General features: G+C 66.8%; 111 protein-coding genes and 2 tRNA genes (2 of these 113 only partly in view). 31 read left to right on the top strand and 82 right to left on the bottom strand.

The window, feature by feature from the left end; translation table 11 throughout:
• The 19 genes from A0W70_RS10315 to galU all read right to left on the bottom strand — a co-directional run.
• Window positions 1–458, bottom strand: the 5' portion of a protein-coding gene (locus A0W70_RS10315) for an FAD binding domain-containing protein (RefSeq protein ID WP_067562338.1). Its footprint begins 412 nt before the window's first position; the window shows 458 of its 870 coding nt (coding positions 1–458); it begins with the start codon at window positions 456–458; its stop codon lies beyond the left edge, outside the window.
• A 214-nt stretch (window positions 459–672) separates the two neighbouring features.
• Window positions 673–1,809, bottom strand: a complete 1,137-nt coding sequence (gene modC / locus A0W70_RS10310; RefSeq protein ID WP_070989124.1) for a molybdenum ABC transporter ATP-binding protein — start codon at window positions 1,807–1,809, stop codon at window positions 673–675.
• A gap of 3 nt (window positions 1,810–1,812) precedes the next feature.
• Complete coding sequence (gene modB, locus A0W70_RS10305) at window positions 1,813–2,490, bottom strand: molybdate ABC transporter permease subunit (RefSeq protein WP_075109865.1); 678 nt, start codon at window positions 2,488–2,490, stop codon at window positions 1,813–1,815.
• A gap of 3 nt (window positions 2,491–2,493) precedes the next feature.
• A complete protein-coding gene (modA, locus tag A0W70_RS10300) occupies window positions 2,494–3,357 on the bottom strand; it encodes a molybdate ABC transporter substrate-binding protein (protein WP_245675858.1) in 864 nt (287 codons plus the stop codon).
• A 31-nt stretch (window positions 3,358–3,388) separates the two neighbouring features.
• The gene (locus A0W70_RS10295; RefSeq protein WP_067562335.1) at window positions 3,389–3,967 is read right to left on the bottom strand and encodes a nucleotidyltransferase family protein; all 579 of its coding nucleotides are present in this window, start codon (window positions 3,965–3,967) and stop codon (window positions 3,389–3,391) included.
• Window positions 3,964–5,169, bottom strand: a complete 1,206-nt coding sequence (locus A0W70_RS10290; RefSeq protein WP_067562331.1) for a vWA domain-containing protein — start codon at window positions 5,167–5,169, stop codon at window positions 3,964–3,966. The genes A0W70_RS10295 and A0W70_RS10290 overlap by 4 nt, the downstream gene beginning before the upstream one ends.
• A complete protein-coding gene (locus tag A0W70_RS10285; protein WP_067562328.1) occupies window positions 5,162–6,100 on the bottom strand; it encodes an AAA family ATPase in 939 nt (312 codons plus the stop codon). Before A0W70_RS10285 ends, A0W70_RS10290 begins: the two co-directional genes overlap by 8 nt.
• A gap of 218 nt (window positions 6,101–6,318) precedes the next feature.
• Window positions 6,319–7,113 (bottom strand): FAD binding domain-containing protein, encoded by a 795-nt coding sequence (locus A0W70_RS10280; protein WP_067562325.1) that lies wholly within the window; start codon window positions 7,111–7,113, stop codon window positions 6,319–6,321.
• 13 nt (window positions 7,114–7,126) lie between these two features.
• Entirely contained in the window at window positions 7,127–9,514 is a 2,388-nt protein-coding gene (locus A0W70_RS10275) for a xanthine dehydrogenase family protein molybdopterin-binding subunit (RefSeq protein ID WP_067562322.1), read from the bottom strand.
• A gap of 4 nt (window positions 9,515–9,518) precedes the next feature.
• Entirely contained in the window at window positions 9,519–9,986 is a 468-nt protein-coding gene (locus A0W70_RS10270) for a (2Fe-2S)-binding protein (protein ID WP_067562318.1), read from the bottom strand.
• A gap of 247 nt (window positions 9,987–10,233) precedes the next feature.
• The gene (locus tag A0W70_RS10265; RefSeq protein WP_067562315.1) at window positions 10,234–10,818 is read right to left on the bottom strand and encodes an SRPBCC family protein; all 585 of its coding nucleotides are present in this window, start codon (window positions 10,816–10,818) and stop codon (window positions 10,234–10,236) included.
• An 88-nt stretch (window positions 10,819–10,906) separates the two neighbouring features.
• Window positions 10,907–11,356, bottom strand: a complete 450-nt coding sequence (locus A0W70_RS10260; RefSeq protein WP_067562310.1) for an iron-sulfur cluster assembly scaffold protein — start codon at window positions 11,354–11,356, stop codon at window positions 10,907–10,909.
• Window positions 11,353–12,579 carry an aminotransferase class V-fold PLP-dependent enzyme gene (locus tag A0W70_RS10255; protein WP_067562306.1) on the bottom strand — a complete coding sequence of 409 codons (1,227 nt, stop codon included), beginning with the start codon at window positions 12,577–12,579 and terminating at the stop codon, window positions 11,353–11,355. The genes A0W70_RS10260 and A0W70_RS10255 overlap by 4 nt, the downstream gene beginning before the upstream one ends.
• A 24-nt stretch (window positions 12,580–12,603) precedes the next feature.
• Window positions 12,604–13,281, bottom strand: coding sequence for an XdhC family protein (locus tag A0W70_RS10250; RefSeq protein ID WP_067562302.1), 678 nt, complete (start codon window positions 13,279–13,281; stop codon window positions 12,604–12,606).
• Window positions 13,281–13,622, bottom strand: coding sequence for an XdhC family protein (locus tag A0W70_RS10245; RefSeq protein WP_067562298.1), 342 nt, complete (start codon window positions 13,620–13,622; stop codon window positions 13,281–13,283). The genes A0W70_RS10250 and A0W70_RS10245 overlap by 1 nt, the downstream gene beginning before the upstream one ends.
• 131 nt (window positions 13,623–13,753) lie before the next feature.
• Window positions 13,754–14,068 (bottom strand): hypothetical protein, encoded by a 315-nt coding sequence (locus tag A0W70_RS10240; RefSeq protein ID WP_139150824.1) that lies wholly within the window; start codon window positions 14,066–14,068, stop codon window positions 13,754–13,756.
• A gap of 161 nt (window positions 14,069–14,229) precedes the next feature.
• Window positions 14,230–14,670: a VOC family protein gene (locus tag A0W70_RS10235; protein WP_067562294.1), complete on the bottom strand. Its 441-nt coding sequence runs from the start codon at window positions 14,668–14,670 to the stop codon at window positions 14,230–14,232.
• Window positions 14,671–14,730: 60 nt separating this feature from the next.
• On the bottom strand, window positions 14,731–15,216 hold the full coding sequence (locus tag A0W70_RS10230) for a TspO/MBR family protein (RefSeq protein ID WP_067562290.1): 486 nt from the start codon (window positions 15,214–15,216) through the stop codon (window positions 14,731–14,733).
• A gap of 231 nt (window positions 15,217–15,447) precedes the next feature.
• Window positions 15,448–16,332, bottom strand: coding sequence for a UTP--glucose-1-phosphate uridylyltransferase GalU (gene galU, locus A0W70_RS10225; protein ID WP_067562599.1), 885 nt, complete (start codon window positions 16,330–16,332; stop codon window positions 15,448–15,450).
• 122 nt (window positions 16,333–16,454) lie between these two features.
• On the opposite strand from galU, the gene fdxA reads away from it, so the two are divergent.
• Window positions 16,455–16,778 carry a ferredoxin FdxA gene (gene fdxA / locus A0W70_RS10220; RefSeq protein WP_067562286.1) on the top strand — a complete coding sequence of 108 codons (324 nt, stop codon included), beginning with the start codon at window positions 16,455–16,457 and terminating at the stop codon, window positions 16,776–16,778.
• A 171-nt stretch (window positions 16,779–16,949) separates the two neighbouring features.
• Here fdxA and A0W70_RS10215 read toward each other — a convergent pair whose 3' ends face one another.
• The 10 genes from A0W70_RS10215 to A0W70_RS10170 all read right to left on the bottom strand — a co-directional run bounded on the left by A0W70_RS10215 (window position 16,950) and on the right by A0W70_RS10170 (window position 28,293).
• Window positions 16,950–18,047, bottom strand: coding sequence for a beta-alanine-activating enzyme beta-propeller domain-containing protein (locus A0W70_RS10215; protein ID WP_067562281.1), 1,098 nt, complete (start codon window positions 18,045–18,047; stop codon window positions 16,950–16,952).
• Window positions 18,048–18,126: 79 nt separating this feature from the next.
• Entirely contained in the window at window positions 18,127–19,209 is a 1,083-nt protein-coding gene (gene alr, locus A0W70_RS10210; RefSeq protein ID WP_067562277.1) for an alanine racemase, read from the bottom strand.
• Between the two features lie 61 nt (window positions 19,210–19,270).
• Window positions 19,271–20,653, bottom strand: a complete 1,383-nt coding sequence (gene dnaB / locus A0W70_RS10205) for a replicative DNA helicase (RefSeq protein ID WP_067562273.1) — start codon at window positions 20,651–20,653, stop codon at window positions 19,271–19,273.
• 175 nt (window positions 20,654–20,828) lie between these two features.
• Complete coding sequence (gene rplI / locus A0W70_RS10200; RefSeq protein ID WP_067562268.1) at window positions 20,829–21,278, bottom strand: 50S ribosomal protein L9; 450 nt, start codon at window positions 21,276–21,278, stop codon at window positions 20,829–20,831.
• A gap of 45 nt (window positions 21,279–21,323) precedes the next feature.
• A complete protein-coding gene (locus A0W70_RS10195; protein WP_067562264.1) occupies window positions 21,324–22,232 on the bottom strand; it encodes a YybS family protein in 909 nt (302 codons plus the stop codon).
• Between the two features lie 49 nt (window positions 22,233–22,281).
• Window positions 22,282–22,509, bottom strand: coding sequence for a 30S ribosomal protein S18 (gene rpsR / locus A0W70_RS10190; RefSeq protein ID WP_067562260.1), 228 nt, complete (start codon window positions 22,507–22,509; stop codon window positions 22,282–22,284).
• Between the two features lie 30 nt (window positions 22,510–22,539).
• Window positions 22,540–22,974, bottom strand: a complete 435-nt coding sequence (gene rpsF / locus A0W70_RS10185) for a 30S ribosomal protein S6 (protein WP_067562257.1) — start codon at window positions 22,972–22,974, stop codon at window positions 22,540–22,542.
• A gap of 148 nt (window positions 22,975–23,122) precedes the next feature.
• On the bottom strand, window positions 23,123–24,187 hold the full coding sequence (gene pyrC, locus A0W70_RS10180) for a dihydroorotase (RefSeq protein WP_067562253.1): 1,065 nt from the start codon (window positions 24,185–24,187) through the stop codon (window positions 23,123–23,125).
• A gap of 106 nt (window positions 24,188–24,293) precedes the next feature.
• Window positions 24,294–26,717, bottom strand: coding sequence for a YbcC family protein (locus tag A0W70_RS10175; RefSeq protein WP_217495426.1), 2,424 nt, complete (start codon window positions 26,715–26,717; stop codon window positions 24,294–24,296).
• Window positions 26,707–28,293, bottom strand: a complete 1,587-nt coding sequence (locus A0W70_RS10170; RefSeq protein WP_067562248.1) for a proton-conducting transporter transmembrane domain-containing protein — start codon at window positions 28,291–28,293, stop codon at window positions 26,707–26,709. Before A0W70_RS10170 ends, A0W70_RS10175 begins: the two co-directional genes overlap by 11 nt.
• Window positions 28,294–28,391: 98 nt before the next feature.
• Here A0W70_RS10170 and A0W70_RS10165 point away from each other — a divergent pair, with 98 nt between their 5' ends.
• The gene (locus A0W70_RS10165; protein WP_067562243.1) at window positions 28,392–29,315 is read left to right on the top strand and encodes a LysR family transcriptional regulator; all 924 of its coding nucleotides are present in this window, start codon (window positions 28,392–28,394) and stop codon (window positions 29,313–29,315) included.
• 11 nt (window positions 29,316–29,326) lie between these two features.
• A complete protein-coding gene (locus A0W70_RS10160; protein WP_245675857.1) occupies window positions 29,327–30,040 on the top strand; it encodes a carbonic anhydrase in 714 nt (237 codons plus the stop codon).
• On the opposite strand, the gene rlmB is transcribed toward A0W70_RS10160, so the two are convergent.
• Both rlmB and rnr read right to left on the bottom strand, forming a co-directional pair.
• Complete coding sequence (rlmB, locus tag A0W70_RS10155) at window positions 30,019–30,795, bottom strand: 23S rRNA (guanosine(2251)-2'-O)-methyltransferase RlmB (protein WP_067562240.1); 777 nt, start codon at window positions 30,793–30,795, stop codon at window positions 30,019–30,021. The two genes, A0W70_RS10160 and rlmB, sit on opposite strands and share 22 nt — an antisense overlap.
• Before the next feature lie 27 nt (window positions 30,796–30,822).
• Window positions 30,823–33,192, bottom strand: coding sequence for a ribonuclease R (gene rnr, locus A0W70_RS10150; protein ID WP_067562235.1), 2,370 nt, complete (start codon window positions 33,190–33,192; stop codon window positions 30,823–30,825).
• 101 nt (window positions 33,193–33,293) lie between these two features.
• On the opposite strand from rnr, the gene A0W70_RS10145 reads away from it, so the two are divergent.
• Window positions 33,294–33,380, top strand: a tRNA-Leu gene (locus A0W70_RS10145).
• 87 nt (window positions 33,381–33,467) lie between these two features.
• On the opposite strand, the gene A0W70_RS10140 is transcribed toward A0W70_RS10145, so the two are convergent.
• The 15 genes from A0W70_RS10140 to A0W70_RS16460 all read right to left on the bottom strand — a co-directional run bounded on the left by A0W70_RS10140 (window position 33,468) and on the right by A0W70_RS16460 (window position 45,384).
• Window positions 33,468–34,763, bottom strand: coding sequence for an adenylosuccinate synthase (locus A0W70_RS10140; protein ID WP_067562231.1), 1,296 nt, complete (start codon window positions 34,761–34,763; stop codon window positions 33,468–33,470).
• 2 nt (window positions 34,764–34,765) lie between these two features.
• Window positions 34,766–35,980 (bottom strand): ATP phosphoribosyltransferase regulatory subunit, encoded by a 1,215-nt coding sequence (locus A0W70_RS10135; RefSeq protein WP_245675856.1) that lies wholly within the window; start codon window positions 35,978–35,980, stop codon window positions 34,766–34,768.
• Complete coding sequence (locus tag A0W70_RS10130; protein ID WP_342670079.1) at window positions 35,977–36,171, bottom strand: DUF2065 domain-containing protein; 195 nt, start codon at window positions 36,169–36,171, stop codon at window positions 35,977–35,979. The genes A0W70_RS10135 and A0W70_RS10130 overlap by 4 nt, the downstream gene beginning before the upstream one ends.
• Before the next feature lie 62 nt (window positions 36,172–36,233).
• Entirely contained in the window at window positions 36,234–37,124 is an 891-nt protein-coding gene (gene hflC, locus A0W70_RS10125) for a protease modulator HflC (RefSeq protein WP_067562223.1), read from the bottom strand.
• Window positions 37,124–38,311: an FtsH protease activity modulator HflK gene (gene hflK, locus A0W70_RS10120; RefSeq protein ID WP_067562220.1), complete on the bottom strand. Its 1,188-nt coding sequence runs from the start codon at window positions 38,309–38,311 to the stop codon at window positions 37,124–37,126. Before hflK ends, hflC begins: the two co-directional genes overlap by 1 nt.
• Window positions 38,312–38,444: 133 nt before the next feature.
• Window positions 38,445–39,758 carry a ribosome rescue GTPase HflX gene (gene hflX / locus A0W70_RS10115; RefSeq protein ID WP_067562216.1) on the bottom strand — a complete coding sequence of 438 codons (1,314 nt, stop codon included), beginning with the start codon at window positions 39,756–39,758 and terminating at the stop codon, window positions 38,445–38,447.
• A 36-nt stretch (window positions 39,759–39,794) separates the two neighbouring features.
• The gene (hfq, locus tag A0W70_RS10110; RefSeq protein WP_067562213.1) at window positions 39,795–40,040 is read right to left on the bottom strand and encodes an RNA chaperone Hfq; all 246 of its coding nucleotides are present in this window, start codon (window positions 40,038–40,040) and stop codon (window positions 39,795–39,797) included.
• Window positions 40,041–40,343: 303 nt separating this feature from the next.
• Window positions 40,344–40,937 (bottom strand): tetratricopeptide repeat protein, encoded by a 594-nt coding sequence (locus tag A0W70_RS10105; protein ID WP_067562209.1) that lies wholly within the window; start codon window positions 40,935–40,937, stop codon window positions 40,344–40,346.
• On the bottom strand, window positions 40,934–41,365 hold the full coding sequence (locus A0W70_RS10100) for a protein YgfX (protein WP_139150823.1): 432 nt from the start codon (window positions 41,363–41,365) through the stop codon (window positions 40,934–40,936). Before A0W70_RS10100 ends, A0W70_RS10105 begins: the two co-directional genes overlap by 4 nt.
• On the bottom strand, window positions 41,328–41,570 hold the full coding sequence (locus A0W70_RS10095) for an FAD assembly factor SdhE (RefSeq protein ID WP_067562203.1): 243 nt from the start codon (window positions 41,568–41,570) through the stop codon (window positions 41,328–41,330). Before A0W70_RS10095 ends, A0W70_RS10100 begins: the two co-directional genes overlap by 38 nt.
• A 39-nt stretch (window positions 41,571–41,609) precedes the next feature.
• On the bottom strand, window positions 41,610–42,392 hold the full coding sequence (locus A0W70_RS10090; protein WP_067562199.1) for a succinate dehydrogenase iron-sulfur subunit: 783 nt from the start codon (window positions 42,390–42,392) through the stop codon (window positions 41,610–41,612).
• A 65-nt stretch (window positions 42,393–42,457) separates the two neighbouring features.
• Window positions 42,458–44,248 carry a succinate dehydrogenase flavoprotein subunit gene (gene sdhA, locus A0W70_RS10085; protein WP_067562196.1) on the bottom strand — a complete coding sequence of 597 codons (1,791 nt, stop codon included), beginning with the start codon at window positions 44,246–44,248 and terminating at the stop codon, window positions 42,458–42,460.
• A 4-nt stretch (window positions 44,249–44,252) separates the two neighbouring features.
• Complete coding sequence (sdhD, locus tag A0W70_RS10080) at window positions 44,253–44,633, bottom strand: succinate dehydrogenase, hydrophobic membrane anchor protein (protein ID WP_067562191.1); 381 nt, start codon at window positions 44,631–44,633, stop codon at window positions 44,253–44,255.
• 4 nt (window positions 44,634–44,637) lie between these two features.
• Complete coding sequence (gene sdhC / locus A0W70_RS10075; protein ID WP_067562188.1) at window positions 44,638–45,030, bottom strand: succinate dehydrogenase, cytochrome b556 subunit; 393 nt, start codon at window positions 45,028–45,030, stop codon at window positions 44,638–44,640.
• A 69-nt stretch (window positions 45,031–45,099) separates the two neighbouring features.
• Window positions 45,100–45,384 carry a DUF1674 domain-containing protein gene (locus tag A0W70_RS16460; RefSeq protein ID WP_083330932.1) on the bottom strand — a complete coding sequence of 95 codons (285 nt, stop codon included), beginning with the start codon at window positions 45,382–45,384 and terminating at the stop codon, window positions 45,100–45,102.
• 281 nt (window positions 45,385–45,665) lie between these two features.
• Here A0W70_RS16460 and ygfZ point away from each other — a divergent pair, with 281 nt between their 5' ends.
• Together ygfZ and A0W70_RS10065 are read left to right on the top strand one after the other, a co-directional pair.
• Window positions 45,666–46,604: a CAF17-like 4Fe-4S cluster assembly/insertion protein YgfZ gene (gene ygfZ, locus A0W70_RS10070; protein ID WP_067562184.1), complete on the top strand. Its 939-nt coding sequence runs from the start codon at window positions 45,666–45,668 to the stop codon at window positions 46,602–46,604.
• A gap of 1 nt (window position 46,605) precedes the next feature.
• The gene (locus A0W70_RS10065; RefSeq protein ID WP_067562180.1) at window positions 46,606–46,914 is read left to right on the top strand and encodes a putative signal transducing protein; all 309 of its coding nucleotides are present in this window, start codon (window positions 46,606–46,608) and stop codon (window positions 46,912–46,914) included.
• A gap of 216 nt (window positions 46,915–47,130) precedes the next feature.
• Here the strand turns inward: A0W70_RS10065 and A0W70_RS10060 are convergent, their stop codons facing one another.
• The 9 genes from A0W70_RS10060 to A0W70_RS10020 all read right to left on the bottom strand — a co-directional run bounded on the left by A0W70_RS10060 (window position 47,131) and on the right by A0W70_RS10020 (window position 56,475).
• The gene (locus A0W70_RS10060; RefSeq protein ID WP_067562177.1) at window positions 47,131–47,592 is read right to left on the bottom strand and encodes a DUF4124 domain-containing protein; all 462 of its coding nucleotides are present in this window, start codon (window positions 47,590–47,592) and stop codon (window positions 47,131–47,133) included.
• 101 nt (window positions 47,593–47,693) lie between these two features.
• On the bottom strand, window positions 47,694–48,656 hold the full coding sequence (gene miaA / locus A0W70_RS10055; protein ID WP_067562174.1) for a tRNA (adenosine(37)-N6)-dimethylallyltransferase MiaA: 963 nt from the start codon (window positions 48,654–48,656) through the stop codon (window positions 47,694–47,696).
• On the bottom strand, window positions 48,653–50,455 hold the full coding sequence (mutL, locus tag A0W70_RS10050; protein ID WP_067562169.1) for a DNA mismatch repair endonuclease MutL: 1,803 nt from the start codon (window positions 50,453–50,455) through the stop codon (window positions 48,653–48,655). The genes miaA and mutL overlap by 4 nt, the downstream gene beginning before the upstream one ends.
• Before the next feature lie 86 nt (window positions 50,456–50,541).
• The gene (locus A0W70_RS10045) at window positions 50,542–51,672 is read right to left on the bottom strand and encodes an N-acetylmuramoyl-L-alanine amidase (protein WP_175443101.1); all 1,131 of its coding nucleotides are present in this window, start codon (window positions 51,670–51,672) and stop codon (window positions 50,542–50,544) included.
• 198 nt (window positions 51,673–51,870) lie between these two features.
• Window positions 51,871–52,305 carry a tRNA (adenosine(37)-N6)-threonylcarbamoyltransferase complex ATPase subunit type 1 TsaE gene (gene tsaE, locus A0W70_RS10040; protein WP_067562162.1) on the bottom strand — a complete coding sequence of 145 codons (435 nt, stop codon included), beginning with the start codon at window positions 52,303–52,305 and terminating at the stop codon, window positions 51,871–51,873.
• Window positions 52,287–53,831, bottom strand: coding sequence for a bifunctional ADP-dependent NAD(P)H-hydrate dehydratase/NAD(P)H-hydrate epimerase (locus A0W70_RS10035; protein WP_070989122.1), 1,545 nt, complete (start codon window positions 53,829–53,831; stop codon window positions 52,287–52,289). The genes tsaE and A0W70_RS10035 overlap by 19 nt, the downstream gene beginning before the upstream one ends.
• Window positions 53,832–53,844: 13 nt before the next feature.
• Window positions 53,845–54,822, bottom strand: a complete 978-nt coding sequence (locus tag A0W70_RS10030) for a S49 family peptidase (RefSeq protein WP_067562159.1) — start codon at window positions 54,820–54,822, stop codon at window positions 53,845–53,847.
• 26 nt (window positions 54,823–54,848) lie between these two features.
• Window positions 54,849–55,535, bottom strand: a complete 687-nt coding sequence (locus tag A0W70_RS10025) for an HAD-IA family hydrolase (protein WP_067562156.1) — start codon at window positions 55,533–55,535, stop codon at window positions 54,849–54,851.
• A gap of 1 nt (window position 55,536) precedes the next feature.
• Entirely contained in the window at window positions 55,537–56,475 is a 939-nt protein-coding gene (locus tag A0W70_RS10020; RefSeq protein ID WP_067562153.1) for an RluA family pseudouridine synthase, read from the bottom strand.
• Window positions 56,476–57,023: 548 nt separating this feature from the next.
• On the opposite strand from A0W70_RS10020, the gene rne reads away from it, so the two are divergent.
• The 3 genes from rne to A0W70_RS10005 all read left to right on the top strand — a co-directional run bounded on the left by rne (window position 57,024) and on the right by A0W70_RS10005 (window position 63,992).
• On the top strand, window positions 57,024–60,296 hold the full coding sequence (rne, locus tag A0W70_RS10015; protein WP_067562152.1) for a ribonuclease E: 3,273 nt from the start codon (window positions 57,024–57,026) through the stop codon (window positions 60,294–60,296).
• A gap of 197 nt (window positions 60,297–60,493) precedes the next feature.
• Window positions 60,494–61,822, top strand: coding sequence for an ATP-grasp domain-containing protein (locus tag A0W70_RS10010; protein ID WP_067562149.1), 1,329 nt, complete (start codon window positions 60,494–60,496; stop codon window positions 61,820–61,822).
• Between the two features lie 142 nt (window positions 61,823–61,964).
• Window positions 61,965–63,992, top strand: coding sequence for a CocE/NonD family hydrolase (locus A0W70_RS10005; protein ID WP_067562145.1), 2,028 nt, complete (start codon window positions 61,965–61,967; stop codon window positions 63,990–63,992).
• 86 nt (window positions 63,993–64,078) lie between these two features.
• Here the strand turns inward: A0W70_RS10005 and A0W70_RS10000 are convergent, their stop codons facing one another.
• Entirely contained in the window at window positions 64,079–65,104 is a 1,026-nt protein-coding gene (locus A0W70_RS10000; RefSeq protein ID WP_067562586.1) for a TRAP transporter substrate-binding protein, read from the bottom strand.
• Window positions 65,105–65,565: 461 nt separating this feature from the next.
• Between A0W70_RS10000 and A0W70_RS09995 the strand changes: the two genes are divergently transcribed.
• Genes A0W70_RS09995 through ehuB form a run of 4 tightly spaced genes read left to right on the top strand, consistent with a single transcriptional unit; the run spans window position 65,566 to window position 68,929 of the window.
• Entirely contained in the window at window positions 65,566–66,168 is a 603-nt protein-coding gene (locus tag A0W70_RS09995) for a TRAP transporter small permease (protein WP_067562141.1), read from the top strand.
• A 57-nt stretch (window positions 66,169–66,225) separates the two neighbouring features.
• Window positions 66,226–67,512, top strand: coding sequence for a TRAP transporter large permease (locus tag A0W70_RS09990; protein ID WP_067562137.1), 1,287 nt, complete (start codon window positions 66,226–66,228; stop codon window positions 67,510–67,512).
• A gap of 21 nt (window positions 67,513–67,533) precedes the next feature.
• Window positions 67,534–67,998 carry a universal stress protein gene (locus tag A0W70_RS09985; RefSeq protein ID WP_067562133.1) on the top strand — a complete coding sequence of 155 codons (465 nt, stop codon included), beginning with the start codon at window positions 67,534–67,536 and terminating at the stop codon, window positions 67,996–67,998.
• Window positions 67,999–68,050: 52 nt separating this feature from the next.
• A complete protein-coding gene (gene ehuB / locus A0W70_RS09980) occupies window positions 68,051–68,929 on the top strand; it encodes an ectoine/hydroxyectoine ABC transporter substrate-binding protein EhuB (protein WP_067562130.1) in 879 nt (292 codons plus the stop codon).
• A gap of 51 nt (window positions 68,930–68,980) precedes the next feature.
• Here ehuB and A0W70_RS09975 read toward each other — a convergent pair whose 3' ends face one another.
• Both A0W70_RS09975 and A0W70_RS09970 read right to left on the bottom strand, forming a co-directional pair.
• Window positions 68,981–69,784 (bottom strand): maleate cis-trans isomerase family protein, encoded by an 804-nt coding sequence (locus tag A0W70_RS09975; RefSeq protein ID WP_067562126.1) that lies wholly within the window; start codon window positions 69,782–69,784, stop codon window positions 68,981–68,983.
• Window positions 69,785–69,876: 92 nt separating this feature from the next.
• Window positions 69,877–70,371 carry a low molecular weight protein-tyrosine-phosphatase gene (locus A0W70_RS09970; RefSeq protein WP_067562122.1) on the bottom strand — a complete coding sequence of 165 codons (495 nt, stop codon included), beginning with the start codon at window positions 70,369–70,371 and terminating at the stop codon, window positions 69,877–69,879.
• Window positions 70,372–70,543: 172 nt separating this feature from the next.
• Here A0W70_RS09970 and A0W70_RS09965 point away from each other — a divergent pair, with 172 nt between their 5' ends.
• A complete protein-coding gene (locus tag A0W70_RS09965; protein ID WP_067562119.1) occupies window positions 70,544–71,557 on the top strand; it encodes a 1-aminocyclopropane-1-carboxylate deaminase in 1,014 nt (337 codons plus the stop codon).
• A 230-nt stretch (window positions 71,558–71,787) separates the two neighbouring features.
• Here the strand turns inward: A0W70_RS09965 and A0W70_RS09960 are convergent.
• Window positions 71,788–71,877: transfer RNA gene (locus tag A0W70_RS09960), tRNA-Ser, on the bottom strand.
• 275 nt (window positions 71,878–72,152) lie between these two features.
• Between A0W70_RS09960 and A0W70_RS09955 the strand changes: the two genes are divergently transcribed.
• Together A0W70_RS09955 and A0W70_RS09950 are read left to right on the top strand one after the other, a co-directional pair.
• On the top strand, window positions 72,153–72,827 hold the full coding sequence (locus tag A0W70_RS09955; RefSeq protein ID WP_067562114.1) for a Bax inhibitor-1/YccA family protein: 675 nt from the start codon (window positions 72,153–72,155) through the stop codon (window positions 72,825–72,827).
• Window positions 72,828–72,906: 79 nt separating this feature from the next.
• Window positions 72,907–73,095 (top strand): hypothetical protein, encoded by a 189-nt coding sequence (locus A0W70_RS09950; RefSeq protein ID WP_067562111.1) that lies wholly within the window; start codon window positions 72,907–72,909, stop codon window positions 73,093–73,095.
• A gap of 76 nt (window positions 73,096–73,171) precedes the next feature.
• Here the strand turns inward: A0W70_RS09950 and serS are convergent, their stop codons facing one another.
• From serS to A0W70_RS09935, 3 genes are all read right to left on the bottom strand, one after another.
• Window positions 73,172–74,449 carry a serine--tRNA ligase gene (serS, locus tag A0W70_RS09945; RefSeq protein WP_067562107.1) on the bottom strand — a complete coding sequence of 426 codons (1,278 nt, stop codon included), beginning with the start codon at window positions 74,447–74,449 and terminating at the stop codon, window positions 73,172–73,174.
• 99 nt (window positions 74,450–74,548) lie between these two features.
• Window positions 74,549–74,935, bottom strand: coding sequence for a fluoride efflux transporter CrcB (crcB, locus tag A0W70_RS09940; RefSeq protein ID WP_075109862.1), 387 nt, complete (start codon window positions 74,933–74,935; stop codon window positions 74,549–74,551).
• Between the two features lie 10 nt (window positions 74,936–74,945).
• The gene (locus A0W70_RS09935; protein ID WP_067562102.1) at window positions 74,946–75,500 is read right to left on the bottom strand and encodes an NADPH-dependent FMN reductase; all 555 of its coding nucleotides are present in this window, start codon (window positions 75,498–75,500) and stop codon (window positions 74,946–74,948) included.
• A gap of 164 nt (window positions 75,501–75,664) precedes the next feature.
• Between A0W70_RS09935 and A0W70_RS09930 the strand changes: the two genes are divergently transcribed.
• Complete coding sequence (locus A0W70_RS09930) at window positions 75,665–76,171, top strand: Slp family lipoprotein (RefSeq protein ID WP_067562099.1); 507 nt, start codon at window positions 75,665–75,667, stop codon at window positions 76,169–76,171.
• Between the two features lie 33 nt (window positions 76,172–76,204).
• On the opposite strand, the gene A0W70_RS09925 is transcribed toward A0W70_RS09930, so the two are convergent.
• On the bottom strand, window positions 76,205–76,891 hold the full coding sequence (locus tag A0W70_RS09925; protein WP_067562096.1) for a rhomboid family intramembrane serine protease: 687 nt from the start codon (window positions 76,889–76,891) through the stop codon (window positions 76,205–76,207).
• Window positions 76,892–77,071: 180 nt separating this feature from the next.
• On the opposite strand from A0W70_RS09925, the gene A0W70_RS09920 reads away from it, so the two are divergent.
• Both A0W70_RS09920 and A0W70_RS09915 read left to right on the top strand, forming a co-directional pair.
• Window positions 77,072–77,398: a hypothetical protein gene (locus tag A0W70_RS09920; RefSeq protein ID WP_067562093.1), complete on the top strand. Its 327-nt coding sequence runs from the start codon at window positions 77,072–77,074 to the stop codon at window positions 77,396–77,398.
• A 67-nt stretch (window positions 77,399–77,465) separates the two neighbouring features.
• A complete protein-coding gene (locus A0W70_RS09915) occupies window positions 77,466–78,545 on the top strand; it encodes a PA0069 family radical SAM protein (RefSeq protein ID WP_067562088.1) in 1,080 nt (359 codons plus the stop codon).
• A 35-nt stretch (window positions 78,546–78,580) separates the two neighbouring features.
• On the opposite strand, the gene A0W70_RS09910 is transcribed toward A0W70_RS09915, so the two are convergent.
• Window positions 78,581–80,014 carry a phospholipase D-like domain-containing protein gene (locus A0W70_RS09910; RefSeq protein WP_067562085.1) on the bottom strand — a complete coding sequence of 478 codons (1,434 nt, stop codon included), beginning with the start codon at window positions 80,012–80,014 and terminating at the stop codon, window positions 78,581–78,583.
• A gap of 262 nt (window positions 80,015–80,276) precedes the next feature.
• On the opposite strand from A0W70_RS09910, the gene queG reads away from it, so the two are divergent.
• Together queG and A0W70_RS09900 are read left to right on the top strand one after the other, a co-directional pair.
• A complete protein-coding gene (queG, locus tag A0W70_RS09905) occupies window positions 80,277–81,356 on the top strand; it encodes a tRNA epoxyqueuosine(34) reductase QueG (protein ID WP_067562082.1) in 1,080 nt (359 codons plus the stop codon).
• 21 nt (window positions 81,357–81,377) lie between these two features.
• Window positions 81,378–82,298: an AEC family transporter gene (locus A0W70_RS09900; protein ID WP_067562078.1), complete on the top strand. Its 921-nt coding sequence runs from the start codon at window positions 81,378–81,380 to the stop codon at window positions 82,296–82,298.
• 26 nt (window positions 82,299–82,324) lie between these two features.
• On the opposite strand, the gene A0W70_RS09895 is transcribed toward A0W70_RS09900, so the two are convergent.
• The 4 genes from A0W70_RS09895 to A0W70_RS09880 form a co-directional block, all read right to left on the bottom strand.
• Window positions 82,325–82,849 carry a DinB family protein gene (locus A0W70_RS09895; protein WP_067562074.1) on the bottom strand — a complete coding sequence of 175 codons (525 nt, stop codon included), beginning with the start codon at window positions 82,847–82,849 and terminating at the stop codon, window positions 82,325–82,327.
• A 38-nt stretch (window positions 82,850–82,887) separates the two neighbouring features.
• Entirely contained in the window at window positions 82,888–84,255 is a 1,368-nt protein-coding gene (locus tag A0W70_RS09890; protein WP_083330927.1) for a replication-associated recombination protein A, read from the bottom strand.
• A gap of 1 nt (window position 84,256) precedes the next feature.
• Window positions 84,257–84,913, bottom strand: a complete 657-nt coding sequence (gene lolA, locus A0W70_RS09885) for an outer membrane lipoprotein periplasmic chaperone LolA (RefSeq protein ID WP_067562070.1) — start codon at window positions 84,911–84,913, stop codon at window positions 84,257–84,259.
• A 330-nt stretch (window positions 84,914–85,243) separates the two neighbouring features.
• Window positions 85,244–87,574, bottom strand: a complete 2,331-nt coding sequence (locus tag A0W70_RS09880; RefSeq protein ID WP_067562066.1) for a DNA translocase FtsK — start codon at window positions 87,572–87,574, stop codon at window positions 85,244–85,246.
• 127 nt (window positions 87,575–87,701) lie between these two features.
• Between A0W70_RS09880 and trxB the strand changes: the two genes are divergently transcribed.
• The 9 genes from trxB (at window position 87,702) to A0W70_RS09835 (ending at window position 96,475) form a co-directional block, all read left to right on the top strand.
• A complete protein-coding gene (gene trxB, locus A0W70_RS09875) occupies window positions 87,702–88,670 on the top strand; it encodes a thioredoxin-disulfide reductase (RefSeq protein ID WP_067562062.1) in 969 nt (322 codons plus the stop codon).
• A gap of 407 nt (window positions 88,671–89,077) precedes the next feature.
• On the top strand, window positions 89,078–90,226 hold the full coding sequence (locus A0W70_RS09870) for a GNAT family N-acetyltransferase (protein WP_067562058.1): 1,149 nt from the start codon (window positions 89,078–89,080) through the stop codon (window positions 90,224–90,226).
• A 66-nt stretch (window positions 90,227–90,292) separates the two neighbouring features.
• Window positions 90,293–90,955, top strand: coding sequence for a leucyl/phenylalanyl-tRNA--protein transferase (gene aat, locus A0W70_RS09865; RefSeq protein ID WP_067562053.1), 663 nt, complete (start codon window positions 90,293–90,295; stop codon window positions 90,953–90,955).
• 243 nt (window positions 90,956–91,198) lie between these two features.
• A complete protein-coding gene (locus A0W70_RS09860) occupies window positions 91,199–91,723 on the top strand; it encodes an acyl-CoA thioesterase (RefSeq protein WP_067562050.1) in 525 nt (174 codons plus the stop codon).
• A gap of 69 nt (window positions 91,724–91,792) precedes the next feature.
• A complete protein-coding gene (locus tag A0W70_RS09855; RefSeq protein ID WP_067562047.1) occupies window positions 91,793–93,070 on the top strand; it encodes an O-acetylhomoserine aminocarboxypropyltransferase/cysteine synthase family protein in 1,278 nt (425 codons plus the stop codon).
• A gap of 92 nt (window positions 93,071–93,162) precedes the next feature.
• On the top strand, window positions 93,163–93,369 hold the full coding sequence (locus tag A0W70_RS09850; RefSeq protein ID WP_067562042.1) for a DUF6494 family protein: 207 nt from the start codon (window positions 93,163–93,165) through the stop codon (window positions 93,367–93,369).
• Window positions 93,370–93,390: 21 nt separating this feature from the next.
• Window positions 93,391–94,281 carry an eIF2B alpha/beta/delta subunit family protein gene (locus A0W70_RS09845; protein ID WP_067562038.1) on the top strand — a complete coding sequence of 297 codons (891 nt, stop codon included), beginning with the start codon at window positions 93,391–93,393 and terminating at the stop codon, window positions 94,279–94,281.
• 321 nt (window positions 94,282–94,602) lie between these two features.
• Complete coding sequence (gene gloB, locus A0W70_RS09840; RefSeq protein WP_067562034.1) at window positions 94,603–95,376, top strand: hydroxyacylglutathione hydrolase; 774 nt, start codon at window positions 94,603–94,605, stop codon at window positions 95,374–95,376.
• Between the two features lie 277 nt (window positions 95,377–95,653).
• Window positions 95,654–96,475, top strand: a complete 822-nt coding sequence (locus A0W70_RS09835) for a FecR family protein (RefSeq protein WP_067562031.1) — start codon at window positions 95,654–95,656, stop codon at window positions 96,473–96,475.
• A 55-nt stretch (window positions 96,476–96,530) separates the two neighbouring features.
• Here A0W70_RS09835 and tsaB read toward each other — a convergent pair whose 3' ends face one another.
• The 7 genes from tsaB to guaB form a co-directional block, all read right to left on the bottom strand.
• Entirely contained in the window at window positions 96,531–97,214 is a 684-nt protein-coding gene (tsaB, locus tag A0W70_RS09830; protein ID WP_067562026.1) for a tRNA (adenosine(37)-N6)-threonylcarbamoyltransferase complex dimerization subunit type 1 TsaB, read from the bottom strand.
• Window positions 97,211–99,142, bottom strand: a complete 1,932-nt coding sequence (gene yoaA / locus A0W70_RS09825; protein WP_067562020.1) for a DNA repair helicase YoaA — start codon at window positions 99,140–99,142, stop codon at window positions 97,211–97,213. Before yoaA ends, tsaB begins: the two co-directional genes overlap by 4 nt.
• Window positions 99,139–100,161 (bottom strand): SPOR domain-containing protein, encoded by a 1,023-nt coding sequence (locus tag A0W70_RS09820; protein WP_067562016.1) that lies wholly within the window; start codon window positions 100,159–100,161, stop codon window positions 99,139–99,141. The genes yoaA and A0W70_RS09820 overlap by 4 nt, the downstream gene beginning before the upstream one ends.
• Entirely contained in the window at window positions 100,158–102,383 is a 2,226-nt protein-coding gene (gene mrcB / locus A0W70_RS09815) for a penicillin-binding protein 1B (RefSeq protein WP_175443100.1), read from the bottom strand. The genes A0W70_RS09820 and mrcB overlap by 4 nt, the downstream gene beginning before the upstream one ends.
• A 195-nt stretch (window positions 102,384–102,578) precedes the next feature.
• Entirely contained in the window at window positions 102,579–103,157 is a 579-nt protein-coding gene (locus tag A0W70_RS09810) for an Hsp20/alpha crystallin family protein (protein ID WP_067562008.1), read from the bottom strand.
• Window positions 103,158–103,376: 219 nt separating this feature from the next.
• Window positions 103,377–104,951 (bottom strand): glutamine-hydrolyzing GMP synthase, encoded by a 1,575-nt coding sequence (guaA, locus tag A0W70_RS09805; RefSeq protein ID WP_067562004.1) that lies wholly within the window; start codon window positions 104,949–104,951, stop codon window positions 103,377–103,379.
• 413 nt (window positions 104,952–105,364) lie between these two features.
• Window positions 105,365–106,825 carry an IMP dehydrogenase gene (guaB, locus tag A0W70_RS09800; RefSeq protein WP_067562000.1) on the bottom strand — a complete coding sequence of 487 codons (1,461 nt, stop codon included), beginning with the start codon at window positions 106,823–106,825 and terminating at the stop codon, window positions 105,365–105,367.
• Window positions 106,826–107,054: 229 nt separating this feature from the next.
• On the opposite strand from guaB, the gene A0W70_RS09795 reads away from it, so the two are divergent.
• Window positions 107,055–107,807 (top strand): 4'-phosphopantetheinyl transferase superfamily protein, encoded by a 753-nt coding sequence (locus tag A0W70_RS09795; protein ID WP_067561995.1) that lies wholly within the window; start codon window positions 107,055–107,057, stop codon window positions 107,805–107,807.
• Between the two features lie 286 nt (window positions 107,808–108,093).
• Here A0W70_RS09795 and A0W70_RS09790 read toward each other — a convergent pair whose 3' ends face one another.
• The 7 genes in view from A0W70_RS09790 to A0W70_RS09760 are tightly spaced (at most 54 nt apart) and all read right to left on the bottom strand, a layout consistent with a single transcriptional unit that may run on beyond the window.
• Complete coding sequence (locus tag A0W70_RS09790; protein ID WP_139150822.1) at window positions 108,094–109,296, bottom strand: beta-ketoacyl-[acyl-carrier-protein] synthase family protein; 1,203 nt, start codon at window positions 109,294–109,296, stop codon at window positions 108,094–108,096.
• Entirely contained in the window at window positions 109,283–110,992 is a 1,710-nt protein-coding gene (locus A0W70_RS09785) for a glycosyltransferase family 2 protein (RefSeq protein ID WP_245675862.1), read from the bottom strand. The genes A0W70_RS09790 and A0W70_RS09785 overlap by 14 nt, the downstream gene beginning before the upstream one ends.
• Before the next feature lie 54 nt (window positions 110,993–111,046).
• Window positions 111,047–111,310 (bottom strand): phosphopantetheine-binding protein, encoded by a 264-nt coding sequence (locus A0W70_RS09780; protein WP_067561985.1) that lies wholly within the window; start codon window positions 111,308–111,310, stop codon window positions 111,047–111,049.
• Complete coding sequence (locus A0W70_RS09775) at window positions 111,307–112,080, bottom strand: lysophospholipid acyltransferase family protein (RefSeq protein WP_067561980.1); 774 nt, start codon at window positions 112,078–112,080, stop codon at window positions 111,307–111,309. Before A0W70_RS09775 ends, A0W70_RS09780 begins: the two co-directional genes overlap by 4 nt.
• A complete protein-coding gene (locus A0W70_RS09770; RefSeq protein ID WP_067561977.1) occupies window positions 112,077–112,808 on the bottom strand; it encodes a beta-ketoacyl synthase chain length factor in 732 nt (243 codons plus the stop codon). Before A0W70_RS09770 ends, A0W70_RS09775 begins: the two co-directional genes overlap by 4 nt.
• 11 nt (window positions 112,809–112,819) lie before the next feature.
• Complete coding sequence (locus A0W70_RS09765) at window positions 112,820–113,269, bottom strand: hotdog family protein (RefSeq protein WP_067561973.1); 450 nt, start codon at window positions 113,267–113,269, stop codon at window positions 112,820–112,822.
• Window positions 113,270–113,313: 44 nt separating this feature from the next.
• On the bottom strand, window positions 113,314–113,914 hold the end of the coding sequence (locus tag A0W70_RS09760) for a beta-ketoacyl-ACP synthase (RefSeq protein ID WP_067561970.1). Its footprint extends 629 nt past the window's final position; 601 of the gene's 1,230 nt are visible here — the last part of the coding sequence; its start codon lies beyond the right edge, outside the window; the stop codon is at window positions 113,314–113,316.

The raw sequence follows: 113,914 nt of genomic DNA, 5'->3' as shown, positions 1-113,914 counted from the left end.
TAGAAACCATTGACCGGCTCGCGGCGCTCGCCCTTGCGCCCGTGGATGACGAACTCCGCGTCCAGGGCCATCAGCACCGCGGGGTGGTCGTTGCCCGGGTCGCCGTGGAGGGCGTCGCCGCCGATCGTGCCGCGATTGCGCACCTGCGGATCGGCGATCAGGCGGGCGGCTTCCGGCAGCACCGGGCAGCGCCGCTGGAGGAGCCCGGAATCGATGATGGCGCTCTCGGTGGTCATCGGTCCGATGACGAGGGTGTCGCCCTCTTCGCGGATACCGCGCAGGTCGGCGATGCCGTTGATGTCGATGATGTGGGCGGGTTCGGCGAAGCGCAGCTTCATCATGGGCAGCAGGCTGTGGCCGCCGGCCAGCAGCTTGCCGTCGGCGCCGTGCTCCGCCAGCAGGCGGACGGCGTCGTCGACGTCGGTCGCGGCGTGATACTCGAAACGGCCGGGGATCATGCGTATCACCCTCCTTGTTGTTGCGCGCCAGGCGCGTACGCCGGCCAGGGGCCGGCGCGGGTCGGAATGTTGTACCACAATAGCGCGCGACCGACAGTAGGAACTTCCCACAATACCCGACGGACCGGTCGTGCGTTCCGATACGAGGCTTTTGCCGCGCACATCCCCATCGCCTGCCACAAGGCGTCGCGACCGACGCGTGTGCCAGGCTGGTTCAGGTCTCGGTCTCGGTCTCGGTCTCGGTCTCGGCCCCGGTACTCCCGGCGCCCAGCACGCGCCGGTCGAAGGCAACCGCCTTGATCAGGGCCCACACCGCCCCGCCTTCTTCCAGTCCAAGGTCGGCGACTGCCGCGCGCGTCAAGCGTGCGCGCAGGCGTTGATCGCCGAGATCGACGAGGACTTCGGCGAATGCCGTGTCCGGCTCTTCAACGATTTCGCTTATGCGCCCGTTCAGGATGTTGCGGATGCTGATACCGGTCGGCCGCACCGTCGCCAACGCCACGTCGCGGGCACGCACGCGCAGACGCACCTCCGTGCCCACGGCCATCGGTGCCCGTGGCATGTCGAGCACCTGCTCGCCCAGGCTGACCCGGGTCATCTGGAAGGGCTCGTCGTGGCTGACCACCTCTCCGCTCAGCACCGTGCCCGCCTCGAATCGCCCCGTCGCCGCGGCCAGGTCGAGGCGCTCCAGCAGTTCCGTCACGCCGCCGGCCGCGAATACCCCGCCTTCCCGCAGGGCCACCATGCGATCGCCGAGGCGGATCACTTCATCGACCGCGTGCGTGACATAGATGATCGGGATGCCGAAGGCGGCGGGCAGGCGTGCGATGTAGGGCAGCAGGCGCGTCTTGCGCTGAATATCGAGGCCGGCCAGCGGTTCGTCCATGAGCAGTAGCCGGGGCCGGGTCAACAGCGCGCGGCCCAGGGCGACGCGCTGGCGCTCGCCACCGGAGAGGACGTCCGGCCGGCGCGCGAGCAGCGGCTGCAGGTCGAGTTGCTCGACCACTTCGTCGAAGCCGGTACCGTCGGCGCCGGCCGGGGCGCGGCGCGCGGCGTACCGCAGGTTGCCGGCGACACTGAGATGGGGAAAGAGTTGCGGATTCTGGGCGACATAGCCGACACCGCGGCGATGGGGCGGCGTCCAGTGCCGGCCTTCCTGCCAGACCTCGCCGTCGTGGGCGATACGACCCGCCGCGCGGCGCTCGTGGCCGGCGATCGCACGCAGCAGCGTCGTTTTGCCACCGCCGCTGGGCCCGAACAGCGCGGTAATGCCGCGCAACTCGAAGTCATGAGCGATGGCCAGGCGGAAATCCGGGAAATCGCGGCGGATGTCGACAGCAAGCCGGGTCATGCGTCAGCCCGCCCGGACCGGGAAGCGGTGGTTCGAGGCATAGACGCCGAGCAGCACGACGAACGAGAACACCACCAGGATGATCGACAGGCTGTGCGCCGCCGCATAGTCGATCGTCTCGACGTGCTCGTAGATGGCGATCGATATCACCCGCGTCTCGCCGGGGATGTTGCCGCCCACCATCAGGACCACGCCGAACTCGCCGACGGTGTGGGCGAAGGTCAGCACGGCCGCGGTGATATAGCCCCGCAGCGCCAGCGGCGTGGCCACGGTAAAGAAGGCATCCAGCGGCCGCGCGCGCAGGCTGGCGGCCGCCTCCATCGGACCCCGGCCGAGTGCCTCGAAGGCGCCCTGCAGCGGTTGCACGGTAAAGGGTAGCGAGTAGACGACCGAGGCGATGACCAGGCCGCTGAAGGAGAAAGTAAGCGCCGAATCGGTCACGCTGAACCACAGGCCACCGAGGAACGAGTCCGGACTGAGCACGAGCAGCAGATAGAAGCCGAGCACGGTGGGCGGCAGGACCAGCGGCAGCGCCGTGACCGCCTCGATCGGCGCCCGGGCACGCGAGCGGGTGTGGGCCAGCCACCACGCGAGTGGCGTTCCGCCGAGCAGCAGGATGAGTGTCGTGACGCCCGCGAGCTGCAGCGACAGCCAAAGCGGACCGAGTTCGGGCAGGCTCAAGCGCTACTCCACCTCATAGCCGTGGTCGGCGATGATCCTACGGCCATGCGGACCGGCAAGGAAGTCGAGGAAGGCGCGCGCGGCCGCGTTGTCCTCGGACCGGGTGAGCAGCACGGCATCCTGGCGGATCGGCTCATGCAGTGTCGCGGGTACAAGCCAGTGGCTGCCCGGCGGGTTTCCGTCTTTCGCCACCAGGGCCGACCGCGCGACAAAACCCATTTCCGCGGCGCGCATGTGGACCATTGCGTAGGCCTGGCCCACGTTCTGTGCCATGGCGATCCGCGGCTCGATCTCGTTCCACAGACCGAGATTCTCCAGGGTCTCGCGGGCGGCGGCGCCATAGGGGGCGAGGCGGGGATTGGCCATCGCCAGTTTCCGTGGCGGCGCATCCCGCAGCGTCTCAGCCCCGTCGGCACCGATACGGCCCGGATCACGGCTCCACAACACGAGTTGACCACGGGCATAGGTGAAGCGGCTGTTCGCGACCGCCAGGTTCTCGGCGACCAGCCGAGCCGGGCGCTCGGTATCCGCGGCCAGGAAGGCATCGAACGGCGCACGCTTGCTGATCTGGGCATAGAGCTGACCAGTCGAACCCGTCGTATAGCGCAGGTCGTGACCGCTCCGGCGCTCGAATTCTTCGACCAGCGGCGGCATCACTTCGGCGAAGTTGGTCGCCACCGCGATCAGCACCTCCCCGGCCCGCGCCTCGCCGATGCGGGCACAGGCGACGGCGACCAGCGCCACGGCCAGCAGGGCCGGGCATCGCCGTCCTCGCCGGACACATCCCCCGGACCGGGACGGGATCACACCGGACAGCGAGCCGGTCGCATCCATTGCGTGCCGCTGCCGGAAGCCTGATACCGTCATCACGTTCCTGCTGTCGCCGCCGCGCATACCGTCACGGATCGTCCGCGGAGCGCGCGAGGTCTGTGGGCGTATCGATGTCGTACAGTATGCCGGGGTCCTCGACCTCGACGAACTCGAGATCCGCCTGGTGGCCGGCAAGGATATGGCGGGCGCCCTCATCGCCGCCGAGGGCGGCCAGTTCGGGGCCGAAATGGCCCGCGAAGCCGACCGGGTGGCCGCGCCGGCCATGGTACGTCGGCGCCGCCAGGCGCGCGCCGCCGGCCAAGGTGGCCGCGATCGCCGCGATGGTCGCGGGCCGGATCGCGGGCATATCGGCCAGCGCGATCACCCAGCCGGTGGCCGCACGGGTGGCGGTCACGCCGCAGGCCAGGCTCGCCCCCATCCCTTCGTCCGCCCGCTCGCAGACCACGACATGGCAGCCAGCGCCTTCCAGAACGGCGGCGAGCGCTTCGTCATCCGGCCGCGTCACCGCCACCACGCGCGGCAGCGATGCGACCATCGCCTCGGCGGCCGCCGCGGCGATCGGGCGCCCGTCGGGCAGGCGCGCGCTCAGCTTGTCGCCGCCGAAACGGTCGCCCCGGCCCGCCGCCAACAGCACCCCGGTGATCATGCGGTCTGCCGCCTGGGCGCGCGCGCCTGCCCGCCCAGGGCATCGGCCAGTTCCACCAGGCTGCGGATGTTGTGCACGGGGCGAAATTCGTCGACCCAGGGCAGCATGGCGCGCGCGCCACCGGCCTTCGCCTCGAAGCCCGACCAGCGCAGCAGCGGGTTGAGCCAGATCAGCCGCCGGGCCGAACGCTGCAGGCGGGCCATCTCCTCGGCGACGCCCTCGCCCGCCTCGCGATCAAGGCCGTCGGTGACCAGCAGCACGGTGGCGCCCTGGCCGAGCAGCCGCCGGGCCCAGCGGAAGTTGAACTCGTGCAGACAGGCGCCGATGCGTGTTCCGCCCGCCCAGTCGGTCACCACGCGCCCCGTGCGTTCAAGGGCCTCATCGACATCGCGGACGCGCAGGTGGCGAGTGATATTCGTCAGCCGGGTGCCGAAGACGAACGCGTGGACGCGATCCCGATCGTTGGTCACGGCGTGCAGGAAATGGAGGAACATCCGCGAATACTGGGCCATCGACCCCGAGATGTCGCAGAGCACGACCAGCGGCGGCGTGCGCTGGACCCGCGCACGGTGGCGCAGATCGATCGTCGCCCCGCCCTGGCGCAGCGACTGGCGCATCGTGGCCCGCAGGTCGGGCTGACGGCCGCGCGGATCGGGCCGGGTCCGTCGCGTGGCCAGCGGCTTGACCGGCATCTTCAGGCGCGCGATGGCGCGTCGCGCATCGGCCTGCTCCGCCGCCGTCATCGACTCGAAGTCCACGGTCTGCAGCCGCTCCTCGGCCGACCAGGTCAGACTCGCCTCGACCTCGGTCTCGTCTTCCTCGTCCTCTTCCGCTGCGGGCGGCGCCTGACCGGCGGCGAGCGCCTCGGCCAGGCGCGCGGGCGGCGGCTCCGGCTCGGGTGCGTTGCCGCCCGCCTGGGGCAGCAACAGCTGCAGCATGCGATCGAGCAGCTGGGGATCGCGCCAGAACACCTGGAAGGCCTGGTCGAACAGGTGGCGCTGCTCGCGCCGGTCGACGAACACGGCGTGCAGCGTCCAGTAGAAGTCGTCCCGCCGGCGCACGCCGGCGACCTGGAGGGCGCGCAGGGCATCGACCACCTTGTCCGGGCCGATCGGCAGCCCGGCGGTGCGCAGGACCCGGGCGAAGTGCATGACATTCTCCGCGAGCCGCCCACCGCCCGCGCCGGTGTAGTCGTCAGGCATTGCTGCTCGCGGCGACACCCGCGTTGATGCGCTGCAGCAGGTCGTTGACCTGCTGCGAGTCGAACCGGGCGATGTCGTCCTGGTACTTGAGCAGCGCACCGAGCGTGTCGTTGATGACGGCGGGATCCAGCGACAGGCTGTCAACGGCGATCAGCGCGTTGGTCCAATCGATCGTCTCGGCGATGCCTGGCAGTTTGTAGAGATCCATCTGGCGCAGCTCCTGGACGAAGGCGACCACCTGACGACTCAGTTCGGCCGGTGCGTCCGGCGCTTTCAATCGGAGGATCTCCAGCTCGCGCTCGGCGTCCGGGTAGTCCACCCAGTGGTAGAGGCAGCGGCGTTTGACCGCGTCGTGGATCTCGCGCGTGCGGTTGGAGGTGACCACCACGATGGGCGGCTCACGGGCGACGATCGTGCCGATCTCGGGGATGGTCACCTGGAAGTCGGACAGGACTTCGAGCAGATAGGCCTCGAAGGGCTCGTCGGTGCGGTCGAGCTCGTCGATCAGCAGGACCGGTGCGACCCCGTCCTCCGGCTCCAGTGCCTGCAAGAGCGCGCGTTTGGTCAGGAAGCGGCGATCGAAGATGTCCCGGCCGAGGCGTTCGCGGTCCACCTCGCCGCTGGCCTCGGCCAGACGGATCTCGACCATTTGCCGCTGGTAGTTCCACTCGTAGACCGCCGCCGTGATATCGAGGCCCTCGTAGCACTGCAGCCGCACGAGCGGCCGGCCGAGGGTGCGCGCGGCGACCTTGGCGATCTCGGTCTTGCCGACACCGGCCTCGCCCTCGAGGAACAGCGGTCGCCCCATGCGCAGGCTGAGGAAAAGCGCCGTGGCGAGGCGGCGGTCGGCGACGTACGCGCCCGAGTTCAGCAGGTCGACCGTGGCGTCGATGGACTCGGGCAATTCCGTGCGCACCGTTTCATCATTCATGGCATGGCCGTTTCAGCAGGGTGGCGGATCGGGTGAACGCGTGGCTAACAACAATCCTGCGAACGCGGATGTCAGACACGCCGGAGTTCGTTTCTCGCAGAGGCGCAGAGCACGCAGAGCGCGGAGAGGGGCAAGGCTCAATCGCCCTATGCGCGTTGCGCCCATCCGCGGGACCTTTCCGTACTGCGGGCTGGGCACGGCTGCGCAGCCGCGCGCAGCTACCGGGCCGCTTCCACCGCGCGTCGGGCGAGGACGTTCACCAGGTGCGCGCGGTATGCGGGCGTGCCGTGGATGTCATCGTTGAGTTCGTCCGCGTCCACCTGCACGCCCTTGATCGCGTCCGCGGAGAAGTCCCCGGCCAGCGCCTGTTCCATCGCCGGCACCCGGAAGGCACAGGCGCCGGCGCCAGTGACGGCAACGCGCACGCCGTCGCCGGTCTCGGCCACCATCACGCCGACCAGGGCGTAACGCGACGCCGGCTGCGGGAACTTCACGTAGGCCGCCCGCTTCGGCCCCGGGAAGTGGATCGCCTTGATCAGTTCCCCCGGCTCCAGTGCCGTTTCGAACAGATCGATGAAGAAGTCGTCGGCGGCGATCCGGCGCTGGTTGGTCTCGATCGTCGCGCCGAGGCCGAGCACGGCCGCCGGGTAGTCGGCGGCCGGATCGCTGTTGGCGACCGATCCGCCGATGGTGCCGACATTGCGCACCTGGTGATCGCCGATGGCGCCGGCCAGATCGGCCAGCGCCGGGATCGCCTTCTGGACCTCGGGCGACAAGGCGACCTCGTTGTGCCTGGTGAGCGCGCCGATGACGACCGTCTTACCGTCGACGGTGATACCCGACAGCTCCTTGATGGCGCCCAGATCGATCAGATCGGCAGGCTGCGCAAGGCGCTGCTTGAGGCTCTGCAGCAGCGTCTGACCGCCGGCGATGGCGCTGGCATCCTCGGACTGCCCCAGCAGCTTGACCGCTTCGTCGATGGTCGTCGGGCGGTGATAACCGAATGCATACATGGATCGCTCCTCCTCAGGCCACCTGCCGACCCTGGGCGTCCTGGATCGCCTGCCAGACACGGACCGGTGTCGCCGGCATCTCCAGATCGGTTACGCCGAGCGGGCGCAGCGCATCGATGATGGCGTCGATGACCGCCGGCGGCGAACCGATGGCGCCGGCCTCGCCGCAGCCCTTCACACCGAGCGGGTTGTGCGTGCAGGGCGTATTGCAGGTATCGACCCTGAAGCTCGGCAGGTCGTCGGCGCGCGGCATGGTGTAGTCCATGTAGGTGCCGGTGATGAGCTGGCCGCTCTCCGCATCGTAGACCGCGCCCTCGAGCAGGGCCTGGCCGATGCCCTGGGCCAGCCCGCCATGGACCTGGCCCTCGACGATCATCGGGTTGATGACGTTGCCGAAGTCATCGACCGCGGTGAAATTGACGATCTCGACCCGGCCCGTATCGGCGTCCACCTCGACCTCGCAGATGTGACTGCCGGCCGGATAGGTGAAGTTGGTCGGGTCGTAGAAGGCGCTCTCGTCGAGCCCCGGCTCGAGCTGCTCGAGCGGATAGTTGTGCGGCACGTAGGCGGAGAACGCGACCTCCGCCATCGACAGGCTCTTGTCGGTGCCGGCAACGCGGAAGGTGCCGCCGTCGTACTCGATGTCGGCCTCGGCCGCCTCGAGCATGTGGGCGGCGATCTTGCGGCTCTTGTCGATGATCTTGTCCATCGCCTTGACGATGGCCGAGCCGCCCACGGCCAGCGAGCGCGAGCCGTAAGTCCCCATGCCGAAGGCGCTACGGTCGGTATCGCCGTGGACCACGTCGACGTCGTCGAACGGGATGCCCAGGCGATCCGAGACGATCTGGGCGAACGTGGTCTCGTGGCCCTGGCCGTGGCTGTGCGAGCCGGTGAATACGGTCACCTTGCCGGTCGGGTGCAGCCGGACCTCGCCGGCCTCGTAGAGCCCGGCCCGGGCACCCAGCGCGCCGGCGATGTTCGACGGCGCCAGGCCACAGGCCTCGATGTAGGTCGAGTAGCCGATGCCTCGGTACTTGCCGCGCTTCTGCGCCTCCTCGCGGCGGCTCTCGAAGCCGGCGACGTCAGCCAGCTCTTCGGCCCGCGTCAGGGTGGCGTTGTAGTCGCCGACATCGTAGTTGAGCGCGACCGGTGTCTGGTAGGGGAAGGCATCGGTCGGGATAAAGTTGCGCCGCCGGATCTCGCCCTGGGACAGCCCCGTATCACGGGCGGCCTGGCTCACCAGGCGCTCGACCACATAGGTCGCCTCCGGCCGGCCCGCCCCGCGATAGGCATCGACCGGCGAAGTGTGCGTGAACACCGCGGTCACCCGCGCGTGGATCGCCGGCGTGGTGTACTGCCCCGCGAGCAGCGTGGCGTACAGGATGGTCGGCACGGCCGAGGCGAAGGTGGACAGATAAGCGCCCAGATTGGCCTTGGTGTCGACGCGCATGCCGATGAATCGGCCGTCGGCATCCAGCGCCATCTCGGCGTGGGTGACGTGGTCGCGCCCGTGGGCGTCGCTCAGGAACGACTCGACGCGCTCGGCGGTCCACTTGATCGGCCGGCCGATCTTCTTCGACGCCCAGGTCAGCGTCGCCTCTTCCGGGTACGGGTAGATCTTCGAGCCGAACCCGCCGCCGACATCCGGCGACACGACGCGGACCTTGTGTTCGGGGAGGTTGAGCACGAACGCGGACAGCAGCAGCCGCGCCAGGTGCGGGTTCTGCGACGTGGTATACAGCGTGTAGTGATCCTCGCCCGGGGAGTAGCAGGCCAGGGCCGCGCGGGGCTCCAGCGCGTTGGGGATCAGCCGGTTGTTGACCAGGTCGAGGCTGGTGACGTGATGGGCGTTCCTGAAGGCCTCGTCGGCCGCCCCGCTGTCGCCCAGCTCCCAGGTGTAGCAGCGGTTATCCGGAACCTCGTCGTGGACCAGCGGCTGACCCGCCTCCAGTGCCTTCGCCGGCGAAACCACCGCATCCAGCATCTCGTAATCGACGTCCACCAGTTCGGCGGCGTCCCGCGCCTGCTGCTTCGTCTCGGCAATGACGACGGCGACATGGTCGCCGACATAGCGCACCTTGCCCTGCGCCAGCAGCGGGTGCGGTGGTTCGGCCATCGGCTCGCCGCTGACGTCGTGGATCTGCCAGCCGCAGGGCAAGCCGCCGACACCGTCGTTGGCCAGGTCCTCGCCCGTGAACACGGCGATGACCCCCTCGGCGTCGCGGGCCATGCTGCTGTCGATCGAATTGATACGGGCGTGGGCGTGCGGGGAGCGGACGAAGCAGGCGTACGTCTGGCCCGCCATGTTGATGTCGTCGGTATAGCGGCCGTGACCGGTGAGGAAGCGCTTGTCCTCGGAGCGCCTGGTCGAGCCGCCGATCTTCGCTGTCGGTTCACCCATCGCTCTAACCCCCCATGCCCGCTGCGCCGGACTTCACCGCGCGGACGATATTTTCATAACCGGTGCAGCGGCAGATATTGCCTTCGAGATTCTCGCGAATGGTCGCATCGGAGGCGTTCGGATACGTCTTCACCAGGTCGATCGCCGCCATCACCATGCCTGGCGTGCAGAAACCGCATTGGAGACCGTGTTCCTGGCGGAAGGCCGCCTGCATCGGGTGGAGTTCGCCGTCACCGTCGGACAACCCCTCGATGGTGACCACGTCGGCGCTTTCGGCCTGCGCGGCGAGTACCGAGCAGGCCTTTACGGCGCGGCCATCGAGGTGGACGGTGCACGCGCCACACTGCCCCGTGTCGCAGCCGACATGGGTGCCGGTGAGGCCGAGATGGTCGCGCAGGAAATCGGTGAGCAGGGTAGGAGGATCGACATCGGCGGTTACCGAGCGGCCATTGACGGTCATCGACACGTTCATAACCAGCACCCTCTTGTTGTGTCCCTGGTATCCCTTTTGGCAGCGGTGTCCAGCTGCCTACAGAAGGGCTTTTCCGCTACCGAGTGTATGCCAATGCCGGCCACGATCAAGCGGTATGCGATCGGCTCGCCGGACAGGGCGGCGCGCCGCGATTGCCGGTGATCAGCGACCCGCAATCGGTCCTGCCGGAACGGGCCGTCTCGAACGGCGCGGTCCCATCAGCGTTCCAGCCGCCGGTCAGCGATGCTCACAGCAGCGCGAAGGCGAGGACAATCACCACGACCCCGGCGCCCACCGCCGCCCAGGTCCAGATCCTGGCGGGTGCGTTGCCGGGGCCCTCGCCGGTTTCAGCGGCCGCTGCGCCCGCGTTTGCCTCTTCCTCTTCCTCGCCGCTGCCACCCATATACTCGACGAAGTTGTCGAAGAACTCGTTGGCCGTCTTGCGCGCTGCGCCGTCGACCAACCGGCTGCCGAGCTGAGCCAGCTTGCCGCCGAGTTGCGCCTTGGCCGTGTAGCCGACCGTGCAACCCCCATCGGTCTCCGTCAGCGTGACGTCGGCCGAACCCTTGACGAAGCCGGCCTGGCCGCCCTGTCCTTTGAAACTCATCGAGTAGGATGTCGGGGGGTTGAGGTCGGTGAGCGTCACGTTGCCCTTGAAGCGCGCATTGACCGGACCGACTTTCGCCTTGACCGCGGCCTCATAGGCGCCGTCGTCGACCCGCTCGAATGACTCGCAGCCCGGGATACAGGCCTTCAGGACGTCGGGATCGTTGAGTGCCTCCCAGACGGTTTCCCGGGGCAGCGGCACATGGCGTTCCTGTTGCAATTCCATAGGTAGCCCGCCTGTTCGTTATTCCACCGGGGGCAATCGTGCCCCACGCACGAAACATCGTGATCGATAAACTACCAGACGTCGCCGATCACGTCCCCGTGGCAGCGTCTTCGCCGTGTTGACGCAGCGCCTCCAAGACGGCCTCGAACGGCAACAGGACACACTCATGGCGGCTCTTGTGCGCCGCGGCCGGCTGGAACAGCACCAGGTCCTGCCAGGGCGCGTCCGTCGGCCAGGCATGCCGCCCGCGCAGCGCATCCCGGATGGCGCCGTGCAGCGTGTCCAGCGAAGCGGCGTCCTGGCCGATCGCCTGCTGACCCAGCAGGTTCGCGGCCGCGCGACAGAGGACGCAGCCACGGACATGGTGACCCAGCCCAGCGATACGTCCCGCCCGGTCGCAATGCAGATCGAGCGTCACCCGGTCACCGCACAGCGGGTTATCCCGGGTCAGCGTGACATCCGGCGCGTCGAGCCGACCCGGGTCGTGGTCCGCGGCGGCGAGCGCGAGTAAGCGCTCCTGGTAGAGATCCGTGCTCATAGCAGTTTCCGTAACGCCGTCTCCAGCGCCTCCAGACAGGCGTCGACATCGGCCGAATCATTATAGAGCGCCAGGCTGGCGCGAGTTGTACCGGCCAGATCGAAGGCGTCCATCAGCGGCTGGGCGCAATGGTGGCCGCCCCGGACCGCAACGCCATGGGCGTCGAGCAGCTGCGCGATGTCGTGCGGGTGCGCCCCCGGGACATCGAAGGCGACCAGCGGTCCGCGCGGTTCCCCGGCGCCGGGACCGAGGACGCGCACACGTTCCTCGCCGAGCGTGTTCAGGCCCTCGATCAGTCGTCGGGTCAACGCCTGGAGGTGACGGCCGACGGCGTCGAGGTCGTGTTCCCCGAGCCAGCGCAGCGCCGCGCCCAGGCCGACCGCCTGGGCGATGGGCGGCGTGCCCGCTTCGAACCGTTGCGGCGGCGGTGCCCAGGTCGTCTCCGCCAGCCTGACGCGGCGGATCATCTCGCCACCGCCGAGGAACGGCGGCAGATCGGCGAGCAGTTCGCCCCGCCCCCAGAGGACGCCGATGCCGTTGGGGCCAAAGACCTTGTGCCCCGAGAAACAGTAGAAATCGACACCGAGCGCCTGCACATCCACCCGCGCGTGGGGCACCTGCTGGGCACCGTCGAGCAGCACCCGCGCGCCGACGGCCCGGGCCGCATCGACAATGGGGCCGACCTCGGTCAGTGCCCCCGTGACGTTGGATGCATGAGTCACGGCGATCAGCCTTGTCCGCGCTCCGACGATGTCGGGCAGGACCGTCAGATCCAGCCGGCCCTCTTCTGTTACCGGGATCACGCGAAGCCGGATCCCGGTGCGATCGCGCAGCATCTGCCACGGCACGATGTTGGAGTGATGCTCCAGTTCCGAGATGACGATCTCATCGCCCGCTGACAGCGTCGCGCCGAAGGCGTGCGCGACCAGGTTGAGTGCGGCCGTGCAGCCGCTGGTGAATACGATCTCATCGGCATCGGCGGCGTTGAGGTGGTGGGCGACCGTCTCGCGGGCAACGCCATAGGCGTCGGTGGCCGCCTCGGCGAGGCGATGGACACCGCGCAGGACATTCGCCCGACTCGTGGTCTCGTGAGCGTGGATCGCTTCGAGCACCGGACCCGCGACCTGTGCCGTAGCCGCGTTGTCCAGGTAGTGCAGCGCCGGCTCGTGGTCGCGCTGCAGGAGTGGGAAGTCGGCACGGACGGCGTGCGGATCGAAGCTCATGATGGCGTTCTTCGCAGTGGCTTTTTACTGCCCGGTGCGCAGCACGGAGATCGCCTCGGCAAGGATCGAGATGGCGATCTCCGCCGGTCCGCGGGCCCCGATCGAGAACCCGACGGGCGCGTGGATGCGGTCGATCTGATCCTCACCAAAGCCCTGCTCGGCCAGGCGCTCACGGCGCCCGGCATGCGTCCGGCGACTGCCGAGTGCGCCGATATAGAATGCCTCGCTGTTGAGCGCCGCCGCCAGCGCCGGATCATCCAGTTTCGGATCATGGGTCAGCGTCACCACCGCGCTCCGGCCATCGAGCGTATACGTGGCCAGGGCCTCGTCCGGCCAGGCCGTATCCAGAGCGACACCGGGGAAACGCTCGGCGGTGGCGAAGGTCCGCCGGGGATCGATGACGGTCACGTTGAACTCGGTGTGCGCGGCGAGCGGCGCCAGCGACTGCGCGATGTGCACGGCGCCGATGATGTAGAGCCGCAGCGGCGGATTGTAGGGGTTGAACAGCCAGCGCCGGCCGTCGATCTCCCGGGTCTCGGCGCGATCGAAGCGCAGCGTCGCTGCCGCCCCCTCGGCAAAAGCCGCCGTTCCTTCGTCGTGGTGGAGCAGGCGTTGCTCGCCATCGTCGAGCGCCGTGGCGACCACGACCGGCCGACCGGCGGCGCGGTCGGCGAGGAGCTGTTCACGGATCGCGCGTTCCATCAGTCGAAGCGCTCCACGAACACCTCGATCCGGCCGCCACAGGCGAGCCCGACCTCCCAGGCCTGGTCGTTGGTCACGCCGAACTCGAGCAGTTTCGGCTCACCCTCTTCCATGACCTCGCGCGCCTCGGCGATCACCGCGCCCTCGATACAGCCACCGCTTACCGAACCGGCCATGTCGCCGGCGGCCGTGACCGCCAACTGCGCGCCGGGCCGACGCGGCGCCGAGCCCCAGGTCGAGACGACCGTCGCCAGCGCGACGTCACGCCCCGCCTCGCGCCAGGCGGCTGCCTGCTCCAGCACATCATCGGGACCAGCTCCAGCCGTGTTTGTCGTCGTCATGGAATACCTCTCAGGAAGCAGGACCGTCCAGGCGCCATCATCTGCCTTGCGCCTGGCGGGTGCAATCGCGGGCTTCCGGGCCTACCGATGGCGGCCACCGTGTATCGGAAGAACGCGTACATGCCCCGCCATCAGCGCAGATCGGCATGCTGCGCCTCGCACTGCCCTGCTTCGTACACCAGCCCGCTCGCGCCGTCATCGGGCTGCGGCGTTCGTTCCATATTTTCCCGGCTGCCGAACACGCGCCGCGTGTTGCCCGTTGCCCGGTCGATGATGACATCGATACGAAAGGCGCTTTCCTGCTCGCGGAATATGAATCGGTATTCGGCGGCCGTCACTTTCACACGCCCGCTTCGGGGCTGGTGGAGATCCACACGGCGAACCCGTCCATCACTGCGGCTGAACAGGTAAATCGCTGACAGACCGGACGAGAATCGGCATTGCACCGCGATTTCTCCGTCCGCGCGGGCCGCTGCCGGGGTTGAAGCAATGGCAAGCGCAAGACCCAGCGCGAATGCGGGGACGCCGGGCGTAACCATGCGGGCTCGTGGACGCATCGGGATGGCGGCCACGCCGCACGGCGCCGGCGCGGCCCGCCTCTCCGCGCTTACCAGGTGCCGGTGTTCTCCATCGATGCCCACGGCTCCCGCGGTTCCAGCGCCTCGCCTTTCTGGAGCAGTTCGATGGAGATGCCGTCCGGCGAGCGCACGAAGGCCATATGGCCGTCGCGTGGTGGGCGGTTGATGGTCACACCCGCATCCATCAGCCGCTGACAGAGCGCGTAGATGTCGTCGACCCGGTACGCGAGATGGCCGAAGTTGCGCCCGCCTTCGAGCGGCTCCGGATCCCAGTTCCAGGTCAGTTCAATCATCGGTGCCTTGTTCTCCCGGGCGCGCTCGACGTCATCCGGCGCCGCGAGGAAGATCAGCGTGAAGCGCCCCTTCTCGACCTCGGTGCGGCTCATCTCGACCATGCCGAGTTTGTTGCAGTAGAAATCGAGCGATGCCTCGATGTCGCTGATGCGCACCATGGTGTGCAGATATTCCATGCGCGTCTCCTTGATTAATCGCTGTACGTCGTTTGGATGTGACGGGTCGGGCGGCGCCCCTCAGTTCAGCCACCAGATCGCACCGTTGAGTGCGATCGCGAATGCCACCCAGAGCGTATAGGGCACCAGCAGTGCGCCGGCGACCCGATCGAGCCGCCAGAATACGATCGTCGTCGCGACGATCAGTGCCTCCAGCACGAGGATCTCGATCAGCGCCCCGCCAGGCTGTCGGAGCCCGAAGAACAGGACGGACCACAGGATGTTGGCGACGAGCTGCAGTCCGAACAGCGTGAGCGCCGCGCGCCGGATGACCCCGGCCGGTACCCGGTCGTAGATGCGCCATGCGGCGACGGCCATGAGCGCGAACAGGATATTCCACACCGGGGCGAACAGCCATGCCGGGGGATTGAACGCCGGCTTGTTCAGCTGCGGGTACCAGTCGCCGACGGAGGTCGATGTCGCCAGTCCGCCCAGGCCTGCCGCCGCGAAACACACGAGCAGGCTGACCACGAGGGCGGCGCTTCGACGCAGGGTCTGTGCGGTCATGTTCGTGGCCCCGTTGCATGGTCGGCGATCGTCGTCGCCATCGTGCCCGTTCGTTCGGCGGCGGTCGGGCGATTCAGTCAGCGAGGCTCCAGGCCCCGCCCCGCCGACGGTTTCTCGATCCCGGGGGAGGTCTGCAGCACGCAATCCAGACTGGGATGTGGGAGCCGCTGATCTGTCGGGCTGAAGCCCGACCTGCGGACTTCCGAGTCCGCCTGCAGATTTGCGGGCGCGTCAGTCGCGCGGCCGGGTATCGAGTTCGCGAAGGTACGCCGAGAACGCCTCGCGCAGTTCCGGATGATGGAGGGCGTACTCCACGGTCGCCTCGAGGTAACCGAGCTTGTCACCACAGTCGAAACGCCGACCCTCGAACTCCCAGGCGAGGAAGGTCTCCTCGGCGAGCTGGCGAGCAATCGCGTCGGTGAGCTGGATCTCGCCGCCAGCGCCCTTTCCGATCTCTGCGAGGTGATCGAAGATGCGCGGGGTCAGAATGTAGCGACCAATCACGGCCAGATTCGACGGTGCCTCGGCCGGCTTCGGTTTCTCGATGATGCCGTTGACGCGCGACAGGCGCTCACTCACCGTTTCGCTGGATACCACGCCGTAGCGGTGGGTCTCGTCCTCGGGCACCCGTTCGACCCCGAGCACGGACGCCTCGTGCTCGCGGTGGACCTCCAGCATCTGGGAGAGAACCGGCGCACCGGCGGTCTGGACGAGGTCGTCGGCAAGGATGACGCCGAAGGGTTCGTCGCCGATCACCGGGCGCGCGCAGCGAACGGCATGCCCGAGGCCAAGCGCCTGCGGCTGGCGCAGGTAGACGCAGTCGACACCCTTGGGCAGCACCTCGCGCACGATGCGCAGCATCTCGTGCTTGCCCTTCGCCTCAAGCTCCATCTCCAGCTCATAAGCCGTGTCGAAATGATCCGGGATCGAGCGCTTCTGGCGTCCGGTAATGAACACGAGCACCTCGGCCCCCGCTGCCACGGCCTCCTCGGCGGCGTACTGGATCAGCGGCTTGTCGACGACCGGCAGCATCTCTTTCGGGTTGGCCTTGGTCGCCGGGAGGAACCGGGTCCCCATGCCGGCGACCGGGAATACGACTTTCTTCATGGCTTGCATGACGGCATCCTGCTCAATGGTGTCGGGCGTCTGGAACCTGCGCGCGCGAGCCCGCATAATAACGGCATCCCACGCTGGTCGAAACGGCGCAGCCCACCCCCTTTTCAGACGGAGGCCCTTCCATGACGTACGTGGTGACCGAGAACTGCATTCGTTGCAAATACACGGATTGCGTCGAGGTTTGCCCGGTCGACTGCTTCCACGAGGGGCCGAACTTCCTGGCGATCGACCCCGAGGAGTGCATCGACTGTACGCTCTGCGAGCCGGAATGCCCGGTGGACGCCATTTTCTCGGAGGATGAGCTCCCGGCCGATCAGGAGCATTTCCTGGAGATCAACGAGCGGCTGGCGCAGAAGTGGCCGGTGATCACGGCAATGAAAGAGCCGCCGGACGACGCGAAGGAATGGGAAGGCGTCGACGGGAAACTGCAATATCTCGAGGAGTAGCGGGCCGAATCGGGTATCCGTGAAAACAAGCGCCACGTAGGCCGGCTTGCGACCGAAGGGAGCCAGCCGGCGTACGAGGTCTCGGCGCTCTGCAAGAACCCGCCGGCTGTTGCCTTCGGCAAAAGCCGGCCTACGCGAGAAGCGGCAGGAAGGCCGCCCCATCTCAGGTAATCATTCCAGGGCGATGACGCGCCCGTCCAGCGTCGCGAAAAAGATCCGTTCGCCGGCCGGTGTCGGTGTCGCGTAAATCTCATCCTCGGCGTCGTACGTCCACCGACGCTTTCCGCTGGTGGTATCGACGGCGTGCATCATGCCGCCCCGGCTGCCGGCATAAACGGTGCCATTCGCCACCGCCGGTGAGGAATACACCTTGTCGTCGGCGCGGTAGTCCCAGTTCTTGAGCCCGTTGCCCCGTGAGACCGAGTAGATGTAGCCATCGGTGCTCGCGAAGATCACGGACTCCGCCGTGAGCGCCGCGGAGGCGTAGATCCGGTTGCCGGTGCGGAAGCGCCAGAGTTCGCCGCCGCTGCCCGCATCCAGCAGATGCATCGCGCGGTCATAGCCGCCGATCGCGACCACCTGACCGTCAACGGCGGGGCTTGCGAATACCGGTTTGTCGGTGGCGAAGCGCCAGATTTCCTCGCCCGAGGACTGGGATACCGCGTAGACGTTGCCATCGAGACTGCCGAAATACACCCGTCCGTTGGCGACCGCCGGCGAGGAATACACGCCGTCCCCGGCGCGGAAGGACCAGACCCGTTCGCCGCTGTCGCGTTCCAGCGCGTACACGCGTCCGTCGGCGCTGCCAAAGTAGACCCGGTCTTCCGTCACGGTCGGCGCCGAGTAGGCCATGCCGTCGGTCCGGAAGCGCCACACCGTGGCGCCGTCCGCCGCCTTCACCGCCCGCACGCTCCCATCCCAGGTCGCGACGATGATGCGATCGCCGGCGAGCGCCGGCGCGGCCTCGATCGGACTGCCGAGTTCCCGCGTCCACGCGACCTCGCCAGTGGCGCGATCGATGGCGGTGAGCGTGCCGGCGCTGTTGCCGAAATAGACCCGTTTGGCGGTCACGGTGGGCGAGGAATACGAGCGCGCGCGGGTCTCCCGTTCCCATGCGGTCTCGATGGGCTCGACCGGACCCGGCGTCCCGGCGTAGACGCCGTCGTGACCGGCACCGCCCCGATACATCGCCTGTTCGGTCGACGCGCAGCCCGTGAAGAGCCCCGCCAGCACGAGCGTGGCCGTCGCGGCCATCCGTTTCGCCTTCATCGATCCTCCCCCAGGGAAGCGTCGCGCGTAGTCGGCGGAATATACACGGGCGCCCCGGGACCGGAAAGGCGACCGCCACTCACACGAGGCGGGTGGCGACACGGCCATGGACGCCGCACATCAACTCGTAACCAATGGTCCCGGCGGCATCGGCGATCTCCTCGATCGGCAGTCCCCTGCCCCAGAGCACGACCTCGTCGCCCACCGCTGCATCCGGCGCCGTGCGCAGATCGAGCGTGATCTTGTCCATCGACACGCGTCCCACCATCGGCACCCGCCGGCCGCCGACCAGCACGGGCGTGCCGTTCGGCGCGTGACGCGGGTAGCCGTCGCCGTAGCCGATCGCGGCTACGCCTACCGGCATGTCCTCCGGGCAGTGATACGAGCGCCCGTAGCCGATCGGCGCGCCGGCGCGCAGCCGATTGATCGCGATCAGCCGCGTGCGCAGGGTCATGGCCGGGCGCAGATCGAGCGCGGGTTCCGCGCCTTCGACAAACGGGGAACAGCCATACAGCATGATGCCCGGGCGAATCCAGTCCGCGTGTGTGTCTGGCCAGCCCAGCACGCAGGCCGAGTTCGCCGCGCTGCGTTCGCCCTCGAGGCCTCGGCAGGCGGCCGTGAACGTCTCCCACTGGGTATTCGTGTACTCGTCGCCGCGGTCATCCGCGCAGGCCATGTGGGTCATCACCCCGACCGGTCCGGAGACCACCCGCGACCGGCGGAGCCAGTCGTGCCAGACGGCGGCCGTATCCGGCGGGACACCGATCCGCCCCATACCGGAATCGATCTTGAGCCAGACCCGCAACCGATCCTCGCCCGCAAGACCAGCCAGCGCATCCAGTTGCCATTCCTGATGGATCAGTGGCTCCAGCCCATGCGCCGCACAGGCGGCGAGTTCCTCGGCATCGACCGGCCCATTGAGGACGCAGATCCGATGCTCGCGGTAGCCGGCCTCGCGCAGCGCGACCCCCTCTCCAGTGCAGGCCACGCCGAACCCCTCGCAGTGATCCGCGAAGGCCTCTGCCGCGAAGGTCAGACCGTGACCGTAGCCGGCCGATTTGAGCGTGGCGAAGACCGATGCCCCGGGGGCGGCGGAACGCGCGCGGGCCAGATTGTGGCGGAGCGCGCTGCGGTCGAGATCGGCAATGGCGCTGCGGAGCATGGCGATCGTGACTCCCGGTCGGATGGTTGTCGGCCGGAGCGGTGGCATCCGGCCGGGGCGGTCAGCCGTAAACTTCCGGGGAGAAATTCTCGAAGCGCGTGTAATGCCCCAGGAAGGTGACCCGCACGGTACCCGTGGGGCCGTTTCGCTGTTTGCGGATCAGGATCTCGGCCGTGCCCTTGTGCGGGCTGTCCTCGTCGTAGACCTCATCGCGGTAGATGAACACGATCACGTCCGCGTCCTGCTCGATCGCGCCGGATTCGCGCAGATCGGACATCACCGGACGTTTGTCGGTACGCTGTTCCAGGGAGCGGTTGAGCTGCGACAGCACGATCACCGGGACGTTGAGTTCCTTCGCCAGTCCCTTGAGCGAGCGCGAGATCTCGGAGATCTCGGTGGCCCGGTTCTCCCCCGTCGAGGCGAGCTGCATCAACTGGATATAGTCGACCAGGATCATCGACAGCCCGTGCTCCCGCTTGAGGCGCCGCGCGCGTGCGCGCAGCTCGGAAGGCGTCAGACCGGGGGTATCGTCGATGAACAGCTTCGATTGTTGCGACAACAGGGCCACGGCCGAGTTGATCCGCGGCCAGTCGGCCTCTTCCAGACGCCCCGAACGCAGCTTCTGCAGTTCGACCCGCCCGAGCGAGGAGATCATGCGGGTCGCGATCTGTTCGGCCGGCATCTCCATGCTGAACACCGCCACCGGCTCACCGTTGGTGAGCGCGACGTGCTCGGCGATGTTCATGGCGAAGCTGGTCTTGCCCATCGACGGGCGCCCGGCAACGATGACCAGATCGGAGCGCTGCATCCCCGAGGTCAGGTCGTCGAACTCGCTGAATCCGGTCTCGACGCCCGTGATGTGGGAGTCGGACTGCAGCAGGGTATCCAGGTGGTCCAGGGTCGCCGTGAGGATCCGGTTGATGGGCTGGAAACCGCGCTGACGCCGGCTGCCCTGGTCGGCAATGGCGAACACCTGCTGTTCCGCGTGGTCCAGCAGGGCTTTGCTGTCGCGGCCCTGGGGCTCATAAGCGGCCCGGGCGATGTCCTCGCCGACCGCGATAAGCTGGCGCACCACCGAACGCTCGCGGACGATGTCCGCATACGCGGTGATATTCGCGGCGCTGGGCGTTTCCTCGGCGAGTTGGCCGAGATAGGCGAGATTGCCGACGTTATCGAGTTCGCCGTGCTGCGACAGCCACTCGGATACGGTCACCACATCGCGCGGCTGGTCGTTGTCCGCGAGTTCCCCGAGCGCGCGGAACAACAGGCGGTGTTCGCGGCGGTAGAAATCCTCTTCCGAGACGCGATCGGCGACCCGATCCCACGCATCGTTGGCCAGCATCAGGCCACCGAGCACGGCCTGTTCCGCTTCGATGGAATGCGGCGGCACACGCGCCGTGACGGCACGTGCTTCCTCACTGAGTGAAGGAAAGCTTTCGGACATGCAAGACCACCGCAACCGCGCACCCGCCGGACGGCGGGTGCCAACGTCGAGCGATTATAGCCCGCTCAACCGCACGACAAACAACGGAGCGGCGGACCGCCCGGCCCGACCGCTACTGTCGCCGCACCCCGGATCGCGCCCCCGGGCCGGCCCGAGGGGCGCGATACAACCACCGTCAGGCTTCGGGTTCGACCACGACGTTCACGGTGGCATCGACATCGGTATACAGATGGACGCCGATCTCGAACTCGCCGGTCTCGCGCAGCGGACCGATGGGCATGCGGACTTCGCGCTTCTCGAGCTCGACACCATCGGCCGTCACCGCATCGGCGATATCGCCGGCGCTGACGGAACCGAACAGCTTGCCCTCGGTGCCGACCTTCGCGCGGATCGTGACCGTGCGCCCGTCGAGTTCCTGCTGACGGCGCGTGGCGGCCTCGTGCTTCTCCTTCTCCGCCCGCTCGAACTCGGCCCGGCGCGCTTCAATCTCCTTGACGTTATCGGCCGTGGCCATCTTCGCGATGCCCTGCGGCAGCAGATAATTGCGCGCATAACCGGATTTGACCTGGACCACATCGCCCAGACGACCGAGATTGTCGACGTTCTCAACCAGAATGACCTGCATCGTTACTCTCTCCCGCGGGCGCCTTCGCTCACCCGCCCAGTTTCCTTATCCGTTGCCGCCGGGCTGCACCCGGCGACGGTAATCGGCCCATGCGTCCACCGCACCGACGATCATCAACCCGACCACGACATAAATCATCAATGGCACCAGCGCGATATACAACGCCACGAGCCATCCCGGGCCAAGCCCCAGCCCGTTGACCACGCCGTGCGCGACGGCCAGCCCCTGGAACACATACACCGCGGCCACGACCAGGGCCAGGCTGTCGATCCAGGCCGGCGTCGTGAACAGCGCCAGCGCCGAAATCCCCAGTGTGATCGCCGCGGCGGTGCGTCCCAGCCGCAGCGCCCGGAACTCGCTGCCGAACCCGCCGGGGTTGTACAGCAGCGACTGCCACCAGCGAGCCAGCAACAGGCTCGTGATCGCGCTGAAGACCACCGACATCGCGACCACACCGGTCATGAGCGGGGCCATCGCATCGATCATCTGGCGCACGCCCTCGGCCGACAGCTCGAACCGCGCCGCCATCGTCTCGGGCGGCATGATCCGGTGCAGCAGGTCCCGCCACAGCCCGGTCGGATCTTCGACAAAAAGATACGTCCCGAGTACCAGGGCCCAGCCGATCGCACAGGCGACCAGCAGCGCGTCATCCAGCCGCACCCGCTGACGCAGAACGAGCGCCAGGACCATGGCGGGCAGCCACGCGACCAGGCCGCTGATCGCGATCGCCGCGCCCTGACCGGTCACCAGCGCCCCGGCGAGCGCCACCCCGGCCAGCGCCGGCCCGGCGACCCGCAGGGTGGCGAACGCACCGAGGCGCAACGCCACCAGGGCCACCACGGCCGCACTGAGCCAGGCAAACGGTGCCACGACCAGCCCGAGCAGCAGCGTCCCGGCCGCCACGGCCCCGGCGTTCACGGGGCCGCGCATGACGAATTCGGCGATGCCTTTCACGCAGCGTTCCCGATACGGCCCCGCACATCGCGCAGCCGTGCGGGTCGACTCAGACGTGGCCGTCGGTATACGGCAGCAGGGCCAGGTAGCGCGCGCGCTTGACGGCCGTGGACAGCTGCCGCTGATAGCGGGCGTTCGTCCCGGTGATCCGGCTGGGAACGATCTTGCCGGTCTCGGTGATGTAGTTCTTCAGCGTCTCGACATCCTTGTAATCGATCTCGACGACGCCTTCGGCGGTGAATCGGCAGAATTTGCGGCGGCGGAAAAACCGTGCCATGGCTTGTACTCCTCTTGAATCCGTTGAACGTCAGGCGTCGGAGGCGGTCGAATCGGCCGTCTCGGAGGGTTCGGCATCCGCGGACGAATCGCCCTCGCCTTCCTCTTTGCCCTGGCGGGCGGCACGCTTGTCGTCACCGCGCTTCTCTTCTTTGCGCGCGAGCGGCGACGGCTCGGTGACCGCCTCTTCGCGGGCAAGGACCATATGGCGCAGGACGGCGTCGTTGAAACGGAACGCGCTCTCGAGTTCGTCGCGCGCTTCGGCGCCGCATTCGACATTCATGAGCACGTAGTGCGCCTTGTGGACGCGGTTGATGGAGTACGCCAGCTGGCGACGGCCCCAGTCTTCCTGACGATGAACGGTGCCACCGTCGTTCTCGATGATCTGGCGGTAGCGCTCGACCATCGCCGGGACCTGCTCGCTCTGGTCAGGGTGGACCAGGAACACGACTTCGTAATGACGCAAGGTGAAAAACTCCTTTCGGTTTGCCAGCCTCCCGGAAAATGTCGGTGAGGCAAGGAGATAGGCCCCCAGCCGGCAGCTGGCGGCAAGCCGCGTAGTGTACCGGTGCGTCTACCGGTGCGCAATCGGATACCGGCACATCGCGGGGGCGTCAGGAAGCCCGCCGGTCCTCGACCTCGGCGCGCACCCGCCACGCTACCTTCTCCCCCGCCCGGAGCGGCACGATGGGCGCCTCCGCCGTGGCGATCTCTTCCGGCATGGTCCAGTCCGCGCGCTCCAGCACCACCCGGCCGCGGTTGCGTGGCAAACCGTAGAAGTCGGCACCATGGAAGCTCATGAACGCCTCCAGGCGATCGAGTGCCCCCATCCGGTCGAACACCTCCGCATACAGCTCCAGCGCCGCCGGCGCGCTGTAGACGCCAGCACAGCCGCAGGCGGACTCCTTTGCGTGCCGGTGATGCGGCGCGGAATCGGTCCCGGCGAAGAAGCGCGGATGGCCGCTGGTGGCGGCCTCGACCAGCGCCTGGCGATGGGTCTCGCGTTTGATCAGCGGACGGCAATAATGGTGCGGGCGCAGACCGCCGTCGAAGAGCGCGTTCCGGTTCAGCAGCAGGTGATGCACGGTGATGGTCGCGCCCACCGTCGGCGGAGCGGCACGGACGAAGTCGACGCCGTCGCGGGTGGTGACGTGCTCGAGCACGACCCGCAGTGCCGGGAAATCCTGTAGCAGCGGGGCCAGGTGACGCTCGATGAACACCGCCTCGCGATCGAAGACATCGACCGAAGGATCGGTGACCTCGCCGTGCATCAGCAACGGCACCCCGTGCTCCTGCATCGCCTCGAGCGCCGGATACGCATTCCGGAGATCCGTAACGCCGCTCTCGGAGTGGGTCGTGGCGCCGGCCGGGTAGTACTTGACGGCGTGGACCAGGTCGCTGCGCGCGGCCTCGGCGATCTCCGCCGGTGACGTGGCCTCCGTCAGGTACAGGGTCATCAGCGGCTCGAAGTCCGCACCGGCCGGCAACGCGGCCATGATCCGGTCGCGATACGTCCGGGCCTGCGCCACCGTGGCCACCGGTGGCTGCAGGTTGGGCATGACGATGGCACGACCGAAACAGCGCGCGGTGGCCGGGAGCGCCGTGGCGAGGATCGCACCGTCGCGCAGGTGCAGGTGCCAGTCGTCCGGCCGCGTGAGTGTAATCCGGTTTGCGTTCATTGACCCTCTCTCTCCATTGACCGTGCCGGACTCTCCGGTCCCGCGGGTGACAGCGGCAGCGCCCCTGCCTGCGCCGCCGCGGCAAGCGTGCCGGCAGACAACCTCTCTAGTGCGCCGCTCCGCCTGCCGCGAATTCGTCCGTCCGGACTTCCGTGCCCGGCAGCCAACGGAGTCCGCCTGCATAACGCCAGGCCATGCGGCCCTCCTCGTCGAGCGCGAAAAGGTGGAGCCAGCCGTTGTCGAACAGGCGTCGTACCCCCTCGTGGCGTGCCAGAATGTCTTCGATGGCATCCGTCGGTGCCTCGACACACACGGTCAGGCGCAACGGCTCATGGACCAGTCGTTCCCCATCGTGCACCGACTGCCATGGCAGACCGGTGCGCAGCAGGCCGCCGTTGCCCTCGACAACGCCGATGCCGCCGGTGACGTTGTGCAGCAGTTTGTTGCCGCCGCCGAAGTGCTCCGGAACCACGGTCGAGCCGTAGTACTGCAGGCTGATCCAGCTGGCCACGACCACGGGCGCGGTCAGAATCAGTTCCAGCACGCCATAGCCGTCATCCTGGCGCCAGTCGTAGTCGTGCAGGAATGCCCTGCCCTCGAGCTGGCGGCCAGCCGTGCGGTGCCGCGGCGCCGCGACGAACGCATTACAGCCCGCCAGGCCCCACTCAGGCCGGATCTCGGACCAGTCCCGCGCCCGGTGCCGTGGTACACCGCCATCGTCGCCGCGCGGCAGTCGCAGCATCCGCTCCCCGCGTGCGACGGCGCCCGCCGAAGCGAGCCATCGGCGCACACGGGCGAGGTCATCGCCGTGCCCGTGCGTGTCGACGTCAGCGTCGAAGAGATCGACGGTATCCGTGGTCGTATCGTGCAGTGCGCCCACGAACAGGGTATCTTCCGGGATCGTGATACCGCGTTCGGCAATCCCCGCACGCACCATCGGGTCGTTCAGCAGCCCCGCCAGCAGCCGCGCATTGACCTCGCCCGAATAACCGCCGCAGGCGCCGCATTGCAGTGCGCTCGCATGGGGGTTGTTGACGACGTCGGCACCGTGGCCGGCGACGACCACCACGCGCGCGAAACCGCTCGTCAGCGACATCGCCCGCAGCACGCGCTCCGCCGCATCCACCCGGGCCTGGTCGTCGAGTTCCGGCGTAAACCGTGGCGCCGGGTCGTGCCGATGGCGGTGCGCCGGCATGCCAAGCGTGTCGCGGACCAGCTTGCCTGCATAGACCGGGCCCATCGCCTCGACGAACGCGAACGACGACACGGCGGCCAGCTTGAAGCGGCCCCACGCCCGCCGCGCCCGTGCGAGGATGCGCGAACGCCGGTCCGCATCGACCTTATGATCCGGGGTCGCGCAGCTGTGCACGGCCGGATTGAGCAGTACCGGCAACCGCGGCTCCTCGACGTCGGAAGCGAAGCGTCGGTGCGCGGTCGCCACACCGAAGAAACCGGCGAATCCGAGCGTGCGGATCCGTTCGTCGATCGACTCGAGCGCCCGGCGAAAGACTTCGGAGCGGACATCGATGCAGAACGCCGCCTGCAGCACCGGCCGTTCGTCCGTTTCGGCGGCCGCCCCGCCACCGAGCGCTGCCGCCAGCGAGCGCTGCTCGGCGCGCTCGGCCGCGTCCTGCAGGATGGCATCGATCACGTCATCCGCATCGGCCTCGACTGGCGCGGCGTGACGCTCGACGCTCTCGGTCCAGGCGGCGCGCAGTGCATCGCCGTACTGCTGGAACAGTGCCTCCTCCCAGACCAGGCGGACGGCCAGCAGCTCCGCGGCGGTGACGTCCTCCTGACCGCGCAACTCGGCCTGCCAGAGCCGCCAACGCCCGTACTGTGACCAGCCACCGAGCGTCATCAGCAGCCGGTGGAAGGCCGTTTCGAGTGCATCCGGCGACAATCCCAGCCGGTCGACGGCACGCGCGATCGCACGATCGGCGGTGTCCGGCGCATCGGCCACGTGCCGGGCAAACCCGCGCAGCCCCTGGATCTCGGGCGTCAGATCGTGGGTAGCGTGCCAGCGCCAGGCGTCGTACACGCCTCGATGCGCGGGCGCGACCCACAGCGCCTGGCCCTCATCGAAATGGGAGGCCGCCCACGCACCGATCCGCTCTTCGATCAGGCCCGGCCAATCGATGCCCGAGACCGACTGCGCAAGCTCCGCCACGGTCGCGACCGCTACCGGTTGCGCCGCCGGCGTGGCCGCCGCCGCCTTCAGGGCCGCCACATCACGCGGGCGCAGCGACGCCGGCGACGCCTCGAGCGCAGCCGCCAGATCGGCATCGGTGATCCGGCCGCTCTCGATGCGTTCCTCATACCAGTCACGCGACGGCGTCGCCCGACTCCCGCCGACTCGGCGCAAGCGCGCCTGTGCCTGCCACAGCGGCTCCTCCGTCTGCCCGAGGAATGGATTGACGGCCACCGTCGCCGACAGCGGCCAGGCCGGCGGGATCGCGCGCACGGCCGACTCGACCGCGGTGACGACCTCTCTGGGGGCCGTGGCGGGGTGCTGCGGATTATCGATCACTGTTGACCTCCCGCGCTGCGGAAACCGTTCGGGTGGACCAGCCACCGAGGAGGCGATCGAAGACCGCGTTGGCATAGAGACCATTCGCCAGATGCACCCGCAGACCCGCCGCGGCCGGGTGGTGCGACCAGAGCGGGAACATGGCCTGGGCCACGGCGACCGCACCGAAGCTGACGACGGTCAGCACCATCAGGAACCACTCGAGCGGGCCCGGCGCCGGTGTCGGCGGCAGCGTGGGCGCGGTGAGCTGCGTCACGCCGGTCTGCAACGCGAAGTAGGCGACCGCGGCAGCCACCGAGTACAGCGCCGTGCGTCGCGTCAGGGCGCGCGGCGCGGCATCCGCCAGGCCCTGTGCGAGCAGATAGGCAACGCCCAGCACAAGGATCCCGCCGAGGACGATGGCCTGCGGGGACTTGTCGTCGAAACCGAACACCAGGCCGACGCCCGCGTAGATCGCGAGCGCGGCGAGAAAGGCCCGACCGACCGCGGCGCCACTCGGCACGGCCACGGGGCCCGGCCGGTGAATGGCGGCGACGCGCTCCACGGCGCCGCCCGAGGCGAGGAAGGCGTGCGCCTTGTACAGCGAGTGAGCGAGGATGTGCAGCAGCGCCAGCGGGAACAGGGCGAGGCCGCACTGCAGGATCATGAACCCCATCTGACCGATCGTGGACCAGGCCAGCGAGGTCTTCACCGCGGGCTGTGCCAGCATGACCAGGCACGCGAACAACGCCGTGAACCCGCCGATCATCACCAGCACGGCCAGGATCCCGGGCGCGAGCAGCATGACGTCGGCGAAGCGGATCAACAGGAAACCGCCGGCATTGACCACGCCGGCGTGCAACAGCGCGGATACCGGCGTCGGCGTCTCCATGACCTCGGTGAGCCACCCGTGCGTGGGGAACTGCGCGGACTTCAGCAGCGCCGCGACGGCGAGCGCCCCGGCGGCGCCGACGATCGCCATGCTCCCGGTGCCGGCGGCCGCCGCGGCGTTCAATGCCGCGATGTCGCCCGTGCCGAACGACCCGATCAGCAGCGCAAAAGCGATCAGTACCGCGGCGTCACCCGCACGTGCGACGACAAACTTCTTGCGCGCACCGCGCACCGCCGCCGCACGGTTCGGGTAAAACAGGAGCAGGTGGTGCAGGCACAGACTCGTGCCGATCCAGGCGGCGGCGAAAATCGCCAGATGCCCGGCCTGCACCAACAGCAGCACCATGGCCAGCGTCAGGCACAGCCAGCCCGTGAATGCACCCTGCCCGTCCTCGCCATCGAGATACACGCGGGCGTAGCGCAGCACGACCCAGCCGACAAAGGCCACCAGCGCCAGCATGGATACACTGATCCAGTCGAGGCGGACCAGTGCAATCGATCCGAACGGCGTTGGCAGCCCCGCCGTGCCCGTACCCAGACCGATCCGCAGCCCGACCGCGACGGCGGCCGCGGCAAGCGCGACCAGCGCCGCGAGCTCGGCGCGACGCAGGCAGCCGCCGGGGCGACGGCCGGGCGTGCGGAACGCGTCGCGCGCCGCCAGCAGCAGGACCGCCGGCGCAATGAGCATGAGGAAAGCCGATTCCATGGTGACTCCCGCTACCGAACCAGGGGCGCAATCCTAGTGTCCCCAGTTCATATCAAAAAGTTTATTGTTTGCAACAAACCGTTACGCATAATGAAACGATGCGCGAGATCAATTACAAGCACCTGCACCATTTCTGGGCCGTTGCCCATGAAGGCGGCCTGAGCCGCGCGGCCGAGCGCCTGCACCTGTCACAGTCGGTCCTGTCGGTCCAGATCCGCAAGCTCGAGGAGCGCCTCGGGCACGCGCTGTTCGAGCGCCGCGGCCGGCGGCTCCATCTCACCGAGGCGGGCAGGATCGCGCTGGATCATGCCGACGCGATATTCGCCGCCGGCGATGAACTCGTGGCCACGCTGGCCCAGAGCGACGGCGTGCGGCGTGCGCTGCGCATCGGGGCGCTGTCGACGCTGTCCCGCAACTTCCAGATCGGCTTCCTGCGACCGGTCCTCGGGCGCTCCGATGTCGAAGTCATCCTGCGCTCGGGCGGCGCGGGTGAACTGATGCAGGCGCTGGAATCGCTGCAGTTGGACGTGGTGCTCGTGAACCAGGCGCCGCAGGCCGATGCCGTGACCCCGTTCGTCACCCACCGGGTCGCGGAACAGCCTCTCAGTCTGGTCGGCACCGCCGACACCGTGACCCCGGGGATGGATATCGCGGAGCTGCTGCGCGCGCACGCCGTGATTCTGCCGACCCCGGAGAACAACCTCCGCGTCGCATTCGATGCCCTGGTCGACCGGCTTGGCATACGTCCCCGGATCGCCGCCGAAATCGACGACATGGCGATGATCCGCCTGATGGCACGCGAGGGGCTGGGCCTCGCACTGGTCCCGCCGATCGTGATCAAGGACGAGCTGGCATCGGGGATGCTCGTGGAAGCGGCCCGCGTGCCGGACGTCACGGAAACCTTCTACGCGGTCACCGTGGCGCGGCGCTTTCCGAATCCACTGGTCCGCGAACTGCTCGCCGGAGCCAATCCGGATTCGCTGAAGGATTCCAGCGGAGACCGCGACCGCGCAACGCGATAGGTGACCCCGATATGGTCACGGGCGACGCGCGGGCTGTATGCTGGCTTCTCGACGAAACCGCCGGGGTCAGCCCCGGGATCGCTCACTACGGAGTCACGCCATTCATGGTGGACAAGCTGCTCGCCCAGAACCGGGAGTGGTCGGAACGGATCCGCCACAACGAACCGGACTATTTCCCGCGACTGGCGGCGCTGCAGCGCCCGGAATACTTCTGGATCGGCTGCGCCGACAGCCGCGTGCCCGCCAACGTCATCGTGGGGCTGGATCCGGGCGAGGTCTTCGTCCACCGCAACGTCGCCAACGTCGTCCATTCGACCGACATGAGCATGCTCAGCGCACTCGAGTACGCCGTCGATGTACTCGGTATCGACAAGATCATCGTCTGCGGCCACTACGGCTGTGGCGGCGTGAAGGCGGCGACCGAGGATGAGCTGCACGGCCTGGCCGACCACTGGCTGGAGCCGATCCGCAGGCTCACCCGCAGCCACGCCCCCGAGCTCGAGGCCATCGAGGACCAGGAGGCCCGGCGCGACCGCCTCTCGGAACTCAATGTACGCAGCGGTGTGCTGCGCGTGGCGGACACTCCGATCATGCGGCGTGCCTGGGCGGCCGGCCGCGAGACCCGGATTCACGGCCTGATCTACCGACTCAAGGATGGGCTGCTCTACGACCTCGGTTGCACCGTGGAACCGCCCGGCCCGAATCAGCCGCCACCGGACGATTGATCGACCGGCGCTGTCGCGCGCTGGCGCAACGCCTCGAACAGGCACACACCCGTGGCCACGGATACGTTGAGGCTATCCGTGCGTCCCGCCAGCGGGATGTGGACGACGACATCGCAGCGCTGGCGCACGCCCGGACGCATGCCCTTCTCCTCGCTCCCGAGGACGAGCACCACCGGAACGCGCAGATCGGCGCTCCATAGCGTCTGCGGCGCATCGCCGGCGGTGCCGACAACCCACAGGCCGAGTTCGCGCAGCTCGGCGAGTGTGCGGGCGAGGTTATTGACCGTGGCCACCGGGAGCCACTGGGCCGCGCCGGCCGCGGTGCGTTCGACCGTCGGTGTCAGCCGTGCCGCGCCGTCGCGCGGCACGATCAGGGCATCGGCCCCGGCGGCCTCCGCCGAGCGGATGCAGGCCCCGAAATTATGCGGATCCTGCACACCGTCGAGGGCCACCACGAGCGCCTCGTGATCCAGCCCCTGAAGGCGGTCGATCAGCGCCGATTCATCCAGGGTGTCGCCGTCCACCACTTCGGCCGCGACGCCCTGGTGGCGCAGCTCGGGCAGATGCCGGCCCAGCGCCTTCGCCGTGACCCGTTCAACCGCTATGCCGGCCGCCTCGGCCTGTTCGACCAGCGTGCGCAGCCGGCGGTCGTCGCGCTTGCGGTCGACCCACAGGCGCCGCACGCGGCCCGCGCCCTGGCTGACCGCGGCGTCGACCGGATTGATGCCCCCGATCCAGCGTCCGCGGCCGCTCATGGCGCCCCCGCGGATTGCGCGGCGGGGTCAGTCACTGCCCTGGGCCCCAGCCTTGCCGGCCGCCGGCGATTTTTTGCGGGATCTGCGCCGACTGGAACTCTTCTTCTTGCTGGCCGCCTTCTTTTTGCTGGCCGCCTTTTTCTTCGAGGCGGTTTTCCGATCCGACCGGCCGCGCCCGACGCCCCCATCCGCTTTGCGCTTGCCGCCCTCGTCGCCGTCGGTGGCTGGATCGAAGTCGATCTTGCGCTCGTCGATGTCGACCCGCGTGACGCGCACGCGCATCGGGTCGCCGGGTCGATACACCCGGCCCGAGCGCTCGCCGGTGAGGCTGTGGCCAGCCGGGTCGAAGTGGTAGTAGTCCTTGGGCAGCGACGTAACGTGCACCAGACCCTCGGCGTACATCGAGTTCAGGACCACGAAGACGCCAAACGAGGTCACACCGGTGATCAGCCCCTCGAACTCCGAACCGACGTGCTCCTGCATGTACTGGCACTTGAGCACGGCCTCGACGTCGCGGGTCGCCTCGTCGGCGCGCCGCTCGGTAAGTGAACAGTGGTCGCCGAAGCGCACCATGTCCTCATGCTCATAGCTGTAATTCCGCGGCTTCCCGCCGTTGAGCCGATGCTTGATCGCGCGGTGCACGAGCAGATCCGGATAGCGCCGGATGGGGGATGTGAAGTGCGCGTACTCATCCAGCCCGAGACCGAAGTGACCGGTGCAATCGGGCTGGTACACGGCCCGCTGCATGGACCGCAGCATGACCGTCTGGATCAGATAGGCATCCGGGCGATTGGCGGCCTCCTCCAGCACGCGGGAGAAATCCTTCGGCCCGGGTTCGCTGCCACCGGCCAGGCGCAGACCGCGCTCGGACAGAAAGGTCCGCAGTTCATCGACCTGGTCGCCCTCGGGCCCGTTGTGGACGCGGTAGAGCGCCGGCATTTTGTGCTTCTGCAGATAACGCGCGGCCGCGACGTTCGCCGTCACCATGCATTCCTCGATGATCCGGTGGGCGTCATTGCGCTCCACCGGCTCGATCGAGTCGATGCGCCCGTCATCGTCGAACTGGATCTCGGTCTCGGTCGAATCGAATTCGATCGCGCCGCGTCGACGCCGCGCCTGCAGCAACGTCTTGAACAGGCCATGCAGGTTCTCGAGGTGCGGCACGACTTTCCGGAATCGCTCGCGCGTGTTCTGATCGCCGTGCAGCAGGATGTTCGCCACATCGTCATACGTCAGCCGGGCGTGGCTGCGCATGACTCCCTCGACGAAACGGATCCGCTCGACCGTACCGTCCTTGCCGATGCGAAGATCGGCCGCCAGACACAGCCGATCCACCTCGGGATTGAGTGAACAAAGCCCATTGGAGAGTTTCTCGGGCAGCATCGGCACGACCCGGTTCGGGAAGTACACGGATGTGCCGCGGCGCTCCGCCTCCGCATCGAGCGCCGTATCCTCCTCCACGTACGCGCCGACATCGGCGATGGCGACGACCAGGCGCCAGCCGTTCCACTTCGACTCGCAGTAGACGGCGTCATCGAAATCCTTCGAGTCGGCCCCATCGATCGTGACCAGCGGCAGCTTGCGCAGATCCTTGCGCTTCTTCTTGTCGGCCGCGGCGACCTCATCGTCGATAGCCGCGGTTTCGCGCTCGACGGCCTCCGGCCAATCGGACGGGATGCCGTGCGAGTTGATCGCGACATCGACCTCCATGCCGGCGGCCAGGCGATCACCCAGGATGCGCGTGACCCGCCCCACCGGCTGACGACGATAGGTCGGCTGATCGGTGATCTCCGCGACGGCGATCTGCCCGTCGCGGGCACCCTCGAGGTACTCGTTCGGGATCAGCACGTCCTGGATGATGCGCTTGTTGTCCGGTACGAGCACGGTCACGCCGCTCTCGACCGCGATGCGCCCCACCACCGTGCTGTTGGCCCGCTCGAGGATCTCCGCGATCGCGCCCTCGCGCCGGCCCCGCCGGTCGACGCCGGTGATGCGGGCAACGATCCGGTCGCCATGCATCAGCGCGCGCATTTCGCGCGGATTCATGTACAGATCGCCACCGCCCTCGTCCGGCACCAGGAAGCCGAAGCCGTCCGGGTGCGCGATGATCCGGCCCCGCACGAGGTTTTCCGAATCGACCGGCAGGTAGCCCTCGCGGCGGTTCAGCAGGAGCTGACCGTCGCGTACCATCGCTTTCAGGCGCCGCCGCAGCGCCTCCAGATCGTCTTCGTGGGTGAATTCCAGCGCCGCCGCCACCTCGTCGTACGACATCGGCTCGGCCGCGTCGTGCAACAGGCGCAGCAGCGCCTCGCGGCTGGCGATCGGGCGGCTGTAGCGGGCGGCTTCACGCTCCGCGTTCGGATCCTTCGGGGTTTTGCGCTTTTGGCGTGACGCCATGAATGGATTCGCTCCGTTGATTACTCGTTTTCGTTGACAGGCGCCGTTACGCCTTGTAGATTTTCGCGCTCGCCGGGTTGGCCCGGCGAGCCCACCACCATGCCGAGGTGGCGGAATTGGTAGACGCGCTAGCTTCAGGTGCTAGTGGGGGAAACCCCGTGGAGGTTCAAGTCCTCTCCTCGGCACCATCTTTCCGGTCGCATCCGTAACCGTCACTAAGCCCGCGGCGGAGCGGACGGCCCTGTTCTCTCGACAATCAGGAATCCACGCCGTTCTCAGTGCGAGAACGGATGGCGCATGATGATGTTCTCGTCCCGGTCGGCGCCGGTCGAGATCATGTCGATGGGCACCTCGACCAGCTCCTCGATCCGGCGCAGATAGGCGCGGGCATTATCGGGCAGGTCGTCGAGATCGCGGCAGCCCACGGTCGACGCCTGCCAGCCGGGCATTTCGATATACTCGGGCTCGCAGCATGACAGGGAGTCCGCGCCGACGGGAATATCCGACAGCAGCTCACCATCGACGCGGTAGCCCGTACAGATTTTCAGGGTCGGCAGCCCATCCAGCACATCCAGTTTGGTCAGGCACAGGCCGGACAGGCTGTTCACCTCGGCGGCGCGCCGCATGGCGACCGCGTCGAACCAGCCGCAACGCCGCGGGCGACCGGTCGTCGCCCCGAACTCATTGCCCTGGCGCGCCAGATAGGCGCCGGTCTCATCCTGCAGTTCGGTCGGGAACGGGCCACCGCCCACGCGCGTGGTGTACGCCTTGGTGATCCCCAGCACGTAATCGAGATGCAGCGGACCGACGCCGCTGCCGCTCGAGACACCGCCGGCCGTCGTATTCGACGAGGTCACGAATGGATAGGTGCCGTGGTCGATGTCGAGCAGCGCACCCTGCGCGCCCTCGAACATGATACTGCCGCCGGCGCGGCGAATGTCCCGCAGGCGGGTCGGTACGTCCGTGATCAGCGGCCGCAGCCGGTCGGCATAGGCCATAGCCCCGTCCAGCGTCTCCCGGAAATCGACCGGTTTGACGCCGAAATAGTGCTGCAGCGAGAAATTGTGGAAATCGAGCAGTGCCTCGAGCTTGGCGGCGAATCGTTCCGGCTGGAACAGATCGTTCACGCGCAGGCCCTGGCGGGATACCTTGTCCTCGTAGGCGGGGCCGATCCCGCGCCCGGTCGTGCCGATCGCGCCGGCACCGCGGCGGGTCTCGCGCGCCCGGTCGAGGGCGACGTGCACGGGCAGGATGAGCGGACAGGCCTCACTGATCCGCAGACGCTCGCACGGATTCGCGCCGGCTTCCTCGAGCATCGCAATCTCGTCGAACAGCGCCTCGGGAGACAGAACGACCCCGTTGCCGATGAGGCACTCCACACCTTCGTGCAGGATCCCGGAGGGAATCAGGTGCAATACGGTCTTGGCGCCATCGATCACCAGCGTGTGCCCGGCATTGTGGCCGCCCTGGAAGCGGACCACGGCATCGGCCTCCGGCGTCAGCAGATCAACGACCTTGCCCTTGCCCTCATCGCCCCACTGGGCCCCCAGAACGACTACGCTGCGCCCCATGTTCAGAGTTCTTCCACGGTCCAGTTGCCCTCACGCCGCACCAGTTGCCGGTCGCAGCCCATTTCGCCCGGACCGCCTTCCTGGCCCGGCAGCATCGCGATGACCCGTTCGCCCGCCGATCGCAGTTCCCGAACCCGGGCCGTCAGCGCGGGGTCGTCTTCCGCGGGGGCCGCGATCGGTCCCGGCCCCGCTGGCAGCGCCTCCGATCCCAGCGCGATCAGACGTCGCAGATCGGTGCTGAACCCGGTGGCCGGGCGTGCCCGCCCGAACGCCTCGCCGATGCCGTCATAGCGTCCGCCACGGGCGAGTTCTTCGCCCTCGCCCGGCACAAAGACCGCAAAGACGACGCCGGTGTGATAGTGGTATCCGCGCAGTTCGGCGAGATCGAAATGCAGCTGCAGTTCCGGATGACGTTCCCCGAGGCGCTCCCCGATCCGCTCCAGATAGTCGATCGCAGCGAGCACATCCGGGCCCGCCGACGCCAGCGCCTCGCGGGCGCGCGCAAGGACCGATCGATCGCCGTGCAGATCGATCAGGCTGCGCCACATCGCATCGGATTCGGCGTCGAGATCAAGGTGATCGATATAGGCGCGGATATCCGGCGTACTTTTGCGCTGGAGCATCTCGAACAGCGCCGCCTCGTCCGCCTCACCGATTCCGGTCTTCGCCGCCAGTCCCCGCACGATCCCGACATGGCCGAGATCGAGACACAGGGGGCCCGATACCCGGGCCTCATCGAGCGTCGTCAACAGGAGCTCGACCACCTCCACATCGGCATCGAGGCCACCGTGACCGTAGAGTTCCGCCCCTACCTGCAGTGGACTGCGGCCGCCGCCGAATGGTCCCGGCCGCGTGTGGACAACCGATCCCACATAACACAAACGCGTGGGAACCGGCCGTGCCAACCGGTGCGCATCTACCCGCGCGACCTGCGGCGTCATGTCCGCGCGCAGCCCCATCATTCGACCGGAACGCTGGTCGACCAGCTTGAAGGTGTCGAGTTCGAGATCATGCCCCGCGCCGATCAACAGGGAATCGAGGTACTCGATGAGCGGCGGGATGACCAGTTCATATCCCCAGCGGGAATATACGTCCAACAGACGACGCCGCAGTCGCTCGAGCCGCGCAGCCGATCGCGGCAACGCCTCCTCGATCCCCTCGGGCAGAAGCCAGCGCATGCCGGGGGCATTCGGTGTTCCGGTTGTGTTCTTGTTCATCGGATGAAATACAGCAGGGCCAGACCGAGCATCATGCTGACCGCGCCAACGACCCGCAGGGAGCGATCGGGCATGGCGGCCATTGTCGCCAGGGTGCGCCGCAGCGATGCGGGCGCCAGGAAGGGCATCACGCCCTCGATCACCAGTACCAGGGCGATCGCGACGCCCAGGTCAGTCCAGGCCATATCCATGGGTCAGGATCCATCGGGGCCGACCCTGCGGCCGGCCCCGATCGGCATGGAAACGACCGGCGTCACTCGCCGTCGTCCTTCTCTCCGCTGCGGCCATTGGAGTTGCCGAAGTAGTCGAAGAATTCGGAATCGGGTTCCAGTACCAGCGCATCACGCCCGCCCTTGAAGGATTCTTCGTAGGCCAACAGGCTGCGGTAGAACGAATAGAACTCGGAGTCCTCCCGATACGCCTGGGCGTAGGTATTGGCCGCGGTCGCATCGCCTTCACCGCGGATACCCTGGGCCTCGCGGTACGCCTCGGCCGCGATCTCTTCGACCTCGCGGTTCGCTTCGGCCCGGATTCGCTGCGCTTCCTCACGACCCTCGGCGCGGAACCGCTGAGCAACCGCCTCACGTTCCTTCGTCATGCGGTCGTAGACCGAGGTCAGGACGCTCTCGGGCAGATCGACCTTCTTCACGCGCACATCAATCACGTTGATGCCGAGGTCCTCGGCCTTGTCGTCAACGATCTGCTGCACCGCGTTCATGATCTCATTACGCTCACCGGAGACCACTTCGACGATCGCGCGCTTGCCGAACTCGTCCTTGAGCTGGTTCTCCACGAACTGATGCAGACGCCCGCGTGCGCGCTGCTCATCGCCGCCCGTGGACTTGAAGAACTGTACCGTGTCGACGATTTCCCACTTCACGAAGGCATCGACGATCAGGTTCTTCTGCTCGGCCGTCAGGTAGCGGTCCGGGGACGAATCCATGGTCAGGATCCGGTCATCGAACTTGTAGACCCGCTGATAGAACGGGATCTTGAAGTGGATGCCGGGCTCGTAATCGGCCGCGACCACCTCGCCCAGTTCCAGCTTGATCGCCCGTTCGGTCACGTGGACCTGAAAGGTCGAGGCCACCGCCACGACGATCAGGATCGCGAGCGCCGTCACAAATGCGTAGAAGCGATTCATCAGTTCGACTCCCGCGACCGGTCGGGCCGGTTGCCCCGTGACGAATCACCATCTGAACCGGCTGCGCTGCTCATCGGCGCCGACGGCAGGCCGACCCGGTTACCACTGCTGGACTGCCCCGATGGCTGATTTGCCATGCGGTCGAGCGGCAGGTAAATCATGTTGCGGCCTTCTCCCTCACGGTCCACCAGTACTTTGCCGGTGTTGCTCAGCACGCGCTCCATGGTGTCCATGTAGAGGCGTTTACGAGTGACCTGCGGATCCTGCTGATACTCGTTGAGCAACGCAGTGAACCGCGAAACGTCACCCTCGGCGGACTCGACCACGCGGGTACGGTAGGCGCGCGCCTCTTCGATCGTCTGCGCGGCTTCACCGCGAGCGCCCGGAATGATCCGGTTGCGCACGGCACGCGCCTCGTTGATGAAGCGCTGTTGATCCTCGCGCGCGGTAATCGCGTCTTCGAATGCGGGCTGAACCGGCTCCGGCGGCTGCGCGTTACGCAGGTTGACCGCCTGGATATTGAGACCGGTCGAGTATTCGTCGACGATCCCCTGGGCCAACTCATGCACACGATTGGCCACCTCGCCACGCCCCTCGGTGATGATGAAATCCATGCGGTTCTTGCCGACGACCTCGCGCACCACGCTCTCGATCACCTGGTGCAGCGTCTCTTCCGGCGCACGGACCTCGAACAGGAAGGCGGTGGCGTCCTTCACGTCGTACTGCACCGACATGTCGACCACGACCACGTTCTCGTCACGCGTGAGCATGCCCTGCTGCTGCAGCGTCAGGGAACGGTTCTCGGCGACATTGACCGTCTCGACGGATTCGACGGGCCATGGCAGATGCCAGTGCGGCCCGGGACCGACTTCGGCTACGAAGGCACCAAAGCGGGTCACGATCCCGCGCTCCGCCGCCTGGATGATGTAGAAGCCGGAGGCGAGCCAGCCGAGGAAAACGAGGCCGAGCACGCCCCACGCCAGCTTCGGGCTGATATTCGGGACGCCGCCGCTACCACCGCCGCTGCCGGAGCCGCCACTGTTGCCGCCGCCACCGAAGAGTCCGCTCAGACGGTTCTTGACTTTTCGCAGTGCCTCGTCGAGGTCCGGTGGACCGCCGTCACCGCCACTACCGCGATTTCCCCATGGGTCGCGGTTACCGCCACCGCCGGGCTCATTCCAGGCCATTATTTACTGCTCCCGTAAAGCGAGAGTGGGTCGATGATTGCAAGGGAAACACGCCAGTGCGGGAATCCGCGAGGTGCGGGAATCGGAACGGCCGCGCCCGCCGACCAGCGCAACCGCGGGTATTCTATTGACCTCATCCCGCCCCCGCAACTCGGCCACTCGAAAACACCAGCGCATCCGGCGCGATTGACTCGCCCGCGGCGATCCGATCCCAGTCCGTTCGGTCGATCGCGACCTCCAGCCAGAGGGAGCCGTCCTGTTCGGGTTGTTCCGTCACGACAGCCCCTTCGGCGTACAGGCGGGCGCGGAGTCGCCCCTGATCCGGTTCGATCCGCAGCCATCCATGCAACTGCTCGCCGCTGAGACGCTCCGCCACCGCTTCGAGCAGCCGCTCGATGCCCTCGCCCGTGTGTGCGGACACACGCACACGGATCGGCTGACCCGCGGCATCCCGCTCGATGGCCGGGCCATTGCCCGCGGCCAGGTCGATCTTGTTGTACACCTCGAGAATCGGGACGTCCGCCGCGCCGATTTCCGCGAGCACCTGCTCCACATCGGCGACCCGGCGCTCACGCGTCTCGTCAGCTGCGTCGATGACATGCAGCAGCAGCGTCGCATCGCGGGTCTCTTCCAGCGTCGAGCGGAATGCCTCCACCAGCTCATGCGGCAGTTCACGGATGAAACCGACCGTGTCGGCGAGTACCGCGGGATGGCCAAACGGCAGCGGCAATTTGCGCAGCGTCGGATCAAGCGTCGCGAAGAGGCTGTCGGCCACATGGGCATCGGGCTCGGCCAGGCGCCGGAACAGGGTCGACTTGCCCGCATTGGTGTAACCGACCAGTGCGATCTGCGGGGATTCGGCCGCCTGCCGCGCCTGACGGCCCTGCTCGCGCTGGCGGTGCACCCGTTCAAGGCGCTTGCGGATCTGCTTGATCCGGCCATTGATGAGCCGGCGGTCCATCTCGAGCTGCGTCTCGCCGGGACCGCGCAGTCCGATCCCGCCTTTCTGGCGCTCCAGATGGGTCCATCCGCGCACGAGCCGCGTGGACAGGTGGGTCAACTGGGCGAGTTCCACCTGCAGCTTGCCGGCGAACGAACGTGCGCGCTGAGCAAAGATATCGAGGATCAGGCCCGTACGGTCGAGCACGCGACAGCCGAGCGCACGCTCCAGGTTGCGTTCCTGCCCCGGCGACAGGGCATGGTCCACAAGCACGAGGTCGGCTTCCCGGGCCTCCAGGTACTCACGGATCTCTTCGGCCTTGCCGGTACCGACGAAGAACTTCGGATCCGGCTTCATCCGGCTACCGACAATCTCGCCAACGACGTTGGCGCCGCTGGCGAGTGCCAGTTCCCGGAATTCCTGCACCGCCTCTTCGGACCACGTGCGGCCAATACCGATATGGACCACGATGGCCCGTTCGGTCTCGCTGCGGGGTCGCTCAAACAACGTACGGTGTCGGCCGAAGGCCAGGGGCCTGGCCGATCAACCCTCGGACTCGCCTTCGTCGCCCGGTGTATCCAGACGGACCGCGCGCGCAGGCACGATCGTTGAGATCGCGTGCTTGTAGACGAGCTGGCTGACCGAATTCTTGAGCAGCACCACGAACTGGTCGAATGACTCGACCTGGCCCTGCAATTTGATCCCGTTCACAAGAAAAATCGACACCGGGATCCGTTCTTTCCGGAGTTGATTGAGGAAGGGTTCTTGTAATGACTGCCCTTTTGCCATGAAGCGACTCTCCGCTGGAAGCGTGACGCCTTACCGACGAGCGGCCCGGTATCGTGTGGGTCCGCTGTGCGGCCCGGGCGCGATCACGATAAATTCAATGGGGAAAGTGCATCCGTGCCCATACCCTGGGCTCGAATACCGTCCCCCGTATTCATTCTAGCTGGCCGTGCACGGATACACTATGCGCGCAACCGAATTATCCGGCCTGATCAGGATGTGGGGGAGATCGAGCGCGGATTCAAGCCGAGCCGGCATGGATCCGGGGAATCCGCGGACGCGGACGGCGGCCGCCGGCGCCCCGGCTCAGGTATTCCCTGCCCGCAGCCGCTCGCGCGCGATATCGACGTTGCGTCGGGTCCCCTCGAGCCAGGGGTTGATCTCCAGCGCCCGCTGGAACGACTCGATCGCCGCACGGTAGCGTTCGAGCTGCATGTAGACCAGCCCGAGACCGGCCAGGGCGCCGAAATGACGTGGCTCCAGCGCGAGCGTGCGGCGGATGTCGGCGGCGGCACCCGCGTACCGACCACGCAGATAACGCGCCGTGGCCCGCTTGTTCCAGGCCTCGGCGTAGTCGGGTTGCGCCTCGATCACCGCGCTGAAACGGCGCTCCGCCTCGGCGTGTCGACCCGAGCGCATGGCGACGATGCCCTGCTCCATGGCGGCCGCCAGTCCCGGGTCGTCGATTTCCCGCCACAGCTCCCAGATCCGGTTGGTAACGCGCTCTCCTTCGGCCTGCTCTTCGACCGACTGAAGCCGCTCGAACAGCGCATCGAGCGCCGGATCGTCCTGATCCGCCCGGGCGCCAGACGGGGCCAATGCCATCATGGCCGCGATCAGGAGCACACCGAAGACGGACCGCATAGGTCCGACACTGATGTGGGCGTCTTGCCTGGTCATGGGTCAGCTCCCTCCGGGGCGGCGCCACTGATGCGCAGACGGGCCCGCAGGCGGCGCCAGACGGTCGGATCGACCGCGTCACGTGCGAGTGGGATCCGCACGGTGCGGGCGGGGCCGCGCAGTACGAGCAGGACCAGCCAGGGGGTCGACCAGGTGGAGCGATCCAGTGCCCATGCCGGACCTTCGGGATCACCGCAGCGCCAGTCGCCCTCGCCGCGCCACCACAGCCGCAGCCCGGGTTTCAGGCGCCGCAGATCGGCCCAGCAGCCGATGGCCGCGACCGGCACCGCCGCGATGGTCAGCGGGTGGTCCACGGCCAACACGACGCCCAGAGCGCCCGCGAGCCAGGCGGAGACCACTCCGGCTACCAGAACCCGCGAGCGACCGCGCTCAAAGGCCAGCGTCGCTTCGAATACGCTGGACGACACAATCGATCTCCGGATCGTCGGTTTCCGCCCGCGCGGTCAGCAGGGCGTAGATCTCGGGATCCTGGCGTTCGAGCAGACGCGCGAAACCGCGCTGCCCGGCTTCATCCAGCGCCGGATACCCGTGCTCGAGGAACCGGGACAGGAGCACGTCGAGTTCTTTCATCCCCCGACGGCACAGCCAGCGCAGACGCGACGTCCCGTTCATGGCGCGGCTCCCCTCGCCAGGGCCCATGCGAGCCCGGCTTCAGCCCCGGCGCTCGACCAGCAGCTTTTTCACCTCGCCGATCGCCTTCGCGGGGTTGAGGCCCTTGGGACACGAGTCCGCGCAGTTCATGATCGTGTGGCAGCGATACAGCTTGAACGGATCGTTCAGGGCATCGAGCCGCTCGCCGGTCGCCTCGTCGCGGGAATCCGCGATCCAGCGATAGGCGTTCAGCAGTGTGGCGGGGCCGAGGTATTTCTCCGGGTTCCACCAGTAGCTCGGGCAACTCGTGGAGCAGCAGGCGCAGAGGATGCACTCATACAGCCCGTCGAGCGCTTCACGCTCCTCCTTCGACTGCAGCCGCTCACGATCCGGCGGGGTCGGTGACTGCGTCTTGATCCACGGCTCCACCGACGCGTGCTGGGCATAGAAATGCGTCATGTCCGGCACGAGATCCTTGTGGACCTCCATGTGCGGCAGCGGATAGATATTCACGTCGCCTTTGTAGTCGTCGATCGAGCTGATACAGGCGAGCGTATTGCGCCCGTTCACGTTCATCGAGCAGGAACCGCAGATCCCCTCACGGCAAGATCGACGGAAAGTAAGCGTCGGGTCGATCTCGTTCTTGATGTGGATGATGGCGTCGAGCACCATCGGCCCGGTGCGATCGAGATCGATCTCGAACGTATCGATACGCGGATTGTCATCGGTATCGGGATCCCAGCGATAGATCCGGAATTTCCGCGTGCGCTGCGCGCCCTCCGGTGCCGGGAACGTCTTGCCCATCTCGATTTTGCTGTTCGCGGGAAGCGTGAACTGCGCCATCGTGCATGCCCCTTGAGTAGTCGAGCGGGCGCTGATCGTATGTCAGCTGCCCGGGTGCCGATCGTTCAGTAGACGCGCTGCTTCGGCGGGATGGTCTCCACCTCGTCGGTCAGCGTGTACATGTGGACCGGTCGATAATCGATTCGTGTGCCGCCGTTTTCGGGATCCACCCAGCACAGCGTGTGCTTCATCCAGTTGTCGTCATCGCGGTCCGCGTAGTCCTCACGGGCGTGGCCGCCCCGGCTTTCCTTGCGGTTGAGGGCGGAATCCACGGTCGTCACGGCACACCCGAGCAGGTTTTCCAGTTCCAGCGTCTCGACCAGATCCGTGTTCCAGATCAGGGACCGATCGGCCACCCGGACATCCGCGAACGCGCGGTAGATCTCGTTCATCTTCTCGCTGCCTTCGGCGAGCAGTTCCTCGGTACGGAACACGGCGGCATTGGCCTGCATCGTGGCCTGCATCCGGTCGCGCAGTTCCGAGGTCGAGGTGCCGCCATCGGCATGGCGCAGGCGATCGAAACGCTCGATGATCCAGTCGCTGGAGCCCTCGCGCAGTGGCCGCTGCGTCGCGCCAGGCTCGATCAACTCGGCGGCCCGGATCGCCGCGGCCCGACCGAAGACGACGATGTCCAGCAGCGAATTCGAGCCGAGGCGATTGGCACCGTGCACCGACACGCAGGCCGCCTCGCCGATGGCCATCAGACCCGGAACGACCGCGTCGGGATCGTCGCCGTCGAGCGTCACGACCTCGCCCCGGTAGTTCGTCTGGATGCCGCCCATGTTGTAGTGCACGGTCGGGATCACGGGGATCGGTTCTTTCGTGACGTCGACGCCGGCGAAGATCCGTGCCGATTCCGCGATGCCGGGCAGGCGCTCGTTGATCACCTCGGGCCCGAGGTGCTGCAGATTCAGGTGGATGTGGTCGCTGTTCGCGCCGACACCCCGGCCTTCGCGGATCTCGATCGTCATGGCGCGGCTGACCACGTCACGCGATGCGAGATCCTTGGCATTGGGTGCGTAGCGTTCCATGAAACGCTCACCCTCGGAGTTGGTCAGGTAGCCGCCCTCACCGCGTACGCCTTCGGTGATCAGGCAGCCGGCGCCGTAGATGCCCGTGGGATGGAACTGGACGAATTCCATGTCCTGCAGCGGCAGGCCCGCGCGCAGCACCATGCCGTTACCGTCGCCGGTACAGGTATGCGCCGACGTGCAGGAGAAGTACGAGCGCCCGTAACCGCCGGTCGCGAGCACGACCTGCTGGGCCCGGAACCGGTGCAGCGTCCCCGTGGCCAACTCCCACGCGACGATGCCACGGCACTCGCCGTCCTCCATGATCAGATCGAGCGCGAAGTACTCGATAAAGAACTCCGCTTTCTCCGCCAGCGAGCGCTGATACAGCGTATGCAGGATCGCGTGGCCGGTACGGTCGGCCGCGGCGCAGGTTCGCTGGGCGGTCCCCTTGCCGAAATGGGTGGTCATGCCACCGAACGGCCGCTGATAGATCGTGCCCTCGTCGGTGCGCGAGAACGGCACACCGGAATGCTCCAGCTCGATCACGGCCGGCACGGCCTCACGGCACATGTATTCGATGGCGTCCTGGTCACCGAGCCAGTCGGATCCCTTGACGGTGTCGTACATGTGCCACTGCCAGCTGTCCTCGCCCATATTGCCGAGCGCGGCGGACATGCCGCCCTGTGCGGCGACCGTATGGCTGCGCGTGGGGAAGACCTTGGTCACGCAGGCGGTGCTGAGGCCTTTCTCGGCCATGCCGAGCGTGGCGCGCAGGCCGGCGCCGCCGGCGCCCACAACGACGACATCGTAGGTGTGATCGACGATGGTGTAGTCGGCGGTCATGCAGTCAGACTCCCAGGGCGATTCGGAGCACGGCGAGTATGCCGGCAAGGGCGAGAATCACGGACGCGAACTGCACCAGCAGAAGGACCGTGATCTTTTTCCATTCGGTGGCGATGTAGTCTTCGATTACGACCTGGAGGCCGAGCATGCCGTGCCAGAGACCGACCGACAGCACGAGGATCATCAGGCCGGCGTTGACTGGATGCGCCAGCCAGCCCATGACCGTGTAGTAATCGGCCGTGCCCAGCAGGGCCACGGAGAAACCGAACCACAGCAGCAGGGGCACAAGGGCGATCGCGGTCAGGCGCTGCTTCCACCAGTGTTCGACGCCCTCTTTTGCTGAACCCAGTCCGCGCGCGGCGGCAAGCGGTGTACGCAGACTCATGCCATCAACCTCCGGAGACCGTATACGCCACCGTCCAGGTGACGAGCGTGAGAACGACCGCCACCACGATGATCGCGTACGAAGTCCGGCGCGCGGTCTGCAGTTCATATCCGTAGCCGGCATCCCAGAACAGGTGCCGGACACCGGCGCACATGTGGTAGTACAGGGCAAGCGTGAACCCGAACAGGACGATCTGGCCGAGCCAGTGCGCCCCCATCGAGTACATCGCGCCGAAGGCCTGTGATCCGGAAGCGGCCGCGATCAGGTAGGCCACGACGAGCACGGCGCCGAGCGCGAGAACCACGCCCGTGATCCGGTGCGTAATGGAAAGGATGGCGTTGAGCGGCAGGCGGTAGATCTGCAGGTGTGGCGACAGCGGTTTTGCGCGTCCAGCCATGTTGAGTTCCCCTTCCACGACAAGGGCCCGGCAACCGTCGGAGCGCTCCGCGGCCGCATGGGCGACATTTCAGAAATCCGTGCAGCGTCCGTTACGCTCCCAGTCACCGTACCGGGTCGGCTCCAGTCCCTTTGGACCACCGCTTTCCCGGGGTTGACGCCTGCCATCGGTCTGGTCGCCCGAATCGGTACGACCGTCCGGCGTACCCGGCGACCGGCTTGTATCGTTTTCGGCGGGTTTGCGGGATTCGGATTCGGTCACGTCAAAGGATCCTGAGCGCGTAGGCGGTTCATTGTTGACGTTTGCATCGCCTTTGTCAAAACACTCCGCCTTACAAGCCGCCGTAAATAGCATGATTATCTGCCCGGTATATATTTAAACGAATTTCCGACGGTCAAGTAGCCATCTGGAGCGGTAATTCGTTTCCCGCTGGCCATTCGCCGTAAGATGATCATGACACGCTACAATGGGTATCCCGATTCGATTCGATATTGACCACCGTTTCCACGGATACGGTACAGACGAATCGACGCGCTACCCGAAACAGATGCAGGAGTGCAGCGATGTCCGCGACGGTTTCCACTCCCCTTCCCGGCCACGGTCCCCAAAGCGGACAGGACCGGGACGACCAGAGCATGGCGATCACGGATGGCAGCATCCGCAGCCGGCTCGACGATCGGGGTCTGTTATCGCTCCAGGGCGGCGACGCCGCGACATTCCTGCACGGTCAGTTGAGCACGGATGTTCTCGGGCTTACGGCCGGCGAATCGCGCCTGACGTCATACTCCGATGCGCGCGGCCGACTGCTGATGGTCGGGCGACTCTACGCGGAGCCCGACCGCTTCCTCCTGGAGATCCCCGACGACCGGATCGAAGCGGTTCGTCAGCAACTCGCCAAGTACGTGCTGCGGGCGGATGTCCGCATCGAAGATGTCTCGGATGCACTCGCACACTGCGCGGTGGCCGGTCACAGCGCGGCCATCGCTCTGGGTGCCGTGGTCGAGTCCCTGCCCACCGAACCGGGGCAGTCCGCGATCACGGATGCGGGGGCATGCATCGTGTGCCTCGCCGGTCCGCGTCCGCGCTGGCAGATCCACGGCGAACCGGAAGCGGTGAACGCCGTCTGGGATCAACTCGCCGGGCATGCGATCGAAGTGGACAGCGCCCAATGGCGATTGCTGGATATCGAGGCGGGCATCCCCAGCGTGCACGAGGCCACGGCGGGCCACTTCGTCGCCCAGATGCTCAATCTCGACCGCCTCGGCGCGGTCGACTTCCGCAAGGGGTGTTACCCCGGCCAGGAGGTGATCGCGCGCACACACTATCTCGGTCGCATCAAACGCCGCATGCAGTTGCTCCAGCTCGGCGCTGGCACGTCGCCTCCCGAACCCGGTGCGGTCGTCGAACACGATGGCAAAAAGGTGGGCGAGGTCGTCGAGGCCGCACCATTGCCGGCGGATGGCAGTCTCCTGCTGGCGGTCATCCACCGCGAGGCGGGCGAGCCGCTGACGATCGAGGGCCACACGGCTGAGCGCCGGGCGCTGCCGTACAGCGTCGAAGACGAGGCGGCGTGAATTGAAACGCGTTTACAGCGCGGAAAACGCGTTCGACGCGCAGATCATCCGTGACCACCTGGAACACCAGGGGATCACGGCGACGGTGCACGGCAACATGCTGACCGGGGCGATCGGTGAACTGCCGATGGACACCCGGCCGACGGTGTGGATCGAGGATCCGGACCTCTACGAGCGCGCCCGCGACCTGATTGCTCAATTCGAGCGGGCCCGCCCGGAGGGGGAACAGTGGATCTGCCGCCACTGCCGCGAGATCAACGAGCCGGCGTTCGAGATCTGCTGGGCCTGCGGGCGGGATCGCGAGACCTGACCAGGGGCCGCCTGCCGCCGTCACACGTAGGTCGGACTTACGCGGTCCAGTGCGCTGGAATCGGCCGAGGGTATCACCGCGCAATGCCGGCATTCCCCGGCGGCGGACGGCGGTGCACACACTGAACGCGCGGTAGCGCCGGGCAAGGCCGGCCTACGATCTGTAGCCTTGGCCCTTGGCCCTTGGCCCTTGGCCCTAGCCCCTACGCCCTTCGCCTCACCCGCATTGCTCATCGATCTGGCGGCGGCGTTCGGCCACGCGCTGCTGCCGTTCCTCCTCCGAGAGACGGCGGACATTACCCTCCTCGTCCGGGACGAGCAGGCGCCGGTTCTCGGTCAGCTTCTGCAGGGATGCGCGCAGGTCCGCACAGCGCTGCTGGCGCCGCTCACGCTCCGCCGCGTTCTCTTGTGCCTGTTGCTCGGCTTCCCGGCGTTGTTCGCGCTGGGCCTCGAGTCGCTCGCCGGTCTCCTCCATCTCCTCGCGTTCCCGCGCTATCTCTTCATCCGGCGGGGTGTCGACGCCGACGCGGTCGGCATCGCCGGACGGCGGCGGCTGCTGCGAATAATGGGTCACGCCCTCCTCGTCCACCCACTTGTAGATCTCGGCCGCCTGCAGGGGTGCGGCAAGCGCGAGCCCGAGGGCGAGCCCCCAAAGCGCGGGTGTTTTCGCAACCGTCATCCTCATCCCCACTCCCATGCCGTTTCGACGCGCGCTCCTCAGTCGTCCGCCGCGCTGTCTGGAAATCGGCCTTCAGATTATCACCGTATCGGCCCGGGCCATCATTCATTCGCCTCCATCCCGAGGAAACGCGCGACCTCCGCACGAATCGCCGGGAATGGATCCGGTTCGCTGTCGAACCACTGGACATCACGCATGCCGCGCAGCCAGGTAAGCTGGCGTTTGGCCAGCTGACGTGTCGCGATGATGCCGCGCTCACGCAACGCCCGCTCATCGAGTTCGCCGTCCAGGTACTGCCAGACCTGACGATACCCGACCGCCCGCATCGACGGCAGGTCCCGATGAAGCCCCGGGCGTTCGCGCAGCGCGGCGACCTCCGCGACCAGACCGGCGGCGAGCATGGCATCAAAGCGTTCGGCGATGCGCGCATGCAGACGCTCCCGGTCGCCTGGCGCGACGGCGAGCTGGAGGATCCGGTCCGCAAGCGCCTGGGCGCTCTGTTCCCCCTGGAAGGCGCTGATCGGGCGGCCCGTGATGCGGTGGACTTCGAGTGCGCGCTGGATCCGCTGCGGATCGTTCGGATGGATACGCTCGGCGGCATCGGGGTCCAGCGCGCGCAACTCATCATGGAGTGCTGCGAGACCCCGTTCCCCGGCCTCACGATCCAGCGCCGCACGGACCTGCGCATCGGCCGGGGGCATGGGACCGATCCCCTCGGCCAGGGCCCGGAAATAGAGCATGGTCCCGCCCACGAGCAACGGGATCCGGCCGCGCTCGCGGATCGCGGCCATGGCACCCATCGCATCCTCGCGGAAGCGGCCGGCCGAGTACGGCTCTTCGGGATCCAGAATGTCGACCAGGTGATGCGGGACGCGCGCCCGCTCATCGGGCCCGGGCTTGGCCGTGCCGATATCGAGGCCGCGGTAGACGACCGCCGAATCGACACTGATGATTTCCAGCGGGAAGGCCTCGGCGAGATGCAGGGCGACGTCGGTCTTGCCGGAGGCCGTCGGCCCCATCAGGAAGATGGCAGACGGCCGCCCGGTGGCTTCCCTGACCGTCATCGCCCGCGCAGGAAGAGCCGGTCGAGATCCTGCATGCCGAGCTGAATCCAGGTCGGGCGACCGTGGTTGCACTGATCCGCCCGCTCGGTCCGTTCCATCGCGCGCAGCAGGCCGTCCATCTCCTCCCGGGTCAGCGTGCGCCCGGCACGCACCGAGCCGTGACAGGCCATGGTCGAGAGCACGCCGTTGATCGCTTCTTGCAGCCGCTCGCTGCTGCCGAGCGTCTGCAGATCCGCGAGTACGTCGCGCACGAGGGCCTCGATGTCGCCATCCGCGAGCAGGGTCGGAACACAGCGCACGGTCAGGCGCTCCGGGCCCGCGCGGTCCACCTCGAAACCGAGCGACGCGAAGGCCTCCCCGTGCGCCTCCGCCGCATCGGCCTCGCCGCGGCTGACGGCCATGTCGTGCGGAACCAGCAGCGGCTGACTGCGGATCCGGCCGCTGGCATGGCCGCTCTTGAGCCGTTCATACGTCACACGCTCATGGGCGGCGTGCATATCGACCAGGACCAGGCCCTGTTCGTTCTCCGCGACGATATAGACATCGCGGATCTGGGCCCTGGCGAAGCCCAGCGGTGGGGGGGTCTCCGCCCGGGCTTCAGCCGCATCGACACCGGCCTCCGCCGATGGGGCGGCGACCGCCGCGTCCGCCGCCGCGCCACTGGTGGGGTGGAGTGCGGCATAGCCCGCCATCTGCTCGGAAACCGGCAACGCCATGCGGTTCTGGCGCGACGGCATGGGCCGATGATCACCTGCCTCCGATCCGGAGACCAGGCTCGCGGCCGCCTTCGGGGACGGGGCGTCCGCGCGTTCCCCGCGCGGGGTCTGAAGCGCCTCCTCGACCGTGCGGCGGAGGAATTCATGCACCAGCCGGCTCTCGCGGAACCGGACCTCCTGCTTGGCGGGATGGACATTCACGTCCACCTGGGCCGGATCGATGGCGAGGTAGAGCGCGAACGCGGGCTGGCGTCCGTGATACAGCACGTCCGCATAGGCCTGGCGCACCGCGTGGGTCACCAGGCGATCGCGGATCGCGCGACCATTGACGAAGAACTCCTGCAGATCGGCCTGGCTGCGCGAGAACGTCGGCTGCGCGATCCAGCCCGACAGCTGCAGACCGGCGCCGGCATGATCGATCCGCAGGGCGTGTTCCACGAACCCGGTGCCGAAGGCCGCGCCGATGCGCCGCTCGAGTTCGGTCGCCTCCACCGCCGCGGGCCAGTGACCGGTCGGCTTGCCGTTGTGCGTCAGGCGGAAGTCGACATCGAACCGCCCCAGCGCGAGCCGCCGCAGGGTCTTTTCGATGTGCCCGTACTCGGTACGCTCCGTGCGCAGGAAACGGCGCCGCGCGGGGACGTTGTGGAACAGGTCGCGCACCTCGACGGTGGTCCCCGTCGGGTGCGCCGCGGGTGCGGTCTGTCCGTCCTCCTCGATCGCCGTGGCGTGATCGGCATCCGCCGTGGCCGAGGTGATGCGCAGACGGGCGACCGAGGCGATGCTCGGCAGCGCCTCGCCGCGGAAGCCGAGACTGGCGACATGTTCCAGATCGTCGAGTGAGGCGATCTTGCTGGTCGCGTGGCTCGCGAGCGCCAGCGGCAGTTCGGCGGCCGGGATACCGCCGCCGTCGTCGCGCACGCGGATCAGGCGGGTGCCGCCCTGCTCCACTTCAACGGCGATGCGCCGCGCGCCGGCATCAAGCGCGTTCTCGACCAGTTCTTTGACGACGGACGCGGGCCGCTCGACGACCTCGCCGGCAGCGATCTGGTTGACCAGTGATTCGGGGAGGGCCTGAATGGGCATGGGCGCATGGTACTGCGCCGGGTGGTCTGGAGGCCATGGTATCGGACGCGGAACAGGCCAGGCCCGTAGCCGGGCCCCTGGCGGGGTCAGTGGTTCTGGGCGTAGAACCGGGTACCGCGTGGCGCGGCGGTCTCGAAGTAGGCCTTGATCCCGTCGCGCATCGCCCGCGCCAGTTTCTGCTGGTGGGCGCTGGAGCGCAGATTGCGGGCCTCTTGCGGATTCGAGATGAAGGCGGTTTCGACCAGCAGCGACGGGACATCGGGCGCCTTGAGGACCACGAAGCCGGCCTGCTGGACGGAGTGCTTGTGCAGTCGATTGACGCTGCCCAATTGATCCAGGATGTGCTCGCCGGCGGTCAGGCTGGACTCGATCGTGGCCCGCTGCGACAGATCCAGCAGCACCGATGCGACCATCTCGTCCTTGCCTTCGAGTGATACGCCGCCGAGCAGATCGGCGGAGTTCTCACGGTTCGCGATCCATTTCGCGGCCTCCGAACTGGCCCCGTTCGTCGACAGCGCATACACCGAAGACCCGCGTGCACGCGCATCCCGGAAGGCATCGGCATGCAGCGATATGAACAGATCCGCGTCCGCCTCGCGCGCCCGGCGCATACGCTCGCGCAGGGGCAGATAGACATCGCTGTTGCGCGTCATGACCGGTTTGAATCCGGGCGTCTGTTCCAGCAGGTCGTTGAGACGCCGGGCGATCTGCAGGACCACCAGTTTCTCGTTGACGCCGCCGTGACCGACTGCACCGGGGTCATGCCCACCATGACCGGGATCGATCGCGATGACGAGATCGCGCGGCTCGTCGGCCTTCGGCTGGTTGCTCTCCCCCCCGGAGCCGGCGGCCCTCGCCTTCCCGCCGACCACGTCCACGACCAGGCGGTGACCGTAATCGGCGGCGGGCGCGAGCACGAAGCTCTTCGGGCGCGCCGATTCGGTCAGGTCGAGCACGACGCGCAGATCGTCGCCGTTGCGCGTGGCGCTGCGGATACGGCGAATCAGATCGGAATCGGGAACGGCCTCGCGCAGATCCGTATCGACACTCACGTCCTCGATATCGATGACGATTCGACTGGGATTCTCGAGGGTGAATATCTGGTGCTCGACCGGACCGCCGACATCAAACACCAGCCGTGACCGATCCTTGTCCGCGGCGGTTCGCAGACCGGTGATCCGGGTCGAATCGGCACTCGCGATACCGGACAGAAGCATGCCGAACACGCCCACCAGCAACAGCGGCAGAGCCCGAAGACACGGTCCACGATCACGGGTTGTATGCGGGCGTCTGGCCATCTGCGGGTGCTTCAAGGCTTACGCGACAGACACAAGTTTGACCAAAATCGGACTGAGGTCAAGCAATTTTCGAGTCTGTGCAGTCAGATACGCGTACATTCTCAACCACCACTGAACCTACGCCGGGGTTGCCAGCGCGTCCGGGAGGCCCGTAACGCGCCGCCCCGTGCCATCGAAGGCGATCCGGATCACGTAATCCGGCGCCGGCAGCCGGTCGGCACCGCGCTCGGCCCATTCCACCAGCCAGATGGCATCCGCCGCCGCGAGATCACGAATCCCGAGGAACTCGAGTTCATCCGGATCCGCTATGCGGTAGAGGTCCAGGTGGTGGACGTCGAAGGTCTCGAACGGATAGCTCTCGACGAGCGTATAGGTCGGGCTGCGTACTGCCCCCGTGTATCCGAGTCCCTGCAGAAATGCGCGCGCGAGCGTCGTCTTGCCGGCACCGAGTGTCCCCTCCAGGAAAATCACCGCAGGCGCCGCCACCGCCCCGGCGAGCTCGTGGCCAAGCGCCGCCATGCCCGCTTCATCCGCTACGCTTCGATCCGCCATCCGCGATCCCACCGTGCGCCATGCCGCCCACGTCCCGTCAGGTGTGTCGCCATCGCCGCCACGTTCTCCGCGAGTTCGGACGGTAGCGGGGGCCCGGCGGACAGATCCCTCGTGCGCATGACAGCCGCCGCATGCAGCCACACGCCCGTGCAGGCGGCGTCATGGCCGGACAGACCCTGCGAGAGCAATCCGGCGATCAGGCCACTGAGGACATCGCCGGTCCCGCCGACGCCGAGTTCCGGACGCGCCCCGGGCAGCAGGGCCGTGCCCTGTCCAGCCGTTCCGACCAGCGTCCCGGCGCCCTTGAGCACGACCGTGCAACCGTACCGATCAAGCAGCCCTTCGAGCGCAGCAAACCGGTCCGCCTGGACCGCCCCGGTTTCCATCCCGAGCAGGCGGCCGGCCTCGCCCGGATGGGGCGTGATGATCGTCGGCGTCGGGGCCTTCCCGGGCTCCGCAGCGGCGATATTGAGGGCATCCGCATCGAGAAGCAGCCGCTCCGGGGCGGCCTGCCGGATCGCCGCCAGTGCGGCACGCCCCCAGTCACCGGCCCCCAGCCCAGGGCCTGCGACGACGACATCGGCCGCCTCGATCAGCGCCGGCAGTTCGCTGGCCGGATCCTCGACACCCCGGGCCATCAGCTCGGGCCGTGCCGCGGCGAGCGCCGGTGCATGCGCCGCGCGGGTGGCCACCGTGATCAGTCCGGCACCGGCGCGCAGGGCCGCCTCGGCGGCCAACCGGACCGCTCCGGCATAACCGCAGTCGCCACCGACCACCAGTACCCGCCCCCGGTCCCCCTTGTGCGCGGCCGGTCGGTGACGCGGCAGCATGCGCGCCACGGTGTCCCGGCCGATGACCTCGATGGCGGGATCCTCGTCGGCATAAATGGCCGCCGGCACATCCAGGTCATCGCTGAACACGGCACCGGTCCAGTCGGGGCCCGCGGCGGTGAACAGGCCGCGCTTGTGACCGATGAACGTGACGGTCGCCTGCGCGCGCACGGCGATGCCCATCACGGCGCCGGTATCGGCCTGCAGGCCACTGGGAATATCGAGCGCGAGGACCGGTACGGCGACCCCATTGATGGCCTCGATGGCCGTACCGATTGCCCCGCGTACGGGTCGATCGAGACCGGTGCCGAGCAACGCATCGACGATCACGTCGGCCTCCGCCGGATCGATCGCGTCGAGCGCGGCGGACGCGCCACCGGCGTCGACCCAGGCCCGCCACGCCTCGCCGGCCGCACCTTTGAGGCGGTCGGGATCCCCGGCCAGGGCGAGATCGACCGTGAATCCGGCCTCGCGTGCGAGCCGCGCGACCACCAGACCGTCGCCGCCGTTGTTGCCGCCACCGCAATACACCGCGATCCGGCGGGCCCGCGGCCAGCGCAGGCGCAACAGGCGGAAGGCGGCCCGGCCGGCCCGGACCATCAGGTCGTAGCCGCGGATACCGTGATCCTCGATCGCGCGCCGATCGAGTTCCCGCACCCCTTCGGCGGTATAAAGGCGATCAGACTCGATCCTCATGACGCCACCCCGCTCACCGCAGGTCGGGTACCAGGGCTTCGCTCTTCAGCGTCTGCGCGATCGTGGCGCCGACGCGGTCCGAGAAGCGCTGGAACAGATCCTTGCGCGGCGTGTAATCGACCGTACGCTCGGCGCCGACGATCTCGCGCGCCACCTGCGAGGGGCTGGCGAGATCATCCACCAGGCCGTTATCGACCGCCTCCTGGCCGGTCCAGATCAGCCCGGAAAACAGTTCATCCGGCGGATTCTCGCCGAGGCGATCTCCGCGGCCTTTCTTCACCGCCGTAATGAACTGCTCGTGGATACGATTGACGGTATTCTGGATGTGGGCGACCTGCTCCTGGTCCTGTGGCAGAAACGGGTCCATCAGGGCCTTGTTCTCACCGGCGGTAATCAGGCGGCGGTCGACCCCCACCTTGTCCATCGCCTCGACGAAACCGAAGCCGCCGAAACGCACGCCGATCGAGCCGACCAGACTGGCCCGGTTGGCGAAGATCCGGTCGGCCGCCGCGGCGATGTAGTAGCCGCCGGAAGCGGCCAGATCCGTCGTGACCGCGTACAGCGGCGTATCCGGATACTGCTCGCGCAGGCGCATCATCTCGTCGTAGATCAGACCCGCCTGGACCGGGCTGCCCCCGGGACTGTTGATGTGCACGAGCACGCCGCGCGTGCCGCTGGCCGCGAAGGCGTCGCGCAGCCCCTGGTTCACGCGCTCCGCGCTGGCATCGCTCTCCGCCGCGATCATGCCTTCAACGCGGACCACGGCGGTGTGCGTACCGGCGGACGGGGCGGCGGCCCCTGTCAGCGTCGACACATTGAGCGCGGCAAACAGCAGCGCGAACAGATACAGCAGGACCAGCAGTTTGATCAGAATGCCCCAGCGCCGCGAACGCCGCTGTTCCACCAGCCCGGCCGCTGCCAGCCGTGCCAGGGTATCGCGTTCCCAGCGTCCGTCACCGCCGCGCGGGAGGTCCTCGTCCGTTTCCGCCATGTTGCAAAGTCTCCGTTGAACGGAATTCAGGGTTCGCCCGGTCCGTGCACGCAATGCTCGAACTGGCGCAGACGTTCCGGCAGGTGTTCGATTCGTTCCAGCACGGCCAGCGGTTCCGCCTGCCAGAGGCGCTCGGCCGCGTGTACGCCCCAGGCGACGCCGAGTGCGGGCACGCCCGCGCGTGCGGCCATCTCCAGATCGAACAGGGTATCACCCACCAGGAGTGTCGCATCCGGCCCGACGCCGCACAGGGCCATGATTTCCTGCAGCATGTGGGGATCCGGTTTCGACGGGGATTCGTCGACCGTGCGGCTGGCCACGAAACGGCCACTGATGCCGGCGCGTTCGAGATCCCGCTGCAGGCCGGAGCGGCTCTTGCCGGTGGCGACCGCAAGCATCCGGCGCTCGGCTTCGAGCGTTCCCAGTACCGACTCGACACCGGGAAACAGATCCGCCGGGCGGTCGGCGACCGCACGCACGAACGCATCGCGGTACGTCGCGGCCAACCGGGCATGGCGCTCCGCGGGCTCTTCCGGGTAAAGCGCCTTGATCGCCTCCCCCATACCGAGCCCGATGATCTCCCGGATCTCGGCCCCGGAGCGTGGCGGCAACCCCGCGGCGCCGGTCGCCGCCTGGACCGACTCGACGATGCGGGCGGCGGAATCCATCAGTGTGCCGTCCCAGTCGAAGACCACCAGCTCGATCCGCTTCATATCACTGCGGTCCGCCAGCGAGCGTGCGGAACTCGTCGGGCAGCGGGCTCTCGACGGTGACCCGCCCCGCGGCCCCGGTGAAGGCCAGCCGCCAGGCGTGGAGATACAACCGCGGCGCCTTGCGCCCGAGCGCGGCGCGGGCCGCCGACGCGTCACCGTACTTCGAGTCCCCGAGCACCGGGTGGCCGAGCGTAGCGGCGTGCACGCGGATCTGGTGCGTGCGCCCGGTCTCGATCACGACCTCGGCGAGCGTCAGCCGATCCGATCCGCCGAGCCGGCGAAAGTGGCTGCGGGCGGACTTGCCGGTGGCATCCGGGCGGACCATTCGCTCCCCCGAGGAGAGCACATCGCGCCGCAGCGCGAGATCGACGGTGGTCTCGGGCCCCGCCCAGTGCCCGATCAGCAGGGCCGCATAGGTCTTCTCAAAACCACCCTCGCGCAGTTCCTGCTGCAATGCGCGCAGCGCCGGCCGGCCCCGGGCCAGGAGCAGACAACCGGAGGTGTCGCGATCGAGGCGGTGCACCAGCTCCAGCCCGCCGAGGTCCGGGCGCAGCTCGCGCATGCCATCGATCACGCCGGCGGCGAGACCGCTGCCCGCGTGCACGGCGAGCCCCGGCGGCTTGTCGATGACGAGGCAGCGCTCATCCTCGTACAGAACCGAATCGCGCAGCCGCTCGAGCGCGGCGGGCGGCAGCCGGCCATCCGGATGGCGGTCGGTACGCACGGGTGGGAGACGTACGCGGTCGCCTTCCTGCAGCCGGTACGCGGGTTTCACGCGCCCGCCGTTGACACGGACTTCGCCCTTGCGCAGCAGCCGGTACACCCGGGTCCGCGGGACGCCGCGCAGGACACGCAGCAGATAATTGTCGATCCGCTGCCCGGCGTCGTCGGCGCCCGCCTGTTCGGTCCGGGCGCCCTGCCCGGTCTCGCCGGCGCTCACGGCCGCCCGCGCGCGGATTGCGGGTGCGTGGGGTTACTGCTATATTGCGTTCGCGTTTTTTGCCCGCAATTCAAACGGATGCACATCCCCGGTTTCCTGTTGCGTACGGGTGGTCGTGGGTCGGCGCAAAGACGTGATTCACCGGCGGAGGGCGCATGGGCGCAGGTCCGACCGGAACGGGATTGTACCGACCACGCCGGGTTCGAGGAACGGCCGGCGGGTTGGATTGGCGGTTCCAGGGCGGCGGGTGCGGCGAAATCGAACCGCGCGCCGCCACCGATTTGCAGACGGCGCATCCGGCCAGTTGCCGCGACAGCGCCCGGCCGGGACGACAGGCCGTCCCCGCCACGGAACGAAAACGGGCATGCCGCCTGCGGGCGACATGCGGACAATGAATCATAACGCGCGCGCACGCCGGCGGAACTCTCCCGCGGACCATCGTCTCGCCGTGATCGAACCGATCGACGCCGAGCGCCAGCGCGACACCTCGCCGTGTCCGCGCCGGGCTGTTCCCTGCCCCGCGCCGCGTTCAACCGAACGGGTCCAACATGAAACGTATGCTGATCAACGCAACTCAGCCGGAGGAGTTGCGTGTCGCGATCGTCGACGGCCAGCGCCTCGAAAATCTGGATATCGAGCACGGCGCGCGCGAACAGAAGAAGTCCAACGTCTACAAGGGTGTCATCACCCGCATCGAACCCAGCCTCGAAGCGGCGTTTGTCGATTTCGGCGCCGATCGCCACGGTTTCCTGCCGTTCAAGGAGATCGCGCGCGAGTATCTCGCCGACGCGAAGTCCGAGGGGAAAGCGGCCGTCCGCGAAGCGCTGAAGGACGGCCAGGAGATCGTCGTACAGGTCGAGAAGGAAGAGCGCGGCAACAAGGGCGCCGCCCTGACCACGTACATCAGCCTCGCCGGACGCTATCTCGTGCTGATGCCGAACAATCCCCGCGCCGGCGGCGTCTCGCGCCGCATCGAGGGTGAGGACCGCAGCGAGGTCCGCGAGGCCATCAGCCAGCTGGAGGTGCCCGAGGGCATGGGCACCATCGTGCGCACCGCGGGCGTCGGCCGCACGGCCGAGGAGCTCCAGTGGGACCTCGATTACCAGGTGGACATCTGGAAATCGATCCGCAAGGCCGGCGACACCCGGAAAGCCCCCTTCCTGATCTACCAGGAAAGCAACGTCATCATCCGGGCGCTGCGCGACTATTTCCGCAACGACATCGGCATCATCCAGGTCGACGAGCCGCGGATTTACGAGCAGGCGCGGCAGTTCATCGAACAGACCATGCCGCACAACCTCGGCAAGCTGAAGCTGTACGAGGATAACGTCCCCCTGTTCTCCCGGTTCCAGATCGAACACCAGATCGAAACCGCCTTCGAACGGGAGGTGACCCTGCCGGCCGGCGGCGCGCTGGTGATCGATCACACCGAGGCCCTGATCTCGATCGACATCAACTCGGCACGCTCGACCAAGGGCTCCGACATCGAGGACACCGCGTTCCACACCAATCTGGAGGCGGCGGACGAGATCGCGCGCCAGCTCCGTCTGCGCGATATCGGCGGCCTGATCGTCGTCGATTTCATCGACATGATGAGCAACAAACATCAACGCGAGGTCGAAAACCGGCTGCGCGAGGCCGTGAAAATGGACCGCGCCCGCGTGCAGATCGGGCGGATTTCCCGCTTCGGCCTGCTGGAGATGTCGCGCCAGCGGCTGCAGCCGTCACTGGGTGAATCGGCGTCGAGTTCCTGCCCGCGGTGCCTGGGGCATGGCACGATCCGCAGCCTGGGTTCACTCTCGCTGACGATCCTGCGCGTGCTCGGCGAAGAGGCCATGAAGGATGGCACCGACCGCGTCGTCACGAAGGTACCGGTTCAGGTCGCCACCTACCTGCTCAACGAGAAACGCGAACAGTTGACGCAGATCGAGGAGCGAAACCGCGTCCATCTGCTGATCATTCCCGATCCGAGCCTGGAAACGCCGCATTACAACATCGAGCGTGTCCGGTCATCGGATAATGAGCACGAATCGCACAGCCGGCGGAGCTACGAACTCGCTGGCGAAGCGGCGGACGCGAACGTGCTGCCGCCGGCCGAGGAAGAACGCAAGCCCCCGGAAGAACCGGCGGTCCGGGCCGTTTCGCCAAGCGGTCCCGCACCGGCCCCTGCCGCCCGCCGCGAGGCCGCGGCGCCCGAGGCGTCCGAGGCGCAACCGGCACCGGCGCAGCAGCAGGCAGCCGCCGCGCCGCGGCGCCCCGGCCTGCTCGCGCGCCTGACGCGTGCGATTCTGCCATCGGCGGAACAGCCGGCGGCCCCCGTCGCCGATACCGCCACGCAGGAGCAGCCGAGCCAGGATTCCAAAGCGGCGGATACGTCCGGCCAGGGGGAGCAGTCACGCTCCGGAGGCAACCGCAATCAGTCGCGTTCGGGCTCCGGTAGTGGTCAGCGGCGCGGTGGCCGCAACCGCCGCGGAGGCGGAGGCGGGAACGGCGACTCGAAATCCGAGCGCCGCAGCGGTGACGCCGACCGTCGCCGGGGCACAGACAATGAGGGCCCGCGCGCTGACAGTTCAAAACAGCAGGAAGGTAGCCGTAAAGAAAACCGCAGCGGCGCCGGCGACCGCCGCCGTAAGGATGCCGGCGGCAAGACCGGCAACCAGAGCGACAAGGAGGCCACCGAAGAAAAGAAGAGTGCAGGGCCGCGCGGCGATGGTCGTCAGCGTGCAGAAGAGTCCACCGCTGTCAACGCGAGCGGAGACTCGGCAGCAGAAAAGGATACGACGGACGTAAGCAACGCATCCGGCGAGACGGGCACCGACAGCGGGCAACAGGAGGGTTCGGGCAGCGGCAAGTCGCGGTCGCGCGGCCGTTCCCGGCGTGGCGGCCGTCGCCGCCGCGGTGGGCGCCGGAACAGTGGTTCCAGCGCCGCAACCACCGAGAGCGCGACGAGTGGCGAAGACCAGTCCGGCTCCAAGCCCGCCACCAGCGACGCCGCGGAGAAGGACACGCAGACTGCGGCTGGCGACGCCGGCTCCCGGAAAGCGAACCAGGACGATGCGCCGGATGCCAGCGACGATTCCAGGGCCAAAGGGTCCCGGAACAGTGGCTCCGGAACCAGTGCATCCGGTAACGCTGCATCCGGTAAAGCCGACATCGGCAGCGACACGAAACCGACTCCGGAATCCGCACGTTCGGATACGCCGAGCGAAGCCGCCTCATCGGGCGCGAAGTCGAGCCGCGAATCCGCCGCGACAGAGCAGCCGCCCAGCGCCGACCGATCGAAACGCGGCCCCGACACGGGCCACGCCGACCGCGACACGCAGAGCACGAACCGAGGCGAAAAGGAGTCGAACGACGATCGACCGAAGCGTCCGGAACAGATGGACGCGGGGTCGGGCGTCAACGACACGCCATCGGCCGCTGCCGCGCCGGAAGCCGCCGCGGGTTCTCCGTCCACGGATACGGCCGACCCGGCAACCGGGAAACGGGAGTCGGTGAAGGAACCGGCGAAGCCCGGGGCGAGCGCGGATAGCGCGGGCGCGCAATCCGGCGCCGCGGGTCCCGCGTCCAGTGAAACGTCATCGGGAAGCGACACGTCTGCAGGCGGCAATGACAGCGCCGACGACGCGACTGTCTCTGCCCGGCAGCCGAGCCAACTCGGTACACGCGTACGCTCGCTCGCCGACCCGGCGGCTGCGGACAAGCCGGCCACCCCGGATACGCACGAGGCATCCGACAAAGAGCGATCGAACGCGGACAAAGCCGGGGAAGATCACTCGCCGGACAAACCCGTGTCCGGCACCGGAACGGACGAGAAATAGCATCTTCGGCGGCGCCCGCCCGGGCGCCGCCGGACCACCCTCCAACCCGCCTCCGCGCCGCCGCGTTCTCCCACGGCGATCATTATTCCCGCCTCGCCCGCCTCGGAACGTCTCCGGATACGCAAGCAGGAACCGCGTTCACATGCTAGAGTCGAAATACCTTTCACCGCCGACGTCATCGGCCAACTGGGCGCTCAATGAAGAAGAATGTATTCGTTATCGGACTGAATGAATTCAACCTCAACATGCTCCGCCATCTGCGCGGCGCCGACGAGATCGAATTTCACGGACTGCTCGATCCGGCACTCTTCTACGAGACCGAAGAATTCGACATCCCGTCCCTGCTGAAAGCGGCGGAAGAACAACTCAACGCATTCGACGGGTCCATCGACGGCATCGCCGGCTACATGGATTTTCCCGTTTCCACCATGCTCCCCATCATCTGCGAGCGCTTCGACACCGCGAGCGTTTCGCTGGAAGCGCTGCTGAAATGCGAGCACAAGTACTGGAGCCGTCTCTGCCAGCGTGAGGCGATTCCCGACCACATCCCCGGGTTCAAGGCGTTCGACCCGTTCGACAACGAGGCCCTCGCGCACATCGGGCTCGGTTTCCCTTTCTTCGTCAAGCCGATCAAGGGGTCGGGCTCGCGGCTCGGGTTCCGGATCGACAAGCCGGAAGATTTCGACTATGCGATCGAGCGCCTGCGGGCCGAGATCGGGACGATTTCCGAGCCATTCGATTACATCCTCGATCAGCTGCAGCTGCCTCCCGATGTCAGTGAAATCGGCGGTCATTACTGCATCGCCGAGGAAATCATCGGCGGGCGCCAGTGCACGATGGAAGGCTACGTGTACGACGGCAAGGTCACCTGCACCGGGCTCGTGGATTCCATCCGGTATCCACAGGTTCTGAGCTTTTTCCGCTACCAGTATCCGTCGCGGCTGCCCGAGCGGATCCAGGATGAGATGGCCCGTCTGACGGACCGGATCATGACCCATGTCGGCTATAACAATTCCTCGTTCAACATCGAGTATTTCTGGGACGAGCAGCTCGACAAGGTCTGGCTGCTCGAGGTGAATACCCGGATTTCGCAGTCGCACAGCGATATCTTCGAGAAGGTGGACGGGGTCAGTAACCAGCAGCTGACGATCGACCTGGCGCTGGGACGGCACCCGAACATGCCCTCGCGGGAAGGCCAGTTCCCGATCGCGAGCAAGTTCTTCCACCGGGTGTTCAGCGGCGACGCCCGCGTCAAGCGCGCGCCCACGAAGGAGGAGATCCAGGCCATCCAGAAGGACTTCCCGGGCACGTACATCCTGCCGCAGGTGGAACCCGGCGATTGGCTGTCGGACCTGCCCGAGCAGGACAGCTACAGCTATGCCCTTGCCTACATCTATATGGGGGCACAGGACGAGGAATCGCTGCTCAGCAATTATGAACGTGTGCTGGAGCGGCTGCCGTTCGAGCTGGAGAAGGTCGACGATACCTTCTCGCGGCCCGCTGAAGAGAGCCAGCCCCCCGCCTGACCCGTACCCCGTCAGGGGGTAAGGTAACCGGCCCGAGCCATCGGGCTGCCCCGCGCGCCACACAGGATGCGCGGGGCAGCCCGATGGCTCGGGCCATCATCGTAATGAGCCAAAGGCCCCGGACGGAGAGAAAACAACGAATATGAGATACGTCGAGAACCTGCCCCGCGAAGTCATCGAAGAAGAAACGTGGATGACCCTTTCCGATGGTTGCCGGATCGCGCTACGCATCTGGCGCCCGGCTGACGCCGAGGAAGACCCCGTCCCAGCCATCTTCGAGTATCTGCCCTACCGCAAACGCGAACTGACCGCCGACCGCGATGTCCCGATGCATACGTATTTCGCAGGCCACGGCTATGCCTGCGTACGGGCGGATATCCGCGGGAGCGGGGAATCGGACGGCATCCTCCCGGACGAGTACCTGCAGCAGGAACTCGATGACGGCGTGGAGATCCTGGCGTGGATCGGCCGCCAGAAATGGTGCACCGCGCGTGCCGGCATGATCGGCATCTCCTGGGGCGGCTTCAACGGCCTGCAGATCGCCGCACTGCAGCCACCCGAGCTGGGCGCGGTGATTACGCTCTGCTCCACGGACGATCGCTATGCCGACGATGTCCACCACATGGGCGGCTGCCTGCTGGGCGACAACCTGTCCTGGGCGTCCACGATGTTCGATCAGAACACCCACCCGCCGGACCCTGCGCTGGTCGGCGACCGCTGGCGGGATATGTGGATGGAGCGGCTGGAACACAGCGGTCTGTGGCTGGAGAAATGGCTCGAGCACCAGCGTCGCGACGACTACTGGAAGCACGGCTCCGTCTGCGAGGACTACTCGGCCGTCCGCTGCCCCGTCTACGCGGTGAGCGGCTGGGCGGATGGCTACTGCAACGCCGTATTCCGGCTCCTCAAGGGGCTCGAGGGACCGCGCAAGGGTCTGGTCGGGCCGTGGTCGCACAAGTATCCGCATCTGGGCGAACCGGGACCGGCGATCGGCTTCCTGCAGGAATGCATCCGCTTCTATGATTACTGGCTGAAAGATATCGACACGGGGATCATGGACGAACCCATGCTCCGCGTGTGGATGCAGGACAGCGTCCCCCCGAGCGCCCGCTACACGACGCGCCCGGGGCGCTGGATCAGCGAGGATATCTGGCCGTCACCCGAGATCGAACCACGCGCGTACCGCATGAGTTACGGACTCGGGCTCCACCCGGACGGCGAGCAGCCCGACGACGAGCGTCGACTCGGGATCCAATCTCCCCTGTTCGTCGGCCTCTACGCCGGCAAGTGGTGTTCCTACAACGCGCCCCCGGATCTGCCGCACGACCAGCGCGACGAAGACGGCGGTGCGCTCGTATTCGAGACGGAACGGCTGGAAGAGGCCGTCGAGATTTGTGGTGAGCCCACCTTGACGCTCGATGTGGAGTCCGACCGGCCCGTGGCGATGGTGGCCGCGCGGCTGATCGATGTCGCGCCGGATGACGCGGCCACCCGCATCTCCTATGGCGTGCTGAACCTCACCCATCGCGACAGCGACGAATTCCCCGAACCGCTGGAGCCTGGCAAGCGCTACCGCGTGACGGTCAAGCTCAAACACATTGCCCAGCGGTTCCCGGTTGGCCATTCGATCCGGCTGTCGATCTCGACCGTGTACTGGCCTCTCGCGTGGCCGTCGCCGAAACCCGTCAAGCTCACCATCAGCCCGCGCGACAGCGAACTGGTACTGCCGATCCGCGAGCCGCGACCGGAAGAAGAGGCCGCCCTGCGGCCCTTCGATGAACCGGAATCGGCGCCTCCGGCGAATATCACGCTGGTTCAGCCGACCCAGGAGGAATGGACCGTGATCCGCGATCTCGCCCACGATCGCACGACACTCCAGGTCGTCAACGACTCCGGTACGCGGCGGTTCGAGGATATCGATCTCGACGTGAGCGGCAAGGTCACCGAGCGCTATACACACTCATACGCCAATCACGACTCCCTGCGGGGCTGGTGCGAATGGGTGCGCGGATTCCGGCGTGGCGACTGGGAAGTGACCACGATCACCCGAACCCTGCTTACCGCCGACGCGAATAATTTCCGGATCCGGGCAACACTCGATGCCTACGAGGGCGATACGCGCGTGTTTGCCGAGACCTGGGACCGCAAGATCCCCCGCGATCTGGTCTGATCGCGGGCATTAAAAAACCCCGGCAGGCGGAGCCTGCCGGGGTTTTCGACCATCCGGCGCCGATGGCGCCGGTCGGTCACCGACGATCAGCGTGCCGTGCCGAACTCCTGGGCCAGGCACTGCAGAACGTCCTGCCCACTGTCGCCGGTCATTTCGACGAACTTGTCGCGGACCTTCATGCTGGCTTCGCGGAAGGGCTGGCGCTCCTCCTCGCTCAGCTGGATCATCTCCATGTCGGGCTTCGCCTTCTTGATCGCCTCGAGGCGCTCCTCGTTGTACTGCGCCTGGGTTTCGAAGATGTAGTCCGCCATGCTGTCCACGACCTCGTCCAGCATCTGTTTGCGGTCGTCCGACAGACCCGCGTACCAGTCGCGGTTGCCCACCACCGTGGTAGTGAACTGCTGCTGGCCGGCCCAGACCATGTAGTCGGTGACCTCGTAGAACTTCATCTCTTCGATGGCGAAGATCGGGTTCACCTGGGCATCGATCTGGCCGAGCTGCAGGCCGCCGTAGACCTCACCATAGGGCATCGGCGTCGGATCCGCGCCGAATGCCTCATAGGCCGCCACGAGCAGCGGCGAGGTCATGGTGCGCATCTTCACACCGTTCAGGTCGCTCGGGCTGCGCACGGGCTTCTGGGTGGTCCAGACCATGTCGCCCTCGGGATACATGGTCAACAGTTCCAGCCCCTTGCTGTGGAACTCGTCCTCCAGCTTGCCGTAGATGCACTGGCTGTCCGTAAGCACATCCTTGTTGACCTGGTTGTCCTGGGACAGCAGGTAAGGGATGTTGAACACGTTCATTTCCTCGATGAGCGACCCGAGATGCCCGGGTGACGCATTGGCGAGCTTGAGCACGCCCTGGCCAGTCATCTCGGCGATATCCTGCGAGGTACCCAGGGTGCCGTACGGATAGATCTGGACCGTTACCTCACCATTGGACCGCTCTTCGATCCGCTTCTTGAACTCCTCCGCATAGGCGTCCTGGACGCTGCCGTCGACTTCCTCGAGCGCGAACTTCCAGGTTTCGGCCTGCGCCCCCTGGGCAAAAAACGCGGCCGCGAGCAGCGTGACTGTCGCTGCAACGGGCTTTCGACTGTTTCTCGTCTGCATCATCATTCTCCATCGTCCTGGCAATCAGCCGGGGAATGCGCCGCACCGCGGTACGGACGGCGATGTCATACATCATACCATTCGTACCACGTGCGGCCCTGGCTCCATCGGGAACCCGTATTCGACTCTAGCCCTTTTGCCTTCAACTGCAAACCTTAACGACGACCATTGGGGGCCACACCGAAATTCCTGCGAGCTGAACCAACCTTTGCAAAAAAATCGTCCACAACCAGGCCAGGGATAAAAATAATTCCCCATGGCGATCGCCCGGCCTGGCCATGCGTTGACGGTGGATGGCCATTGGCCTATAACCAACAACCATACGTCCGCCCTCCCCGGCGGCGCCGGAGTGGTCGATGCCGCTTCCGGGCGTGCCGTTTTTCGGATCGCGGAGCCGTTGGTGTTACAGTCAGTGCGTACGGCCCACTACGGGGCCGGTGCGTTCCGGGGGCACGATAACAATGACCAATCCCGAGGACTCCGGTACCGGCAAAGGCCCTCTCAACAAGGTTGGTCACGCGATCGGCGTGTCCATCTGGGGCCTTGACCGCGCCATCGCCAATTTCGAACGGATCGTTCTCTCCTACGGCGTACTGATCATGGCCATCAATTCGATGGCAAACGTCATCGGACGCTTCGGATTCGGCCGCAGCATCTACTTCAGCAACGAACTCAATGCCTTCCTGATGGTGTTGATTACCTTCATGGGCCTCGGCTACGCGGCGCGGCGGGGCCGCCATATCCGCATGTCCGCGATCTACGACCAATTGCCGGATATCGGTCGCAAGGTTCTCATGATCGTGATCTCTCTGCTGACCGCGATCATCATGTTCGTGCTCGCTTACTACGCTGTCAGCTATGTCCACCGCCTGTGGGAGCTCGAGAAGGTCACCCCGTCGCTGCGATTCCCGCAGTGGATCATGTACCTCTGGGTCCCGCTTGGATTCGTGATCGCCGGGATCCAGTATCTGCTCACGGCGTATCAGAATTTACGGTCCTCCGAGGTGTACATCTCATACGAGTTCATCGACAGCTATGGAGAGAGCGATGAAACCCAGGTCTGACATGATCCCGGAGACCGCTACGATTACTCCTATGGAACGGCACAAGGGAGCCCGGCGATGAGTATCGGCGCCGCAATGCTCACGCTGATGATCGTGCTCCTGCTGCTCGGGTTCCCGATGATGATCCCGCTGCTGGGCGCCACCATGCTCGGCTTTTTCGTGTACTTCGCGGGCATGCAGCCGAACATCATGATCCAGCAGATGATCGGCGGCGTAACGCCAGCGGCACTGGTTGCCGTGCCGATGTTCATCTTCGCCGCGGACATCGTGACCAAGGGATACTCGGCCGATCGGCTCATCGACATGGTCATGCGCTTCGTCGGGCATGTCCGCGGCGGCCTCGCGATCACCACTGCCGTGACCTGCACCCTTTTCGGCGCGGTGTCGGGCTCGACCCAGGCCACCGTGGTCGCGATCGGCGGGCCCCTGCGGCCGAAAATGCTGAAAGCGGGTTATGGCGATTCGTTCACGATGGCGCTGGCGATCAACGCCAGCGACATCGCGTTCCTGATCCCGCCCAGCATCGGCATGATCATTTACGGCGTCATCTCGGGCACCTCGATTGCCGAGCTGTTCATCGCCGGCCTTGGCCCCGGCATCCTGATCCTCATCCTGTTCTCGGCGTACTGCTATATCTACGCGCGACGCGCCGGCATCGAGGTGCTCGAGAAATCGAGCTGGATGGATCGCCTGCGCGGCGTGCGCGGCGCACTCTGGCCGCTCGGTTTCCCCGTGATCATCATCGGCGGCATCTACGGCGGCATTTTCAGCCCGACCGAGGCGGCCTCCGTGTCGGTGATGTACGCCCTGATCCTCGAGCTCCTCATTTTCCGCTCCGTTCGCATCAGCGAGGTCCCGGCCATCGCCCTCTCGACCGGGCTGATCACGGCCGTCGTGTTCATCCTCGTGGGCGCGGGCAACGCGTTTTCGTGGGTCCTGTCGTTCGCCCAGGTGCCGCAGGAGATCCTGGGCGGTCTCGGACTCGCCGGCGCCGAGCCGGTCTGGATCCTGATCGCGATCTCGGTCGCCTTCTTCATCGGCTGCATGTTTGTCGACCCGATCGTCGTGATCCTCGTACTGACGCCGATCTTCGCCCCGATCGTCGCGGACGCCGGTATCGACCCGGTCCTCGTCGGCACGCTGATCACGCTGCAGGTCGCGATCGGCTCGGCCACGCCGCCTTTCGGTTGCGACATCTTTACCGCGATCGCCATCTTTCGGCGACCGTATTTCGACGTCATCCGCGGCACGCCACCGTTTTTCCTTCTCCTGCTGCTGACAACGGTTCTGCTGATCGCATTCCCGCAGATCGCCCTCTTCCTGCGGGACATGGCGTTCCGATAGAACCAAGCGAGGGATACAAGCGTGAATGAATCCAATTCCACGGCGCTGCACCGCATCCTGGTGGCCGTCGACGGTTCCGAGAACGCCGGCCGGGCCGTCCAGTTCGCGATTGAACTGGCCCGTCATTTCGGCTCCGAGGTGACGGTACTCAGTGTCTACAAGCACACGAGCCACATGGAGAGTTCCCTGTCTCTCGTGCGCACACGGCAGGTGCCGGCCCCACCGGACGAGGTCATGCACGATCTCGCGCAGGAGGCGGTCGAATGGGCCGCGGAGCGCTTCACGGAGGCCGGCATCGAGGGGGTCGAGACCATGATCCGGCGCGGCCCCCCCGCACGCACGATCGTGCAGACGGCCAAGAAAAACGACGCCGACGCCATCGTCCTCGGGACGCGGGGGCTTGGCGATGTCGAGGGCTTCTTCCTTGGCAGCGTATCGCACAAGGTCAACGCGCTGGCGGACTGCACCTGCATTACGGTGCGTTGACGGAGACCCGCTGTCTCCCTTGCGTGGAACACGGGTACGGAGGTGAACGCAGATGGAATACCGCACACAGGCGGCTCACGCCTTGCCCCTGAAGGCATTCGGCCTCGCCGTATCGCTTCTGATCCCCCTTACGGCGACGGCCGAGACAACACTTGAACGCGTCACCGCCGAGGACAGCATCCGGGTCGCAGTCGCCAACGAGCAGCCGTACGGCTACATCGACAGCGACGGCAACCTCACCGGCGAAGCGCCGACCGTCGCCCGCGAAATCCTGCGCCGAATCGATCCGGACATCCGCATGGAAGGCAAGGCGATGGACTGGAGCAGACTGATCCCATCCGTTCAGGACGGGGAGGTCGACGTGATCGCCGCCGGCATGTTCATTACGCCGGCACGCTGCAGGGAAGTCGCGTTCACGGATCCCACGTACGTGGTGGGTGAGTCATTCCTGGTTGATTCCGGCAATCCCGAGGAGATCACGGACTACCATTCGATCTCGAACAATCCCGACGCGAAGGTCGCGCTCGTGGCCGGTACGGTCGAGTACAACTACGCCATGCACGCCGGCATCCCCGCGGAACGCGCGATCCTGTACCGGGACTTCACGCGCGCGGTGGACGCGCTCGAAGCCGACAAAGTCGATGCGGTCGGCCTCACCTCGCTCACGGCCCGCTCTCTGGCGCGGCGCGTCGGCGACGGCCGCTTCGAGGCGACGCCGCAGTTCTATCCGGTGATCCACGGCGAAGAACAGAAAGGGTATGGGGCCTTCGCCTTCCGCAAGGGCGACGAAGCGATCGTTGAGGCCTTCAACCGGGAGATCGACGAATTCGTCGGCACCGACGAACACTGGGCCATGGTCGAGGAGTTCGGCTTCGCGCCGGACATGGAACCGGACATGACCGCCGAGGAGCTCTGCAAGAGCGACGCCTGATCCGCAGAGGCGCCCGACGGGGAGGACGTGTCGGGCGCCGCGCGAGGCCGTTCAGCCGTTGCTTCCCACCGTAAAGTCGGCCAGCAGGCGCCCGTACCCGGGCACCGGTCGCGAATAGCCGCTCGCCCGCAGCATCTCCCAGAGCATGGCCTGGTTACTGGTGACCACCGGCAGTCCGAGCCGCTGCTCAAGCGGCGCGATGGTGCTTACCGACCGCAGCGCGGTACAGCAGATAAATACGGCGTCCGCCCCCCTGGTGTCGAGATCGAGCGCCGCCCGTTCGATCGCCTCCGGCGGGACCGTCGACATCTGGATATCGGTATCGAGGCCGAAACTCCGCAACGTCGTCACCGATACACCGTTTCCTTCCAGATAATCCGCGACCAGTTCATTCACTTCATCGACATACGGCGTGAGCATGGCAATACGCTGCGCGCCAAGGGCGCGGAAGGCGGCCTCGGCACCGGTGATCGGGGTCGTAACGGCGACCCCCGGCCGTTGCGATTGGATCGTGGCCGCGACCCGGTCAAAACCGATCGCCACCGTCCCCGAGGTGCAGCCGTACGCGATCGCGTCCAGCGGCGTCCCCGGCAGCAGGAGTTCGCAGGAGGCGGCCAACCCATCCGCCATCGCGCGCAGCGATCCGACGTCGCACTGACCATCGTGGCGCGTACGGGTCGCAAAGAGATCGACATCATCGGGCGGCAGCATCCGATGGAGCTCGCTCTCGGAGACGTGGTCCGTCGCCAGGGCGACCAGACCGAAACGCAGTCGTGCGGCGACCGGTTCGGGCTCCCAGTCGATCGTGACGCGCCCGAACCGGGGCATCGTATTCGCCAGCGAGGGATTCGACATCGCAGCCACCTCGGATCGCCAATCAGTCAGAGAGCGTCAGTGTACGCCGACATCGGGCGCATTTGCAGCGCCCCCCACCCCTGGATCCGGTGTCAGATGCGGTGCTGGCGGCGCAGATGCGTCAGAAGGCTGTCAGCGCCGGCCTCGACCAGGTCGAGCACTTCCTCGAAGCCGTTCATGGCGCCGTAGTACGGGTCGGGCACCTCACGGCCGGCCAGATCCGGGGAATAATCGAGGAACAACCCGATCTCCGCGCGCGCACTACCGCCCGATCCGAGCCGATCGAGAATTGCCAGGTTATCCCGATCCATCGCAAGGACATAGTCGAAGCGATGGAAATCCGCGGCCTCGACCTGGCGTGCCCGCAGATCGTCGAATTCATACCCGCGGTCGCGGGCGGCTTCGAGTGCGCGCCGATCCGGACCATGGCCGACGTGATAGTCGTGGGTGCCAGCGGACTCCACGAGGACCCGATCCAGCAGATCGGCCTCGGCGAGTCGACGCCGGAACACGCCATGGGCGGTGGGTGACCGGCAGATATTCCCCATGCACACCAGCAGGATGGCGATTTCCGGTTGATTGTCCATCGGTTACGCTCGCATCTACAGAATCGGATAATGCGCCGTGAATCGTAATTGAGCCTAGCAGAATCGAGCCCTTGGCAGGGAGTGGTTCGCGTTCTGGAAACGGCTGCCCAACGCCGCTCGCTGCCGTGGGCGGTTATCATCCTCCTCGACATCGGGAAACGGGACGCAAGGCATGCTTGAACAATTCGAACGCTACCCGCTCACTTTCGGGCCCAGCCCAATCGAACGCCTCGACCGCCTCAGCGAGCAACTCGGCGGTGCGGTGGAAATCCACGCCAAACGGGAGGACTGCAATTCCGGACTCGCGTTCGGCGGCAACAAGATCCGCAAACTCGAGTACCTTGTTCCCGACATTCTGAGACAGGGGGCCGACACGCTCGTCACCGTCGGCGGGATCCAGTCGAATCACACCCGCCAGGTTGCCGCGGTCGCCGCGAAGCTCGGTCTTCGCTGTCGCCTGGTTCAGGAGAGCTGGGTGCCGTTCCCCGACGCAGTCTACGACCGTGTCGGCAATATCCTCATGTCCCGCGTCATGGGCGCCGAGATCGAGCTGGTCGATCGCGGGTTCGATATCGGAATCCGCGAGAGCTGGGAACAGGCGCTGGACAATGTACGCGCCGGCGGCGGGACGCCCTACCCGATCCCCGCCGGCGCATCGGTGCACGAACTCGGCGGTCTCGGCTACGTGGGCTTCGCCGAGGAAGTCCGCCAGCAGGAACGGGAGATGGGTCTGCGCTTCGACTACATCGTCGTCTGCACGGTGACCGGATCGACGCATGCCGGCATGGTGGTCGGATTCGCCGCGGACGATCGCGCCCGGAATGTGATCGGTATCGATGCCTCCGCGACGCCGGAGAAAACCGAAAATCAGGTGCGATCGATCGCCGACCGGACCGCTGATCTGGTCGGACTGGAACGCCCTATCGAGAAAGACGAAGTGGTTCTCAACCGGGACTACGCCTACCCCGTCTATGGCGTGCCGTCAGAGGAGACCAGCGATGCCATCCGCCTTTGCGCCCGTCTCGAGGGGATGATGACGGACCCGGTCTACGAGGGGAAATCGATGCAGGGGCTGATCGATCTGGTGCGGAAAGGGTACTTCCCTGAAGGATCAAGGGTTCTGTACGCGCACCTTGGTGGTGTCCCCGCGATCAACGGGTACAGTTATCTGTATCGGAATGGGTAGGTTGGCTGAATGAAAAACCCCGCTGAAGGCGGGGTTTTTTTCGTTTATATGGCGGAGGGGGTGGGATAGATGGCCGCCATCCATGGCGGCCACCCCTTCGGGGCGCCTCCCTTCGGTCGGCGTCCCGATCGGCTTTCCTGCCGATTGGTCGAACCCCAGGGTCGGTTCGTCCACGCACCCCGCACCGCATAAACAAAAAACCCCGCCGCGGGCGGGGTTTTTTGTTTATATGGCGGAGGGGGTGGGATTCGAACCCACGGAAGGCGTAAACCTTCGGCGGTTTTCAAGACCGCTGCAATCGACCACTCTGCCACCCCTCCGGTCTGGTGGGCTCCGGCCGGCCGCGAGCGGTGTGTCCGCACACCTGCCGCATGCAACCGTCCGCCTACCGGGCGCGAATACTAGCGCATTGGGGTGCCTCGGCGAAAATGGACCTTCGAAGCACGCCATGGCTCGCCCTCACGGGCGTTTCCCGGCTAAACCACTTGTAAGTTGACGTCCGCGTCACTACCTGTCGAAATAGCGGGGTCAGAAGGGATCGTGCGGGGCGATTGCGCCTCGTGGGAGCGATCTCCGTGTCCATTGGAGGAGTGAAATGAATCAGGATCGTGTCCTGCACGGCCGTACCGAAGCGGGTGTACTTTCCACCAACCGGGTACTGCGCAACACGTACATGCTGCTGTCGATGACGCTGCTGTTCAGCGCCATGACGGCGGGCCTGGCGATGGCCCTGAACGTGGGCCAGGGTGCCGGGCTCATCTGCACGCTGGCGAGTCTCGGCCTGCTGTGGTTCGTGCTCCCCAGGTTCGCGAATTCGGCGGCGGGCATCGGCGTCGTCTTCGGCGTGACCGGCCTGCTCGGCTTCGGGCTGGGGCCCGTGCTCAGCTACTACCTTGCCGCCCTGTCGAACGGTGGCCAGCTCGTGATGACCGCGCTTGGCGGGACGGGGATCATTTTCCTCGGTCTGTCAGCCTACGCGCTCGTCTCGAAGCGTGATTTCAGCTTCCTCGGCGGGTTCCTGTTCGTCGGCATTCTGGTCGCGTTCCTCGCCGGCATCGGCGCGGCGATCTTCGGGTTGTCGACGCTGTCGCTGGTGGTCTCGGCGATGTTCATCCTCCTGATGTCGGGGATGATCCTGTACCAGACCAGCGCGATCATCCATGGCGGCGAGACGAACTACATCATGGCGACCGTGACGCTCTACATCGCCATCTACAACCTCTTCCTCAGCCTGCTGCAGCTGCTGGCGGCTTTCGCCGGCGAGCGCTGATCGGCAAGCCGATTCAGAGGCGGTAACCGCAGTACCGAGCCCCGCCCAGTGCGGGGCTCGCTTTTTCCGGGAATCCGATATGACCCTGTGGATGCAGATCGCTCTGGGCGCCATGGCACTGGTCGCCCTGTTCTACTTCGGCCCCAAGGCCGGCGAGGCGGTCAAGAACAGCCCGAAAGGCTCGGCCAGCGACTGGCTCGGCGCCCTGTTGCCGATCGGCGGCGTGGTGCTGTTCGTGCTGCTGCTGATCTGGCTGGCGCAGTCCTGATGGGGCATGCCACCGGGGCCTGAATCGTGGGCCGGCATTACCGCCCCGGCCCCGGGCGTGCACCGACGCTACCTGCTCACTCCGTAAGTACTTCCATGCCACCGATATAGGGCTGCAGCGCGGCCGGTATCCGGATCGAGCCATCGGCCTGCTGCCCGTTTTCGACCACGGCGACCAGCGCCCGGCCCACCGCGAGCCCGGACCCATTGAGCGTGTGCAGGTACTCGGGCTTTTTCGTCTCGGGGTTGCGCCACCGCGCGCCCATGCGGCGGGCCTGGAAATCGAGGAAATTCGAGCAGGACGAGATTTCCCGGTATTTCTGCTGCCCCGGCAGCCAGACCTCGAGGTCATAGGTCTTGGCGGCCGAGAAACCGAGATCCCCGGTGCAGAGCGTCACGACCCGGTAGGGCAACTCCAGTCGCTGCAGAATCGTCTCCGCGTGGCCCGTCAGCGCCTCCAGCGCATCCCAGGACTCCCCGGGCGCCACCAGCTGCACCAGTTCCACCTTCTCGAACTGGTGCTGACGGATGAGACCGCGCGTGTCCTTGCCGTAGCTCCCCGCCTCGGAGCGGAAACACGGGGTGTGGGCGGTATATTTCAACGGCATGTCGGCCGCCTCGATGATCTGCTCGCGGGCGAGATTCGTTACCGGCACTTCCGCCGTGGGCACGAGGTAGAACCGCGGGTCCGTCGCGGTCGCGAACAGGTCATCCTCGAACTTGGGCAGTTGGCCCGTTCCCCGCGCGCTGTCGGCGTTCACCATGTACGGCACGTAGACCTCACGGTAGCCGTGCTCACGGGTCTGGATATCGAGCATGAACTGGATCAACGCCCGGTGCAGCCGTGCCATGGCCCCCCGCATGACGACAAAACGCGAGCCGGCGACCCGGGTCGCGGCCTCGAAATCCATCCACCCGTGCGGCGCCCCGAGATCGACGTGGTCGCGCGGGGTGAAATCGAATTCGGGCTGCTGGCCCCAGCGGCGGATCTCTTCGTTGTCCTCGTCGTCCTCGCCCTGGGGAACACTCGCCTCGGGGACGTTCGGCACCCCCATCAACAGCTCGTCGAGTTCCGCCTGAACGCTGTCGAATTCGGTCTCGGCGGCTTTCAGCTGATCGCCGAGATCGGCGACCTCGGCCTTGAGGGGTTCGATGTCCTCGCCCCGCGCCTTGGCCTGACCGATCGCTTTGGAGCGTTCGTTGCGCTGCGACTGGAGTTCCTGTGTGTGCGTCTGCAGGACCTTGCGCCGCTCCTCGAGACGGGAGAAACGCGCGGTGTCCAGTTCAAAGCCCCGCCGGGCCAGCTGCGCGGCGATATTCTCCAGGTCGTTGCGCAGGCGTTTCGGGTCGAGCATATCGGACTCCATCCTCCAGCGATGATTGATTTCGGCCACCCTGGCCGAGGCGCGTTCGTGACAATGATTATCAGACGAGGCTTTTTCAGAAGACCATCCTCAGGTGATGATCTGCCGCCCGATCAGCATACCCGCGAGCGCGGCGGTTACACAGGCGCCGACGCTTGCAAGCACGTATACGGACGCGCGCAGCGGTGCGTCATTCTGGACCAGGTTCACGGTCTCGACGGCGAAGGTCGAGAAGGTGGTGAACGCACCGAGGAACCCGACCAGGAGACCCAATCGCAGGGCCGGTCCCGGATCGAAACGCTCGACGAAAAGCAGCACCAGCAACCCCATCGCGAACGAGCCCAGCACATTGACGCTCAGCGTCCCCCAGGGGAACTGGAAATCGCGCCCCAGCCAGCGCTGCACCCCGGTCGCCATCAGCCAACGCGAAACGGCACCGGCCGCACCACCCAACGCGATCGCGATCCAGGTCTGCACGTTCCTGCGCTCAACCGTGTCCGGAGAATTCGGCGAAGCCCCTCACGAAACCCTCCACACGCTCGCGCATGTCATTGTCCACAAGGCGCCCGTCGTCCCCCATCAACTCCCCCGCCGCGGGGAGATAGAGTTGACCGCCATTCCAGAGGCGGACGCCCAGCGCCCGCAGGGTCGGCAACCACGCGTACTGGGCGGCACGCGAACCGCCCCGCCCCGCGGAGGCGCCGCACAGGGCCAGCGGGCGGTCGCCGAACACGCGTTTGATGTCCGCCGGCGGCCGCGATAGCCAGTCGACGGTATTCTTGAGCACACCGGGCACGCCCTGGTTGTATTCGGGCGTCACCAGGATCATGCCGTCGGCGGACATGATCCGCTCCTTGAGGACCTCGACCGCCTCGGGGAGACCCTCCGCGGCCTCGAGATCGGCGTCATACAGGGGCACCCCGGCCGGCGTGAATACCTCGACGGATACTCCGGCTGGCGCGAGTTCGGCGAACGCGTTGGCCAGCGCCGTGTTGAAGGATTCGCGGCGAAGACTGCCGGAAAGCGCGACGAGCTGCGTCATTGGAAATCCCGATCGGCGAATGGGCCACGGGATTATAACTGACCGTGGAGACACTCCGGGAAAACACGGGGACAGTGAACGCACGGGCTCTGGTCTTGTCAGATGTTCGAGAGCCTGATAAACCCATTGTACCGCCACCCCGGCGACTGCACCCGGACCCCACGATGCAACGACTCCGCGCCATCACCGCGCTTGTTCTGGGCGCCGCCCTGTCCGGCTGCGCCAGCACGCCGGAGCAACTCCGTGGCGGCTACACGGGGCCCGAGCCGGCGGAGGCCACCGAGGAGGATATCGGCACCGCCGTGCGCTGGGGCGGGCGCCTGCTGGAGGTCCAGCCACAGCGCGACCGGACCTGCTTCGAGATCCTCGCCCGTGAACTGGATGATGTCGCCCGCCCGGTCGAGAGCAGCACGCGCCCGGGCCGCCGGTTCCTGGCCTGCCGGGAAGGATTCGCCGACCCGGCCTCTTATCCGGCCGAATCCGATATAACGGTAGTCGGCGAAATAAGCGGCTTCGAGACCCGGGCGATCGGAGAATACGACTACCGCTACCCTGTCCTGGGGCTCGACGCCGCACACATCTGGCCGGAACGGCGGGTGGTCGATCCGAGCCCGCTGCCCCCGCCGCGCTGGTGGTACGACCCGTACTGGCGGTATTACCCCTACCCGTGACCCCAAAATGCTGATCGCACGGGCGCGCGTGTGTCAGCGGAACAGGGGGACCTGCCGCCACCGGAAGAACGGGATCAGAACCATCCCCGCTACGAATCCGCCGATGTGCGCCATGAACGCGACGCCGCCGCCGCCACCGGTGCCGGCCATCATCTGCTGGAACAGCTGCAGCCCGAACCAGAGCGCGAGCACGATCAACGCGGGCAGATGCACGATCTGCGTCAGGAAACCCAGCGGGATCACGACCAGCACCTTCGCTTTGGGATGCAGCAGCAGATAGGCGCCGAGCACGCCGGAGATCGCACCGGACGCGCCCACCATGGGGATTTCCGACGCCGGATCCAGCGCGAGCTGGGCCATGGCGGCGGCGATCCCGCAGACGATGTAGAACACCACGAACCGGCTGTGTCCCATCGCATCCTCGACGTTGTCCGCGAAGATCCACAGATACAGCATGTTGCCGATGAGATGCATCCAGCCACCATGCATGAACATGGAGGTCAGCACCGTGGCCGCCGGCGGCACCACGGCCATCCCCGGCGGCAGCGAGGCCTGGCCGCTGAGCACCGCCGGGATCATGCCGAAGCTGTAGATCACGCGCTGGCCCGCCTCGGGACCGAGGCTGAACTGCCACAGGAAAACCGCCACGCAGGCGACCAGGATCGCAATGCTCACCACGGGCGTGATACGGGTCGGATTGTCGTCTTTGAGCGGGATCATCGGTCATCCGCGGGGCACGGGCGGCGCGCAAAGTATGCGTGAAAACGCTGGGCTCGCGAAGGCCCGAAAAAAGCACATTCCCCCTTGTAAACGAGCCGTGAAGAACCATAATTAGCGCTCCCTGGCGGTCCTCGCCGGTCTTCGCTTCACGCATCCACGACACACGGGATTTCCTGAAAAATGAGCCGTCGCGTCGCTCTCCCCCTGCTTGCGTCGGGCCTCGCCCTGCTGACGCTGGCCGCGACCATCATCCCGTTCGAGGCCGATGCGCTCGGGCTCGCGGAACGGCCCACCTGGGACCGTCTCGTGGCGCTCCAGTCCCCCGTGATCGCGACCGTGGTGCTCGCCGTCATTGCCGGCTTCGCGTGCTGGCGTGCGCCGCGAGGACCGATCGCACCGATCCTGCTGGCGATGGCACTCGGCGCGCTGGGCGGTACAGCCACGCTGGTGGCCATGCCGGAGGTCGTTGGCAAGGCGCCGGCACGACTCGCCGCCAATATGTACTGAGCCCTCGGGAGCGCGCCGGTGCACAGCGGCACTGGCATGAATAACTGTATTTTTGTACAGTTATCGTATGGACACGTCCAAACGCACCTGGCAGAAAGGCCGTGGCGCCCTCTCCGCGCCCGCCGGACGATTCGAGTCCGTGGTCACCGAGTCGATCGACGACGGCTGGGGCAATCTCGATGAGCCCGTTCCCGCTCTCGAGACCACGGTCGGCGTGGACCGGGCACGTAGCGTCATCGCCTGGAACGAATCCCCCGACGTCCCGTTCGACCGGTCGATCAATCCGTATCGTGGCTGCGAACACGGCTGCATCTACTGCTTCGCCCGGCCGAGCCACGCCTGGTACGGCCTGTCACCAGGCCAGGACTTCGAGACGCAACTGTTCTACAAACAAGACGCCGCACGCCTTCTCGAGGAGGAGATCCGCTCCCCGACCTATGAGCCGGCGCCGATCACACTGGGCGCGAATACCGATCCGTACCAGCCGATCGAGCGCTCATACCGGGTCACGCGCGGACTGCTCGAAGTGCTCGCAGAGTACCGGCATCCCGTCAGCATCATCACCAAAGGCTCACTGGTCGAGCGCGACCTCGATGTCCTGCAGGAACTCGCCCGCTGCAATGCCGTCTCGGTCATGGTCAGTCTGACCAGCATGGATGCCGGACTGAAGCGCCTGCTGGAACCCCGCGCCGCGGCACCGGCGCGCCGACTGCGTACGATCGAACGCCTCAGTGACGCGGGCATTCCGGTCGGGACCCTGATCGCACCGGTGATCCCGGCACTCACCGATCATGAGCTGGAGCATCTGCTGCAGGCCGCGGCCGACGCCGGCGTCCGTTCCGCCGGCTACGTCCTGTTACGTCTCCCGCATGAAGTGGAGCCGCTGTTCACCGAGTGGCTGCGTGCCCATTACCCCGATCGCGCGGATCGGATCCTGAATCACCTGCGTGATGCGCACGGCGGCAATTGCTACGACGCATCGTTCGGGCACCGCATGCGCGGGAGCGGTGCCTGGGCGGATCTGCTCCGGCGCCGTTTCGGGGTCGCCTGCCGACGCGCCGGTATCGACCCCTCGCGGCGTATCAACCTGTCCTCGGAAGACTTCCGGCGGCCGCCGCGGCCGGGTGACCAGACGGAACTGTTCTGATTACGGCGAACGCCGGGCACCGGCTGCCACGACGCTCAGAGATAGGGTGAAAACAGCCAGCAGGCGGAATCGCGTACCCGCGTCGCCAGTGGCCGCTCATCCACTTCCGACTGCAGAACGGCCGTCGAACGCGCGGCCACCCGGTCGCAATGATCGGCCAGCAGCCCCGCCGTGGCATCGCAGAATATTTCCGTGGCGAGCTCGAAGTTGAGACGCAGGCTGCGCGGATCGATATTCGCGGATCCGATGATCGCGTAGTGCCGGTCGATCACGAACAGCTTCGAGTGCACGAACGGGGCCGGCTGATAACGGATATCCACCCCGAACGCCAGCAGCTCGCCGAGCATGTTGCGCGTGGCCCAGTCGACGAAGCGCAGATTGCTGCGGGCGGGCAGGAGGACGCGCACATGGACGCCGCGCAGGGCGGCCGTCTGCATGGCGGCGATCAGCGCCGGCGGGGGAATGAAATACGGCGTCATGATGTCCACACGGTCCGTCGCGCTGCTCACGGCGCCATTGAGGACCAGCGCCATGGTATCGAGATCCTCGTTGGGTCCATCGGTAAATGCGCGGCATACCGAGGGCCCCTCCGGCTCCCTGCCATCCATGGGCGTGGGCTCCAGGACTTCCCCGGTCACGAACCGCCAATCTTCCGCGAACACCGTCTCGATCTGGTTGACCACGGGCCCACCGAGGCGGAAATGCAGATCGATGACGGGATTACGCGTCGCACCGGCGCCGAGCAGGTGTCGATCGCCGATATTCATGCCGCCAATGAACGCGGTCTCGCCATCCACCACCAGGATCTTGCGGTGGTTGCGCAGATTGATATCGAGCCGTGGCGGCCAGAGGCTTGGGCGCATGAAGCGTTCGGTACGCACCCCGCGCTCGCGCAGCAGCTGCCCCGCCCAGGGCAGCGCGTACAGTTCGCCCACGCCGTCAATCAGCACCCGTACATCGACGCCGCGTCTTTCGGCGTTGGCCAGCGCGTCGATAAACCAGCGCCCGCTCGCGTTCGTCTCGAAGATATACGTGGAGAGGAATACGCGCTCGCGCGCCTGATCGATGGCCTCGAGCATCGCCGGATAGGCGGCCTCGCCATTATGCAGCGGCTCGACCCGATTGCCGTTCACCAGCGGGCGTCGCGTGAGCGCCCCGGAGACCCGTGCCAGAACACGCCACTTCGGCGCCACGCTGTCGGTGGCGACGACCGAGCGACGCGAGCCGTATTCGCCGCGTTCATAGCCGACACCGAGCCGGAAGGGCGCGTCGCGGATCATCCGCTGGGCACGCGTGTGGACGCGGTTCACGCCGAACAGGAAATACAGCACGGGCCCGGCCACGGGGAACACCACGCACATGCCGATCCAGCCCAGGGCCGACCGCGAATCGCGCTTGAACACCAGCGCGTGCCCGGCGCCGAGGACCGCGAGGGTCGCATGGAGCAGTACAATCAGCGTGGCGAGCATCCCGGGTCTCCGTCGCGTCGGCCTGTACCCTACGCAAGCCGGACGTTCAGGCCAATGATCCATGTCGCTGGCGCGATTCCGGCGGCGTGCAGCCGCAAGTGATGAACACCTGGAACGCCCGTCGGCCCGTTTGTCGGTATCCTCTTCGGCATCCACGGATCCGCCCGGATATTGATACGCTGGTGGGCCATTGCCCGCCAGGGTTGCGGTCCACCGCAACGGAGTCGAGCACAGTGCCCGAGTGCGCCGGAGACATGCCGCGATGACCAATGCAACGCAGCCCACCCCGGGTGACTGGTCGGATCTGCGTGCGCGCATCGCCGGCTGGGCGCGCGAACTCGGCTTCGGTGGCTTTGGCGTCACCGACGTCGACCTGTCGGCGATCGAGCCGCGTCTGCGGGCATGGCTCGAAGAAGGCCGGCATGGCGCCATGGACTGGATGGAGCGCCATGGGACGAAACGGACCCGGCCCGCGGAACTGGTGCCGGGCACCATACGGGTACTGAGCGTATCGATGGACTACTGGCCGCCGGACAGCGAGTCCGCAAAGGGCACGCTGAAGGATCCGGACAAGGCCTACATATCGCGTTACGCGCTCGGCCGCGATTACCACAAGCTCATGCGCAACCGCCTGCAGAAGCTGGCGCGGCGGATCGAAGACGAGGTCGGTCCGTTCGGCTATCGCGCGTTCGTCGACAGTGCCCCGGTCATGGAGAAACCGCTGGCGCAAAAGGCCGGCCTGGCTACGCAGGGCAAGCACACCTGTGCGATCGATCCGGAACGCGGCTCGTATTTCTTCCTGGGCGAGCTGTACACCGATCTGCCACTGCCAGTGGACGAGCCGGCGCGGGAAGATGTGTGCGGCGGCTGTCGCGCCTGCATCAACGCCTGCCCGACCGGTGCGATCACCGCGCCGTACCAGCTCGATGCGCGTCTGTGCATCTCCTATCAGACGATCGAGAATCCCGGCTCGATTCCGGAATCCCTGCGGCCGCTGATGGGTAATCGGGTCTACGGCTGCGATGACTGCCAGCTGGTCTGCCCCTGGAACCGTTACGCAACCGACGCCGCTGAACAGGATTTCCGGGCCCGCAACGGCCTCGATTCACCGGACCCCGTATGGCTGTTTTCCTGGTCCGAGGAAGAATTCCTGCGGCGTTTCGAGGGCTCGCCCGTGCGCCGTCTCGGGCACGCGCTGTGGCTGCGCAACGTCGCGGTCGCGCTCGGCAATGCGCCAACGTCCGAGCGCATCGTCGATGCACTGCGCACCCGTCAGGACCACCCGGATCCGATCGTTCGGGAACACGTCGAGTGGGCGCTTCGGCGGCACCACGCGGCCTGACCGGCGGCGCCGGTGACACCCATGTTCGACGTCCTGCTGCGCATGGCCGCGCTGATCGCCCTCGGCGTCGCCTGGCGGATCGTCCGACCCGGCGGCCTCGACGGTGATACGCTGCGCGCGGCCATCGCCACACTTGTCTATTACCTGCTGCTGCCGGCGCTGGTACTGCAGATCCTTTGGTCGGCGCCGCTGGGGCTCGACTCGGTCCGGATCGCACTGACCGGCGTCGTCGTGGTGATCGCCGGATGGGCACTGGGCCTGCTCGCCGCCCACCGCCTGCAACTGACCCCCGCGCGCACCGGCGCCCTGCTTCTTGCCGCCGCCTTCCCGAACGCCACCTACATGGGCCTGCCGGCACTCGACGCCGCGCTCGGTCCGATCGGCGCCGGCATCGCGATCCAGTTCGACTACTTCGCCTGCACCCCGATCCTGCTGACCTTCGGCGTCGTCATGGCCCAGCGCTACGGCTCGGGCGGCGACTCGGTCCCGGCCTGGCTGCGGCTGGCCCGCGTCCCGCCGTTCTGGGCGGCGGTCGCCGGCGTCACGCTGAACGCGCTGGGGATCGCGCTGCCGGAGGCCCTCGCAGGGTTGCTGGACACGCTCGGTGCCGGGGTCGTGCCGCTGATGCTGCTGGCGCTGGGCATGAGCCTGTCCTGGCAGGCCCTGGACCGGGGTACGGCGTGGGCGATCGTGCCCGTGCTGGCCATCCAGCTGGCCATTCAGCCCCTGATCGCCCTGCTGTTGACCGACGCCATCGGCCTGACCGGCGACTACCGCACGGGGGCGATCCTGGAGGCGGCGATGCCGAGCATGGTCCTCGGCATCGTGCTCTGCGATCGCTACGGACTCGAGTCGCGCTACTACTCGCTGATCGTCACGATCTCGACCGCCTTGTCGCTCGCCACCCTGCCCGTCTGGCTCTACCTGCTCACCGGAACGTAAACGCCAGGCGTAATTGCGACCGGTGGTCAATCCGCGGCAGGCGGATCCCCGCGGGCAACGCCCGGCATCCACGGGATATCGGTAACGCCCGGCTCGTAGCCGAGCTGCTTGATCAGGGTCGTCAGCTGACCCCGGTGATGCGTCTGGTGATTGAACATATGGGTCACGAGGATCCAGGCGGGCACCACGCGGGTAATCCGGTCGATCCCGCTGGTGTATTCGAAGTCCGCCGCGAGCCATTCGGGATCGAGTCCCCGGGCCCAGCAGAGAATGCGATCGTCCATGGCCTCGCGTTCGCGGCGCAGCTCCGAGAAATCCTCGAACAGATCCTCGCCGATCGGTTTGAGGTCGAATCGCTCACCGGTGAACCGGCCCAGCCAGGCACGATCGCCGAACAGGAGGTGGTTGAGCGTGCCATGCACGGACCGGAAGAAGGCACCGAGATCGCGTCGACGCTCCGCGTCGGACATCTCCGCGCAGACCGCGTACAGCTTGCCGTTCATCCACGCATTGTAGCGGGCCATGAGTTCGTACTGCTGCGGCGTACTCATAGCGATTGCATCCCCCTGCCGGCACATGGATTACGGTTTCAGGCCTCCCGATTCCGTGCCCTCAGGTCGCGCAGGCGCTCCGCGATGCGCGCCTCGAGGCCGCGCTCGACCGGCTCGTAATAGACCGTTTCCCCCATCGCGTCGGGGAAGTACGTCGCACCGGCAGCGAAACCGTCCGGTTCGTCGTGGGCGTAGCGGTAGCCCTCACTCCAGCCGTGTTCCTTCATCAGCGCCGTCGGGGCATTGCGCAGATGCATGGGGACCTCGGCCGAGCCGGTCGATTTGGCGTCGCGCGTGGCGGCCTTGAAGGCCGTATACACCGCATTGCTCTTGGCGGCGCAGGCCATGTACACGATGGCCTGGGCGATGGTCAGATCGCCCTCCGGACTACCGAGGCGCTCATAGGTATCCCAGGCCTGCAGGCCGAGCTGCAGCGCCCGCGGATCGGCGTTGCCGATGTCCTCGGAGGCGAAGCGGACCACGCGGCGGCAGATATAGAGCGGGTCGCAGCCGCCGTCGACCATGCGGCAGAACCAGTACAGCGAGGCATCCGGATTGGATCCGCGCATCGCCTTGTGCAGGGCCGAGATCTGGTCGTAGAAATAGTCCCCGCCCTTGTCGAACCGTCGCAGGCTCTCGCGTGAGACCTGTTCGAGGATGTCGTCGGTGATCCGCCCGTCGCCCTCGCCCTCCGCGAGATCCGCGGCGATCTCGAGCAGCAGCAGGGCCCGACGGGCGTCGCCGTCGGCGGCCGCGGCCAGGCGATCGCGCTCGTCCTCGTCCATGGCGATACCGCGGCCGGCGAGACCACGCTCGGTGTCCTCCAGTGCACGATCGATCACGCCGCGGATATCCTCCGCCGTCAGCGCCTTGAGGATGTAGGTGCGCACGCGCGAGAGCAGCGCGTTGTTGAGTTCGAACGACGGATTCTCGGTGGTCGCGCCGATGAAGAAGACGGTGCCGTCCTCGACGTGCGGCAGGAAGGCATCCTGCTGCGCCTTGTTGAAGCGGTGCACCTCGTCGACGAAAAGGACGGTCGGACGGCCATCGTACTGGCGCACCTCGCGGGCCCGATCGATGGCCGCCCGAATATCCTTGACGCCGGAAAGGACGGCGGACACGGCGATGAACTCGGCGCCGCAGCGCGCGGCGATCATGCGGGCCAGCGTGGTCTTGCCCGTGCCGGGTGGCCCCCAGAAGACCATCGAGTGCAGCCGATCGTGCTCGATCGCCTCGCGCAGCGGGCTGCCGGCACCAAGGATGTGCTGCTGGCCCGCGAACTCATCGAGAGCGCGCGGGCGCATGCGATCGGCCAGCGGCCGGTAATCGGGCCCTTCCGCCGTGCCCTTGCGATCCTCACCGCCCGGACCGGTATCCAGCAGTGAGCCCTGGCGGTCCCCGGCCATATCAGCCGTCCCCGTTGATCCCGTCGGCGCCGGGCCCGATCACGTCGACGCCCTCGGGGGGCTCGAAGCGAAACCGCTCCGGCGATACGTCCGGGTTGAGCTCGACATTGTTGAACAGGATCTGGGTCGCCTGATCGAAGCGGTCGCGCAACTCCATGACCTTGAGCGAGCGGTCATCGAAGCCCAGGTAGATCTCATCGAAATCCGTATCGTCGACCTTCGGTCGCAGACGCACCCAGTAAAGGCCCTCGCGCTTGCCGAGATCGGTCAGGTTGAACTGCTCGGACAGCGGTTGCGAGTCCGAGAGCAGCATGATCGGCGCCGTACCCAGCGCACGCTCGGTTTCCTTGACCGTCACCTGTTCCAGATCGACATCATAGATCCACAGGCGCTCGCCATCGGCGACGATCATCTGCTGGTACGGCTCACGATACTCCCACCGGAACAGCCCGGGACGCTTCAGCCAGGCCAGCCCTTTGCTCTCGCGGATCGGCTCCTGGTCTTCGTCGTAGCGCGTCTGCACGAACCCCGCCGTGAACGACTCCAGTCCCTGGGTAAAGTCCTTCAGCCGCTCCAGCGCCTCCCCGGCCGACGCCGGCACCGCCAACAGACCGAGAAGCATGCCCAGAAGGCTCTTACGTATCGTCTTGATGCCCATTGGTTATCAGGGCTCCTTGCAATGGATCGAATGTGGTCGATTGATCCGGTGAAAATTCGGTATCTCGCCAAGACGCCAGGCGCGCCAAGGAAAGTCAAAGGCAGAATGCGTTCGTGACCGGGCATTCAGATGTATGTCACTCATCGGCCCAGCGTGATGCCCTGATTCTTCGTTCGACACTCAACGTGAACCTTTCTGCAGCCCGGGTTTTACACTCATTATCGCCTTTCTTGGCGCGCTCCGCGTCTTGGCGAGAGATTGCCTTTGACTTTCCCTGGCGCACCTGGCGTCTTGGCGAGAAAACGATTTTCACTGCCTTTCTAATCGCCCTCACTCCTTCGGCGGTGGCGGTGCAACCACCTCGCGGGCGCCGTTGGACTGGACGGGGGAGACGACGCCGGCGCTTTCCATTTCCTCGACGATGCGGGCGGCCCGGTTGTAGCCGATCTTGAGGCGGCGCTGGACGTAGGAGATCGATGCCTTGCGGCTCTCGGTCACGATCGCCACTGCTTCATCGTACAGCGCATCCGACTCGCCACCGTTATCGCCGCCGGATTCCCCAGGCAGCGTGCTGCCCGCTCCGGACTGCTCCTCGATAATGGATTCGTCGTACGTGGGCGGTCCGGCCTTTTTCAGGCTCTCGACCACGGCATGCACCTCGTGATCATCGACGAATGCGCCGTGCACGCGCTGCGGATAGCTGGTCCCGGCCGGTACGTACAGCATGTCGCCATTGCCGAGCAGCTGCTCGGCACCCTGCTGATCGAGGATGGTCCGCGAATCGACCCGCGAGGACACCTGGAAGGCCATCCGGGTCGGGATGTTGGCCTTGATCAGGCCCGTAATGACATCGACCGACGGGCGCTGGGTAGCCAGCAGCAGGTGGATCCCGGCGGCGCGCGCCTTCTGGGCGATCCGCGCGATGAGTTCCTCCACCTTCTTGCCGACCACCATCATCATGTCGGCGAACTCATCGATCACGACAACGATATAGGGCAGCGGCTCGAGCGTCGGTGCGGGTGCCTCCGGATCGGCCGCCTCTTCGGGCTTGTAGAACGGATCCTTGATGGGCTCGCCGGCGTCGATCGCCTCCTGCACCTTGCGGTTGAACCCGGCGATGTTGCGCACGTTCTGTGACGCCATCAGTTTGTAGCGCCGCTCCATCTCGGCGACACACCAGCGCAGGGCGTTGGCGGCCTCCTTCATGTCCGTCACCACCGGCGCGAGCAGATGCGGGATGCCTTCATAGGCATTCAGTTCCAGCATCTTCGGGTCGATCAGGATCAGGCGCACGTCCTTCGGCTGGGCCTTGTACAGCAGACTCAGCAGCATGGCGTTCACGGCGACCGACTTGCCGGAACCGGTCGTCCCCGCGACCAGCAGATGCGGCATCTTCTGCAGATCGGCGACCACCGGCTGACCGCTGATGTCCTGCCCCAGCGCCAGCGTCAGCGGCGACTTGGACTGATCGTATTCCTGCGAGCGCAGGACCTCGGAGAGCCGCACCATCTGCCGCTGTTCGTTCGGGATTTCGAGACCGACCGTGGACTTGCCCGGAATGACCTCGACGACGCGCACGCTGACCACCGACATCGAGCGCGCGAGGTCCTTGGAGAGATTCGTGATCGCGCTGACCTTGATGCCGGCGGCCGGCTGCAGCTCAAAGCGGGTAATGACCGGTCCGGGATGAACGGCGACCACCTCGGCCGTGATGTTGAAGTCATCGAGCTTGTGCTCCAGCAGCCGAGACATGGCCTCCAGCGATTCGTTCGAATAACCGCCTTTCTCATCCTTCGCCGAATCCAGCAGCGAGAGCGACGGCAGCTGCGAATCCGAGGGCGTCTCGAACAGCTGAATCTGTTTCTCTTTCTGGGCGCGCTTGCTCTCCTTCGGCGCCTCGACGACCGGCTCGATCCGCGGGGCCTTCTTACGCCGCGATTCGGTCTTGCGCGTCTCGCGGGCCACTTTCTGCTCGCGCTGCTGGCGCGCGCGCCGGGCCTGAAGGCGTTCGCGGATCGCGGCCGTGGCGCGCCGGAGCCACGCACCCAGCCAAAGCACGCCCCGGCCGAGCGCGTCCATCACGCCGAACCAGGAGATGCCGGTGAACAGCGTTACCGCCGCGAGCAGCAGCGCCAGCAGCAGCAGCGTACTGCCGAGCAGGCCGAGCACCCGGATCCCCTGAATCGAGATCACGCCGCCGAGGACGCCGCCCGCCTCGGCCCCGATCGGGAGCGTGCCCGGTGCCGCCGCGAAGTGCAGTGAAGCCAGCCCGCAGGCGGCCAGCAGCGTGAACAGGAAGCCGGCCCAGCGCAGCAGGTGGAAGCGGATCGCACCGGCCTCGTCCGCCGGCACACGGCCGCGGTACACGATCCATCCGCCCCAGGCGACCATGACCGGGATCAGGTACGCGATATAGCCGAACAGATAGAGAAAGATGTCCGCGAACCAGGCACCGGCGTGACCGCCGGCGTTCTGGACGGGGCCACCGGTGCCGGTATGCGACCAGCCGGGGTCCGCGGTATTGAAAGTCAGCAGGGAAAGCAGCAGATAGGCGGAGATCGCCAGCAGGAGGAAGAACGCCCCCTCACGGAGTCCTCGCTGGACATGGCGCACGATCGCCGGCGGGCCGTCGCTGCCGCGTTGCTTTTTGGCCTGCGCCAAACCGGAGTCCCCGTCGCCGGTCGACCCCCGCCCGTCGCGGTATGCGCTTTACCGGGTGGGGGCCGTCTCGTAACATTGCCGGCTTGCGGGCGAACGCCCGGCCGGCTTCTCGAACGGACGATTATACATGAGCGAAACCAGGCATTGCCGCCTACTGATTCTCGGATCGGGCCCGGCGGGCTATACCGCCGCGGTCTACGCGGCGCGCGCGAACCTCGAACCGGTCCTCGTCACCGGCATGGAGCCGGGTGGGCAGCTGACGACCACGACCGAGGTCGACAACTGGCCGGGCGACAACAACGACCTGCAGGGCCCCGAGCTCATGGAGCGGATGGGTGAGCACGCGAAACGGCTCGGCACGGAGGTCGTCAACGACCACATCCACAGCGCCGATCTGTCGGTCCGCCCGTTCCGTCTCGAGGGCGATGCGGGCGTCTACACCTGCGACGCACTGGTGATCGCGACCGGCGCCACCGCGCAGTACCTCGGGCTCGAATCGGAGAGCCGCTTCGCCGGCCGCGGGGTCTCGGCGTGCGCGACCTGTGACGGTTTCTTCTACCGCAACCAGGATGTGGCAGTGGTCGGCGGCGGCAACACGGCGGCCGAGGAGGCCCTCTACCTGGCCAACCTCGCCCGCCACGTGACCGTGGTGCACCGGCGCGACAAGCTGCGCGCGGAGGCGGTGCTGCAGGACCAGCTGTTCGAACTCGAAAACCAGGGCCGGCTGAGCTTCGAATGGAATAGTGAGGTCGAAGAAGTCCTCGGCGACCAGATGGGCGTCACGGGCCTGCGTCTGATCAACCGCCAGACCGGTGAACACAAGGAACTGACGGTGACCGGGATGTTCCTCGGCATCGGCCATATCCCGAACACCGGTCTGTTCGAGGGCCAGCTTGAGATGAAGGGCGGCTACATCATTGTCCAGAGCGGGCTGCATGGCAATGCGACCGCGACCAGCGTCCCGGGCGTTTTTGCCGCCGGCGACGTCGCCGACCATGTCTACCGCCAGGCGGTCACCTCGGCCGGCACCGGCTGCATGGCAGCCCTGGATGCCGAGCGTTACCTGCAGGAACAGGCGAGCGACCAGGCGGCTTAATCCGAGAGATCCCCCGGGCGCGGTTGCGAGATTCCATCCCCGGGGGTTCGGCTACGCTCCGGTTCCGGGTTCTCGCCAAGGCGCAAAGGGCGCCAAGGGACGCGAAGACTGACTGTAGGAGCGGCCTTGGCCGCGAACCGCCGTGAACTGGCGTTCCGGGTCGGGTATCCGTAAGCGGTTGACCGTTACGCGCCACCGCGATCGCATCTGCGCCCACAGCGGTCATGCTGAACCCGCGGGGCGTGGAAATCGGTTCGCGAGCAAGCTCGCTCCTACAGGTTGTTTCCTTCCTTTGCGCCTCTTGGCGCTCTCCGCGCCTTGGCGAGAACCATGGGACGGGTGTTCCACCGGCCTCAGAAGACCCAGAGGCTACCCGGTCGGTCCGATGCCGGCGGAGGACGCAGGCAATGCAGCTCGAAGTCCTCAAACGCTTCGACGATGTCGAACCGGCCGAATGGAATGCGCTTGCCGGCGAGTTCCCGTTCCTGCGCCACGAGTTCCTGAGCGCGCTCCAGCGTCATGGCTGTATCGGGCGCGACTATGGCTGGATTCCGTACTTCCTGCTGCTGCGCGACGGCCCGGAAGGTGCGCTCCTGGCAGCGGCGCCGACTTTCCTCAAACTCAATTCGTTCGGCGAGTTCGTATTCGATTTCGCGTGGGCCGAGGCCTATGAACGCCACGGACTGCGTTACTACCCCAAGCTCGTCGCCGCCGCTCCCTACACGCCGGCCACCGGGCCTCGGCTGCTGGTCGCGCCGGGACAGGAGCGCGAGCGGGTCGCGGCCACGCTCGCGGCGGCAGTGCGCGAGCAGGCGGAGGAGCTCGGGGTCTCCAGTCTGCACTGGCTGTTCCCGGTCGAGCACGACCTGGAGACCCTGAGCGCGGACGGCCTGTTGATCCGCGACGATATCCAGTATCACTGGACCAACGATGGCTATGCCGATTTCGATGCCTTCCTGGAGGCGTTCACCAGCCGCAAGCGGAAAAAAGCCCGCCGAGAGCGCCGCCGCGTGCAGGAACAGGGCATCGAGATCGTCCGGCGCCACGGATCGGACATGGACGCCGAGGAGTGGACCCTCGCCCATCACTTCTATGCCGCGACCTTCGAAAAGAAGTGGAACATCCCGGTCCTGACGCGCGACTTCTTCGCCGAACTGGGACGAACGATGGGCGATCGGATCATCGTCGTGTTCGCCCGCATCGCCGGGCGGACCGTGGCCGCGGCCATCCTGTTCCGGGGCGGCGACACCCTCTACGGACGCTACTGGGGCTGCGATGCCGATTTCCACAGCCTCCACTTCGAACTCTGCTACTACCAGGGTATCGAGTACGCGATCGAACAGGGCCTGCAGCGGTTCGAACCCGGCGCGCAGGGCGAGCACAAGATCGCCCGCGGCTTCCTGCCGACCTGGACCCACTCCGCGCACTGGATCGCGGAACCCGCATTCCGCGATGCGATCGCGGACTACCTGGACCGGGAGCGGCAACTACTCGCCGCCCACTTTCGCGAATTGGCATCCGGCTCTCCCTTCCGTGATCGGGACGACGGGGGCTAACCGCGCGATCCCACCCGAGCCGCAACGGTGGCATCCTGTCCCCGCCATGCAGACGATCCGTGACCGATGCCCATAGCCCTGCTACCGCACGACGATGACAGCGTCCCGTTCCCCGCGGTCGATACCGCCGCGCGCGAGCCGAACGGACTGCTCGCCGTTGGCGGCAGCCTGCGACCACGGCGGATGCTGGATGCCTATCGCCATGGGATTTTCCCGTGGTTCGGTCACGGCGAGCCGATTCTCTGGTGGTCACCCGATCCCCGTTGCGTGATTTTCCCGGACCGCCTGCACGTCTCGCGCCGTCTGCGGCGGACTCTCAGGCGGGAGGTATTCACCGTCACCCGGAATCGGTCCTTCGAGGCGGTCGTACGCGGCTGTGCCGAGCCGCGCGCCGACAGCCCCGGGACCTGGATCGTGCCGGCGATGATCGACGCCTATATCGAACTGCACCGCCTCGGTTACGCGACCTCGTTCGAGTGCTGGCGGGACGGCCGGCTCGCCGGCGGCATCTATGGCGTGCACCTCGGCCGGGTGTTCTTCGGCGAATCGATGTTCAGCCGCGCGACGGATGCCTCCAAGGTCGCGTTGACCGCCACCGCGGCCGCCGAAGATGTCGAGCTGATCGACTGCCAGCTGAGCAATCCGCATCTCGAGCGCATGGGGGCCGAAGAGATACCGCGCGCGCATTTCCGGACGCTGATCGCGCGCCTCGGTGTCCCCGACGCCTGAAGTCATCCGCCTGTCACGCGGCGCGGGCACACTCACTCCCGGATCCGTTGCAGCAACTGCGGTTACGGGAACGCTGATGGACGAATACATCGACGAACTGCTCGACGAGCGCGCGCCGTTGCGCGAACCACTGAGTGATGAACCGGACGAGGAAGGCTTCGAACTCTGATCCGGCCGCGGCTGGCTGCAGCGCGATCGGCGTGGCAGGATTCGCTGTCCCTCGACGGCACCACCGGTACGCGTATGAATCTCTGGCTGCGACTGCTCCTGCTCCATCTGACCCTCAAGCGCCAATCGCGGGTCGATCTGCTTGAAGAGGTGGTGCTGGACCTCCGCGTCTGGCCGACGGACCTCGACATCCAGCGCCACATGAACAATGGCCGCTACCTGTCGGTGATGGATCTCGGCCGCTATGCACTCATGGCGCGGACCGGCCTGCTGGGTGTCGCCACGCGGCAGCGCTGGATGCCCCTCGTCCGGGGTCTCGAGATCGAATACTTCAAGCCCCTGATGCCGTTCCAGCGTTTCCGCCTCCATACCCGGCTCGCCGGCTGGGACGAAAAGTGGCTCTACCTGGAGCAACGCTTCGAGACCGATGAGCGCGTCTGCGCCAGCGCCCGCATCCACGGCCTCCTGCGCGGCCGCGATGGCAATATCGCCCCGGACCGCTTGCTGCAGGCACTGGGCGAGGGGCATCGCGAATCCCCCCGGACGCACGACCGGCCGTGCCCGCCAGTCACGGCCCGCGCCACACCCCGCATGCGTTGAGGGCGTGCTACGCTCGGCGGGTCGGCCCGATGGCCGATCCGTTACCACCGATCAGAAGAGGACCCCGCCGTGAAATTCGAGACCCGTGCCATCCATGCGGGCTACGCGCCCGATCCGACCACCCATGCCGTGGCGGTGCCGATCTACCAGACGACTTCCTACGCGTTCGACGACACCCAGCACGGCGCCGATCTGTTCGACCTCAAGGTGCAGGGTAATATCTACACCCGCATCATGAATCCGACCAATGCGGTGCTGGAACAGCGGGTGGCCGAACTCGAGGGCGGCATCGGCGGACTGGCGACGGCTTCCGGCATGGCCGCGATCACCTACGCGATCCAGACGATCGCACGCGCCGGCGACAATATCGTCACCACCAGCCAGCTCTACGGCGGCACGTACAACCTGTTCTCCCACAGCATGCCGGCCATTGGCATCGATGTCCGCTTCGCCGGTCATGACGATTTCGACGGCCTCGCCGGCCTGATCGATGAGCGCACCAAAGCGCTGTTCTGCGAGACCGTGGGCAACCCCTCCGGCAACGTGGTCGACATCGCGCGCCTCGCGGAGATCGCGCACGCGGCCGGCATCCCGCTGATCGTCGACAACACGGTGCCGACGCCCTACCTGTGGCGGCCGATCGAGCATGGCGCCGATATCGTCGTCCATTCCCTGACCAAATACATGGGCGGGCATGGCACCACCGTCGGCGGCTGCGTAGTCGATTCCGGCAACTTCCCGTGGACCGAGCACGCCGCGCGTTACCCGATGCTGACCGAGCCCGATCCCTCGTACCACGGTGTGGTCTTCACAGACGCCGCGGGGCCCGCCGCCTACATCACCCGCTGCCGCGTCGGCCCGCTGCGCAACACGGGCGCCGCCCTGTCCCCGTTCAATGCCTTCCAGATCCTGCAGGGGATCGAAACGCTCGCGCTGCGCATGGAGCGCCACTGCGACAACGCCCAGGCCGTGGCGGAACACCTGCGCGCCCATGGCGAGGTCACCTGGGTGAAGTTCGCCGGCCTCGAGGACAGCCCCGACCACCCGCTGGCGAAGCACTACATGGATGGGCGCGCCGCCTCGATCCTGTCGTTCGGTATCGAGGGCGGCCGTGACGCCGGTGCCAGGTTCATCGATGCCCTGCAGCTGATCACCCGGCTGGTGAACATCGGCGACGCCAAGACGATCGCCTGTCACCCGGCGACCACCACGCATCGCCAGCTCGATCCGGATGAACTCGAGAAGGCAGGCGTCAGCCAGGACATGGTGCGCTTCTCGGTCGGGATCGAGCATATCGACGACATCCTGGCCGATATCGACCAGGCGCTTGCCGCGGCCCGCGCCTGACCGCGACCAGGAGCGGCGGCGGCACGATTCGTGACCGCCGCCGGTCCCTGCGACTATCATGGGTGCGGTACAGTCCACCGCGGAGGTGCAGCATGGACGAGGAACTCTTCAACAAGCAGATGCGCGGCTTCCTCAAGAAAGTCGGCATCACGTCGCAGCGGGAGCTCGAAAAAGCGGTCTACGAGCGCGTTGGTGACGGCCGCCTGCAGGGCAACGAAAGCCTGCCGGCCTCGGTTGTCCTGCGGGTCCCGGAACTCGATCTGGAAGTGACGATCGACGACGAGATCCGTCTCGAATAGCAGCCGTCGAGGGGCGTGATCATGGATGACGCGGAATTCCGCTCTCTGCATCGCCGCGAACTGGCGGATGACCGCATCAATGGCGCCAGCCAGCTGGCGCGCAAGGCCCTCGACAGCCTGGCGGAATTCTCCGGGAGCTGCTCGGCCGACGAGCCTGATGAACTGCAGGAATCGCTACTCGAGTTCGCCGAGGAACTGCAGTATGCCCGCCCCAACATGGCCCCGATCCACAACCTGGTCGAGCGCTGGGCGGATCGGGTCGCCGGCCTGGAGCCCGCCACGACCGAGGAACTGCGTCGTGACGGCGCCACGATCGCCCAGGAGCTTTCCGACGGGTCGATCCACGCGGTGGCGGCCGCCGCTCATGAGGCGGCGCGTCTGATCGGCCCCGGCGCGACCATCATCACCCACTCCCTCAGTTCGACCGTGCTGGAGGCCTTCCGCGCGCTCGCCGCGGCCGACGTCAGCGCCATCGTGACCGAGTCCCGCCCGGGGCTCGAGGGCCGCAACCAGGCCCGCTACCTGGATAAGGCGCGCGTCCCTGTCAGCTTCATCACCGATGCCCAGCTCGGCCACTTCAGCCGGATCGCCGACGTCGCCCTCGTGGGCGCGGATACCCTGCTGGGCGATGGCGCCCTCGTGAACAAGGCCGGCACCTATCTGCTGGCCCTGGCCGCGCGTGACTGCGGGATCCCGTTCTATGTCTGCTGCGAGAGCTTCAAACAGGTCCCGTACGGCGCGGCCTCGTTCGAGCTGGAGACACTCGACCCGGGCGAACTCGACGCGCCGCGCGGCCGCTACATCACCCCACTCAACGTCTATTTCGATATCACGCCGGCCCGCCTGATCGACGCATGGATCGACGAAACCGGCGTCCGCTACGCCGCCCGCGCCGACAGCGACCAAGATTAACTCCATTTCTGCGTTTTCTGCATATCTTCCTGTTTATAAACGTTTTACATGAGCCCGATCGGGTTCAATAGCGGACAAAAGCCGCGCAGCGAATGTATCGTTCCACGCATCAACTATTGTTGAACTTATACGTGTAACTTATTGTTTTTTCGTTTCTATTAGGCGGAACACCGAAGTCTTTTCCGGAGATCACCCGCAAAAACGTTCAAAACGTCCAGTGGCCGCAATTACGGCCGTTGACCCTTGGCCGCGCCCATGCCGGCATTGGTACAGGGGCCATCGGCCACTACAATCACAGGGCCACGCTCAGGAGCCGCCCCCATGCCGCAACCGATCGCCATCCCCGCCCTGTCGGACAATTACGTCTGGCTGATCCGATCCGACCACGGCAGCAACTGCGCGATCGTCGATCCCGGCGAAGCCGGCCCCGTGATCGAGGCGATCCGCAGGGAGGGCCTGGACCCCGTGGCGGTCCTGATTACCCACCGCCACCATGACCATGTCGGCGGTCTGAAGGAGATCCGTTCGGCCTGGCCCGACATCCCCGTCTACGGCCCCGCCAGCGAACCGGTCGACGGCGTCACGGAAGCGGTCGAGGACGGCGCCCGGGTGGAACTGGAGGGGCTCGACCTCGAGCTCGACGTGATCGCGACGCCGGGGCACACGCTGGGCCATGTCGTGTTCCATGGCGGGGGCCTGCTGATCTCCGGCGATACGCTGTTCGCTGGGGGCTGTGGGCGCGTCTTCGAAGGCACGAACGACCAGATGCACGCGTCGCTGGAACGACTGTCCGAACTGCCCCGCCAGACCGTCTGCTGCTGCGGGCATGAATACACGCTGGCGAACCTGGAGTTCGCTCTTGCCGTGGAACCGGACAACGCGGCCCTGGTCCAGCGCCAGCACGATGCCCGGGCCCTGCGCGACGCGGGCCGGCCCACGGTCCCCTTCGAACTCGGCGACGAACTGCGTACCAATCCCTTCATGCGCTGCCAGGAACCGACCGTCCACCAGGCCGCCGAGGCCCACGCCGGCCGCGAACTCGAAACCCCGGCCGAGGTATTCGGGGTCCTCCGCGACTGGAAAAACGACTTCTGAGCGTTGGACGCGGGCCGGCCTTGCGCGGTCCGCGGCCATGGATACCGGCCCGGGACATGTCACCGCGCAATCCCGGCACTCCCCGGCGGCGGGCGACGGTGCATGTCACGAATGCGAGGGGCACCGGGAAAGACCGGCCTACACGGCAACCTCAGCCCTCAGCCCTCAGCCCTCAGCCCTTGGCCCTTGGCCCTCTCCCTTCGCCCATCTCAGCGCGACGGAATCGCCCCGCGAAACCTGCTAGAGTTTTCGCATTCCCCGGCGAGAGGGCCCGGAAATGGACTTCTTCACATTCCGCAATCGCGACGGGAAAGACGACTACGAAGACCCGCGCCGTGCGTTCCTGGTCAAGGCGCTCACCATGGGGGTGTTCGCGCTCGGCGGTCCCCTCGCCTGCTCCCGCGCCCTGACGCGGCCAGCGGACGAAGACCGGATCCTTGCACCTGGGCGCTCGATCTATCGCGTCCGCGGCGATGTCCGTGTCAATGGCGAACCCGCCGATCGCCGGACCCGCATCGACCCGAACGCCAGGATCGAGACCGGCAGCAATGCGGAACTCGTGTTCGTCGTCGGCAAGGATGCATTCATCCTGCGGGGGAACAGCACGCTGGAACTGTCCGCGCTGGGGGTCGCGGTCGCGAGTAACGGCTTCCCCGCCGGCATCGGCATCGCCTCGGCGCGAGCCTCGATCCTCGGCGGCCTGCGGCTGCTCTCCGGCCGTCTACTGTCCGTGTTCGGCGCGCGCGGACCGGATGAGCCCCTTCGGATCCAGACACTGACCGCAACCATCGGTGTGCGGGGCACGGGGATCTATGTGGAGTCCGAATCCGACCGCAGCTACGTCTGCACCTGTTACGGGGCAACCCGGCTCGCCGCCGTCGGCGATCCGGCCAGCCGGGAATCGGTGACGTCCGAATACCACGATGCACCCCGTTACATCCTGGGCGATGGCGCCACGGGACACCGGATCGAACATGCGCCCGTGATCAACCACACGGACATGGAGCTTATCCTGATCGAGGAACTGGTGGGGCGGATCCCCCCGTTCGCCGCCCCGGGCGCGAACTTCAGGCGTCCACCCGGCGCGAGCCCGTACTGATCCGGGCACACCGGAATGTCCGTTTTCGATCAGGCGGCACTTACGCGGCGCCCCGTCAGCGCCGGGGTCGTTCGGCCACCCGGTCGCGCAGATACACGGGAAGGGCCCGCTCTGCCGGCACCGCCTCACCCGCGGTGTACGCCGCCGTGGCAGCGGGTAACAGGTCGCGCGCCGCCGGCAGGGCGTGGCCCAGGCAGGCCTCGAGTGCGTCGCCGACACGCTCGGTGAGGCTGTCTTCGTAACGGGCCCATCCGGTACCGGCCCCGACCCATCCCCCGCCTGACGGTAACGGTACCGCCGCGGGGCTGGCGACGCATTCTTCGTCAGCCGCCCGCATGACACCCCCATCATCGAGCGCCCAGCCACCCCAATACACCTCGCCCATGCGCGCATCCAGCGCGGCGAGGACGCGGCGATGGCCGGTGCGGCGATGGACGCCCTGCGCGATGGCCGCCAGCGTGGAGACCGGGACGACCGGCCGATCCAGTGCGGCGGCCATGCCCTGGACGAGTGCGGTCGCGATACGCACGCCGGTGAAGGCACCGGGACCCCGCCCGAATGCGATGACATCAAGATCGGCGGCGACGATACCGGCCTCTTCGAGCACGGCGTCGACCATGCCCAGCACGCGATCACCGTGCTCGCGCGGTGCCTCCACCCAGCGCTCGAATACGCCGTCAGGGGTCTGCACGGCAACCGAACAGGCCTCGGTCGCGGTATCGATGGCAAGAAGTCTCATGCGCCACCGGTCTCCGGCACCGGATCGAAGAACCGTTCCACATCCGCGAGATCGCGCGTGCGCCCCATCGGCGGCAGGCTGTTGAGGAATACCCGGCCGTAGCCGCGCGAGTGCAGACGCGGGTCGCAGAGCATCAGTACGCCGCGGTCATCGACCCCGCGGATCAGCCGGCCGGCACCCTGTTTGAGGGCGATCGCGGCCTGCGGCAACTGATACTCGCCAAACGGGTTGCCGCCGGCGGCGCGCAGCGCATCGAGGCGTGCCTGTACGACCGGATCGCCCGGGGCCGCAAACGGCAGTTTATCGATGATGACGCAGGACAGGGCCTCACCGGGCACGTCCACGCCTTCCCAGAAACTCGCCGTGCCCAGCAGCACGGCCGATGACTCGCGCCGGAAGCGTTCGACCAGTTCATGCTTCGGCTGCTCGCCCTGCACCAGGATCGTATGCCGCCCTTCGCCGCGCAGCCGCTCCGCCGCCTGATGCAGTGCGCGATAACTCGTGAACAGGAAGAACGCGCGCCCGCCGGAGGCAGCCAGTACCGGACGCGCGGCCTCCAGAACCGCCTCCGTGTAGCCGGGATGCGACGGTTCCGGCAGCCCTCGGGGCAGATACAGCAGCGCGTTCCGCGCGTAGTCGAAGGGGCTGTCCACGAGGATCTCTTCGGCCTCATCCAGACCCAGGCGGCGCCGGAAATGGTCGAAACGCCCGTCAACCGACAGCGTCGCCGAGGTAAACAGCCACGCCGCCGGCCACTGATTCATCAGACGCGCGAACCGCCCGGCGATATCGAGCGGCGTCAGCGCCAGCGCGAAACCGGTCCGCCAGGTCTCGAACCACTGGACCAGGCCCGCATCGGCATCGGGCTCGAGCCATTCGTTGAGCAGCTTCGAGAGTTCACGTGCGCGCCGCGCACATTGCTCGAGGCCACGACCCCGCTCGGCCTGACCGGCCAGCTCGCCTTCCAGGGCCTCGACGGCGTCGCGCAGTCCGGCCAGTGCGTCGGTCACGCCCGGATCCCCGGCCACCTCGGACCAGCTCGCCCGCCGCGCCTCGCTGCCGAGCGCGAGTCGGAAGTCGCGGGCGGCCTGCTCGAGCGCCTCGGCCGCGTCCCGGATCCAGCCGGCATCGGCCGCCTCGCGCAGATGCTCGGCGATCGAATCGCGCGCGAGTTCCTGGATGTGGCGTGCACTGATGCGCTGGCCGAAGAAATTGGTCGCCGTATCGGGTAGCTGGTGCGCCTCGTCCAGGATGAACGCGTCGGCACTCGGCAGCACTTCACCGAAACCGCTCTCCTTCAGCGCCATATCGGCAAACAGCAGATGGTGATTGACCACGACCACATCCGCCTCCTGCGCCGCCTTGCGCGCCTGCAGGACGTGGCAGTCGCGGTAGAGCGGGCACTCCTGGCCGAGGCAATTCTCGGCGGTCGAGGTCACATACGGCCAGATCGGCGAGTCCTCGGGGACATCGGTGATCTCCGCGATATCGCCCGTCTGCGTCCGGCGCGCGGCCGCGCGCACGCGCTCCAGTTGTGCGGCCATCTCGGGCCTGCGGGTGAGCGGAACCCCATCCGCCAGTTCCATCCGGTGCAGACACAGGTAGTTCGAGCGGCCCTTGAGCAGCGCGGCCCGTACCGGTGTGCCGAGCGCGCGGCGCACGCGCGGGAGGTCACTGTGGAAGAGTTGATCCTGCAGGTGGCGCGTGCCGGTGGAGACGATGATCTTCTCCCCGCGGGTCAGCGCCGGCACCAGATAGGCGAAGGTCTTGCCCACGCCGGTCCCGGCCTCGCCGATCAGCGCCCCGCCCTCGATGAGCGTGCGCTCGAAGGCATCGGCGAGGGCCTGCTGACCGGGCCTCGGGGCAAACCCGTCGATCGAGCGCGCGATGGGGCCATCCGCGCCGAGCGCCTCACCCGCCGACGTCATTGGGCGCCGTCATCCCGCCCCGATGCCACCGCCGTGCGATCGCGGACGACGATGGCCTCGTGATCGAGGCGCTCGCGGATGCGCGCGGCGAGCTGTGCGGCCTCCGCGCGGCTGGCGGCGGGACCGACCCTCACCCGGTGGAAGCGCCGTTCATCGACCGTCACCGTGCGGATAAATGCCGGGAAGCCTTCGGCGTCCAGACGCGCCCGCACCGCGTCCGCCGTGGAAGCACGCGTGAAACTGCCTGTCTGAACAGCCCACTCGCCTGCCGGTGGCCGCTCCGGTTCCACGGGCGTCACACGTTCGGACGCGGCCGCCGCGGATCGCCCGCCATCCGGTGTGATCAGTTCATAGCCGGGAGGCAGTTCGAAGTCCGCACCGATGGCCGCCTCCCGGTCGACCTCGAATGCGGCCAGTTCGACGCGTTCCGCGATCGCGTCCGGCGGCAGGGTCGCGGTGTCCGCGGACGACGCTGCCCGATCGCGGGCCTCGTCCTGCGCCGCCACGGCTGGATCGTCGGCGTCAGGGCGTCCGTCGCCGCCGCGGGCCTGCCCACCACGCAACCCATCGGCTTTCTCCCGCGCTTCGCGCGCACCCGCCTCATCCCCGCGCCTTTTGCGGGCCTCGGCGATCAGAAGCCAGTTGCGGTAGCGCAGCAGGCGCCGATCACCGGCCAGGGCATTCGATTTGGCGGCCAGATTCTCGGCCACGGCGAAATCTTCCTGGCGCAGACGCATTTCGGCCAGGCGGCTCCAGAGGACGGGATCCTCGGGGGCGACCCGCAACGCACGTTCGAGCGCCTCGATGGCATCGCCGGTCCGGTTCTCGCGGCGCGCCTCCTCCGCCTGATCCCAAAGCATCGCCACGGCGCGGTTGTCCACCTCATGGCGTACCGACTTGTCCGTGTCGAGCGGGCCCTCGTCGGCCGGCGCCCCTTCATCAGCGTCGCGCGACGGGCCGGTGCCGGCGCAGCCGGCCAGCAGGAGAACGATCAACGGAATCAACAGGCGCGATTTCATCGGGCATCCCTCGAACGCCCCGTATCCCACAGGGATCCGGGCTCACAGCGGCGCGCCCGCTCAGGCACCGAGCCTTCGATAAACGGCAGGCGGAGCGCTTCGTCGCAGTCCTCCGGCAGGCTGTACCCGGAAGCGGGATCGACCGGCACTTCGACGATGCCCGGCGGTGGCGTCGAGCGGCGTTGCACCACGGACAGTTGCCCCATCATATCGGCCCAGACACGCAGCGCGCCAGCACTGCCCGTCAGGCCGGCCGGACGATTGTCGTCGCGCCCGACCCAGACCACGCCCACACGCCGCCCATCGAAACCGGCGAACCATGAATCGCGCAGTTCATCGGTGGTGCCCGTCTTGCCCGCCACACGCCGTCCCGGCAACAGATGCCGCAGCGCGCGTGCGGTCCCTTCCTGAGCGACTCGCTCCATGGCGGTATTGACCAGGTACGTCGGGGCCGGATCGAGCGCCTGGCGCACGTCGATCGAATCCTCGCTGAGCGTTTCGCCGTCACCCGACTGCACCGCCGAGATCGTGGACAGCGGGGTGTCGAAACCGCCGGCCGCGAAGGTCTGATACATCCGGGCCACCTGCAGCGGGGACAACGACGTCGAGCCGAGCAGATCGGCCGGCATCAGCGAGCCCGCCGCGCGGATGCGCAGGCGCTCCAGGGTTCGACCGACCGCCGGCAGGCCGAGATCCATACCCAGCCGGGCCGTCGCCGCGTTGTAGGAATGCACGAGTCCGTCAATCAATGGTACCTCGCCATGGAACTCGCCGGAGTAGTTTTCCGGCTCCCACACCGGGCTGCCGGTGCGCTCGATCCGCAGCGGCTCGTCGCGCAGGGGCGTAATCAGGGTGTACTCATCAGGCCGCTCCAGCGCGGTGTAGTACACGGCCGGCTTGATCAACGACCCCACCGAGCGACGCGCGGACAGCGCCCGGTTAAAGCCGGAACGATCGCCTGCCCGATCGCCGACGATGGCGCGGACGGCGCCATTGTCATATTCAGCGACCACGACCGCGCCCTGCAGTTGCTCCCCGCCTTCATCGAGGCGATCGAGGCGCTCTGACAACGCCCGTTCCGCCGCCTTCTGGACGACGGGATCCAGATGGGTGAATACGCGCAGCCCGGCCTCCCGCAGTGCCTCCTCGTCATAATTGCGGGCGAGTTCGCGACGGACGAGATCCAGATAGGCGGGATAGGTGTGGAGGCGCACGGCGTCGCGATCGACCACGCCGAGGGGGGCGTCCATGGCCGCCTCGACCCGCTCGCGTTCCACGGTATCGGTACGGGCCAGCAGGCGCAGCACGGTATTCCGGCGTTGGCGGGCCCGCTCGGGATGCGCGCGCGGGTCGTAGTACGACGGCCCTTTGACCATACCGACCAGCAACGCGATCTCCGGGAGCTCCAGCTCACCGAGCGGGCGATTGAACCAGAATCGGGCGCCGAGACCGAAACCGTGAATCGCGCGCTTGCCATCCTGACCCAGATAGACCTCGTTGAGATAAGCACCGAGGATCTGATCCTTGCTGTAGTGCCACTCCAGTGAAAGCGCCATCAGCGCCTCGGTGAACTTCCGTCCGAGTGTCTGCTCGTTCGACAGGAAGAAGTTCTTCACCAGCTGCTGGGTCAGGGTGCTGCCGCCCTGGACGGTACGCCCCGCGCGTAGATTCGCCAGCGCCGCACGCAGAATGGCCGACGGCTGGACACCGACATGGGAGTGAAAATCCTGGTCCTCGACTGCAATCAGTGTCTCCGTCAACAGCGGCGGCGTATCCTCGAGGCGGACGAGGACCCGGTCTTCGCGGCGCCCGGGATAGACGCTGCCCATCCGTTCGGGCTCGATGCGTGCGAGGGCCGGACGCCCGGTTGCCGTATCGACGCGCGCGATTTCCTCACCCTCAAACCGGACGGTAAGACGCCGTGCCGGCTCCTGACCGTCCGGCCAGGCGAATGGACGCGTGTGGAGTTCGACTGTATTGCCGTCGACGTGATAGCGGCCCGGGCGCGACGTATCCGCCGTGCGCCGGTACCCCGCTGCCTCCAGATGCCGAACGACGGCCGTGCGCCCGATGTCGCGGCCATCGTGGATTTCCAGCGGGCGCGTGTAGACGTGCGCGGGCACCCGCCACTGCGTCTGGCCGAACTGGGCCCGGACCCGCATATCGAGCAGGACGAAGGAAGTCGCGCCGAACGCGAGGCCCACGCCGACGAGCAACAGCAACCACGGACGCAGGCGCGCGAGCCAGCCACGACGGCGGGTCGGGGAACGACGGCGAGGGGAACGTTTACGGGCAGCCACAGCGGGCGCATGTTGCCACAGGAGGCCGGGACACGCACCGATTGGCTCGGCTACGCGGCACGAAAAAACCCGCCCGGGACCCCGGGCGGGTCGAAAACGCTTCCGGGGCGGACTCGATCAGTTCTCGTCCTTGATATCGATCCGCCGCGACGTCTCGCGGGACTCCTCGGTCTTCGGCAGTTTGACGGTCAACACGCCATCGCTGAACCGGGCCGCGATCGAGTCGTGATCGACACTCTCCGGTACCCGGAAGCTGCGGCGATAGGCACCGTAACTGCGCTCGCTGAGATAGTACCCCTTGCGCTCGTCCTCACGTTCATCGCGGCGTTCGCCGGAGATCGTGAGGATCCCGTCGGAGTAATCCACCGCGACATCATCTTTCTTCATGCCCGGCAGATCGACCTGCAGTTCGTACGCCTCATCCGTCTCACTGAGATCCGCGCGACCGAAGGACTCGAGTCCGCCCTCTGCCAATGCATTCTCCAGCAGTTCGAACGGATCGCGGCCGAACGGGTCGAAAGCGGCCAGATCCCCGGTCCGCCGACCGCCGGCCGGTGCGACTCCACGCCCGCCGAAGCGATCGAACAGGCGATTCATCTCGCTGCGGAGCGAGGACAGGCCGCCCCCGCGAACCGGGACCTCGCGATCCGTCTGCCGTTCGGGCATACGGCTTACGTTTTCGTTGCTGCGCACCATGGTTATCACCTCCCGTTTGAATCGTCCACGGATACCAGCGGGCCGCGGGACGCCGCTGGCGTTCGCCCGCAACCCGTATTGATATATGGGAGAAATCCATGGGCCTTTCAAGAGAGTGCCAGGCCGGAGCCGGTGCGTGCGTTTCAGTAGGGGAATCAGCAGCGGGACCGGCAACCGATGGGCCCCGATCCCACCGGGTAACCGCGGAACGTCACGGGATCACTCCCATTCGATCGTCGCGGGGGGTTTGCCGGAGATATCGTAGACGACCCGAGAGATACCGCCGATCTCGTTGATGATCCGCCGCGACACGTGATCCAGGAATTCATACGGCAGGTTCGCCCAGTGCGCGGTCATGAAATCGACGGTTTCCACTGCCCGGAGAGCGACCACGTACTCGTACGCACGCCCGTCGCCGACGACCCCGACGGATCTGACCGGCAGGAACACCGCGAACGCCTGCGAGACGCGGTCGTAGAAACCGTGGCGCTCGAGTTCCTCGATGAAAATCGCGTCGGCCCGGCGCAGCAGATCCGCATATTCCTTGCGGACCTCGCCCATGATCCGCACCCCGAGCCCGGGACCCGGGAACGGGTGGCGGTACACCATATCCGCCGGCAGCCCCAGTTCCACCCCGATTCGCCGCACCTCGTCCTTGAACAGTTCCCGCAGCGGCTCGACCAGCTTCAGGTTCATGTGCTCCGGCAGACCGCCGACGTTGTGATGCGACTTGATCACATGCGCCTTGCCGGTATTGGTACCCGCCGACTCGACCACGTCCGGATAAATCGTCCCCTGGGCGAGATACGCCGCGTTGCGGAACTTCTTCGCCTCCTCGTCGAAGATGGCGATGAACTCGTTGCCGATGATGCGGCGTTTTTCCTCGGGGTCATCGACGCCCTCGAGCCGGTCGAGGAATCGGTCTTCGGCATCAATGCGGAACACGCGGATGCCGAAGTGTTCGGCGAAGGTCGCCATGACCTTGTCGCCCTCGCCCAGACGCAGGAGCCCGTTATCGACGAATACGCACGCGAGCTGATCCCCGATCGCGCGGTGCAGCAACGCCGCCACCACCGAGGAATCGACCCCGCCAGAAAGACCCAGGATGACCTCGCCGTCGCCGACCTGTTCCCGGATGCGCGCGATGGCGTCATCGATGATATTGCCGGCGGTCCAGAGCCCATCGCAGCCGCAGATGGTGCGCACGAAGCGCTCCAGGACCCGCCCGCCCTGCGGCGTATGGGTGACCTCCGGGTGGAACTGCAGACCGTAGAACGCGCGCTCGTCATCGGCCATCCCGGCCAGCGGCGCGTTGTCCGTCTCGGCGATGGTGCGGAAGCCCTCCGGCAGACGCCCCACCCGATCGCCGTGGCTCATCCAGACATCAAGCAATCCCTCGCCGCGCGGACCGGCGTGATCCTCGATGTCCTTGAGCAGCCGCGAATGGCCCCGCACGCGCACCTGCGCATAACCGAACTCGCGCTCATGCCCGGTCTCGACGCTGCCGCCCAGCTGCGCCGCCATGGCCTGCATGCCGTAACAGATCCCCAGCACCGGCACGCCGAGATCGAATACGGCATCGGGCACCCGCGGCGGCTCATCCCCGACCACGGACGCGGGACCGCCCGAGAGGATCACGCCGCGCGGATTGAATTCGCGCAGCTTGGCGTCGTCCCAGTCCCAGGGATGGATCTCGGAATACACCCCGAGCTCCCGGATCCGCCGCGCGATCAGTTGCGTGTACTGCGAACCGAAATCGAGAATCAGGATGCGCTGGTCGTGGATATCGGACATGGGACGAAGGCTTCCGGGTCAGGGGGTGGTACAGGTGCTCATGTGTGAAAAGAACCACGAATGAACACGAATGAACACGAATGGCTCCGGGGCAGCATCCGAGTTTGGTGGAGCTGCGCTGACACCACGCACCGCTGCCGGAACCACAGATAGACACAGATGAACACAGATAGATAAAGATCGTCGGTCCATGCGGGGCCAGAACTGCGGCAAGCCAACTCTCCGGTCGGTCCGAATCCGCGGCGAGGGATCGTTCGCCTTATCTGTGTTTATCTGTGTCCATCCGTGGTTCCGATTTTCACGGAAAACAACAACCCGAAATCAGCGCAGCTCCACGAACGTCCGCCGGCCACGGGAAACATTCGTGTCCATTCGTGTTCATTCGTGGTTCCCGACTTTCGCGGGAAGCCCGATCAGTCCACGCGGTAGTTTGGCGCTTCCTTGGTGATGGACACGTCGTGGGCGTGGCTTTCGCGGACGCCGGCGGCGGTGACGCGGACGAACTGGGCTTTTTCGCGCATGGTTTCGAGATCGCCGGCGCCGACGTAGCCCATGCTGGAGCGCAGGCCGCCGATCATCTGGTGGACGATCGCGCCGAGCGGGCCCTTGTAGGGGACGCGGCCCTCGATGCCCTCCGGGACGAACTTGTCGGCTTTGTCCTCATCATCCTGGAAGTAGCGGTCCGCGGAGCCCTGGTGCATCGCGGCGATCGAGCCCATGCCGCGGTAGGACTTGTAGGAACGACCCTGATACAGCTCCACTTCGCCCGGCGCCTCTTCCGTACCAGCGAACATGCTGCCGATCATCACCGACCATGCACCGGCCGCGAGCGCCTTCGCCATGTCACCGGAGAAGCGGATACCACCATCGGCGATCAGCGGCACGCCGGTGCCATCGAGACCGGCCGCCACGCTGGTGATCGCCGTGATCTGCGGCACGCCGACACCGGCCACGACACGGGTGGTGCAGATCGAACCCGGGCCGATGCCGACCTTCACCGCATCTGCGCCGGCAGCGACCAGATCCTTCGCCGCGGCGCCGGTTGCTATATTGCCGCCGATCACCTGGACATCGGGGTGGTGGTCTTTGATCCAGCGGACGGTGCGCAGCACACCCTCCGAGTGCCCATGGGCCGTGTCCACGACGATCGCATCCACGCCCGCCTCGACCAGTGCGTCCACCCGCTCCTCGGTGCCGGGCGACGTACTGACCGCGGCGCCGACCAGCAGCCGCTCGGCGCTGTCCTTCGCGGCGTTCGGGTTGTCGGTCGACTTCTGGATGTCCTTGAGCGTGATCATGCCGCGCATTTCGAAGCGGTCGTTGACCACCAGCACCTTCTCGATCCGGAACTGGTGCAGGAGTTCGATCGCCTCCTCCTTGCCCGCGCCCTCGCGCACGGTCACCAGCTTTTCCTTCGGCGTCATGATCGAAGAGACGGGCTCGTCCAGGCGGGTCTCGAAGCGCAGGTCGCGCCGCGTCACGATGCCCACGAGATCCTTGCCGTCGACTACCGGCAGACCGGAGAACCCGTGCTTATGGGTCAACTCCATCGCCTCGTGGATACTGGTGTCCGGGCTGATGGTCATGGGGTCCTGGACCACGCCGGATTCGAATTTCTTGACCTGGCGGACCTCGGCGGCCTGGCGCTCGACGGTCATGTTCTTGTGAACGATGCCAATGCCGCCTTCCTGGGCGAGCGCGATCGCCAGCCGCCCTTCGGTCACGGTATCCATCGCGGCCGAGAGCATCGGGATGTTCAGGGCGAGATCGCGGGTCAACCAGGTGCGTAGCTTGGCTTCTCTGGGCAGGACGTTCGAATGCGCCGGCAGGAGCAGAACGTCGTCGAAGGTGAGGGCTTCCTCGATAATCCGCATGGGCGGCAACTCGGACAATACGGCTGTGGGATAAGCCCGACATTATATCCCGCCAGGCCTTTCCCGTAAATCGCCAACACGGGCACGCGACCTCCGCATGGACCCACCGTGCGCCGGCCTCGACAACTCGGCGATAATGGCCCGAGATGGCCGCGTGGCGCCGGCCCTGAACGCTGCGGGGACGCCATTCATGATCACCGCGCCCCATTCACCGCAAGGACTCCATCGCATGTCGCCAACCCTGCTGGTCTGCCGCCTCGACGACCCGGCCATACGGCCGGCGGAGTGGCGCGAGCTGCTCACGGCCGGCGAGCGCCGGCGCGTCGACGGCCTGCGCCAGCAGGACGCCCGGAACCGAGCGCTGATTGCCCGCGCCCTGCTCCGACTGGAACTGGCGCAGCGCCTCGGGTGCCGCCCCGAGATGATCGATTTCAGCTTCGGTCCCGAAGGCAAACCGACCCTCACCGGCGGCGACGCCTGGCACTTCAACCTGTCGCATAGCCACGACCGGGTCGTGCTGGCGCTGGCGCCATATGCGCCTGTTGGCGTGGACGTCGAGTCGCGCGCGCGCCGCACCCGCATCGATGAGCTGGCGCGCCATTGGTATGGCGCCGACGAGCAGGCGGAACTCTCAGCCCTGGACGACGCCGCGCGTCGCTACCGCTTCTTCCAGGTCTGGACCGTCAAGGAGGCGGTCACCAAGGCGATGGGCCGCGGCATGTGGACCACGCTGTCCGGCATCCGCCTCACCGGTATCGAAACGGGCCGCCCGGACCTGCGCCTCTCGGGAAAGGCCGAGTGCTGCGCCCCGGTCGCCTGGTGGCATTTCGACGCCGGCGACGACTACAGCCTCGCCCTCTCCCACCTGGCGGGCGACGGCACCCCGCCCGACGTCTACTGGATCCGCCCCGGTGAAACACCGGAACCGATGACCGTTACCGCAGATCTGGCGGGGGTGCGCCACGGCGTGGATGGTGAGTGAAATGCCCGAAAGTCAAAGGCGATCTCTCGCCAAGACGCCAAGCGCGCCAAGGAAAGTCGAAATCTGTAAAGAGTGGGTGAGTGGGCGCGTTGATGTATCGGGTTAAGGGGCACGCTTTAGGGCCCTGATCGTCAGTCTGTCCCTGTGTGAGTTCCTCGCCGGCCAAACCTTTATGCCTTTCCTGGCGGGCTCCGCGCCTCGGCGAGAAATTGTCTTTGACCTTACTTGGCGCGCTTGGCGTCTTGGCGAGAGATCGCCGTTGACTTTCCCGGATTCGCGAAAAGGCCTACCCCGCAATCAACACGGAGCAGTTGTTGCCGCCGAAGGCGAAGGAGTTGCTGAGGCAGTAGCGCGGGCTGCCGGTGGGCAGTTTCCCGGGTTCTTCAAGCAGGCCGATCCGGGCCAGCGACTCGTCGCGCGGGCCGTTGAATATGTGCGCCGGCAGGACGTTGCCCTTGTTGTATTCGCTGAGCAGCAGCCAGCACAGGGCGACTTCGATCGCCCCGGCCGGGCCGAGGGTGTGGCCGGTCAGCGACTTGGTCGAACTGCAGGGTGTGTCGGGGCCGAGCACGCGCGCTACCGCCGCGCTCTCCATCTCGTCGTTCTTCGGGGTGGCGGTACCGTGGAGGTTCAGATAGCCGACCGCCTCGGGATCTACCCCGCCCTCATCCAGGGCCGCGCGCATCGCCGCTTCGGCCCCGATGCCGTCCGGCTCGGGTGCCGAGATGTGGTGGGCATCGCAGGACTCGCCCACCCCGACGAGGCGAATGGGTCCGGGATCACGCGTCATCAGGAACAACGCGGCGCCTTCACCGATGTTGATACCGTCGCGCTCGCTGGAGAACGGCCTGCAGGGACCGGCGGCGACGGATTCCAGGGCAGCGAAGCCATTCAGCGTCAGGCGACAGAGGGAATCGGCGCCGCCGACGACTACCGCATCGCACTGATCCATCTCGAGGAGATTGCGCGCGGCGCCGAACGCCTTCGCGCTGGACGAACAGGCAGTGGAGATCGTGTAGGCGATGCCCTCCAGCCCGAGCAGCCGGGCCAGGCCCTCGGACGGGCTCGCGATCTCCTGCTGGCGGTAGTCGAAGCCGGGCGGCACCGCACCGGTCTTCGCATGCGCGGCGATGGCCGCCTCACCTTCCGCGATCCCCGAAGTGCTGGAACCGAGGACCACACCGATCCGATCGGCACCAAAGCGCTCGCGCGCCGCCGTCAGCGGTGCGGCGATCTCCTCGGCGGCCGCCGCGAGCAGTCGATTATTGCGGGAATGGAAGGCACCGAGCTCTTCGGGCCAGGCGGGCAGTTCATCCGTCACGAGGCCGACGTGGACGCTGCGCTCGGGGATCCAGCCGCTCCGGGGCTGCATGCCGGGGGCGTGCCCCCGCAGCAGGTTCGCGAAAACGGCCTCGCAGCCCCGGCCGAGCGCATTCACCACGCCAAGGGTATTCAGGTATACGGGTTCGCGCCGATCAGTCACCGCCATGCCCATCCCGCTTCCGGGCTGCGCCCTCGCCCGTCACCGGATGCCCCCAGAAATCATAGAAATTGAACCACTGCATGGGCGTCTCGAGTGCCCTCGCCTCGAGATCGTCCGCGTATCGCTGCGCCCAGTATTGCAGATCCGCATCCCGGTTTTTGCGCGACAGCGTAATCTCCTCGGCAAAGTGCACCACATCGATGCGGTAGCGTCCTTCGACGCGCACACAGGTCATCAGATAGACCGGGCAATGGAGCAGCGCCGCGATGATGAACGGTCCGGTCGGAAACGGCGCCTCGCTGCCGAGAAAGCGGGCCGGCACGACATTCTCGTTCAGGCTCGGTGGCGTGCGGTCCGCGGCGATCGCCAGGAACTCGCCGTCGCGCACCTGCTGCTCGAGCATGGCCGCCGTCTGCATCCCGAACTCGCGGATATCGACCAGTTTCAGGCGCGAGTTCGGATTGCTCTTCTCGATGATCCGGTTGATGAGCGGCGCATGGTGATTGTAGACGGCCACGTTCATGCGCAGATTGCGCAGCTGATCGTTGAGACCACGGCACAATTCGATATTGCCCAGATGCGAGGTCATCAGAATCGCCCCGCGTCCACGTGCGGCCTCGTCGAGCAGGTACTGCTGGCCGTTGAACTGCACGTGCTCGTGACGCAGCCGTCCGCGCCATGACTCGAGCCGATCGACGATGCAATCGGAGAACATGAAGAAGTGGCGGAAAACATCGATCGCGCGCGGCGGCCGCTTCTGGGCCCCGCCGTGCTCGTATACCCGCTGGAGAAAATCCCGGGAGGCCCGCCGCCCCTCGGCATTGCTCAGCCAGTACCAGGTCACAAGCGGATACAGCACCAGCCGGGCACCACTGCGACCGAATACGCGATACAGCTGGAGACCCAGCCACATCAGGCCATAGGTACCCCGCTCGACCTGACGCGTCCAGTGGGTCCTCTCTTGACCGCCGCGAAATCGCCGCGCGAGCAGGACCGGCGCACGCAGCAGCATCCCGCACAGTAGCCTCGTGTGCATCCACGCGATGCGGAGGTTGTCACCCAGCATATCGAAATGCGAGACGCCACCGCGCGGATAGCGCACCCGCGTCGGCACGAACATGACCGGTGTGCCGCGCCAATACAGGCGCACCATGATGTCCGTATCGAAGTCCATCCGCCGGCCGATCCGGTGCGACTGAAACAGACGCCTGCTCGCGGTGACCGGGTACACGCGGAACCCGCACATGGAATCGCGGATCGCGAACGACAGGGTCTCCAGCCACACCAGGGCGTGGGTCAGGTAACGGCCGTAGAACCGCACCCATGGTATGTCGTCACCGTAGATGGGCCTGCCGCTCACCAGCGCCTCGGGGTGCTGGCGGGCGGTATCCAGCAGGCGCGGGATGTCGTCCGTGTCGTGCTGCCCATCGGCGTCGATCTGCAGCACATGGGTCCAGCCGTGTTCGGCGGCGGCGTCCACACCCGCGGCCACCGCAGCGCCCTTGCCCCGGTTTTCGGACAGGCGGACCAGCGTCAGCAGGTCATGCTCGGCCACCAGCCGGTCGAGTACCGCGGCGGTCGCCGCATCGCTGCCGTCATCCACGATGAGGCACGGCAGGTCATGGTGCGCCAGACGGGGTACCGTGTCAGCGATCTGGTCACCATGGTTGTAACAGGGAACAAGCAGGGCCGGCTGGAACACCAAACGGTCGATCTCCGTGCGTGGCTGCGGAACGGGCGCGCCGTCGGCCCGCGCTCAGGTCGCCTGCTGGGATTCGATGAACCGGCGCAGCGCGTTGACCGAGGCGAAGTGCTGCTTGTTGGCCTCGTTGTTCGCATCCAGCTTGAGGTTGTATTTCTTCTGGATCTGCATGCCCAGTTCAAGCGCGTCGATCGAATCGAGCCCCAGCCCATCGACGAACAGGGGTTCGTCGTCGTCGATGTCCTCGGGCGTGACGTCCTCGAGATCCAGCGATTCGATGATCAGTTCCTTCAGTTCCCTGCCCAGGTCTTTACTCATGCCTGCAATTCCCCCCTGTAGAATTCTTCCAGCCAGCGATTGAACTGGCGCGTGGCAACGGCCGGACCGCGCGAGGCGTCCGTAACCGATGCGGGATCGACCGGCTCATGCACGGTCACCGAAAAGTCCGCCCGCCGCGGCGGTATGTGATACCAGCGCTCATGTTTGCGCAGCGTCGGTGGATCGCAGCGTACCACCACCGGCAGCACCGCCACGCGGTTGCGCACCGCGATATTCGCCGCCCCGCGCTGGAACTCGATCGGGTCTCCGGGCACCGTGCGGGTCCCCTCGGGAAACATGACGATCGGATACCCGGCGCGGAGCACACGCGCGCTGCGTGCCAGAAAATTGCGCGAGCTGTCGGAATTGCTGATGTAACCGGCGGACCGGATCACGCCGCCCAGCAACGGATTCCGCCACAGCGAGCTTTTGACGACACAGCAACTGTACGGCAGCAGCGATATGACCACGACGACATCGATCAGCGTGGGGTGATTGACGACCACGAGCCGTCCCGCGCTCTGTTCGCGCAGGCGCTCGACATCATTCACGGTCAGCGCCAGCACGCCGGTCGCCCGCATCTGCCAGACGAAGTAGCGGAACAGGTAGTGCACCACCTGGCGTGCGCGCGCGTTGCGCCGCTGGGTACCTCCAGGCCAGACGCGCACCACCGGCATGACGAAGATCGCCGTCAGCAGACCGCCGACCCCGAAGACGACGAAATTGTAACCCGTCGCGACGAGCCGCCAGTAGTATCCGATCCGTCTCAATCCCGACCCCACAGCCAGGAATTCCGTTCTCCGGCCATGAGGAGCCGGTCCCGGCCACCGGCGAGAATGTGCATGAAGGCCAGTCCGGGAGCGCTCTCCGGACTGGCCTCGTCCGTGTCCCCGCGGTAACGCTCCAGCGACCACGCCGCACCGGGTACCGGCGCGCGCAGCAACGCCCCGAACGCGAACACGACCGGACGCTCCTCGGCCCATGGGCGATAGAACTCCGGCATGCGCTCATCCGCATGGACCAGCAGGACGCGATCCGCGCCCGCCTGCAGTCGACCGACGGCCTCGATCACGCCGGCGGCAACGGTGTCTTTCCCTGCCGCCAGCGCGGTCGACGGCGCGCGGTTGCCGGTGGCGATGGAATTCAGACCCGACGCGGTGTTGTGCACCGAGAGGCTGAACGCATTCGGCGACAACGGTTCGTCCTGGGCCAGTTCCGACAACAGCCCGTGGCTGCGGTGCAGTTCACCGTGGCGGGAACTGAACACGGTCGGCCAGGCGTTTTCGCCGGCTCCGCACTGATGGGCCGCCCACAGCGCCGCCTTCGTGATTCGGCTGGTGCGCCGGCGCAGCATCGCGGGCAGGAAACCGACGTCCGGGCGGTCGGGTTCCTCGGCGATCGGCCTTGTTCCGGCACTCCATTCCGTCCACTGGGCCGCGGTCTCCACGCCCGGCGCCCAGGCCGCCCAGTGCTCGATCGAGAAGGAAAGCCTCGACATCGCGGTCTCCGTCAGTCCCGACTTTCGAGCATGACCAGCGCCGTTCCCTCGATCAGGGTCCGGTCATCCCGGTCGATCCGGAACGCATACTGGCGACCGTCGTCGTCGCCCTGCAGGGCGTGCGCATGGATACACAGCTCGCCGGGGTCCTCATCGAGCCATTCGGTGTTCCAGGCTACCCGGTTCAGCACCGCCACGAATCCACGCCGCGGGCCGCCGTCGCCGGTAGCGCGGAGACCGCCGTGCACCGCCATGGCCTGGGCCGCATACTCGATACCGGCCTCGATCGGTACACCGCCATCGACGCGCAGAGGGTTGTCCATATCCAGCTGGCTTCGGCTGCGGCATTCGATCGATTCCTGATCCCACTGTACGACACGTTCGAGCAGACACATGCTGCCGGCGTGCGGGATGAGGCCCTCGATGGCGGCACGATCGAGGCTAGCGGCGTTCTCGGTCATGGTCGTCAGTGATATCCGGGGCGTGGCCGGCGACCGACTCGCGGTCAGTGCCAGCGGCGAAACAGGAGCGAGGTGTTGATCCCGCCGAAAGCGAAATTGTTGCTCATGACATATTCGCAGTCGAGCGTTCGCCCGGCCGTACCGACAATAAAATCGAGCTCGGCGCACTCGGGATCGATGCGGTCGAGATTCATGGTCCCATGGAACCAGCCCGCTTTCATCGATTCGATCGCGACCCACGCCTCGAGCGCCCCGCACGCACCCAGCGTGTGGCCGGTGTAACTCTTCAGGGCGCTGATCGGGACCGCACGACCGAAGGCCGCGCGCGTGGCCTCGCTCTCGGCCAGATCGCCCCGGGCGGTCGCGGTCCCGTGGGCGCTGACGTAGCCGACCGCGCCCGGATCGAGCTCCGCGCTCTCCAGCGCGAGCTCCATCGCGATGCGCATCGTATCGTGTTCGGGCTGGGTGACATGCTGGCCGTCGGAATTGGTCCCGAAGCCCACCACTTCGGCATGGATGGTCGCGCCGCGTGCGCGGGCGTGTTCCAGTTCCTCCAGAATCAGGGTGCCCGCGCCCTCCCCGATCACGAGCCCGTCGCGATCGGCGTCGAACGGCCGCGGCGTCGCGCCCGGGGCGTCGTTGCGG

This window comes from Halofilum ochraceum (assembly GCF_001614315.2).
GTDB lineage: Bacteria > Pseudomonadota > Gammaproteobacteria > XJ16 > Halofilaceae > Halofilum > Halofilum ochraceum.
This window is presented reverse-complemented; position numbering and strand designations above follow the sequence as displayed.

Coding starts and splice junctions, on each gene's coding strand:
- modC (WP_070989124.1), bottom strand. CDS start 1,809: ATGACCCGGCTTGCTGTCGACATCCGCCGCGATTTCCCGGATTTCCGC.
- modA (WP_245675858.1), bottom strand. CDS start 3,357: ATGACGGTATCAGGCTTCCGGCAGCGGCACGCAATGGATGCGACCGGC.
- A0W70_RS10295 (WP_067562335.1), bottom strand. CDS start 3,967: ATGATCACCGGGGTGCTGTTGGCGGCGGGCCGGGGCGACCGTTTCGGC.
- A0W70_RS10290 (WP_067562331.1), bottom strand. CDS start 5,169: ATGCCTGACGACTACACCGGCGCGGGCGGTGGGCGGCTCGCGGAGAAT.
- A0W70_RS10285 (WP_067562328.1), bottom strand. CDS start 6,100: ATGAATGATGAAACGGTGCGCACGGAATTGCCCGAGTCCATCGACGCC.
- A0W70_RS10280 (WP_067562325.1), bottom strand. CDS start 7,113: ATGTATGCATTCGGTTATCACCGCCCGACGACCATCGACGAAGCGGTC.
- A0W70_RS10275 (WP_067562322.1), bottom strand. CDS start 9,514: ATGGGTGAACCGACAGCGAAGATCGGCGGCTCGACCAGGCGCTCCGAG.
- A0W70_RS10270 (WP_067562318.1), bottom strand. CDS start 9,986: ATGAACGTGTCGATGACCGTCAATGGCCGCTCGGTAACCGCCGATGTC.
- A0W70_RS10265 (WP_067562315.1), bottom strand. CDS start 10,818: ATGGAATTGCAACAGGAACGCCATGTGCCGCTGCCCCGGGAAACCGTC.
- A0W70_RS10260 (WP_067562310.1), bottom strand. CDS start 11,356: ATGAGCACGGATCTCTACCAGGAGCGCTTACTCGCGCTCGCCGCCGCG.
- A0W70_RS10255 (WP_067562306.1), bottom strand. CDS start 12,579: ATGAGCTTCGATCCGCACGCCGTCCGTGCCGACTTCCCACTCCTGCAG.
- A0W70_RS10250 (WP_067562302.1), bottom strand. CDS start 13,281: ATGGAACGCGCGATCCGTGAACAGCTCCTCGCCGACCGCGCCGCCGGT.
- A0W70_RS10245 (WP_067562298.1), bottom strand. CDS start 13,622: ATGACGACGACAAACACGGCTGGAGCTGGTCCCGATGATGTGCTGGAG.
- A0W70_RS10235 (WP_067562294.1), bottom strand. CDS start 14,670: ATGGAATATCTGCACACCATGGTGCGCATCAGCGACATCGAGGCATCG.
- A0W70_RS10230 (WP_067562290.1), bottom strand. CDS start 15,216: ATGACCGCACAGACCCTGCGTCGAAGCGCCGCCCTCGTGGTCAGCCTG.
- galU (WP_067562599.1), bottom strand. CDS start 16,332: ATGCAAGCCATGAAGAAAGTCGTATTCCCGGTCGCCGGCATGGGGACC.
- fdxA (WP_067562286.1), top strand. CDS start 16,455: ATGACGTACGTGGTGACCGAGAACTGCATTCGTTGCAAATACACGGAT.
- A0W70_RS10215 (WP_067562281.1), bottom strand. CDS start 18,047: ATGAAGGCGAAACGGATGGCCGCGACGGCCACGCTCGTGCTGGCGGGG.
- alr (WP_067562277.1), bottom strand. CDS start 19,209: ATGCTCCGCAGCGCCATTGCCGATCTCGACCGCAGCGCGCTCCGCCAC.
- dnaB (WP_067562273.1), bottom strand. CDS start 20,653: ATGTCCGAAAGCTTTCCTTCACTCAGTGAGGAAGCACGTGCCGTCACG.
- rplI (WP_067562268.1), bottom strand. CDS start 21,278: ATGCAGGTCATTCTGGTTGAGAACGTCGACAATCTCGGTCGTCTGGGC.
- rpsR (WP_067562260.1), bottom strand. CDS start 22,509: ATGGCACGGTTTTTCCGCCGCCGCAAATTCTGCCGATTCACCGCCGAA.
- pyrC (WP_067562253.1), bottom strand. CDS start 24,187: ATGAACGCAAACCGGATTACACTCACGCGGCCGGACGACTGGCACCTG.
- A0W70_RS10170 (WP_067562248.1), bottom strand. CDS start 28,293: ATGGAATCGGCTTTCCTCATGCTCATTGCGCCGGCGGTCCTGCTGCTG.
- A0W70_RS10165 (WP_067562243.1), top strand. CDS start 28,392: ATGCGCGAGATCAATTACAAGCACCTGCACCATTTCTGGGCCGTTGCC.
- A0W70_RS10160 (WP_245675857.1), top strand. CDS start 29,327: ATGGTCACGGGCGACGCGCGGGCTGTATGCTGGCTTCTCGACGAAACC.
- rlmB (WP_067562240.1), bottom strand. CDS start 30,795: ATGAGCGGCCGCGGACGCTGGATCGGGGGCATCAATCCGGTCGACGCC.
- rnr (WP_067562235.1), bottom strand. CDS start 33,192: ATGGCGTCACGCCAAAAGCGCAAAACCCCGAAGGATCCGAACGCGGAG.
- A0W70_RS10140 (WP_067562231.1), bottom strand. CDS start 34,763: ATGGGGCGCAGCGTAGTCGTTCTGGGGGCCCAGTGGGGCGATGAGGGC.
- A0W70_RS10135 (WP_245675856.1), bottom strand. CDS start 35,980: ATGAACAAGAACACAACCGGAACACCGAATGCCCCCGGCATGCGCTGG.
- A0W70_RS10130 (WP_342670079.1), bottom strand. CDS start 36,171: ATGGATATGGCCTGGACTGACCTGGGCGTCGCGATCGCCCTGGTACTG.
- hflC (WP_067562223.1), bottom strand. CDS start 37,124: ATGAATCGCTTCTACGCATTTGTGACGGCGCTCGCGATCCTGATCGTC.
- hflK (WP_067562220.1), bottom strand. CDS start 38,311: ATGGCCTGGAATGAGCCCGGCGGTGGCGGTAACCGCGACCCATGGGGA.
- hfq (WP_067562213.1), bottom strand. CDS start 40,040: ATGGCAAAAGGGCAGTCATTACAAGAACCCTTCCTCAATCAACTCCGG.
- A0W70_RS10105 (WP_067562209.1), bottom strand. CDS start 40,937: ATGACCAGGCAAGACGCCCACATCAGTGTCGGACCTATGCGGTCCGTC.
- A0W70_RS10095 (WP_067562203.1), bottom strand. CDS start 41,570: ATGAACGGGACGTCGCGTCTGCGCTGGCTGTGCCGTCGGGGGATGAAA.
- A0W70_RS10090 (WP_067562199.1), bottom strand. CDS start 42,392: ATGGCGCAGTTCACGCTTCCCGCGAACAGCAAAATCGAGATGGGCAAG.
- sdhA (WP_067562196.1), bottom strand. CDS start 44,248: ATGACCGCCGACTACACCATCGTCGATCACACCTACGATGTCGTCGTT.
- sdhD (WP_067562191.1), bottom strand. CDS start 44,633: ATGAGTCTGCGTACACCGCTTGCCGCCGCGCGCGGACTGGGTTCAGCA.
- sdhC (WP_067562188.1), bottom strand. CDS start 45,030: ATGGCTGGACGCGCAAAACCGCTGTCGCCACACCTGCAGATCTACCGC.
- A0W70_RS16460 (WP_083330932.1), bottom strand. CDS start 45,384: ATGCTATTTACGGCGGCTTGTAAGGCGGAGTGTTTTGACAAAGGCGAT.
- ygfZ (WP_067562184.1), top strand. CDS start 45,666: ATGGCGATCACGGATGGCAGCATCCGCAGCCGGCTCGACGATCGGGGT.
- A0W70_RS10060 (WP_067562177.1), bottom strand. CDS start 47,592: ATGACGGTTGCGAAAACACCCGCGCTTTGGGGGCTCGCCCTCGGGCTC.
- miaA (WP_067562174.1), bottom strand. CDS start 48,656: ATGACGGTCAGGGAAGCCACCGGGCGGCCGTCTGCCATCTTCCTGATG.
- mutL (WP_067562169.1), bottom strand. CDS start 50,455: ATGCCCATTCAGGCCCTCCCCGAATCACTGGTCAACCAGATCGCTGCC.
- A0W70_RS10045 (WP_175443101.1), bottom strand. CDS start 51,672: ATGCTTCTGTCCGGTATCGCGAGTGCCGATTCGACCCGGATCACCGGT.
- tsaE (WP_067562162.1), bottom strand. CDS start 52,305: ATGGCGGATCGAAGCGTAGCGGATGAAGCGGGCATGGCGGCGCTTGGC.
- A0W70_RS10035 (WP_070989122.1), bottom strand. CDS start 53,831: ATGAGGATCGAGTCTGATCGCCTTTATACCGCCGAAGGGGTGCGGGAA.
- A0W70_RS10030 (WP_067562159.1), bottom strand. CDS start 54,822: ATGGCGGAAACGGACGAGGACCTCCCGCGCGGCGGTGACGGACGCTGG.
- A0W70_RS10025 (WP_067562156.1), bottom strand. CDS start 55,535: ATGAAGCGGATCGAGCTGGTGGTCTTCGACTGGGACGGCACACTGATG.
- rne (WP_067562152.1), top strand. CDS start 57,024: ATGAAACGTATGCTGATCAACGCAACTCAGCCGGAGGAGTTGCGTGTC.
- A0W70_RS10010 (WP_067562149.1), top strand. CDS start 60,494: ATGAAGAAGAATGTATTCGTTATCGGACTGAATGAATTCAACCTCAAC.
- A0W70_RS10005 (WP_067562145.1), top strand. CDS start 61,965: ATGAGATACGTCGAGAACCTGCCCCGCGAAGTCATCGAAGAAGAAACG.
- A0W70_RS10000 (WP_067562586.1), bottom strand. CDS start 65,104: ATGCAGACGAGAAACAGTCGAAAGCCCGTTGCAGCGACAGTCACGCTG.
- A0W70_RS09995 (WP_067562141.1), top strand. CDS start 65,566: ATGACCAATCCCGAGGACTCCGGTACCGGCAAAGGCCCTCTCAACAAG.
- A0W70_RS09990 (WP_067562137.1), top strand. CDS start 66,226: ATGAGTATCGGCGCCGCAATGCTCACGCTGATGATCGTGCTCCTGCTG.
- ehuB (WP_067562130.1), top strand. CDS start 68,051: ATGGAATACCGCACACAGGCGGCTCACGCCTTGCCCCTGAAGGCATTC.
- A0W70_RS09975 (WP_067562126.1), bottom strand. CDS start 69,784: ATGTCGAATCCCTCGCTGGCGAATACGATGCCCCGGTTCGGGCGCGTC.
- A0W70_RS09970 (WP_067562122.1), bottom strand. CDS start 70,371: ATGGACAATCAACCGGAAATCGCCATCCTGCTGGTGTGCATGGGGAAT.
- A0W70_RS09965 (WP_067562119.1), top strand. CDS start 70,544: ATGCTTGAACAATTCGAACGCTACCCGCTCACTTTCGGGCCCAGCCCA.
- A0W70_RS09955 (WP_067562114.1), top strand. CDS start 72,153: ATGAATCAGGATCGTGTCCTGCACGGCCGTACCGAAGCGGGTGTACTT.
- A0W70_RS09950 (WP_067562111.1), top strand. CDS start 72,907: ATGACCCTGTGGATGCAGATCGCTCTGGGCGCCATGGCACTGGTCGCC.
- serS (WP_067562107.1), bottom strand. CDS start 74,449: ATGCTCGACCCGAAACGCCTGCGCAACGACCTGGAGAATATCGCCGCG.
- A0W70_RS09935 (WP_067562102.1), bottom strand. CDS start 75,500: ATGACGCAGCTCGTCGCGCTTTCCGGCAGTCTTCGCCGCGAATCCTTC.
- A0W70_RS09930 (WP_067562099.1), top strand. CDS start 75,665: ATGCAACGACTCCGCGCCATCACCGCGCTTGTTCTGGGCGCCGCCCTG.
- A0W70_RS09925 (WP_067562096.1), bottom strand. CDS start 76,891: ATGATCCCGCTCAAAGACGACAATCCGACCCGTATCACGCCCGTGGTG.
- A0W70_RS09920 (WP_067562093.1), top strand. CDS start 77,072: ATGAGCCGTCGCGTCGCTCTCCCCCTGCTTGCGTCGGGCCTCGCCCTG.
- A0W70_RS09915 (WP_067562088.1), top strand. CDS start 77,466: ATGGACACGTCCAAACGCACCTGGCAGAAAGGCCGTGGCGCCCTCTCC.
- A0W70_RS09910 (WP_067562085.1), bottom strand. CDS start 80,014: ATGCTCGCCACGCTGATTGTACTGCTCCATGCGACCCTCGCGGTCCTC.
- queG (WP_067562082.1), top strand. CDS start 80,277: ATGACCAATGCAACGCAGCCCACCCCGGGTGACTGGTCGGATCTGCGT.
- A0W70_RS09900 (WP_067562078.1), top strand. CDS start 81,378: ATGTTCGACGTCCTGCTGCGCATGGCCGCGCTGATCGCCCTCGGCGTC.
- A0W70_RS09895 (WP_067562074.1), bottom strand. CDS start 82,849: ATGAGTACGCCGCAGCAGTACGAACTCATGGCCCGCTACAATGCGTGG.
- A0W70_RS09890 (WP_083330927.1), bottom strand. CDS start 84,255: ATGGCCGGGGACCGCCAGGGCTCACTGCTGGATACCGGTCCGGGCGGT.
- lolA (WP_067562070.1), bottom strand. CDS start 84,913: ATGGGCATCAAGACGATACGTAAGAGCCTTCTGGGCATGCTTCTCGGT.
- trxB (WP_067562062.1), top strand. CDS start 87,702: ATGAGCGAAACCAGGCATTGCCGCCTACTGATTCTCGGATCGGGCCCG.
- A0W70_RS09870 (WP_067562058.1), top strand. CDS start 89,078: ATGCAGCTCGAAGTCCTCAAACGCTTCGACGATGTCGAACCGGCCGAA.
- aat (WP_067562053.1), top strand. CDS start 90,293: ATGCCCATAGCCCTGCTACCGCACGACGATGACAGCGTCCCGTTCCCC.
- A0W70_RS09860 (WP_067562050.1), top strand. CDS start 91,199: ATGAATCTCTGGCTGCGACTGCTCCTGCTCCATCTGACCCTCAAGCGC.
- A0W70_RS09850 (WP_067562042.1), top strand. CDS start 93,163: ATGGACGAGGAACTCTTCAACAAGCAGATGCGCGGCTTCCTCAAGAAA.
- A0W70_RS09845 (WP_067562038.1), top strand. CDS start 93,391: ATGGATGACGCGGAATTCCGCTCTCTGCATCGCCGCGAACTGGCGGAT.
- gloB (WP_067562034.1), top strand. CDS start 94,603: ATGCCGCAACCGATCGCCATCCCCGCCCTGTCGGACAATTACGTCTGG.
- A0W70_RS09835 (WP_067562031.1), top strand. CDS start 95,654: ATGGACTTCTTCACATTCCGCAATCGCGACGGGAAAGACGACTACGAA.
- tsaB (WP_067562026.1), bottom strand. CDS start 97,214: ATGAGACTTCTTGCCATCGATACCGCGACCGAGGCCTGTTCGGTTGCC.
- yoaA (WP_067562020.1), bottom strand. CDS start 99,142: ATGACGTCGGCGGGTGAGGCGCTCGGCGCGGATGGCCCCATCGCGCGC.
- A0W70_RS09820 (WP_067562016.1), bottom strand. CDS start 100,161: ATGAAATCGCGCCTGTTGATTCCGTTGATCGTTCTCCTGCTGGCCGGC.
- A0W70_RS09810 (WP_067562008.1), bottom strand. CDS start 103,157: ATGGTGCGCAGCAACGAAAACGTAAGCCGTATGCCCGAACGGCAGACG.
- guaA (WP_067562004.1), bottom strand. CDS start 104,951: ATGTCCGATATCCACGACCAGCGCATCCTGATTCTCGATTTCGGTTCG.
- guaB (WP_067562000.1), bottom strand. CDS start 106,825: ATGCGGATTATCGAGGAAGCCCTCACCTTCGACGACGTTCTGCTCCTG.
- A0W70_RS09795 (WP_067561995.1), top strand. CDS start 107,055: ATGTCGCCAACCCTGCTGGTCTGCCGCCTCGACGACCCGGCCATACGG.
- A0W70_RS09790 (WP_139150822.1), bottom strand. CDS start 109,296: ATGGCGGTGACTGATCGGCGCGAACCCGTATACCTGAATACCCTTGGC.
- A0W70_RS09780 (WP_067561985.1), bottom strand. CDS start 111,310: ATGAGTAAAGACCTGGGCAGGGAACTGAAGGAACTGATCATCGAATCG.
- A0W70_RS09770 (WP_067561977.1), bottom strand. CDS start 112,808: ATGTCGAGGCTTTCCTTCTCGATCGAGCACTGGGCGGCCTGGGCGCCG.
- A0W70_RS09765 (WP_067561973.1), bottom strand. CDS start 113,269: ATGACCGAGAACGCCGCTAGCCTCGATCGTGCCGCCATCGAGGGCCTC.